Here is a 114,235-nt window from a genome sequence, read left to right on the forward strand (position 1 = left end):
GTCTGCTCCACCCTGATCGCGGTCGCGGGCCTGATCGGCGTACGGAAGTACGTCCCCGACGTCCCGGCGACGCCCGGGGCGGCCCACGCGAACCACTAGGCTGGGCACCTCCTGTACGCCGCACTCCGGGGAGAGATCCGCATGGCATCCGCCATCCCTGCCGCCGCCGTCCCTGCCACCATGGAGCGGCCGCACTTCATCGGCATCGGCGGTGCCGGAATGTCGGGCATCGCGAAGATCCTCGCCCAGCGCGGCGCGAAGGTCGCCGGCAGCGACGCCAAGGAGTCCGCGACCGCCGAGGCGCTGCGCGCGCTGGGCGTCACGGTCCACATCGGGCACGCCGCGGCCCACCTCTCCGACGACGCCTCCGCCGTCGTCGTCTCCAGCGCCATCCGCGCCGACAACCCCGAGCTGGTCCGCGCAGCCGAGCTCGGCATCCCCGTCGTCCACCGCTCCGACGCCCTCGCCTCCCTCATGGACGGCCTGCGCGCGATCGCGGTCGCCGGTACGCACGGCAAGACCACGACCACCTCGATGCTGGCCGTCGCCCTGACCGAGCTGGGCCTGGACCCCTCGTACGCCATCGGCGGCGACCTCGCGGGCCCCGGCACCAACGCGCGCCACGGCGCGGGCGGGGTCTTCGTCGCCGAGGCCGACGAGAGCGACCGCAGCTTCCAGAAGTACGACCCCGAGGTCGCGATCGTCCTCAACGTCGAGCTGGACCACCATGCGAACTACGCGTCGATGGACGAGATCTACGAGTCCTTCGAGGCCTTCGTCGCCAAGGTCCGCCCCGGCGGCACGCTGGTCGTCGGTGAGCACTCCGGCGCCCGCGAGCTGGCCGCCCGTGTCGCCGACCGCGAGGGCCTGCACGTGGTCACCGTCGGCGAGTCCGAGGGCTCCGACGTGTGGATCCGGAAGATCGTTCCGAACGGCATGACCAGCGAGGTCACCGTCGTCATGGACGGCGTCGAGTACGTCTTCACGGTCTCCGTCCCCGGCCGCCACTACGCCCACAACGCCGCCGCGGCCCTCGCCGCCGGCGCCCGCGTGGGCATCGACCCCGCGGAGCTGGCCCAGGCCCTCACCGCGTACACCGGCGTCGGCCGCCGCCTCCAGCTCAAGGGCGAAGCCGCGGGCGTGCAGGTCATCGACTCGTACGCGCACCACCCCACCGAGATGACCGCCGACCTGGAGGCCATGCGCGGCGCCGCCGGGGGCTCGCGCCTGCTGGTGGTCTTCCAGCCGCACCTCTTCTCCCGCACCCAGGAGCTGGGCAAGGAGATGGGCGACGCCCTGGCCCTCGCCGACGCCTCGGTCGTCCTCGACATCTACCCGGCCCGCGAGGACCCGATCCCCGGCATCACGAGCGACCTGATCATCACGGCGGCCCGCGCGGCCGGCGCCGATGTGACGGCCGTCCACGACAAGGGAGCCGTCCCGGACGTGATCGCGGGAATGGCCAAGCCCGGTGATCTCGTTCTGACCATGGGCGCGGGAGACGTCACGGACCTGGGCCCGCGGATCCTGGACCACCTGTCGAGCTGAGGAGCGAGTGATGTCGTACGACGTCGAGAAGCCGGACGAGCAGTGGCGTGCGGAGCTGACCCCGGCCGAGTACCAGGTACTGCGCCAGGCCGGCACGGAGCCGGCCTTCCGGGGGGAGTACACCGACACCACGACCAAGGGCGTCTACTCCTGCCGGGCGTGCGGCGCGGAGCTCTTCACCTCGACGGAGAAGTTCGAGTCCCACTGCGGCTGGCCGTCCTTCTACGACCCCAAGGACTCCGACGCCGTCGAACTGATCGAGGACCGGTCCCACGGCATGGTCCGCACCGAGGTCCGCTGCGCCCGCTGCGGCTCGCACCTCGGCCACGTCTTCGAGGGCGAGGGCTACCCGACCCCGACGGACCAGCGGTACTGCATCAACTCGATCTCGCTGCGCCTGACGCCCGCATCGGAGTAGCGACCGACCGGCCGCCGACCGGCTGTGCCCAGGCGTACTCGCGCAGCCGGTGCTCGGCGACGGCGACGGCCCACGGCCGGGTCCGCCGGCAGTGCCGGAGATAGGCCTCCAAGGGCCTCCTCGTCGTCGGCGGTGCGCCCGAGGTGAGCACGGACGACCTGGTCCAGCCAGCGGTGGATCACCTGCTCGTTACGGGTGACGACCCGCTGGGTGGCCCACTGCGCGGTCTCCCGGTCGGGGTAGGTCGCGGCACGGTTCTGACGGACGGCGGGCATGGCGGTCATGAGTGCTCTCGCCGCATGTGGTCGTTGACGGTGTCGATGATGACGCGCAGACCGTCACGGGTGGCCCACGAGAGACGGTCACGGAGCCCGTCGGCACCGGGGAAGAGGACGAGCGCCCGCTGAGCCTCGGTGGCATAGCCGGCGGCGGGTTCCCCGCAGTACGGGTCCTCGTTCACCAGCCGCTCGCGGACGCTGTCCGCCAGCGGACCGCCCTCGTCCATGAGGATCGCGTCGAGGCCGAACAGATAAGGAAAGACCCGACAGAATTCCCAGCCGGCCATCGGCAGTTCCGCGTATTCGCGTACGCCCTCCCGGTCCAGAATGCGCACCATTTCGGCGAGCGTGCGAAGGTAGTCGACCGGATTCATGTCACCGGCCGCGCGTGCGGCCTTCTCCCGGAACTCGGGGGGAAATCCGTCGAGCGAGCCGAGTCGCTCCACGGAGTCGGCGGCGAAGTCCAGGGCTCCGGAGGCCGCGTAGACGGAGCAGTTCCAGTCGGCCACCCAGTCGCCGCGGACCAGACGGATGTAACGCCGGAGCTCATCGTCGAGCGAGGTCTCGCCTCCCGACTCCTGAGCCGAAACGGCGAGGTCGAGGAGGCGGGGCACCGGGCCGTCCGAGAACAGCGACACCGGGGTTGCCTGCACGTCACGTACCTCTCTCATGGTTTCAAGCCCCTCGTGCGGCATGGCAGTGAGCACGATGAAGGGGGGTCCAGATCTTCCTTGTAGATCAACCGCACCTGGACAGCGTTCCTGCCCCCGGCATTGGCATTCATGCCGTCAGCAGCGTAGTCGTCGCGCGTCACACCGCGGCCGACGGTCTCCCCGGGGAATTGCAGGTAGAGCGGGGGCTGAATCTCCGACTTGTTCGGGTCGAAATTCGGAGGCTGGGGGTTGGCGTCCTTCTGTTTGACGCCCTGGATCCACTTCTCGATACGTTCCACGTTGTCGACGTCGTTGAGAACCGCCTGGGCGTACCGCTGCCCCGATTCCAGCTCCGTGAAGGTCGAAGCGCTGGGTGCGCCCGACTCTCCGCATGGCCTGCTCAAGGACGACCAGGATCTCCCGGATGCGTACCGCGTCCTCGGCCGCGGCACGGTGAAGGGCGCGATACGCCTTCCCCGTCTCGCCCTTCCAGCCGTCTTCGATCCGGTCGACGATGCCCGGCCTTGTCCCGGGGCCTCAACGGCTGCAAGATCCATGGGTGGTCGAGCGTGGAGGGGACATGATCAAGGGAGGCAACGCCTTCGTTCCGACGGTGCCGTTGCGGATCGCGGTGCGGGGCGGGGTGGACGTCACGGCGTTGCTGCTGACGGAGGCGGGCCGGGTCCGGGGGGACGGGGACATCGTGTTCCATGGCGCTCCGGTTCATCCCTCGGGCGCCGTACGGCTGCTCGGGGACGAGAACGGCACCGGGTGGCTGGAGACCGGCCTCACCGCGGTCGAGGCGGACATCGCCCGCGTGCTGGTGGTCGGTTCGACGGAGAGCGGCGCGATGCGGGATGCGCACGGGCTGTCGGTGGAGGCGTTCGCGCCGGACGGTACGTCGGTCGCGCGGTACGACGTGACGGAGGCCGGCGGGGAGACGGCGATGGTCCTGGCGGAGTTGTACCGGCGGGCGGGAGGGTGGAAGTTCCGCGCGGTGGGCCAGGGTTACGTGAACGGCCTCGCCGGCCTGGCGACGGACCACGGTGTGGACGTGTCGGAGGAGGCATCGGTTCCGCCTCATGCTCCGGTCCAGGGCCCGGCCCCGGTGCCGGTCCAGGCCCCGGCCTTCGCCCCGCCACCTGCCTTCGCCCCGCCACCTGCCTTCGCACCGCCGCCCGCGCCGGAGTCGAGCGTGCCGGAGCCGAACGTGCCGCAGGGGAACGTGCCTTGGACGTTCGGTGCCGTCTTCGAGCCGTACAAGCAGACCGGCCGGGACAATGAGGTCATCACCGTGGACGGGCTCCCGCCGGGGCCGGTCATCGTCGATCTCTCGATCCGGGGCGACGGGTACACCGGCCTCTGGCTCCTCACCCGGTTCAACAAGGAGGGCGACAACCTCGTCAACAGCACCGAGGAGGACTTCCAGGGCCGGGTGCTGACCGTTATCCCCGAGAACGGCCGCCTGCGGCTGAAGTTGAGCGCCGAGGGCCCCTGGCAGCTCCAGGTGTTGCCGCTGGCCGCGGCGACGCTCCTGACGGAGGACCAGGTGGAGAGCCGCGGCCCCGACGTCCTGCTGCACACCGGGGGAGTCGCCGACCTCGCCCTCCACTACAAAGGCGATGACAACCTCATCGTCCACCTCTATGAGCTGGCGGGCCACGACGATCCCACGACCCTGCCCACGTACGACAATGTCGTCAACGAGATCGGCAGGCGACGGGAGACCGTACCGCTGCCCGAGGGCCCGCTCGTCGTCCAGATGGAGATGGCGGACGGCCCCTGGCGGGCCAGGCTGAAGGGGGTACAGCCCCACAGCGCGCCGCAGAACGCGGGCGGTGACCTGGCCAAAGTGACGGACATCCGCAGGGGCCAGGGCAAGACGTGGTGGGGCAGGCGCTGACCGTCCGACTGCCGCTCCCGCCGTGACGAACGGCGGGAGCGAGGCAGGTCAGGCGTGGGTCGTGTAGGCCACGAAGTCGTCCCAGGCGGTGGGCGTGAGGGCGAGCTGGGGGCCCTCGGTGCGCTTGGAGTCGCGGACGTGGACCGTGGTGGGGCAGGTGGCGACCTCGACGCAGTCACCGTCGCCGCTGCTGCTGTAGCTGGACTTGTGCCAGGAGAGGGCGACTTCGACGCAGTCGCCGCTACCGCCGCTGCTGTAGCTGCTCTTGAACCAGGCCAGTTCTGTGGTGCTCATACCGCTCCTCGCATCTGCCGCAACAGGCTCCGGGAGTCTTCCAGCGTAAGAGCCTGTGAGCGCATCCTGGCATACCGTGTCTGGAGGATGCTGACGACTTTGCTGTCGGCGATGAACTGGCCGCTCTCCTGTCCCTCGCAGTAGGCGAACCACCTGTTGTCTGGGGTCTCCAGGAGCTGCATGGGTCCGTCGAGGCCCGCGTGGTGGCCCCGTGCCTTCGGCATGATCTGGATCTCGATGTTGCGGTGGGCGTCGAGCTCCAGGATGTGGTCGATCTGCTCCCGCATGACCTCTACGCCGCCCGTCGGGCGTTCCAGCACATGCTGCTCCACGATGAAGCTGTACGCCGTGTTCGGCCGCTCCGTCAGCAGCCGTTTCCGTTCGAGCCTGGCCGCCAGCTGCGCCTCGATCTGGTCGTCCCCGAGCGGCGGGCGCTGCTCCCTGAACAGTTCCCGCGCGTACGCCTCCGTCTGCAGCAGCCCCGGCACCAGCCGGTTCTCGTACGTGTAGAGGTTCAGCGCGTCCAGCTCCAGCCGCGCCCAGTGGCGGAACCAGCTCGCGATGCCCGGCTGCCGGGAGACGTGCTTCGCCGCCGCCCGGATCACCCCGAACGCGTCGAGCGCCTCCTCCGCCCGGTCCACGAAGTCCGCCGGCGGGAACCGCCGGCCCTGTTCGATCGAGGCCACCGTCGGTACCGAGTACCGCACCAGTGGGGCGAAGTCCTCCTGCGTGATGCGGGCCCGTTTGCGGAAGGTCTTGACCACCTCTCCGAACGTCTTCAAGCTGTCCGACGTCTCCGGCTTTCCGCCGCCCGGAATCCCGTCCGTCATCCCGTACACCTCCCGTGCCCCGCTCCCCAACCCGCCCATGGTCACGGCCCGTTACGGATACTGTCCACCCTCCGAACCCGTACGCTCACCCAGCGTACGGGTTGCTGACCTGGCAACCCGCCCGAAGCGGCGCCACATTGGGCGCATGACGTCCCCCCTGACCCGGGAAGAACCCGTCACCGTACGTGTGTTCACCCAGCGCCTCAGCTCCACTCCGCGCGGCGCCCGACTCGCCCGGCACCTCGCGCTGCACCAGCTCGACCGCTGGGGCGTTCCCCACGGCACGACCGCCTCCGACACCGCCGCGCTGCTCGTCGCCGAACTCGCCGCCAACGCCGTCACGCACGGCCGCGTGCCCGGGCGCGACTTCGAGCTGACGCTCTCGTACACGCCCGGGACGCTTCTCCGGGTCGATGTCGCCGACACCCGCACCGAGTGCCGTCCGCCGGGGCCCGGCGCGCCCGTCGTGGCCCGGCCCCTCGACGACTCGGGGCGCGGGCTGCTGATCGTCGAAGCGCTGGCCTCGCGCTGGGCGGTGCTCGATCGCGTACCCGTCGGGAAGACCGTACGGGCGGAGCTGGACCTTCGGGCGCCGGTGGCCGACTGAGCGGGTCCCGGCGGTTGTCGTACAAGCGGCGACCGGTGGGAAGATGCCCCGCATGGACGCCCAGCAGCTCGCCGAGCTCATCGACCGCGCACGGCGGCTCGCCGTACCCGGGCGGCGGCGGATCCTGGGCATCGCGGGCGCGCCCGGGGCCGGGAAGTCCACGCTGGCCGCGCGGCTCGTCGGCCGGCTCGACGGACTCGCCGTGCTCGTGCCGATGGACGGGTTCCATCTCGCCCAGAGGGAGCTCGACCGGCTGGGCCGCGCCGCGCGGAAGGGGGCACCGGACACGTTCGACGCCGCCGGATACGTGGCCCTTCTCGCCCGCCTGAGAGCCGCCGAGCCCGGCACGATCGTCTACGCCCCCGCCTTCGACCGGGCCCTGGAAGAGCCCGTCGCCGGGGCGATACCGGTCGCCCCCGACGTACCGCTCGTCGTCACGGAGGGGAACTATCTGCTGCACGACGAAGGGGCGTGGGCCTCCGTCCTGCCGCTCCTCGACGAGGCGTGGTTCCTGGACCTGGACGACCGGCGGCGGGTGCCCCGGCTCGTCGAGCGCCATGTCCGTTTCGGGAAGGACCGGGACCACGCCGAGCGCTGGGTCCGTGACTCCGACGAGGCCAACGCCCGGCTCGTGGCCCGGGGCCGTGACCGCGCCCACCTCGTCGTACGGATGACTTAACGCGCCTTTTCCGTCGCCGCCCGCGCCAGTGCCCGCACGATCGCGTGGGGGCGCGTCCCGTCGCCGGCCAGCTCCGGCTGGAAGAGCGTGGCCATGAAGAACGGGTGCCCGGGCAGCTCGGCGATCCGGACCTGCCCGTCCTCGTCCTCGCCCGTGAACCGAAGGCCGTGCGCCCGCAGCGCCTCCAGATGGCGGCCGTCCGGGCCGTAGGCGCAGTGGTACCGCTCCGTCGTCCGTTCGGCGCCGAGCACCGACTCGGCCAGCGAGCCCGGCGTCACCCGCACCGCCCCTTCGTGCCCGACCAGCGAACAGGCCAGCGGGGCGATCAGCAGATCGTCCGCGTCGGCGCCCGGGTCGTTCTCCGCGTGGGCGAGCCGGGTCAGACCGCAGACGTGCCGGGCGAATTCGAGAAGCGCGTGCTGGAAGCCGGCGCAGGTGCCGAGGAACGGGATCCCGTCCTCCCGCGCGGTGCGGATCGCCGCCAGCGCGCCCGCCTCGCTCGCGTACGGGCTCCCCGGCAGCACCCACACCGCGTCGAAACCCTTCACGGCGCCGGGCGCCGTCGCGTCTTCGGTCGGGACCCAGTACGCGTCGAGAACCAGGCCGTCGCGCTCCGCCAGCGCGTCGAGCAGCGCGGGGACACGGACATGGGACATCACATGAGGGGAACGGTCGCCGACCAGGGCGACCCGAGCGGTCCTGGACTTGGTCTTCGTCATGCCGGCCATGCTGGGCGGCCCGGGCCGTTCACGTCCAACGATGATTCCTGCACCCTCCATCGTGAACACTGATGACCATGGACCCGCACCTCCTGCGTACGTACGTCACCGTCGCCCGGCTCGCCTCCTTCTCGGAGGCCGCCCGCGCGCTGGGCTACACCCAGTCCGCCGTCTCCCAGCACATCGCCGCTCTGGAGAACGACCTCGGCGTGCCGCTCCTCGGCCGCCGCCCCGTCGTCCCCACCCCGGCCGGCGAGCGGCTCCTCGAACACGCCGGGTCCCTGCTCCTGCGGATCGAGGCCGCCCGCGCCGACCTCACGCGGTTCACCGAGGCACCCCGCAAGGAGCTGACCCTCGCCGCCTCCCCGCTCGCCCTGCGTCCGCGTACCCTCGCCGCCCTGCCCGCCACGGGCGTCACCGTGCGGGTCCTGCCCCGAGACACCGTCCCGGCCGCCGTCGCCACCGGTGAGGCCGATCTCGGCCTTGTCGACGGACTCGCCGCCCCCAGCGACCCGTTGCGGCTCCCCGACGTCGCCCCGCTCACCGCCGTGCGCGTGAGCGAGGAGCCGCTCGCCGTCCTCCTGCCCGACGGCCACCCGCTGGCCCGGCGCGACGGGCTGCGCCTCGCCGACCTCGCCGACGCCCGCTGGCTCGACGCCCCCGACTCCGGCTTCCCTCTCGACCGGCTGCGCGCCGCGCACGGCGGACCCGCCGGCCAGGGCTTCCGTACGGCGCTGCGCCACGAGGGAACCGACGTCCGCACCCTCACCGGCCTCGCCGCCGCCGGGCACGGCCTGACCCTGCTGCCCGCCTCCGCCGCCCACGGGATCCCCGGGGCCGTCGCCGTCCCCCTGACCAGCCCCCGGCTCGTCCACCGGACCGAGCTCCTCCACACCCGCACCGAACCGGACGGCCCGGCGGCCGAGTTGGCCCGCAGGCTGCCCGCCTGATCCAGAAGAGAGGCCCTAGGCTGGACCGGACGGCAACCGACCGGGCGGCAACGGCAACGGAAGGCGGCGCACGTGGGTTTGTTCCGGCGAGGACCCAGGCGGGACGGCGACGACGCCCCCAGGGACCCCGAGTTCTCGTACTTCTCCGAGCGCGAGGCCGCCCTCTTCCGCGGCCAGGTCCGCGAGGCGTTCGCGGAGCTCGGACTCGAAGTCACCCTCTACGCGGACCTGGTGAGCGACGACAGCGGCCGGCAGTTCGGGCTCGGCAACCTGGCGGCCGTCTGCCACAACGACCGGCGCGGGCCGCGCGCGTGGCCGGAGATCGTCCGCCGCCACGTCCGCCTCGTCCTGCGCACCATGGACGGCCCCTCCGCGCTCGACACCCTCCCGCCGGAGCAGATCCGCGCCCAGCTCTACCCCCGGGTGATCAGCGGCGACGGCATCGACCCGGGGACCTTCGGCTACGCCAGGACCGTCGCGCCGGGACTGTACGAGGTCCTCGCCCTCGACCTGCCCGAGAGCGTCATGATGCTCACCGACGAGGCCCTGGAACCGCTCGGCGACCTGCAGCACCTGCGCGACCGGGCGATGGGCAATCTGCGCGGACTTCCCGTCGAGGGGCACGAGACGGTACGGGACGCCGACGGCATGTGCTTCGAGGTGCTCCTCGGCGACTCCTTCTACACCGCGAGCCGCGTCCTCGACCTGGACGCAGTCGTCCAGCGCGTCACCGGCCGGCCGCTGACCGAGCACGGCGCCCTCGTCGCGATGCCGTTCCGGCACCAGCTCGCCTTCCACCCGATCCGCGACACCACGATCGTCGCCGCCCTCGGTGCGATGGCCTCCTTCGCCGCCTCCGGGTACGAGGACACCCCCGGCGCCATCAGCCCGTACGTCTTCTGGTGGCGCGGCGGCACGCTCACCCAGCTCAGTGAACGGGACGGGGACTCCGGTGACCTGCGCATCGTCGTCGGCGACGACTTCCAGGAGCTGCTCGAACAGCTCATCACCCAAGGCCCCGCCCCGGGCCCGGACAAGAGCTGAACGGTCGCGTCCGGTCGAAGCGCCGGGCAGGATGCTGTACGTCGAGGAGGAGCCCCATGCCCGTCACCACGCAGCCCGCCCCCTTCACCGCCGACGACTACCGCGCCCGGATGACTCGCGCCGCCGACGCGGCGGCCGACGCCGGACTCGCCGGCGTCCTCGTCGCCCCGGGACCGGACATGGTCCATCTGACCGGCTACCGGCCGACCGCGAGCACCGAACGGCTCACCGTCCTCGTCCTGGCCGCCGGTCGGGACCCCGTGCTCGTGGTGCCGACCCTGGAAGCGCCGGATGCCGCCAAGGCCCCGGGCGCCCCCGCGCTGACCCTCCGGGACTGGACCGACGGCAAGGACCCGTACGCCGTCACCGCGCCCCTCCTGGACGCCGAAGGCCGCTTCGCGGTCAGCGACAACGCCTGGGCCATGCACCTGCTCGGTCTCCAGCGGGCGCTGCCCTCCACCTCGTACATCGCGCTCACCGAAGCGCTGCCGATGCTGCGGGCCGTCAAGGACGCCCGTGAACTGGAGCGGATCGCGGCCGCCGGCGCCGCCGCCGACCAGGCGTACGAAGAGATCCTCACGGTCCGCTTCGCCGGGCGCCGCGAGACCGACGTGGCCGCCGACCTGGCCGCGCTGCTGCTGCGGTTCGGCCACTCCCAGGTCGACTTCACCGTCGTCGGCTCCGGGCCCAACGGTGCCGACCCGCACCACGAGGCGGGGGAGCGGGTCATCGAGCGCGGCGACATGGTGGTCCTCGACTTCGGCGGCCTCAAGCACGGGTACGGCTCCGACACCACCCGTACCGTCCACGTCGGCGAACCGACCGCCGAGGAGCGGCGCGTCCACGACCTCGTCCGCGAGGCGCAGCAGGCCGGCTTCGAGGCCGTCCGGCCGGGCGTGGCCTGCCAGGAGGTGGACCGCGCGGCCCGCAAGGTGATCGCGGACGCGGGCTACGGCGCGTACTTCATCCACCGCACCGGCCACGGCATCGGCGTGACCACCCACGAGCCGCCGTACATGATCGAGGGCGAGGAGCGGCCGATCCTTCCCGGCATGTGCTTCTCCATCGAGCCGGGCGTCTATCTCCCGGGCCGCTTCGGCGTCCGTATCGAGGACATCGTGACGGCCACGGAGGAGGGCTCGGGGCGGCGTTTCAACAACACCTCGCGGGAGATGGCCATCGTGGAATAGTGCCCCCGCACCGACCGCCTTCGTGGCAGGGGTCGGCGCGGCGGCCGTAGATCAGCGTCCCGAGCCGGGCGGCTCAGCCGTCGCTGAGGATCACCGCGGACTCCGCCGGCAGCCGCAGCGCCCCGTCCCGGCCCGGCGCCTCGACCGGCTCCCAGGCCGCGACGACCCGGTCCCGGCCGTTCGACCCCAGGGGGATCTCCGCCGTCTCCTTGCCCAGGTTGACCGCGACGCGCAGCACCCCGCGACGGAACGCCAGCCAGCGGGCCTCCTCGTCGAAGGCCACCCGGACCGCCGCCAGGTCCGGGTCGGTGAGGTCGGGCAGGGTGCGGCGGAGCGCGATCAGCTCGCGGTGCCAGGCGAGGATCCGGTTGTGCGGGGACCGTTCGCGCTCCGAGCGGTCCAGGACCGACCGGTCCCGGGTCGCCGGGTCCTGCGGGTCCGGAATGTCTTCCTCCGCCCAGCCGTGTTCCGCGAACTCCCGCCGCCGCCCGCGGCGTACCGCCTCGGCGAGCTCCGGGTCGGTGTGATCGGTGAAGTACTGCCAGGGAGTGCTCGCGCCCCACTCCTCGCCCATGAAGAGCATCGGCACCGAGGGGCCGGTGAGGACCAGCGTCGCCGCACAGGCCAGCAGCCCGGGGGAGAGGGTCGCCGAGAGCCGGTCGCCGGTCGCCCGGTTGCCGATCTGGTCATGGGTCTGGGCGTAGCCGAGGAAGCGCTGCGCGGGCGTGCGGGCCCGGTCCACCTGCCGCCCGTGGCAGCGGCCCCGGAAACTCGAGTACGTACCGTCGTGGAAGAACACGTGGGTGAGGGTCTTGGCGAGCGCGGCCAGCGGCGCGCGCGCGAAGTCGGCGTAGTAGCCCTGCGACTCCCCGGTCAGCGCCGTGTGCAGGGCGTGGTGGAAGTCGTCGTTCCACTGGGCGTGGAGGCCGATGCCGCCCATGGTGCGCGGCGTGGTGGTGCGCGGATCGGCGAGATCCGACTCGGCGATCAGGAAGTGCTGGCGGCCCTGCTCCCGCGCCAGCTCGTCCACGGCCTCCGACAACTCCTCCAGGAACGTCAGCGCCCGGGTGTCCGTCAGGGCGTGTACGGCGTCGAGGCGGAGCCCGTCGATCCGGTAGTCCCGCAGCCAGGCCAGCGCGCTGCCGAGCAGATACGCGCGGACCTCGTCCGAGCCCGGCGCGTCCAGGTTCACGGCGGCGCCCCACGGCGTGTGGTGGGTGTCGGTGAAGTACGGGCCGAAGGAGGGCAGATGGTTGCCCGACGGGCCGAGATGGTTGTGGACCACGTCCAGGACCACACCCATCCCGAGCCCGTGCGCCGTGTCGACGAAGCGCTTGAGCGCCGTCGGCCCGCCGTACGGCTCGTGCACCGCCCACGGGGAGACACCGTCGTACCCCCAGCCCCACTTCCCCGGGAAGGGACACAGCGGCATCAGCTCCACATGGGTGATGCCGAGCCCCGCCAGCTCCCCGAGCCGCTCCGACGCCGCGTCCAGCGTTCCGTCGCGGGTGAAGGTCCCGACGTGCAGTTCGTACAGGACTCCGGCGCGCAGCCGCAGGCGCGGGGGTTCGTTGAACCAGACGAACGCGTCGTGGTCGACGACAGCGCTGAGGCCGTCCGGTCCGTCGGGCTGGCGGCGGGAGCGCGGGTCGGGCAGCACCGGCCCGCCGTCGAGGGAGTAGCCGTAGCGGTCGCCGTCGGCGGCCGGCGCCACGCCGGTCCACCAGCCGGCCCGCTCGGCATCCCGCTCCAGCGGGTGCTCGGCGCCGTTCAGCTCCAGCGTCACCCGGTCACGAGCCTGTGGAGCCCACACCTCGAACAGCACTGGCCGATCCCCTCGTCGACGGACCAACGACTACCGGGACCATCCTGGCAGTCAGGAGTCGGTGCTGCCCGGCGCGTCCCATACGAAGTTGATCGCCCGCTCGAAGGTGACGTAACCCGCCCGGGCGAACGCGTTCGCCATCGGGACGTTGGCGAGGTCCGTCGCCGCACGGATCCGCGGCACGTTCTCACCGGCGAGGATGCGGGTGCCCTCGCCCAGGATGTCGTCGATGTAGCCCTTGCCGCGGTGGGCGGGGAGCACACCGATGTAGGCGATGGTGTGGTGGTAGTTGTTCCGCGCCGGGATCACGAAGCCGACCGGCTCACCGGTCTCCGGGAGCTGGGCGACCTGCCACCACTCGCGGGGCGAGGCGTAGTGCGGGAACTCCTCGTCGTAGTGCTTCTCCGCCGCCTCCCGGGCCGAGAGACCGGACGCCAGATCGGCCTGTCCGTGCGCGTCGAGCGTGCCCTCCATCACCGGGGTCATCAGCGCCACGAGGTCCTCACGGTCCTTCACCGGACGGAACTCCAGGCGTCCCCTCGGCTCCGGTACGGCGGTGCCGGCCCGCCACTCCAGACGCAGCCGCTCGACCAGCGGCCGGGCTCCGGCGCGCTCCAGGACGCCGAACAGCGTGTCGAGCCGGGCGCGGGTCTCGGGGATCTCGTGCCAGTCGGGCGGCAGGAACCGGCCGTACTCGGGGCGCGGCGCGCCCGCCGGCACGACGGCCGCGGTCGCCGTCTCGAGCAGGCGCAGGCCGATGTCGGAGCGCTCCTCGACGGGCAGCTCCGGATCGAGGTCGAAGAAGTCGAGGGCGAGCGGCTCGCCGCCCTCCTTGTTGGTCCACCAGGCGATCCTGGCCAGGACCCGGTCGCCGCGCAGGGCCACCCACATCCAGTCGGGTATGCGGCGGCCGGTGGCGAGGTCGTCCTGGAGTTCGTGGTCGAGGACGTAGCTGAGACGGCGGAACAGCTCCAGCTCCTCCGGTCCGGAGAGCGGGCGGACGGTCACGCCGTCGGTCGGGTGAGAGGTCGTGCGAGAAGACGCGGTCACGTCTGGTTTCCCCCTGGGAGTCGAGTGGCCAGACCGTAACAGCGATCTCGGTGGGGGCGGTACGGCTTTGTGGCCGGGCCCCGTTCTGGACACCTCGGGGCCCTCGGCCCGACAATCACGATGTGACGACCCCTTTCGAGTACCCCACGCCCTCCGCTCGGCTCTCCGACGCCGAGCGGGACCGTGCGCTGGTGCTGCTCCGGGAGGGTGCCGCGCAGGGCCGGCTCTCGCACGACACCTTCCTGTTCCGGATGGAGCGGGCGCTCGCCGCCCGCCGGCCCGACGAACTCGCCCTGCTGACCGCCGATCTGCGGACCGAGTCCACCTGGACCCGGCGTGTGGTGGGCGCGGTCGAGAAGATGTCCGCGTTCACGGCCAAGGTCGGGCGGGCCTGGCAGGCCGAGCGGCTGCCGAAGCTGCTGCTGCCCGCGCCCGGCCCCCACCCGCTGCGGATCGGCCGTGACCCGGCGAACGGCCTGAGGCTCAGCCACGAGACGGTCTCCCGGCTGCACGCCGAACTCTCCCTCCAGGGCGGCCTCTGGGTGCTGCGCGACCTCGGTTCGACCAACGGCACGACCGTCAACGGGCGCCGGGTGACCGGAGCCGTGGTGGTCCGGGCCGGCGACATGGTCGAGTTCGGACAGATGTCGTTCCGGCTCTCCCTGCGCTGAACCCCCGTCTCTCCTCTGGGTGTTCCCCTACGGGTGGGGGTAACCCCCCTGCGGTGCACCGGGGTCCACCAGTGACCGCGTACCGCCTCCGGCGGGAGGCTGGCCCCATCGGCACGGGTCGGCAGGTACGAGGGAGGTGCCCGTATGTCGGGCAGAGTTCCGGTCACGGTCAGGACGGCACAGTGGTGTGCCACGCACCCATGGAGGGCGATCGCCGGATGGGTGCTCCTTCTCGCGCTCTGCGTCGGCGCCGGGGCCGCGGCCGGGACGAACAAGGGGTCCTTCGCGGACTTCTGGGTCGGTGAGGCGGGGCGTGCCGAGGCCATGGCCTCGGGCAGCGGGCTCACCCCGCCTCCGGTCGAGCAGATACTGATCGAGCACGCGGCGGGGACGGCCGGGGGCGCGGTGGCCGGGTCGGGGGCGGCCGTGGGCGCGTCGCCCGGGTCCGGGGTGCTCGCGGCGGCCGCGGAGGACGTCGCCCGGCGGATGGCGGCCCTGCCCGCCGTCGAGGACGTCGCCGAACCGGTCCCGTCGCGTGACGGCGCGGCCCTGCGGGTCGCCGTCACGCTGCGCGGAGACAAGGAGACCGCCAAGGAGGACGTCGACGCCCTCCTCGCGCAGACCGCGGCGGTCAAGAAGGCCCATCCCGCGCTGCGGATCGAACAGACCGGCAGTGCCTCGATCTCCGTCGCCGTCAACGACAAGCAGGGGCAGGAGCTCCAGCGGACCGAGATGATCAGCCTCCCGGTGACCTTCCTGATCCTGCTCGTCGTCTTCGGCGCGGTCCTCGCCGCCGGAATCCCGGTCCTGCTCGCTCTGTTCGCCTTCGCGGGCGCGGTCGGTCTGTACGGGCTGGCCTCCTGGGTCTTCCCCGACGCGGGCGGCGCGGCGCTGAGCGTCATCTTCATGATGGGCATGGCCGTCGGCGTCGACTACTCCCTCTTCTTCCTGAAGCGGGCCCGTGAGGAGCGGGAGCGCTCGGGCGGCTCGATCTCCCCCGCCCGCGCCGTCGAACTGGCCGCCGCGACCTCCGGACGGGCGGTGGTGGACTCCGGTCTCGCCGTGGCGCTCTCGCTGGCCGGTCTGTACGTCGTCGGGGACGTGATCTTCTCCTCGATCGCCACCGGCGCCATTCTGGTCACGCTCGTGGCCGTCGGCGGCTCACTGACCGTCCTTCCCGCCCTCCTGGCCGCGCTGGGGCACCGGATGGACGGCGGCCGGCTCGCCCGCCGCTCCCGGCGGCGGGGCGGGCGGGGGGAGGGGCGGCTGTGGGCCGCCGTGCTGCGGCCCGTCGTACGCCGTCCGCTGGTCTCGCTGGTCGCGGGACTCGTCGTGACCGTCGCGCTCGCCGCGCCCGCGCTCGGCATGAGGCTCGGCACCGAGGGCAAGGAGACGTTCCCGGACAGCGTCCCCGCGGTCGCCGCGTACGACCGCCTGGTGACCGCCTTCCCCTCCGAGGGGCCCGCGCATCTCGTCCTGGTGCGCGGTGACGACCCGGCGGCGCCGCTGCGGCGACTGGCCGAGGCCACGCGGGGCGACCGGCTCTTTGCACAGGACCGGATGCCGGTGGTGCGGACCGCCGAGGACGGCCGTACGGCACTGCTCGCGCTGCCCGTCCCGTACGCCCAGAACTCGCCCGAGGCCACCCGCTCCCTGGAGAAGGTCCGGGGAGAGCTGCTGCCCGCCGCCGTCGCGGGAACGGGAACGGAAGGAGCGACGGGAACGGGAGCCGGGACGGGAACGGGAGCGCCCGGGGCGCAGTGGGCGGTGTCGGGGGAGATCGCGGCCGGCGCCGACTACGCGGCGCACCAGGAGCGGCGGCTGCCCTGGGTGGTGGCCCTCGTCGCGCTCGCGACCTTCGCGGTGATGTTCGCGGCGTTCCGCTCGGTGGTGATGGCGGCGGTCGGCATGCTGCTCAACCTGGCGGCGGTGCTGGTGGCGTGGGGCGTCCTCACCCTGGTGTTCCAGGGCCGTTGGGCGGAGGGCCCGCTCGGGTTCGAGTCGTTGGGCTTCGTCGGCTCCCGTACTCCTCTGATGGTCTTCGCGATCCTCGTGGGGCTCTCCACGGACTACCAGATCTTCGTCGTCAGCCGGATCAGGGAGGCCGTCCGCCGTGGAGTGCCGACGCGGACGGCGGTGGTGGACGGGATCGCCGGCTCGGCGAGCGTGGTGACGAGCGCCGCGGTGATCATGGTGTCGGTCTTCGTCAGCTTCCTGTTCATCGACCGCATCGAGATGAAGCAGATCGCGGTGGGTCTGACCGTCGCGGTCCTGTTCGACGCGATCGTGCTGCGTGCGGTGATCCTGCCGTCCGCGATGGCGCTCCTCGGCGACCGTGCCTGGTGGCCCGAGCGCCCGCCCACCGACCGGTCGCCGAAGCATCCTGCGCATCCGGCGCCTCCAGTGCCCTCGCGGGCGGCGCGGCCGGTCGGGGCCTGAGCCGGGGCGACGGGGGCGGTGACGCCCGGGCGCGGGATCGGTCACCTCCGCGCACGCTGTCCCCGCCTCGACAGCACGGAGTGATTCACCCGTTCGGCGGTATGTCGACTGCGGCGGGCGTCGGCCGGTGGTGGGGTGGTGAGACGCGCGCCAGGATTGTCCGGCCGCGGCAGCCACCCACAGCGGAACCCACCGAGGGGGCGCGATGAGCGACAGGCCGAAGCCGGCGATACGGCAGGACAGCTGGGCGCAGGTCCCGCCCATGGAGCCCGCGCCCTCCCTCCGCGCCCGCGCCGCCGCCGGGCGCGTCCGGGGCACCGGACCCGCCGACACCGACCGTGCCCCCGCGCGCACCGTCGCCCCCAGCCCCCTCGACCCCGGGGCCACCCGGATCCCGCACCGCGTCCACCGCGTGCTCCGGGAGGAGTTCCCGCTCACCTTCGACCCGATGCTGCGGGCCTGGGTGCTCAGCCGGTACGCCGACGTCGCCGGCGCGCTCACCGACGCCCGGTTCACCCACGGCCACCGGCCCGGCGACCCGCCCTGCGCGACCGGCCACGTCGACGTCGACGAGGCCGAGCTGCGGGCCGTCGCCGAACGCACCGCCCACCTCCTCGCCCGCCGTATCGCCGACCGGCGCCAGGCCGACCTCGTGGCCGACTACTGCCACTGGCTGCCCGCCGGAACCGTCGCCGCCGCCATCGGGGTGCCCTACCGCGACATGATGCGGCTGGTGCGCGGCCGGGCCGCCTCCGCGCCGGCCGGCCGGTGCACCGCGCAGATCGCGGCACGCGAGAAGGCCCTGGCCTCCTTCCTCGCCAACGTCCTGACCGACCCGGACCTGACGAACGCGCTCCGCGACGCCCCCTCGGGCCTGATCGCCCGCGCCTGGACCGAGTCGCTGCGCCGCGACCCGCCCGTGCAGATCGCCGTACGCAGGACCCGCGCCGAGGTCCGGGTGAGCGGCGGCACGATCCCGGCGGGCGAGCCGGTCGCCCTCCTGATCGGCTCCGCCGGGCGCGACCCGGAACGCTTCCGCGCACCCGACCGCTACGACCCGCTGCGCGACGACCCCGGCCAGCTCACCTACGGCTCCGGCGCGTGCCCCGCCGTCCTGCTGGCCGGCTTCGAGGCGGAGTACGCCCTGCGCGCCCTGTTCGACGTGATGCCCCGTCTGCGCGTCGCCGACGGCTACCTCCCCGAGTACACGGGGCTGATCACCCGAGGCCCCCGGAACCTCCTCGTCCGCCCCGGCGGCTGACCGCACCTCCCGGGGCGCCCGATCCACGCCCCGGGGCCCGGCCCCCACCGCCCGTCCGTCACTCGCGCAGACGGGCCAGCAAGGCCACCGGGCGTTCGTCGAACAGCTCCGCGAGCTTGACCTCCGTGGCCGCGCCGCCCGTGAACTCGCGTACGCCGTCGAGCAGATCGGCCCAGCGGCCGTCCGGGAGCACCAGCTCGGTGTCCTGCCAGCCACCCGCCTCCGCCAGCCGAAGCGGCAGGCGCGTGACCGCCGTGACCACCTCGCCCGAGCGGGTGAAGGCCAGACAGTGGGCCGCCGCCGGGCCGGACGCGGTCAGTGGGGCGTAGCTCCCCGGCTCGCCGAAGACCTCCGGGCGCTCCCGCCGGAGCCGTAGCGCCGCCCGCACCACCGCCGTCTTGTCGTCGTCCGGACCGACCTCGAACGGCCGCCGGTTGTCCGGGTCGACCAGCGCCCGGTACTCCCGTTCCGTCCCCTGGTACAGATCCGGCACCCCGGGCATCGTCAGATGCACCAGCGCCGCGCCGAGAAGGTGCGCCCGGATGTGCGGCTCCAGGGCGAACGCCGCCTCCGACGCCGAGCGCAGCGGGATACGGCCGGGACCCGCCGCCACGAAGTCGGCGACCGCCCGTTCGTAGACCTCGTCGGGCTCGGTCCAGCTGGTGTGCAGTCCCGCCTCCCGTACGGACTTCAGCACGGCCGGGCCGAGACGCGCCGCGTCCGGCGTGCCGAAGCCGAACGCGGTCTGCCACGCCGTCCACGCCAGATGCGGATCGGGCGCCGGCACCCCGGAGACCTCGTCCAGCAACTCCGCCCAGACGGCGGGGCACTGGGCGAGTACGGCGATACCCGCCCGGACGTCCGCGCTGCGCTTGGTGTCGTGCGTGGTCAGCACCGTGCCGGTGGCCGGCCAGTCGTGGGCGAGCCGTGCGCAGTACGCGTGGAACTCCTCCGGCGTGACCGCCGGCCGGCCGGGCTCTCCGCCCACCTCGTTGGCCGAGAGGAGCGGTGTGTAGCGGTAGAAGGCCGTGTCCTCCACGGACTTGGCCCGCAGGGCGGAGGACGTCTGGGCGAACCTCGCCCGGAACGCCCGGTGTTCGGCTCCGTCCCCGAGCCGCCCGAGCGCCAGCTCCCGAACCGTGTCCACGACCGCGGCCTCCTCCGCCACCGCGAAGGCCGCCTTCGCCCCTCGGGCCGCTTCGGGGGTGAGGACCGCCTCCCCGCCCGTCCGGTAGGTGCGGTAGACCGGGACCCGGACGAGGAGTTCGCGGATCGCGGTCAGCAGCGCCCAGGGCGCGTGGTCCCGCAGCTCCGGATCGGCGGCACAGATCCGCTTCGCGATCCTGGTCAGCGCGGCCGTCTCCGCGGCCAGTTCGTGGGTCACGACCTTGTACGCGGCCCGGCGCGCGGTCGCCTCCCAGCAGCCGCCCCTGTCCGAGGCCCGCCCGACGAACTCGCGGTACACGTCCCGCAGTTCGTCCGCCCCGACCGGGTCCACGAAGACTCCGTCGACGTACCGCAGCGCGTCGTAGCCCGTGGTGCCGCCGACGGGCCACTCCGCGGGCAGCGGTTCCGTCCCGGTGAGGATCTTCTCGACCACCGTCCAGCACCGTCCGTCCGTCGCCTCGCGGAGCCGCTCCAGATAGCCCTGGGGGTCGGCGAGCCCGTCCGGGTGGTCGATCCGCAAGCCCTCGACCACCCCGTCCCGTACCAGCTCCACGATCTTGGCGTGGGTCGCGTCGAAGACCTCGGGGTCCTCGACCCGTACCCCGATCAGGTCCGAGATGGTGAAGAAGCGGCGGTAGTTGAGCTCCGTGCGGGCCAGCCGCCACCAGGCGAGGCGGTACCACTGGGCGTCGAGCAGCTCGGTGAGCGGCAGCCCCTCCGTGCCGTCCCGGAGCGGGAACTCCTGCTCGTCGATGCGCAGGGTCCCGTCCGCCACGCGCATCCGCTCCCGTACCTCGGGAAGTCTGGCCGGCAGCACGGGAAGCAGGATCCGCCCGTCTCCCGCCTCCCAGTCGATGTCGAACCAGCGGGCGTAGGGCGAGCCCGGGCCCTCCCGGAGCACGTCGCGCAGGGCGTGGTTGTACCGGGGCGACGCCGCCATGTGGTTGGGCACGAGGTCGACGACCAGCCCGAGGCCATGGGCGCGGGCGGTCGCGGCGAGGGAACGCAGGCCGTCCTCGCCGCCGAGTTCGGCCCGGACGGCGCGATGGTCGGTGACGTCGTACCCGTGGGCGGAGCCCGGCACGGCCTCCAGGACCGGCGAGAGATGGAGATGGGAGACTCCGAGGCCGGCCAGATGGGGGACGGCACGCTCGGCGGACGCGAACGGGAAGTCCGGCTGGAGCTGCAGCCGGTACGTGGCGGTGGGCGTGGGCGAGGGCGTCATGCGAACGTACGTACCCCGCTGGGCGGCTTCTGTGTCATCGCCCCATGCGTCCGTTCGTATGTATCGCGTCAACTTCGCGTGATGCTCCGGATGTATCGCGACACGATGTCCCTGCTCGGGCCGGCGCTGCCGGTGGTCTCGTTCCTGGGCCGGCTTCCCACCGCCATGTGCCAGCTCGGCAGCCTGCTCCTGGTCGCCGAGACGAGCGGTTCCCTGACGACGGCGGGGCTCGCGGGCGGGGCGCTCGCGGCCGGCCAGACGGTAGCCGGACCGGTGATCGGCCGGCTCGCCGACCGGCGCGGGCAGCGGGGCGTCGTGCTCGCCGCCTCCCTCGCCAACGCGGTCTGCGTCGCCGCGCTGGTGGTGGCGGCGCTCGCCCACGCGTCGACCGGCCGGCTGATGCTGCTCGGCGCGCTCGCGGGGGCGAGCGTTCCGCAGGTCGGGCCGCTGGCCCGGACCCGGTCGGTGGCGCTGGTCCGGCGGAGCGGCGCGGACGACCGGGCGGTGGGGACGGTGCTGTCCTTCGAAGGCACCCTCGACGAGGTCTCCTTCGTCCTCGGACCGGCCCTCGTCGGCCTCGCCGCGGCGCTTGCCCACCCGGCGGCCGCCCTGCTCCTCGCCGCCGTCCTCCTGGCGACCTGCGGTACGGCCTTCGCCCTGCACCCGTCGGCCCGGGCGGCCGAGGGCGGCGGGGAGGAGCGCGGCACCGGGAAGCCGGCCGTCACCACCCGTACGGGCGCCGCCGAACGGGCGCGGCTGCCCGGGGCCGCGTACGCCCTTCGGGTCACGATGGTGCTGCAGGGCGCCATGTTCGGGGCTTCGCAGGCCGGGATCACCGCGCTCACCGAGAAGCTCGGCGCACCGGCCCAGGCCGGTCTCGTCTACGCCGCCATGGGAGTGATGAGCGCGGCCGTCGGACTCTCGATGGCCGCGGTACCCGCGCGGATCGGGCTGCCGACGCGCTGGCGCGCGGCCACCGTCGCGCTCGTCGTCCTCTCCCTCCCCCTCGTCCTCGTCGACTCCCTCGGGGCGCTGTACACGGTCGTGATCGTCCTCGGCGCCGCCTACGCGCCGCACCTCATCACCGTCTTCGGCCTCACCGAGCGGACCGTCCCGGCAAGCCGGATGGCCGAGTCGATGGCCTTCCTGACCAGCGGGATCGTCGGCGGCCAGGCGCTCGCACTCGCCCTGTCCGGCCGTCTGGCGGAGAGCCACGGCGCACCCGCCGCGTTCGCCGTGGCCGTCGTCGCGGCCGTGCTGTGCGCGGTCCTGTCCTGGACGGTACGGACCCGGCCCCCGACGCCGGACCTGGCGGAGCGGCCGGCCGCGAGCAACAGCGCCTGACCGGCGGGCGTCCACGGAACACCAGCGCCGGCGGGTCCGCCCCCGGCCCCGGCCCGGGTCCGGCCGGCGGCGAGGGGGGCTCCGGCCCGGGACGACGGGCTCCGGCCCGGGCCGACGGGACCCGGGCCGGGACGCCCCGGCGCGCTATGCCGGTCGGCGCAGCACCGTGAGGCTGAGCGGTGCCAGGGTCACCCGTTCGCCCGCCGCCACCTTGGGGCCCTCCTGGGGCGGGATGCCCTCCGGGTGGGAGGTGTCGACCACGACGCGCCAGGTCTGGCCGTGGTTGACCGGCACCTCGAACTCCAGCTCCTGCGAGGACGCGTTGAACATCAGCAGGAAGGAGTCGTCGGCGATCCGCTCACCCTGCGCCCCCGGCTCCGAGATCGCGTTGCCGTTGAGGAAGACCGACAGCGCCTGGGCGTGCGCCGCCTGCCAGTCCCGCGCGGTCATCTCCACGCCCTCCGGCGTGAACCAGGCGATGTCGGTCAGCTCGTCGTGCGTGCCCTCCACCGGCCGCCCGTGGAAGAAGCGGCGGCGGCGGAAGACCGGATGGTCCCGGCGCAACCGGACCATCGCCCGGGTGAACTCCAGGAGCGTGCCCTCCTCCTCGGCACCCGGCTCCGGCCAGCGCACCCACGACACCTCGTTGTCCTGGCAGTAGGCGTTGTTGTTGCCGCCCTGCGTCCGCCCGAACTCGTCGCCGTGGCTGAGCATCGGCACGCCCTGCGAGAGCATCAGCGTCGCCAGGAAGTTGCGCATCTGGCGGGCGCGCAGCTCCCTGATGCCGATGTCGTCCGTCTCGCCCTCGGCGCCGCAGTTCCAGGACCGGTTGTGGCTCTCCCCGTCCCGGTTGCCCTCGCCGTTCGCCTCGTTGTGCTTCCCGTCGTACGACACGAGATCGCGCAGCGTGAAGCCGTCGTGGCAGGTCACGAAGTTCACCGAGGCGAGCGGGCGCCGGCCGTCGTCCTGGTAGAGGTCGGACGAGCCGGTCAGCCGGGAGGCGAACTCGGCGAGCGTCCGGGGCTCGCCCCGCCACAGATCCCGTACACAGTCGCGGTACTTCCCGTTCCACTCCGTCCAGAGCGGCGGGAAGTTGCCCACCTGATAGCCGCCCTCGCCCACGTCCCACGGCTCGGCGATCAGCTTGACCTGGCTGACCACCGGGTCCTGCTGCACCAGGTCGAAGAAGGACGACAGCCGGTCCACCTCGTGGAACTGGCGGGCGAGTGTCGCCGCCAGGTCGAAGCGGAAGCCGTCGACATGCATCTCCGTGACCCAGTACCGCAACGAGTCCATGATCAGCTGGAGCACGTGCGGGGACCGCATGAGCAGCGAGTTCCCGGTCCCGGTGGTGTCGGTGTAGTACCGGCGGTCGTTCGAGAGCCGGTAGTACGAGGGGTTGTCCAGGCCCTTCAGGGAGAGTGTGGGGCCCAGGTGGTTGCCCTCGGCGGTGTGGTTGTAGACCACGTCGAGGATGACCTCGATCCCCGCCTGGTGCAGAGCCCGCACCGCCGACTTGAACTCCAGGACCTGCTGGCCCCGGTCGCCCCAGGAGGCGTAGGCGTTGTGCGGGGCGAAGAAACCGATGGTGTTGTAGCCCCAGTAGTTCGCCAGGCCCGCGTCCACCAGCCGGTGGTCGTTGACGAACTGGTGCACGGGCATCAATTCCAGCGCCGTGACGCCCAGTTCCTTGAGATGGCCGATCACCGAGGGGTGAGCGAGGCCGGCGTACGTACCGCGCAGCTCCTCCGGCAGCTCCGGGTGGAGCATCGTCAGGCCCTTCACATGGGCCTCGTAGATGACCGTACGGTGATAGTCCGTGCGCGGACGCCGGTCGTCGCCCCAGTCGAAGTAGGGGTTGACCACGACCGAGGTCATCGTGTGGGGCGCGGAGTCGAGGTCGTTGCGGGAGTCCGGCCGCCCGAAGTGGTAGCCGTACACCGCCTCGCCCCAGTCGATCGAGCCCGAGACCGCACGGGCGTACGGGTCGAGGAGCAGCTTCGCGGAGTTGCAGCGAAGCCCGCGCTCCGGCGCGTACGGACCGTGGACCCGGAATCCGTACCGCTGACCCGGCATCACGCCCGGTAGATACGCGTGGCGGACGAAGGCGTCCGTCTCGCGCAGCTCCACCGCCGTCTCCGAGCCGTCGTCATGGATCAGACACAACTCGATTCTGTCGGCGGCCTCCGAGAAGACCGCGAAGTTCGTTCCGGCGCCGTCGTAGGTGGCGCCCAGGGGATACGCCTGTCCCGGCCAGACCTGCATAGATAAGACTCTTCCATTCTGATCCGGGTGTGGGGGTGCACTCCGGCCAAATCCTGCCCGAAAGACGGGCAACCTCCTAGGACTTCGGTCCGTCCTACCGGGTGACCGCAGTGAAATCGGGGAGAACAGCAGCAGAAGGGGGGAAGTGTGCACGAAATAGTGCGCCGCCATCTGGGGAAGGTGCTGGCGGGCGCGGCCATGGCGGTGACGGGGACCGCCGTCATGGTCGGTATCACCCTGCCGGGGACCGCGGGTGCGGACGACACGCCGAGGACCGGTGTCGCGGGTGGCCGCAGCGCCGGATCCGTTGCGGGCGAGGGTGCGGGTGCCGACGTCGGCGGCACGTCCGACGGCACCGCGCCGGAACCCGCGAAGGTGGCCGCCGCGCCGCCCGAGGGGAAGAAGGGTGTGGGCACCGACCCGCTCACCGACGACGAGCTGAAGCGGGCCGAGGAGCTGGCGCTGACCCCGCCGGCCAGGGCCGCGCAACGCGACGTCGAAGGGGCCCGGGGCCCCCAGCACCTGGCCACCGAACTGGCCGACCCGCGTCCGGAGGAGGCCGACGACCCGGCCGCGCCACGCCGTGCCGAGGTGCGGTTCTACGACTACGAACGCGACGAGCTGATCACCCGTACCGTCGACCTCACCACCGGGAAGGTGGAGAGCGCGGTCGCCCAGCGCGGGGTGCAGCCCTCGGCGCACCCGGAGGAGCTGCGTGAGGCGCTGGAACTCATCCTGAAGAGCCCGCTCGGCAACGGCGTCCGGGAGGACTACAAGGACGCCACGGGCAAGGCGCTGACCTCGGTGGACCAGCTCTGGTTCAACGGGGACGTCTACCGCCCCTACCGCGAGGCCGAGGTCCCCGCGGGGCTCACCGCGTGCGGTGAACACCGGTGTGTCCGCCTGGTCACCAAGGTCCACAACGGTTCCTGGATCGACACGCGGAATCTGATCGTCGACCTCAGCGCCCGGACCGTCACCCGCGTCGGCTGACCGCCGCATCCGTTCGTCCGGTCTCTCGCGCGGCCCGACCACCCGCGCATCCGTCCGCCTTCCGCACTTCCGTACGAGGGAGTTCGTCCATCATGTCCACCCCGTCGCTCTCGCGCGCCCGCAGGCACGGCGCCGTGCTCGCCGCGGCCGCCCTGCTCGGCACCGCCACGGCCGCCGCCGGCCCGGCGACCTCCGCCACCGCGGCACCCGCCGCGCCCGCCGCGCCCCGCCCGGACTGTTCCGCCGCGTACCGCATCGAGCAGAAGCTCGACGGCGGCACCACCTGGCGCATGTGCTGGCGCTACGACACCGACTCCGGGCTCGTCCTGGACAAGGTCACCTACCAGCCCAAGAGCGCGAGCGCTCCGATCCGGGTGCTCACCAGCGCCAAGCTCGCCCAGATCCATGTGCCGTACGACGACGGCAACGCCGAGTACGACGATCTCACCGGCGCCGGGTTCGGCTGGGGACTGCAGAACCTGAAGCCGGCCGAGTGCCCCGGTGGCACGATCACCTCCGTGAAGGTGCCGGAGGTCGGCAAGGTCGACGGCCTGTGCACCACGACCCGGGCGCGCGGGCACGCGTACCGGATGGCCAACGACGAGGGCACCAAGGTCTGGCAGGCCCAGGGCAAGGACCTGCTCGTCTACACCGTGAACAAGGTCGCCTGGTACGAGTACATCACCGAGTGGCGGTTCTCCTCCGACGGCACGATCGCCGCCAACGTCGGCGCCACCGGCAGCCTCTCGCCCGCCGACTACAACGCCACCGACGGCCGCGGCTGGCCCATCGGACCCGGCGCCCGCTCCTACGCCACCAGCCACGCCCACAACGTCTTCTGGCGACTCGACTTCGGCCTCGACGGCAGCGTCAAGGACCGGATCGAGCAGTACGACTCCAAGGTCACCGCTCCCGGCGGCAACGGCGGCCCGACCGTGAAGACCACCCGCACCCCGGTCACCAAGGAACTCGCCGGGGACGCGAAGAACATGCGCTGGTGGCGGGTGGTCAGCGCGAACGGCAAGAACAAGGACGGCCACCCCCGGTCGTACGAGATCGTGCCCGGACCCTCGAACACCCACGCCGGCCGCGGCTTCACCAAGCACGACATCTACTTCACGCAGAGCCGCGCCTGCGAGCAGTTCGCCAGCAACAACATCCTCAACTGTGGCCGAAACGCGCCCGACAGCGTGGACAAGTGGGTCAACGGGGAGACGCTGACCGACCCCGCCGTCTGGGTCAACATCGGGTTCCACCACATCGCCCGGGACGAGGACCAGCAGCCGATGCCGGTCCACTGGCAGGGTTTCCAGCTCGCACCCAGGGACGTAACCGCTATGAATCCGCTCACTCCGCCCGATCTCGCCAACCAGAACGGCACACCGAGTCAGGGGAGTTGAGCAAGGAGCCTGGCGATCCTGCTGCACCGCCTCCCGCTCCCGGAGTACCCTTCCTTGATCTTGTCGGACTGGTCAGACGGGCGTCCAGGAGCAGAAGGCGGTGCGCGGGTGAGCTCGGGAGGTCTGGAGCTGCCCCCAGGTGACGCGGGTCACGAGGGGAGTTCCCCCGAACCCGGTGAGGTGCCGCCCGGAGCGGTCTCCGTCGCCAGGCCGATGGAGATCGGGGCGGAGCTCGACTGGGGCGCCGAAGCCTGGAGCGAGGTGCGCACCCGGGCCCAGCGGGCGGGGCGCGCCTATATCTGGCTGAATCTCGTCGAGCAACGGCTGCGGGCCGTGGTCGCGGCGGTCCTGCGTCCCGTGTACGAGCCGGTGCACGGCGAGGACTGGGTGGTGGCCGCGGCCGGTCCGGCCGGGCAGGAGTGGGTGCAGCGGGCCGTCGCGGTCCGGGAGGTCTCGCGGCGCAAGGGGTATCTCCTCGACCCGGCGGACGACAACGTTCTCAGCTTCCTCACGCTGCCGCAGCTGCGGGAGCTGATGGTGCAGCACTGGCCGTGCTTCGAGCCGTACTTCGACGACCGGCGCGAGGTCGAACTCGCGCTGGACGAGCTGGAGGTGACGCGCAATGTCGTCTCCCGCAACCGGGCCCTGTCGCTGACCGTGCTGGCCCAGTCCGAGCGGGCCTCCGCCCGGCTCCTGGAGATCCTCGGCACCGGGGCGGGGGTGCCGTCGGCCGACCGGCTGCCGGTCGACGCCGTCGAGGACCTCGTCGGCGACCGGTACGCCGACGTGGTCTCCGTCCACCCCGACCGGGTCAGGCTCCAGCGGCAGCTGCCGGCCGAGGACCTCTTCGGCGGGGCCCGGCGCCTCGACGCCACCGGCATAGGACTGAATCTGCTGGTGCAGAACTTCTCCGGGCGGCGGCTCGTCCGGCTGGCCGAGTCAGGCTGCCGGATACGGCTGCTCTTCCTCAACCCGGCCAGCAGCGCCGTCAAGCGGCGCGAGCGGGAACTCGGCCTCAAGAAGGGCGAGCTGAGCCGCTCGGTGGAGATGAACATCCTCCACATGCGGCGGGTCCGCTCCAAGCTGCGCGACCCGGGCGCCTTCCAGATCCACGTGTTCGACGAGACGCCGCGCTTCACCGCGTACCTCGTCGACGGCGACGGGCCGGACGGGGTCGGTGTCGTCCAGTCGTATCTGCGGCGGGCGCGGGGGATGGAGGCGCCGGTCCTCGTGCTGCGCGGGGGCGGGCGGAACGTGGTGCGCTCGGGCCGGCCATCCGGGGACAACGGGGTCGGAGAACACGGACTTTTCGCGACATACAGGGAGGAGTTCGAGTCGGTGTGGCTCGACTCCCGGCCCGTCTCGTGAGTTCGCCGCGGACGGCGTTGTCAGTGGCGCGTGCGAGGGTGTTCAGCACCACGGGGGAGATCACGTAAGGAGGACCCGATGACTTGGCATGGGGAAGAGCTGGTCGGCTTCGACCTGGAGACGACGGGCACCGAACCACTGGAGGCGCGGATCGTGACGGCCTCGGTCGTCGGCGTCCACGGCGGACGGGTGGTACGGCAGCGCGACTGGCTCGCCGACCCCGGGATCCGCATCCCGGCGCAGGCGTCCGCGATCCACGGCATCAGCAGCGAGCGGGCGGCGGCCGAGGGGCGGCCGGTGCGCGAGGTCGCCGACGAGATCGCCGAGGCACTGACCGGTTACTGGTCCCAGGGCGTGCCGGTCGTGGCGTACAACGCTGCCTTCGACCTGACCCTGCTCTCCGCCGAACTGCGCCGCCACGGCCTTCCCTCGCTGAGCGAACGGCTCGGCGGCGCCGCCACGGGTCCGGTCATCGACCCGTACACCATCGACCGGGCCGTCGACCGCTATCGCCGGGGGAAGCGGACCCTGGAAGCGGTCTGCGGGGAGTACGGCGTGGTCCTCGAAGCGGCCCACCAGGCGGCCGCCGACGCCCTGGCCGCCGTGCGGGTGGCCGTCGCGATAGCCGACCGGCACCCGTCGGTCGCCGCGCTGACCCCGGCCGAGCTGCACGCACGCCAGATCGGCTGGTACCGCGACTGGGCCGAGGACTTCCAGGACTTCCTGCGCCGCAAGGGCAGCCCGGACGCGGTCGTCGACCCGTCCTGGCCGCTGCGGGAAGCCGTGGTCGTGGCGGGCTGACGCGTACCGAAGCCGCGCAAGAGGCCGGAGTGACGCACCCTGCGTCCGGCGGCGGGCAGGGCCGAACCCGGTCAGAACGGATACCAGCGCACCTCCGGGTCACCGTCCCGCAGCGAGGCGACCCGCCGCTCGAACTCGGCCAGGGCCTTGGGGTTGGTCGGCGCGTGCTGGGCCACCCAGGCGCAGCTCGCCGTCTCCCGGGCCCCGCGCAGTACCGCGCACCCCTCCCACTCCCGGACGTCCCAGCCGTACGCCTCGGTGAACGCGTCGTACGCGGCCGGGTCGAGCCCGTACCGGTCGCGGGAGAGGGCGAGCACCACCAGGTCGTGCTCGCGCAGATCTGAGGAGAAGGTCTCCAGGTCGACCACGACCGGCCCGTCGGGGCCGACATGGACGTTGCGGGGCAGCGCGTCGCCGTGGATCGGGCCGGGAGCGAGACGAGGAACGAGCGCGGCCGCCGCCGGCGCGAAGGCGTCGCGTCGCTCACGCAGATAGGCCGCGTCGGCCGGGTCGACGGCGTCGCCCGCGAGCCGCAGCCAGCGCTCGACCCCGCCGAGCAGTTCCCGGCGGGGGAGCGTGAACGAGGCGGGCTCGCCCAGGGCGTGGATCCGGCGGAGCAGTGGGGCCAGGTCGCGGGGCTCGGCGGGACGTACGGCCTCGGGCAGCCGGTGCCAGAGGGTGACCGGGTGGCCCTCCACCAGACGCGGCTTCGGTTCCGCCGCCCTTACCGCCGGTACGCCGGCCTCGGCGAGCCAGTCGGCGAGCGCCAGCTCACGCTCGGCGCGGGCCAGCAGCTCCGCGTCCCGGCCGATCTTGATCACCAGATCGCCCGTCGCGAAGACCGCGTTCTCACCGAGCGCGAGCAGCGACGCCTCCGGTTCCCGGGCCGGCAGCTCCGCGGCGGCCAGGATCTCCCGTGCCCGCGCCTCGTCCATACGTCTCTCCGTCTCCGACCGATGGGGGTCTGCCCGATGCGTGTGCGAATGAGCCAAAGTCTCGCATCCACGCAGGCGGCCTTGACGAACCGACGACTCGTCAGGACCATGACGGAAGCCAGTGCAACGTCGCATAAGCCGCATCAGCTGCATAAGGGGTCGAGCCTGTGGGTGTGGTGACCGCGACGAAGCGGTCCGGCGGACCAGCGACCGCCGGCAAGGAGCCGCCCGGCCGCGGGCGGAGCCACGGTGCCTGGTTCCTCGTACTGCCCGCGCTGATCCCGATCCTGATCCTGAGCGTCGGCCCCCTCCTCTACGGCATCGCGCTCGCCTTCACCGACGCCCAGTCAGGCCGCACCCAGCCCACGCAGTGGGTGGGCACCCTCAACTTCCAGGACCTGCTGCACGACACCCTCTTCTGGGACTCGTTCCGGATCGGTCTGCTCTGGGCCGTCGGCGTCACCGTCCCGCAGTTCCTGCTCGCCCTCGGCCTGGCGCTGCTGCTCAACCAGAACCTTCGCTTCCGCTGGCTGGCCAGGGCGCTCGCGATCATCCCCTGGGCGATGCCCGAAGTCGTCGTCGGCATCATGTGGCGGCTGGTCTACAACCCCGACGCCGGCATCCTCAACGAGACCGTCCGGGACCTGGGCCTCGGTGACGGACGCGACTGGCTCACCGGGCTCGCGACCGCGCTGCCCGCCGTCATCGTCGTCGGCATCTGGGCGGGCATGCCGCAGACCACGGTCGCCCTGCTCGCCGGGCTCCAGAACACCCCGCACGAACTCCACGAGGCGGCCGCCCTCGACGGCGCGGGCGCCTGGCGCCGCTTCCGTACCGTCACCTGGCCCGCCCTCAAGCCCGTCGCCCTCGCCATCACCGCCCTCAACTTCATCTGGAACTTCAACTCCTTCGCCCTGATCTACGTCCTGACCAGCGGCGGACCCGGCGGCCGGACCAGGCTGCCCATGCTCTTCGCCTACGAAGAGGCGTTCCGCTACGGGCAGTTCGGCTACGCCGCCGCGATGGGCTGTGTGATGGTCGCCGTCATCTCCGTGCTCCTCGCCCTCTATCTCGTCGGACGGCTGAAGGGGGACCAGGACCGGTGAGCACGCTCCGCACCCGCGGGCCCGCGCGGATCGGCCAGTACCTCGCGCTCCTCGCGTATCTCGTCTTCCTCGCCTTCCCGTTCCTCTGGCTGATCTCCACCGCCTTCAAACCCGCCCCCGAGCTCGGCTCGCTCCACCCCACCTGGATCCCGGACGACCCGACGCTCGCCAACTTCCGGCAGGCCTTCGACGAACAGCCGCTGCTCCGCGCCGCCGGGAACAGCCTGCTCGCCGCCGTCTCCGCGGCCCTGATCGCCGTCGCCATCGCCACGCCCATGGCCTATGTGATGGCCCGCCACCGCGGCCGGCTCGCCACGGCGGCCACCGGCTGGGTCGTGGTCAGCCAGGCGTTCCCCTTCGTCCTGGTGATCATTCCGCTCTTCCTCGTCCTGAAGAACCTGCATCTGATCAACAGCCTCTTCGGCCTGGTCATGGTGTACGTCGTCTGGTCGCTGCCGTTCGCGCTGTGGATGCTCACGGGGTACGTCAGGGCCGTCCCGGCCGAGCTGGAGGAGGCCGCGGCCGTCGACGGCGCCGGAAAGCTCCGTACGCTCGTCTCGGTCACCGCCCCGCTGCTCGCCCCCGGCATCGTCGCCACCGCGCTCTTCGCCTTCATCACCGCGTGGAACGAGTTCTTCTTCGCGCTCGTCCTGCTCAAGACCCCGGAGAAGCAGACCTTGCCGGTCGTCCTCACCCACTTCCTCGGCGCCGAGGGTGTCGCCGACCTCGGACCGCTGGCCGCGGCGGCCTTCCTCGCCACCGTCCCCTCGCTGGTCATCTTCGCGATCATCCAGAAGCGGATCACCGGCGGGATGCTCACCGGGGCGGTGAAGTCCTGATGCGGGCACGGATGTTCACCGCGGCGGCCGCCGCACTGGCCCTGCTGCTCACCGGCTGTGCCTCGGACGAGGAACGCGGGGAGGGTGGGAAGGTGCGGCTCCGCTTCCAGTCCCTGGCCTGGCAGCAGGAGTCGGTCGACGCCAACAAGGAGCTGGTGGCGGAGTGGAACGCCGCCCACCCCGACATCCAGGTCGACTACGTCCAGGGAAGCTGGGACTCCGTCCACGACCAGCTCCTCACCTCCTTCGAGGGCGGGGAGGCGCCCGACATCATCCACGACGCCTCCGACGACCTGGCCGACTTCGCCTACGGCGGCTATCTCGCCGATCTCACCGAGCTCCTCCCCGGGCGGCTGCGCGCGGACATCCCGGCGCACAGCTGGGAGACGACGACCTTCGGGGACGGGATCTACGGCGTTCCGTTCCTCCAGGAGCCGCGCCTGATCATGGCGAACAAGAAGATCCTCGAGTCCTCCGGTGTCCGGATCCCCACCCCGGACCGGCCCTGGAGCTGGGAGGAGTTCCGTCAGGTGACCAAGGAGCTGACGGCGACGATGGGCGAGGGACGGTACGCGATCGCCTGGCCGCTGAAGGAACCGGTTTCCGTCAGCCTCAACCTGGGCCTCTCGGCCGGGGGGCAGCTCTTCCACCGGGGTGAGGACGGCAAGGTCACCATCCGCTTCGGCGAGGCGGACGGCATCGTGCCCGGCACCATCCACGACCAGGTCAACACCGACCGCAGCGCCTCGCGTTCCACGCTCGGCACGGGCGGCTCGGACGCTCTGCCGGGCTTCTTCGGCGGCAAGTACGCGATGGTCCCGCTGGGCTTCTCGTACCGGCAGCAGATCACCCAGCAGGCGCCGAAGGGCTTCGAGTGGATCGTGCTGCCCGCGCCCGCCGGGAAGGACGGTCTCGCCCAGGGCGTCAGCCCGCAGACGCTCTCCATCGCCGAGGACAGCCCCTACAAGAAGGAGGCGGCGCGCTTCCTCGACTTCTTCCTCCAGCCACGGAACATGGTCCGCCTCGCGCGGGGCGACTGGATGCTGCCGACCGGCACGGCGGCGCTCGCCGATCCCTCCCTGCACACCGCGAAGGACGGCTGGGCCACCGGAGCGGCGGTGGCGCGCCAGTTGCGCTCCGCTCCCGCGCAGTCGGTGCGGGGCTACGCGGAGTGGAAGGACAAGGTGGCGACCCCGGCCTTCCAGGAGTACTACAGCGGGGCGATCGACGCGGCCGAGCTGCGGCGACGCCTGGTGGAGGACGGCAATCTCGTGCTCGCCAGATACCAGCGGAGCTGAGCGGGCCGTCCTTTTATGATGGACGAGACGTCTCGTCTCGCTTAGGGTGGGGTCATGACCACCACCCCGCGCGCCCATATCGCCATGTTCTCCATCGCCGCCCACGGCCATGTGAACCCGAGCCTCGAGGTGATCCGCGAGCTCGTCGCCCGCGGGCACCGCGTCAGTTACGCGATCCCCGCCTCCTTCGCCGAGAAGGTCGCCGCCACCGGGGCGACCCCCGTCGTCTACACCTCCACGCTTCCGACGGACGACGACCCCGAGGCGTGGGGCACCGAACTGATCGACAACATCGAGCCGTTCCTGAACGACGCGATCCAGGCGCTGCCGCAGCTCGCCGAGGCGTTCGACGCCGACCGGCCGGATCTCGTCCTGCACGACATCACCGCCTACCCGGCGCCGGTCCTCGCCCACCGGTGGGGCGTGCCGGCCGTCGGACTCTGGCCGAATCTCGTTCCCTGGGAGGGGTACGAGGAGGAGGTCGCCGAGCCGATGTTCGCCGAACTCAAGGCGTCCGAGCGGGGCAAGGCGTACTACGCGCGCTTCGAGTCCTGGCTCGCCGAACACGGTGTCGACACCCACCCCGACCGGCTCATCGCCCGACCGCGCAGGGCGCTCGTCCTCATCCCCGAGGCGCTCCAGCCGCACGCCGACCGGGTCGACACCTCCGTCTTCACTTTCGTCGGTGCCTGCCAGGGCGAGCGGGCGGACCAGGGGGAGTGGCGGCGGCCCGTCGGCGCCGACAAGGTCGTCCTGGTCTCCCTCGGCTCGGCCTTCACCAAGCAGCCGGACTTCTACCGGGCGTGTGCCGAGGCGTTCGCGGACCTCCCCGACTGGCATGTCGTGCTGCAGATCGGCAAGTTCGTCGATCCGGCCGAACTCGGCGAGCTGTCGGCCAACGTGGAAGTGCACTCGTGGGTGCCGCAGTTGGCCGTCCTGAAGCAGGCGGACGCGTTCATCACCCACGCCGGGGCCGGTGGCAGCCAGGAGGGACTGGCCACCGCGACGCCGATGGTCGCGGTCCCGCAGGCCGTCGACCAGTTCGGCAACGCCGACATGCTCCAGTCCTTGGGAGTGGCCCGTCACCTGCCGATGGAGGAGGTGACGGCGGACCGTCTTCGCGAGGCCGTGCTCGCCCTCGTCGACGATCCCCAAGTGACCCTGCGCGCCCGGGAGATACAGGCTCGGATGGCGCGCGAAGGCGGAACGCGCCGCGCGGCGGATGTGATCGAGTCCGAACTGGCGTAGCGGCAGAGCCGAGAAGGCCCCCGGTGATCCGGGGGCCTCTTCTCTGGCCCGAGTTGAGCGGAGATGACCGATTTATTATTAAGAAACCTTGCTGAATAAGTCACAGCTGTGTGAAGGCCTTGATTTGCACTCGTCAATCGGTCAGGGTTTCGAATCAGCTACCGGAGAATTTCCTTCCTGTAGCCCAACCCCCCACAAATCCTGACGAGGAGCCCCCTCTTCATGGCAACACACAAGCGTGTACGCAGGACGAAGCTCATCGCCGTCGCCACCGCGATCGCGGCTGCGACCGGAGTCACCGTCCTCACCTCCCCGTTCGCCGGCGCGGCCCCCACGCCCGCCGAGGGAACGGTCTTCGGGCTCGGCGCCGAAGGCGCGGTCGCCGGAAGCTACATCGTTCTGCTGGACGAGAAGGCCGACAAGGGAGGCCTGGCCAAGGAGTACGGCGGCACCCTGCGCCGCAGCTACGACTCCGCCGTCAACGGCTTCTCCGTCAACGGCCTTTCGGAGACCGAGGCCAAGCGCCTCGCCGCCGACCCGGCCGTCGCCAAGGTCGTGCAGAACAAGAAGTTCTCCATCAACGCCACCCAGACCGACCCGCCGTCCTGGGGTCTGGACCGGGTCGACCAGGCCGACACCGCCGGGGACGCGAAGTACACCTACCCCGACAGCGCCGGCGAGGGCGTCACCGCGTACGTCATCGACACCGGAGTCCGCGTCAGCCACAAGGACTTCGGCGGCCGCGCCACCGACGGCTTCGACGCCATCGACAACGACGAGACCGCCCAGGACGGCAACGGTCACGGCACGCATGTGGCCGGCACCATCGCCGGTTCCACCTACGGCGTCGCCAAGAAGGCCAAGATCGTCGCCGTCCGCGTCCTCGACGACAACGGCTCAGGCACCACCGAGCAGGTCATCGCCGGCATCGACTGGGTCACCCAGAACCACCAGGGCCCCTCCGTCGCCAACATGAGCCTCGGCGGCGGCGCCGACCCGGCCCTCGACGAGGCCGTCAAGAAGGCCATCGCCTCGGGCGTCACCTTCGGCGTCGCGGCCGGCAACGAGTCCTCCGACGCCGGCGCCGGCTCCCCGTCCCGCGTCCAGGAGGCGATCACCGTCGCCTCCTCGACCAAGGACGACGAGCAGTCCGACTTCTCCAACTTCGGCTCCGTCGTGGACCTCTACGCCCCCGGCTCGGAGATCACCTCCGCCTGGAACGACAGCGACAGCGGTACGAAGACCATCTCCGGCACCTCCATGGCCACCCCGCACGTGGTCGGCGCCGCCGCCGTCTACCTCGCCGGGCACCCCGGTGCCACACCGGACCAGATCGCCCAGGCGCTGGTCGGCGGAGCCACCGCGGACAAGATCGGCAACCCCACCCAGGGCACCGCCAACAAGCTGCTCAAGATCGTCGAGTAGCGGCACCAGCCCCCTGACCGGCGGCCGCCGCGCCCTCCCCCACGGGGCGCGGCGGCCGTCCTATCGTGTGACCATGACGACGACGTACGCCGCCCTGCTGCGCGGGATCAATGTGAGCGGTCACCGCAAAGTGCCCATGGCACAGCTGCGTTCACTCCTCGAAGAGCTCGGCCACCGCGAGGTCCGCACCTATCTGCAGAGCGGGAACGCCGTCTTCACCACCGACGCCGACGACCTGAGCGAGCAACAGCTCACCGAGGCCGTCGAGGGCGCCATCGAGAAGCACTTCGGTTTCCGCGTCGACTGCCTCGTCCGTAGCGGGGAGTACCTCGCCGCCGTCGCCGACGCCTGCCCCTTTCCCGCCGCCGACCTCGAGGGCAAGCAGCTCCACGTCACCTACTACTCCGAGCCCGTCGGAGCCGAGAGGTTCGCCGCGATCGACCGAACGGCCTTCCTGCCCGAGGAGTTCCGGCTCGGCGACCGCGTCCTCTACCTCTACGCGCCCGACGGCCTCGGCCGCTCCAAACTGGCCGAAGCGATCTCCCGGCCCTCCCTGCTCAAGGGCGTCGTCGCCACGACGCGCAACTGGAACACCGTGGCCAAGCTGGTGGAGATGACCCGCCACTGACCGGACCGTGCGACGTGCGCCTCAGCCGGCCGCCACCAGCGCCGTGTCGATCCGCGCCTCGTCGTACCGTTCGACCACGAGGCGGGCGAGCTCCGGCGAGGGACCGAGGACGTCCGCCAGGACATCGGCCTCGGCCGCGCCCGCCGCGATCCGGTCGGGGAGCCGGCCCGGCGCGATGACGTAAGGGGCCACCGCCACCCGGCGGACGCCGTCGGCGCGCAGGGCGCGGACGGCGTCCTCGGTCCGCGGAAGGGATGCGGAGGCGAACGCAGGTCGCACGGAGCACCAACCGGTGCGCCGCAGCTCCCGCGCTGTCTCGGCGATCGCTGCGATCGCCTCCGGGTCCGAGGAGCCGGCCGAGGCCAGGACGACCCCGGTCGCGCTCTTGTCGGCGGGACCGAGCCCCGCCTCGTACAGCCGCCGCTCCACCGCCGACACCAGCAGCGGGGACGGGCCCAGGACCTCCGCCTGCCGGATCCGCAGCGAGGCGGGGGCCTGTCGCAGCACGGCGGGGATGTCGGCCTTCGCATGGAAGGCCCGGGTCAGCAGCAGTGGCAGCGCCACCACGTCCCGCACCCCCTCGGCGGCCAGGCCCTCCAAGGCCCCCGTCACCGACGGCAGGTTGAAGTCCAGGAACGCCGTCTCCACGCGCAGCCCCGGCCGCGACGACCGCGCGCGCCGCACCAGCGCGTGCACGGTCGCGGCGTGCCGCGGATCGCGGCTGCCGTGGGCGACGACGAGAAGGACCGGGCGGTTCATGATCGCGCTCAGCTCCTCGCCAGCAGACCGCGGCTGCGCAGCACCGCGCGCTCCAGCGGGCTGAAGATCAGCAGGTCGATGGCGATGCCGACGATGAGGATGAGGATGATGGCGAGGAAGATCCCCGGCATGTCGATGTTGTTGCGGCCGTTCTCCAGCAACTGACCGAGGCCGAGACCCAGTTCCGGCGAGGACGCGATGATCTCCGCGGCCATCAGGGAGCGCCAGGAGAACGCCCAGCCCTGCTTCAGACCGGCCAGATAGCCCGGCAGCGCGGCCGGCATCACGATGTGCCAGGCGCCCCTGAGCCCGGTCGCGCCCAGCGTGCGGCCGGCCCGCAGGAACAGCGGCGGCACCTGGTCGACACCGGCCACCAGACCGTTGGCGATCGAGGGGACCGCGCCGAGCAGGATCACCGTGTACATCATCTGGTCGTTGAGGCCGATCCAGAGCACGGCGGGAGCGACCCAGGCCACCGAAGGCAGCGACTGCAGACCCGACAGGATCGGGCCGATCGCCGCCCGGACGAACTTCACCCGCGCGACCAGCAGACCCAGCGGCGTACCGATCGCCAGCGCCATCAGGAAGCCGAGCAGAGCCCGCGACACGCTGGTCCACAGGACGCCGAAGAGTGTCCCCTCCAGCCACATGGTGGACACGCTGTCCCAGACAGCGGACGGCGCGGGCAGCTTGTACTCGTCCGTGACCTCGGCCGTCACCAGGAGCTGCCAGACCACCAGAACCAGCGCCACGGCCGTGACCGGCGGCAGCACCTTCTTCAGCAGGACTTCGCGGACGGGCGTGCGGTTCACCTGCACCGCGTCGAGCGCGTCGAGGCCCGCCTCCAGACCGGCCAGATCGTCGGTCTTCGTCTCAGTGCTGGCCATGACGGCGGATCTCCCCACGCAGTTCTTCGGTGATCTCGACGGACAGCTCCGCCACGGCGGCGTCCTCGATGCGGCGCGGCTGCGGGATGTCGATGGTCCACTCCCGGGCGATCCGGCCGGGACGGGACGACAGCAGCACCACCCGCTCGGCGAGCCGCACGGCCTCGCGCACGTTGTGGGTGACGAAGAGGACCGACAGCCTCGTCTCCCGCCAGATCCGGGTCAGCTCGTCGTGCAGCACGTCCCGGGTGATCGCGTCGAGCGCCGCGAACGGCTCGTCCATCAGCAGCAGATCACTGTCCTGGGCGAGCGCCCTGGCCAGCGCCACCCGCTGACGCATACCGCCGGACAGCTCGTGCACCCGCTTGCCGTACGAACCGCCGAGACGGACCAGTTCGAGCAGCCGCTCCGCCTCCGGACGCCGCTCGGACTTGGGAACCCCGCGCAACCGCAGCGCCAGTTCGATGTTCTTGCCCGCGGTCAGCCACGGGAACAGGGCGTGCTCCTGGAACATCAGAGCCGGCCGGCCGCCGGGGGTCTCGATGGACCCCGCGGACGGCCGGTCGAGCCCGGCGACCAGGTTGAGCAGCGTGGACTTTCCGCAGCCGGAGGCCCCCAGAAGGGTGACGAACTCGCCCGGGGCGACATCGAGCGTGATGTCGTCGAGAACGAGCTGCTGCCCGGCGGGTCCGCCGAAGGACTTCGAGACATGCTCGATCCGGGCGGCATGGGTCACCGCCACACGGTCCTCGGCCTTGGCGAGCGTCGCGGTCGTGGCCATGGTCGTCACCTCCTGGGAACTCGGCTGCTGCGGGGTTACTTGACGCCGAGACCGGCGTCGGCGACCGCGGGCTGCCCCGTGGCCTTGAGGACCTTGTTGAGCGGCCCCAGGTCGTAGATGCCGTTCAGGTCGGGCCGCTCGAGGAGACCCGCCTTCACCGCGTGGTCGGCCTGCGCCTGGAGCGTGGCGGCCAGCGGGTCGTCGGTGAACCGGATCGACGGCCAGGCGGCGTCGATCACCTTCGCGCCCAGCGGCTTGCCGGTGAGGTCCTTCAGCCGGGAGTTCGCCGACTCCTTCGCCCTGTCCGGGTTGGCGTTGATCCACTGGTTGGTCTTCACCGAGCCGCGCAGGACGGCCTCGACGACGTCCGGGTGCTCGGCGAGGAACCTCTGCGAGACGATGATGTTCGTGATCACGAACTTGTCGTCCGGCCACAGCGTGGACTCGTCAAGGAGGACCTTCGCGCCCTCGCTGACCAGCTTGGACGCGGTCGGCTCCGGCACCCAGGCGCCGTCGATCGAGCCCGAGGTGTAGGCGTTCGGGGTCACCTTGTTGTCCGTACGGACCACGGAGACGTCGCCCTTGCCGCTCTGGGCGTCGACCTTCCAGCCCTGCTCCGAGATCCAGTTGAGGAAGGCCACGTCCTGGGTGTTGCCGAGCTGCGGGGTGGCGATCTTCTTGCCCTTGACGTCGCCCAGCGTCTTGATCTTGTCCGGGTTGACGACCAGCTTCACACCGCCGGAGGCCGAGCCACCGATGATGCGCAGGTTGTTCCCCTTGGACTTGACGTAGCCGTTGATCGCGGGGGAGGGGCCGATGAAGCCGATGTCGATCGAGCCGGCGTTGAGCGCCTCGATCTCGGAGGGACCGGCGTTGAAGGTCGAGACCTCCAGCTCGGTGCCGCCCAGCTCCTTCTGGATGATGCCCTCCTGGTCGCCCACCAGGGCGGTGGCGTGGGTCAGGTTCGGGAAGTACCCGAGCCGGACCGTGTCGGCCGAGAGCTTCTCGCCCACGGCTGCCACCTTCGTCTCGTCCTTCTTGGCCTGCGAGCCGTAGCCGCAGGAGGCGAGTGCGCCGATCAGCAGCGGCAGGGCCGCGAGGGCGGCGAGTGAGCGGCGCGGGGTGGTGCGGAAGGCAGGCACGGAGGTGTTCCCCTCAGGGTCTTCGAAGCGTTCGTCGTCTATGTCGTGCGGGGTGGAGCGGGTGGTGCGGGCGCGCGCCGCGTGCACGGCGCGCCGGCGTCAGCCCCCACATCGCGCGACTCCGCCCCGGCCCGCGCCGAGAGTGCCGGAACCCACCCGGCCGCCCTCCTTGGCGAAGGTGGCGTAGACGTCGTTCCTCATCTCAGAAGTCCCAGCCCTCGTCGTCCGCGGTGTCGGCGGCGGCCACGGCCTTGGCGGTGGCGAAGGCCTCGCCCGCCATGCCGGCGGCGAGCGTGGTGCCGTCCGCGGGGTCGATCAGCAGGAAGGAGCCCGTGCGGCGGGAGTCCGCGTACGCGTCGAGCGCGAGCGGTTCGGCGGTACGGACCTTCACCCGGCCGATGTCGTTGGCGACCAGCTGCCCCGGCTCGGGGTGCTGGGAGAGGTCGTCCAGCGTGAGCCGGGACGGGATCTCCTTGACGATCGCCTTGACCGTACGGGTGGTGTGCTTCAGGAGCACCCGCTGTCCGACGGTCAGCGGCTGGTCCGCCACATGGCAGACCGTCGCCTCGACGTCCTGGCTGGTCGCCGGGGCGTCACCGCTCGGCGCCAGCAGATCGCCGCGCGAGATGTCGATGTCGTCGGCGAGCCGGATGGTGACCGACTGCGGGGCCCAGGCGATGTCGACCGACTCGCCGAGCGCGTCGATCGCCGTGATCGTGGACGTCCTCCCCGACGGCAGGACGGTGATCCGCTCGCCGACCCGGAAGGCACCGGCCGCGATCTGCCCGGCGTAACCCCGGTAGTCGGGGTGCTCGGCCGTCTGCGGACGAATGACGTACTGCACCGGGAAGCGCGCGTGGCAGGCCGTCAGGTCATGGCTGACCGGCACGGTCTCCAGGTGCTCCAGGACGGTGGGGCCGCCGTACCAGTCCATGTTGGCGGACGGCTCCACGACGTTGTCGCCGGCCAGAGCCGAGATCGGGATCGCGGTGATCTCCGGGACGCCGAGCTCGGAGGCGTACGTCGTGAACTCCTCGGCGATCGCGGCGAAGACGGGCTCGGCGTAGTCGACGAGGTCCATCTTGTTCACGGCCAGGACGACGTGCGGCACGCGCAGCAGCGCGGCGACGGCGGCGTGCCGGCGGGTCTGCTCGACGACGCCGTTGCGGGCGTCGACCAGGACCACGGCCAGCTCGGCGGTCGAGGCGCCGGTGACCATGTTCCGGGTGTACTGCACGTGCCCGGGGGTGTCGGCGAGGATGAACCGGCGGCGGGCGGTGGCGAAGTAGCGGTAGGCCACGTCGATGGTGATGCCCTGTTCGCGCTCGGCGCGCAGGCCGTCGGTCAGCAGTGCCAGGTCCGGCGCCTCCTGGCCCCGCTTGAGGGACGCGGCCTCGACGGCCTCCAGCTGGTCGGTGAGGACCGACTTGGAGTCGTGGAGGAGCCGGCCCACCAGGGTGGACTTGCCGTCGTCGACGGATCCGGCGGTGGCGAAGCGCAGCAGGGTGGTCGCCGAGACGTCGGCGAACTGCTCGGTCGTGCTCGTGCTCGTCATGGCTAGAAGTACCCTTCGCGCTTGCGGTCTTCCATCGCGGCCTCGGACATCTTGTCGTCGGCGCGGGTCGCGCCCCGCTCGGTGAGACGGGAGGCGGCGATCTCGGCGATCACGGCGTCCAGCGTGGTCGCGTCGGAGTCGACGGCGCCCGTGCAGGACATGTCACCGACGGTGCGGTAGCGGATGAGCCGCTTCTCGACCGTCTCGGTGTCCTTGGGGCCGCCCCAGTCACCGGCGGTCAGCCACATGCCGTTGCGGGCGAAGACCTCGCGCTCGTGGGCGAAGTAGATCTCCGGCAGCTCGATGCCCTCGCGGGCGATGTACTGCCAGACGTCCAGCTCGGTCCAGTTGGAGAGCGGGAAGACACGGACGTGCTCGCCGGGGGCGTGCCGGCCGTTGTACAGCTGCCACAGCTCCGGGCGCTGCCGGCGCGGGTCCCACTGGGAGAACTCGTCGCGCAGCGAGAACACCCGCTCCTTGGCGCGGGCCTTCTCCTCGTCGCGGCGCCCGCCGCCGAAGACGGCGTCGAAACGGTGCTGCTGGATCGCCTCGGTCAGCGGCACCGTCTGGAGCGGGTTGCGCGTCCCGTCGGGACGCTCCCGCAGCTTCCCGGCGTCGATGTACTCCTGGACGGAGGCGACGTGCAGGCGCAGGCCGTGCTTCTCGACCGTGCGGTCGCGGTACTCGATGACCTCGGGGAAGTTGTGCCCGGTGTCGACGTGCAGCAGCGTGAACGGCACCGGCGCCGGCGCGAACGCCTTGAGCGCCAGGTGCAGCATGACGATGGAGTCCTTGCCGCCGGAGAAGAGGATCACCGGCCGCTCGAACTCGCCCGCCACCTCACGGAAGATGTGGACGGCCTCGGACTCGAGCGAGTCCAGGTGCGACAGCGCGAACGGGCTGTCGGTCGCTTCGTCGATGGTGACGGCGGTCGTCATGAGAGACCCCTCTCGGTGAGCAGCGCGTGGAGCTGTGCTGCCGACTCCTGCACGGTCTGGTTCTGGGACTCGATCCGCAGATCGGGGTTCCGCGGCTCGTCGTACGGGTCGTCGACCCCGGTCAGACCGCTGATCTCGCCCGCGGCCTGCTTGGCGTACAGCCCCTTCACATCGCGTACGGAGCACACGTCCACCGGAGTGGCGACATGCACCTCGACGTAGGGGGTGCCCTCGGACTGGTGGCGCTTGCGGACCGCCTCGCGGCTGTCCTCGTACGGAGCGATGACCGGGACCAGGACCTTCACGCCGTTCGACGCGAGCAGCTCGGCGACGAAGCCGATCCGCTGCACGTTGGTGTGCCGGTCCTCGCGGGTGAAGCCGAGGCCCGCGGAGAGGAACTCGCGGATCTCGTCACCGTCGAGCACCTCGACGCGGTGGCCCTCGCCGCGCAGGCGGCCGGCCAGCTCGTACGCGATGGTGGTCTTGCCGGCGCTCGGCAGGCCCGTGAGCCAGATGGTGGCACCGGTCACGTGGTTCTCCTGGGAAGTCTCGATGGTGGTCATCAGCCGTGCAGCCCGCATTCCGTCTTGGCGCGTCCCGCCCAGCGGCCGGCGCGGGCGTCCTCGCCCTCCACGACCCGGCGGGTGCACGGGGCGCAGCCGACGGAGGCGTAACCGTCCATCAGCAGCGGGTTGGTGAGCACGCCGTGCTCGGCGACGTACGCGTCGACGTCGTCCTGCGTCCAGCGGGCGATGGGGGACACCTTGACCTTCCGCCGCTTCTCGTCCCAGCCGACGACCGGCGTGTTCGCCCGGGTCGGGGACTCGTCGCGGCGCAGGCCGGTCGCCCAGGCGCGGTAGGCGGTCAGGCCGTCCTCCAGCGGCTTGACCTTGCGCAGCGCGCAGCACAGGTCGGGGTCGCGGTCGTGCAGCTCGGGGCCGTACTCCGCGTCCTGCTCGGCGACGGTCTGCCGCGGCGTCAGGGTGATGACGTTGACGTCCATCACCGCGTCGACCGCGTCGCGGGTGCCGATGGTCTCGGGGAAGTGGTAGCCGGTGTCGAGGAAGACGACGTCCACGCCCGGCATGGCACGCGACGCCAGGTGGGCGACCACCGCGTCCTCCATGGAGGAGGTGACGCAGAACCGCTTGCCGAAGGTGTCGGCCGCCCACTGGAGGATCTCCAGCGCGGAGGCGTCCTCCAGCTCGCGCCCGGCCCGCTCGGCGAGCGCCTTGAGGTCGGTGGATTCGGTGATGACCTGAGTCGTCGTCATATCTCTTCCCCTCCAGTCGAGTTGCTCTGAGAGCCCTGAGGTTCCGGGGCGAGGAGCCCCAGGAACTTCAGCTGGAAGGCTCGACCGCATGCCCTGCATTCCCAGGCGCCGTGACCCTGCTCGTTCGGCCGCAGGTCCTCGTCGCCGCAGTACGGGCAGTAGAAGGGCGCCGCACGCTCGCTCATGACAGCGCGTCCTCGGACGCGCGCGCCGCCCAGGTGGCGAAGCGCTCGCCGTCCTCGCGCTCCTCCTGGAAGCGCTTGAGCACCCGCTCGACGTAGTCCGGCAGCTCGGCCGAGGTGACCTTCAGGCCACGGACCTTGCGGCCGAAGCCGGCCTCCAGGCCGAGCGCGCCGCCCAGGTGGACCTGGTAGCCCTCGACCCGGTTGCCGTCGTCGTCCAGGACCAGCTGGCCCTTGAGACCGATGTCCGCCACCTGGATACGGGCGCAGGCGTTCGGGCAGCCGTTGATGTTGATGGTGATCGGCTCGTCGAACTCGGGGATGCGACGCTCGAGTTCGTCGATGAGCGAGGCGCCGCGCGCCTTGGTCTCGACGATCGCCAGCTTGCAGAACTCGATACCGGTGCAGGCCATCGTGCCGCGCCGGAACGGCGAGGGGGCGACCCGCAGGTCCATCGCCTCGAGGGCGGAGACGAGGGACTCGACCCGCGCCTCCTCGACGTCGAGGACGATCATCTTCTGCTCGGCGGTGGTACGGAGCCGGCCCGAACCGTGCGCCTCGGCGATCTCGGCGATCTTGGTGAGAGCGGCGCCGTCGACCCGTCCGACGCGCGGCGCGAACCCGACGTAGAACCGGCCGTCCTTCTGCCGGTGCACGCCGACGTGATCGCGCCACTGACCGGCGGGCTGCTCGGGAGCCGGGCCGTCGGTCAGCTTGCGCTTCAGGTACTCGTCCTCCAGGACCTGGCGGAACTTCTCCGGGCCCCAGTCGGCGACCAGGAACTTCAGGCGGGCGCGGGTGCGCAGTCGGCGGTAGCCGTAGTCACGGAAGATCGAGATGACGCCCTCGTAGACGTCCGGGACCTCGTCGAGCGAGACCCAGGTGCCCAGGCGGACGCCCAGCTTGGGGTTGGTGGACAGGCCGCCGCCGACCCAGACGTCGAAACCGGGGCCGTGCTCGGGGTGGTTCACGCCGACGAAGGCGATGTCGTTGATCTCGTGCGCCACGTCGAGCAGCGGCGAGCCGGAGACCGCGGACTTGAACTTGCGGGGCAGGTTGGAGAAGTCCTTGTTGCCCACGATCCGGCGGTGGATCTCGTCGATGGCGGAGGTGCCGTCGATGATCTCGTCCTCGGCGATGCCGGCGACCGGCGAGCCGAGGATGACACGCGGGGTGTCACCACAGGCCTCGGTCGTGGACAGGCCGACCGCCTCCAGGCGGTTCCAGATCTCCGGGACGTCCTCGATGCGGATCCAGTGGTACTGGACGTTCTGCCGGTCCGTGATGTCGGCCGTGCCCCGGGCGAACTCCTGCGAGATCTCGCCGATGACCCGCAGCTGCTCGGTCGTCAGCCGGCCGCCGTCGATGCGGACCCGGAGCATGAAGTACTCGTCGTCCAGCTCCTCCGGCTCCAGGACACCGGTCTTGGTGCCGTCCAGACCCTGCTTGCGCTGGGTGTAGAGGCCCCACCAGCGCATGCGGCCGCGCAGGTCGTTGGGGTCGATGGAGTCGAATCCGCGCTTGGAGTAGATCGTCTCAATACGTGTCCGCACATTGAGACCGTCGTCGTCCTTCTTGAACTGCTCATTGCCGTTCAGCGGGGTGAAGTGCCCCACGGCCCACTGACCCTCGCCACGGTGGCGCCCGGCCTTGCGGCGGGCGGCGACGGGAGTGGGGTTTTCCGGGGTGGCGGCCATGGCGTTTTGTCCTTCGGGACTGCGGGAGGGCGGCTCTGACCTGCACACTCGCGCTCAGGTCAGAGGGTGGCGCGTCGGTGCGCAGCAGGGTCGGGCAGAAGATGTTCGCGGCGGTGCTGGTTCTCTCAGCGCGCCGGACACATGGCGCTGGACATGCGGCCGAGGTCGACGTGCCGCCGACTCACCAAGGCAATTCCAGTTCCAGACATGACGGAAGCGTGTCACGGGACTTTGGACCCAGTCCAGCAATGTCCGGTATGTGGACACCACCGTCCCGCATCGCGAGACGGTGTGCCGTGGGTCACTTCGGAAGGGTGCTGCTCAGGGCGGCGATGCGGCTTCCGCTCAGGCGTGGGCGCCGGGCCAGGGGCCGGGTGCCGACGTCTCCTCCACCTGTTCGACCTTCGTGTCGAAGAGCCGGAAGCCGCGTCGCTCGTAGTTGGCCATCGCGTGCGGCCCGTCCAGCGAGCAGGTGTGCAGCCACACCCGCCGGGTCGGCTCGCGGTCCGGCCAGCGCTCGGCCAGGTCCCAGGCGCGCCGCACGCCCTCGGTCAGCAGATGGCCGCCGATCCGGCGCCCCCGGAAGGCCGGGACGAGCCCGAAGTAGACGATCTCGACGACCCCGTCGTCCTGCGGATCCAGCTCCACGTACCCGGCCGGCGTCCCCTTCTCGTACGCCACCCAGATCTCGGCCCCCGGCCGCTCGACGAGCTCCTGCCACTCCTTGTACGACAGGTGCAGCCGGTCGTTCCAGTGGATGTCGCCGCCGACCGCCGTATAGAGGAAGCGGCTGAACTCGGCGGAGGGCACCTCGGCCCGCGCGATGGTGATGTCGTCACCCTCGGGCGGGGTGGCGGGAAGCAGATCGGAGGGTGAGGTCTGTTCGAGGGACCAGGTGGTGAGAGTGATGCTCATAGGCCCATCGCATCATGCGGAGCGGGAGATTCCTACAGGTGTCCTACGGGACGGGACGATCGGCCGTCCGGTGTGGCGGGCAGGCCGCCTGTCCGCCGCGTGCGGCTGTCCGGATGCCGGACACGCTGTCCACGGTCGGCGCGGGTGCGCGGGGCGGCCGCGCTGCCGGTCAGGGGCCGGGGCGGCGCGCGCGGCCGGGTCAGCGCCCCGGGGCCGCCGCGGTCGGGTCAGTGAGCCGGGGGCCGGAGCTCTCCGCTGCCGCGTTCGATCAGCGTCACCGGGACCGTGCGCGTCGTCGCGCGCGAGCGGTCGCCGCCGAGACGGGCCAGGATCTGCTCCGCCGCCGCCCGGCCGACCGCCGCCGGGTCCTGGGCCACCACCGTCAGGCCCGGCTCCAGGACCGCCGCGAGCGGCAGATCGTCGAAGCCGACCAGGGCGACATCGCGCCGGCCCGCCTCGGCCAGGGCCGGCACGACCCCGAGCGAGGCGAAGTTGTTCGCGGCGAAGACGGCGGTCGGCGGGTCGGGCAGGGCCAGCAGCCGGCGGACGGCGACTCCGGCGGCGTACGGGTCGTGCGCCGTGACGACCAGTGCCGGATCGTGGCCGATCCCGGCCGCCTCGAGCGCCGACCGGTACCCGCGCTGCCTCGTCTTGCGGGTGTAGAGGCCGGCCGGCCGGTCACCGATGAAGGCGATGCGCCGGTGGCCGTGCGCGATCAGATGTGCCACGCCCCGCCGCGCGCCCTCCTCGTTCGCGCTCACCACCGCGTCCGCCGCGAGCCCCGTGCCCGGCCGGTCCACGAAGACCACCGGCAGCCCGCTCTCCCGCTCGCGGCGCAGGAAGCGGTGGTCGCTGCCGGCCGAGGGAACCACCAGCAGACCGCTGATCCGGCGGGCCAGGAAGGTGGTGATGAGCGCGTGCTCCAGCGGCTCGCGCTCCGCCGACGACCCCATGAGGAGCGTCAGCCCCCGGTCCCGTACGACCTCCTCCACGCCGCCCGCGACCGTACCGAAGAACGGGTTGCCCATGTCCGGCACGACCAGGCCGACCGTCGAATCACGGGCACCCACCCGCATGTTGCGGGCCATGAGATTGGGGCGGAACCCCAGCTCCTCGACGACCGCGAGCACCTTCGCCCGGGTCGCCGCCGAGACCGGCCCGTCCTCGTTGAGCACCCGTGACACGGTCTTCGGGGTCACCCCGACCCGCTCCGCCACATCGGCCAGGGTCGGCCGCCGGGTGCTCCCCATGGTCACCGCATCTCCGTCGTACGTCGTCGCTTCAGTCCTTGCCCGCCACGACCGTACCGCCGTTCGCGTCCTCCACCGTCAGGGCCCCGGTCATGATCGCCACGACGTCCGACATCGAGTGGTCACCGGGCCGGATCTGCGCCACCCGGCGGCCCAGGCGCTGCACGTGGATCCGGTCGGCGATCTCGAAGACATGCGGCATGTTGTGGCTGATCAGCACGACCGGCAGACCTCGGTCCCGTACCCGCCGGATCATGTCCAGGACCTGGCCCGACTCCTTCACCCCGAGCGCGGCCGTCGGCTCGTCCATCACCACCACATGCCGCGCCCACGCCACGGCCCGCGCCACCGCGACCCCCTGCCGCTGGCCGCCGGAGAGCGTCTCCACGGCCTGGGTGAGGGAACGGAGCCCGATCTTCAGGTCCGCCATGTGCGCGGCGGACTCCTCGCGCATCCTCTTGTTGTCGAGCATCCGCAGTACCGACCCGAGCGGGCCGCGGCGCCGCACCTCGCGCCCCAGGAACATGTTGCTCGCGATGTCGAGCGAGGCCGCGACCGCCAGATCCTGGTAGACGGTCTCGATGCCGTGCCGGCGCGCGTCGACCGGATCACGGAAGCGGACCGGCTCGCCGTCGAGTTCGATCGTGCCCTCGTCGGGCTGGAGCGCCCCGGTCAGCGCCTTGATCAGGCTGGACTTGCCGGCGCCGTTGTCCCCGATGACGGCGAGCACCTCGCCGGGCATCAGGTCGAAGTCGGCGCCGTCGAGCGCGGTGACCTGGCCGTACCGCTTCACCAGACCGCGGGCCTTCAGAACAGGTGTGGTCGTCGGCGTCGTCATCGGCGGGCCTTCCTGCGGGAGAACTGGTCGACGGTCACGGCGAGGATCACCAGACCGCCGGTGATCAGGGTCTGGTAGATCGAGCCGACGCCCATCAGCTGGAGGCCGTTGCGGAAGACGCCCACGATCAGCGCTCCGACGAGCGTGCCCAGCACGGCGCCACGGCCGCCGAACAGGCTCGTACCGCCGAGCACCACGGCGGTGATCGCGTCCAGGTTGTCGGTCTGGCCCGCCTTCGGGTCGCCGACACCGGTGCGCGAGACCAGCAGCAGGGCGGCGATGCCGTAGATCACCCCGGCGAGGGTGTAGATCCCGAGCTGGAGGCGGGTGGTGCGGATGCCGGTGAGGCGGGCGACCTCGGGGCTGTTGCCGAGCGCGTAGGTGTGCTTGCCCCAGGCCGTCTGCCCGAGCAGGAACGCGAAGCAGAGGAAGAGCGCGATGGTGAGCACCGAGCCGTAGGTGATGTCGGTGCGGCCGAGCGGGAAGGTCTCGCCCAACCCGGTGAGCAGGCCCGGGAGTTCGGTGATGGTCTGCTCTTCGGAGTAGATGTGGGTGAGCGCGAAGGCGACGTTGAGCATGCCGAGCGTCACGATGAACGGCGGCAGTTTGACGAAGGTGACGAGCGCGCCGTTGGCGAGTCCGAAGAGCGCGCAGACACCGATGCCGGCGGCGACGGCGACCAGGGGCGGGAGGGTGCCCTCGGCGGCGAGCTTGGCCATGACGATCGTGCCGAAGGCCATCACGGCGCCGCAGGAGAGATCGATGCCCGCGGTGAGGATGATCAGGGTCTGGCCCAGCGCGAGGGTGCCGACGACCATCACCTGCTGGACGACGAGCGAGAGGTTCCCGCCGGAGAGGAACTGATCGCTCTGGAGGGAGAAGAAGACGCACGCCACGAGCAGTGCGACGAGCGGCCCGGCGGTGGGATGGGTGATCAGCCCGCGCGCGGCGCCGGAGCGCGATACGGCCGGGGGCGCGGCGGTCGGGGGTGCGGTGGTCGTGGTCAACGGTGCTCCTTGAGCGGGGAGGGGCGGGTCGGGGGCTCGGGGCGCGGGAGGCGCGCGAGCCGTGAGGGCGGGCCGGGGGGCCGTGAACGACGGGGCGGGGGCGGCGGTCAGCCCCAGCAGTTCTCCAGGCCGTACGCCGTGTCCTTGGCCGGAACCGCGGCGGCCGGCCGGTCGGTGATCAGCGTGACGCCCGTGTCGACATAGCCGGACACCTTCGTGCCGTCCTTGGCGTACGCGACGACCGCGTCGACGCCCTTGGCGGCCATCAGCAGCGGATACTGCTGTGAAGTGGCGGCGATCTTCCCCGACTTGACGGCGTCCGTGCCCGTGCAGCCGCCGTCGACGGAGACGATCAGGACCTCCTTCTCGCGCCCCTTCGCCTTGAGGGCGGTGTACGCGCCCAGCGCGGCGGGCTCGTTGATGGTGTAGACGACGTTGACGTCCGGGGCCTTCTGCAGGCAGTTCTCCATGGCCGTCTGGCCCTTGGCCTGGTCGCCGCCGGTGTCCTGGGAGCAGACGACCGCAGGGTCGCCCTCCTCGATCCCGTACCCCTTGAGGAAGCCGTCGTGCCGCAACTGCCCGACGGCGACCCCGGGGGCGAGGTCGAGCGTGGCGATCTTCGCGGGCTTGCCGGCCATCGCGGCCTTGGCGTACTGCCCGATCAGCTCGCCGGCCTTGAGGTTGTCGGTGGCGAAGAGCGCGTCGGCGGCGTCCCGCGGGTCCGTGGGGCTGTCCAGGGCGATGACGAGCACCCCCTTCTTCCGGGCCTGCTCGATCGCCGGGACGATCGCCTTGGAGTCGTTCGGGGTGATCAGGATGCCCTTGACGCCGGAAGCGACCATGTTCTCGATCGCCGTCACCTGCCCCTCGTTGTCGCCGTCGAACTTCCCTGCGGCGGTGGAGAGTTCGGCGCCCGACTTCTTTGCGGCCCGCTCGGCGCCCTCCTTCATCTTCACGAAGAACGGGTTGGTGTCGGTCTTGGTGATCAGCCCGACCTTCACCGCGCCGCCGGAGCCGCCGGATCCGGCGGAGCCCTGGGCGCCCTCGCCGCAGGCGGTGAGCAGCAAGGCGGCGGAGGTGAGGGTGGCGGCGAGCGGGAGTGCGGTGCGGAAGGTGCGCTTCATGGCGCGGCTCCTCGGTGACTCAGGGACGACAGGGACGGAAGTGTCAGGAGTGACACAGGGACGACACGGCGCTGTCATCGTTGACTTATGTCAACGTTGACATCGACACGACGGGATGATGGACTCCGCCGCGAGCAACGTCAATGCCCCTTACTCGTCACGAGTTGGCAACGGAGGCTTCCGGATGAGCCGCTGGAAAGCACCGCAACTGATCGGCGTCGCGGCCCTGCTCGTCGCCGCGTCCGCCCCCATCAGCGCGAACGCCGCACCCCCCGCCACCCCCCGCACCACGCTCCCCGCCGGCCCGGCCAACCCCGGATTCGAAACCGGGGATCTCACCGGCTGGACGGTCACCGAAGGCACCGCCTTCGGCGCCGGCGCCGTCAGCAGCGCCGACACCTACTGGGGAGGCCCGTTCCATCACAAGGGCCGCCACCACCTCTGGGGCCATGCCGCCGCGGGCGACGACGCCACCGGAACCCTCAGGTCCTCCTCCTTCGCCGCCCCTTCGAGGATCAGCTTCCTCGTCGGCGGCGGCTGGGACCCCGAGCACCTCTACGTCGCCCTGGTCAGGGACAGCGACGGCAAGCGACTCCTCAAGCAGACCGGCCCCGAGGACGAGGCGTACGTCCGGATCCTCTGGGACACCTCGCCCTGGCGCGGCCAGGCCGTCCACCTGGAGATCGTCGACCGCAAGAGCGGTGGCTGGGGCCACCTCAACCTCGACGACGTACGCGTCGGCGACGCCGCCTCCCGGGACGACAACGGCCTCACCTTCCGTACCCTCGGCCAGGCCAACCAGCCCACCGCGGAGCGGAACCACGCCGCCGACCCGCTGCGGCCACAGTTCCACTACACGCCCTACCAGGGCTGGATCAACGACCCCAACGGCGTCATCCAGTGGCGCGGCCGGCACCACCTCTTCAGCCAGTACTACCCCGACGCCCCCAAGTGGGGCCCCATGCACTGGGCGCACGCCGAGGGCCCCGACGCCGTCCACTGGCGCGAGCTGCCCGTCGCCCTCACCCCGCCGCCCCGGGCGACCCCCACCGACAACAGCGGCGTCTTCAGCGGCAGCGCCGTCGACGACGACGGCACCCTGACCGTCGCCTACACCAAGTTCACCGACACGGGCGCCCACCCCGGCGCCACCCCGGAGACCGTCGCCGTCGCCACCAGCACGGACGGAGTCGCCTTCACCCCCGGCACCGAAGTGATCACCCAGGCCCCACCCGGCTCCTCCGCCGGATTCCGCGACCCCAAGCTCTTCCGCGACCCGGTCGACGGACGTTGGAAGATGGTCGTCGGCTCCGGCGACGGCGGCCGCGGCAAGGTCCAGCTGTACGCCTCCGACGACCTGCGCACCTGGTCGTACGCCGGAGTCCTCACGGAGGGCGACGGCACGACCGGAGCGATGTGGGAGTGCCCCGACCTCTTCGAGCTCGACGGGAAGTGGGTGCTGCTGTACTCCACCAACGAGGGCGGCCAGTCGCTCCAGCGCTACGCCGTCGGCCGATACGACGGCAGCCGGTTCACCGCCGAGCGGCACGGCGTCCTCGACGGCGGCGGCGACGTCTACGCCGCGCAGAGCTACCGCGACGACGCCGGGCGCCGGCTGATGACCGCCTGGATGAGCGACTGGAACGTCAAGGAACCGACCAGGGTGGGCGGCTGGGCCGGAGCCCAGTCACTCCACCGGGAGCTCTTCCTCACCGCCGACGGACGCCTGGGCCAACGCCCCGTCGCGGCCGCCGACTCGCTGGCCACCGGGCGTCCCGTCACCGTAGAGGACCGCACGGTGAGGGGGAGTTGGCGCATCGGCCGAGGCGACTCCGTCCGCCTGAAGGCCGTCGTCGACCTGGCGCGGACCACCGGCGACACCGTCACGCTCCGGCTGAAGGCGTCCGCCGCCGAGGCGACCGTGCTGCGCTACCAGAGGTCCACCGGCACCCTCACCCTCGACACCACCAACGCCGGCTATGGCACCCGGGCCACCTACTCGACCCATGTCGAACCCACGGCGGACTCGACCCTCGCCCTCGACATCTTCGTCGACCGCTCGTCGGTGGAGGTGTTCACCGGTGACGGGGCCGCGCTCACGGCCCGGGTGTACCCGCGCTACCGCGAGTCCGACGCCGTCGAGTTCGTGGCGGACGGCGGCGGCCGGATCTGGCTGCGGAGCGCCGGCCTGACCCAGCTCGGCTCCAGCGTCCTGCCCGACTGACCGGCCGACAGGCCCCCACCGAAAGGTTCCCCGCATGACCGCGACCCGCCGCCCCGTGGCCGTACTCGGCGAATGCGTCGCCGACGCCTTCGTCGTCCCCACCGGCCCCACCGGAGCCACCGGTCCCACCGCGGCCGACGGCCCGGCCCTCCGGCTCGACGTGCTGCCGGGCGGCGGGCCCGCGAACACCGCCGTGGCGCTCGCCCGCCTCGGCACCCCCACCCACTTCCTCGGCCGCCTCTCCACGGACGCCTTCGGCCACCTGTTCCGCCGCAGGCTCGTCGAGTCGGCCGTCCGCATCGACCTGTGCCCCGAGGCCGCCGAGCCCAGCACGCTCGCCGTCGCCGGCCTCGGCCCCGACGGCGCCGCCGAGTACTCCTTCCACGCCGAGGCCACCGCCGACTGGCAGTGGACCCGCCGAGAACTCGCGCCCGTCACCGGCCTCGGCGCCGCCTGTCTCCACACCGGATCGCTCGCGCTGGTACGGGAGCCGGGCGCCGCCGCCGTCGAGGAACTGCTCGCGGAACTGCGCCCCACCACCACGCTCTCCCTCGACCCCAATGTGCGTCCGCCGCTGGTCGCGCCGGAGGAGTACCGGGCCCGCCTCCCTCGCTGGTGCGCCCTGGCCGACCTCCTCCGGCTCAGCGAGGACGACCTCGCGCACCTCCACCCCGGCCTGAACCCCGAGGCCGCCTGCGACACCTGGCACCGGGCCGGCGTACCCCTCGTGGTCGTCACCCTCGGCGGGGCCGGCGCCCTCGTCTCGTACGACGGCGTCCGCGCGCGCGTCCCCGCCCCGCCCGTCGACGTCGTCGACACCGTCGGCGCGGGCGACGCCTTCACCGCCGGCCTGCTCCACCGCCTCCACGCCGCCGACGCGCTCGGCGGCCGCCTCGACGCGCTCTCCATGAACACGCTCCACGAGGCGGTCGCCTTCGCCACCACGGTCGCCGCGGCCACCTGCGCGGTCCGCGGCGCGAACCCGCCGCGCGCGGAGGAACTGCCGGCGGCGGCCTGACGGCACCGCCCCCAACCGTGCGGTGACCGCACCCGGCGGCCCGCCACCCGTCGGCCGGCCGTCAGGCCGTCCGGGGCGTGCGGATCGCCGGGGCCGTCGAGTGGGGGAGCAGGTCGTCGGGTCGGTCCGGGCGGACCACCGCGACGTCGACCTCCTCGCTGAAGCGGTACGGGCGGTGGGCGAGCACGCTCCCCAGGGTGCGGCGGACCCGGGACATCTCCGCCCGTACCGTCACCGTCCTCGTCCGGTCGCCGAACACGTCCTCCGCCAGCTCCGCCGCCGTCCGCCCGTCACGGTGCAGCGCGAGGACGTACAGCAGTTCGGCGTGGCGCGGGCTGAGCTCCTGCGACCAGCTTCCCGCCGCCCCCGACACCGCCACCGACCACCGGCGCGGCCGGCTCACATCGAGCACCACCCGGCTCGGCGCGCCCGTGGCTGCGTCCGCCGTCACCGGGGCCTCCTCCACCCGCAGCAGCCACCCGCCGGGCAGCGGCTCCACCGCACAACTGCCGAGCGACGGCAGCCAGACCCGCCCCGCACGGAACGACTTGGGCAGCGCGATCCGGTCCACCGGGGCCATCCCGGTCACCGCCGCCGTCCAGCCGTGCGTGTCCACCGCGACGGCCCGGCCACCGACCCGGCACAGTATCGGCGCGGCCACCGAGCGCAGCCGTTCGATCGAGCGCAGATGGCGCTCGCGCATCTCCGCCTCCGCGAGCCGGGCCACCGAGCCGACCAGGGCCAGCGTCGACGGATGGAAACTCGACGCGGGCCCGCTCACATCCACGATCCCCAACAGCCGGTGGTCGCGGGGATCGTGGACCGGCGCCGCGGCGCAGGTCCAGTTGTGCAGCGTATGGACGTAGTGCTCGGCCGAGTGGACCTGGACGGGCCGGCGCATCGCGAGCGCCGTCCCCACCGCGTTCGTACCGGTCGTGCGCTCCGTCCAGGTCGCGCCCTCCTCCAGACAGATGCCGTTGGCCTGTCGCATCACCGCGAGATTGCCCTCGCGCCACAGGACCCGGCCCTGTTCGTCGGTCACCACCATGATCTGCATGGAGGCGTCCGCGATCCCGGCCAGTCCCGCGCTCAGTGTCCGCATCACCTCGCCCAGGACCGTCGCGCGCCGCCGCTCCTCCAGTTCGTCGCGCTGGAGCAGCACACTGCTGGTGCCCTGGTCGGGATCGAGGCCGAGCCGGAACATCCGCTGCCAGGACGCGTCGATGACCGGGCGAGGCGCGATCGGCGGCGTGCGGCCCGCCAGCGTCGCCTCCCGGACCCGGTGCAGCAGGCGGGCGGCCTGGGCGGTGTCCATGGCGGCGAGCCGGCGCATGTCGAGCCGCGTGTTCTTCATCGGTCCCCCCAGCCACCCGCGGTGCTGTATCGGTTCTGCAGTTGCCCGGCGTCTGTGTCCATCGTGCCGCCCGGTGCTCCCCGGTGAAGGGCGGTTCGGGTAATCCTGCAACCCTTTGCAACTCTGGCGGTCACCCGGCCCGTGCATGAGGCTGGTGCTCAGCCGGGGGTGGTGCCGTGTCGGCGCAGCACCACCCCCGGCTTTTCGGCCCTCCGAGGCCCGATCGGACCGGGGATCGGAACGGGGATCAGATCTCCACGCGCGCCCGTTCGACGACCGTACGCAGATCCAGCGTGGTCGGCAGCGTCCCGAACGCCGTCCCCCGGTCCCCGCCGAGCCGTGACGCGCAGAACGCGTCCGCCACCTCCGCCGGCGCCCACCGCACCAGCAGCGACCCCTGGAGCACCAGCGCCATCCGCTCCACGAGGCGCCGAGCCCGCCCCTCGATCCCGTCCAGATCGGCGAGTTCGGTCAGCATCCCCTTGATCGCCCCGTCGAGGCGGTGGTCCGCGCCCCGCGCCTTCCCGACCTCCGTCAGGAAGGCGTTCAGCGCCTCCGGCTCCCTCCGCAACGCCCGCAGCACATCGAGCGCCAGGACGTTGCCCGACCCCTCCCAGATCGAGTTGAGCGGCGACTCGCGCAGCAGCCGGGGCATCCCGGACTCCTCCACATAGCCGTTGCCGCCCAGGCACTCGAGCGCCTCCGCGACGACCGGCGTGCACCGCTTGGTCACCCAGTACTTCGCCACCGGCACCGCGATGCGCGCGAATGCCCGCTCCGCCTCCGTGTCGTCGTCGTAAGCGGCCGCGAGCCGCATCCCGAGGACCGTCGCCGCCTCCGACTCCAGGGCCAGATCCGCCAGCACGTTGCGCATCAGCGGCTTGTCGATGAGCAGCCCGCCGAAGGCGCGACGGTACGCCGAGTGGTGCACGGCCTGCGCCACCGCCTGGCGCATCAGCCCCGCCGACCCCAGAGCGCAGTCCAGCCGGGTCGCCGTCACCATCCCGATGATCGTGTGGATCCCGCGCCCCTCGTCCCCGACCCGGCGCGCCCAGGTCGTCCCGTCGAACTCGACCTCCGCGGAGGCGTTCGACCGGTTGCCGAGCTTGTCCTTCAGGCGCTGGATCGCGAACGCGTTGCGCGAACCGTCCTCGAGCACCCGCGGCACCAGGAAACAGGTCAGCCCTTCCGGAGCCTGGGCGAGGACCAGGAACCCGTCCGACATGGGTGCCGAGCAGAACCACTTGTGCCCGGTCAGGGTGTACGCGCCGTCCGCGCTCAGGGGCTGGGCGCGCGTCGTGTTCTCCCGTACGTCGCTACCGCCCTGCTTCTCCGTCATGCCCATCCCGAAGAGCACGCCGGTCTTCTCGTGAGGCGGCCGCAGCCCCTCCTCGTACACGAGCGAGGTCAGCAGCGGCTCCCAGACGGCGGCCAGCTCCGGATCGGCCCGCAGCGCGGGCACCGCGGCATGGGTCATCGACAGCGGACAGCCGTGCCCCGCCTCGACCTGCGTCTGCACCAGGAACCCGGCCGCGCGGCGCACATGACCACCCGGACGGCCCCACGCCGCCGTCAGCCCCGCGTTGACGGACTTCCCGAGCAGCCGGTGCCAGGACGGATGGAAGTCGACCTCGTCGATCCGGTGCCCGTACCGGTCGTGCGTCCGCAGTCGCGGCGGGAACTCGTTGGCGAGCGCCCCCCACTCCCGCACCTGCGCCGACCCGGCCGACCGGCCCAGCGTCGACAGTTCGTCCCGTGCGTCCGCGAACACGTCCGGCGCCACATGGCGCTCCACGGCCTCCGCCAGAGCCCGGTCGGACAGGAAGACGTCGTACCCCACCAGGGGCGGAGGCTGATTGGTCACTGTGTGGGTGGTGGCTGCCATGCCGATACGGTAAGGAGGTGCAGGCAGCAAACGAAACACCCGAGCGGCGGTCCGGGAGCCGACTCCACCGGGCGCGAGTCCTCTACCGCAACGTGTCGAAGCGGAAGATGGTCTGGCTGCTCCTGAAGGACACCGTCAACTCGTGCATCGAGTACCGCATCCTCGGCCTCGCCGCCGAGGCCGCGTTCTTCACCCTGTTGTCCCTGCCCCCGCTGCTGCTCGGACTGATCGCGCTCCTCGGCTACGCCGACGACTGGACCAACACCAACACGGTCGCCAGCATCGAGGAGAACATCCTGCGCGCCGCCCGGACCGTCCTCTCCGACCGGGGCGTCCGCGAGATCGCCAAACCCCTCCTGGACGACGTCACCCAGGGCAAACGGCCCGACCTCATCTCGATCGGCTTCGCCATCGCCCTGTGGTCCGGCTCGCGCGCCGTGAACGTCTTCATCGACACGATCACCGTGATGTACGGACTCGACGGACACCGCGGCATCGTGAAGACCCGGCTCCTCGCCTTCCTGCTCTACATCGTGGCGCTGCTCATCGGCGCGGTCGTCCTGCCGCTCGCGGTCGTCGGCCCGGACCGGGTGGTCGAACTGGTCCCCTGGGGCACGGAGGTCGTCTCCGTGCTCTACTGGCCGGCCGTCATCCTGCTCTCGATCGCCTTCCTCACCACGCTGTACCACGTGTCCGTCCCCGTCCGCTCCCCATGGATCGAGGACATCCCCGGCGCGCTGATGGCCCTCGGCATGTGGGTACTGGGCAGCTTCCTGCTGCGGATCTATCTGACCAGCCAGGTCGAAGGGCCCACGATCTACGGCTCCCTCGCCGCGCCGATCGCCGTACTGCTCTGGATCGGCATCTCGGCCTTCGCGGTCCTCGTCGGCGCGGCGGTGAACGCGGCGATCGACCGCGTCTGGCCCTCGGTCGCCACCGCCGCCGCCCGCGAGGCCAACGAGCGCGCCCGCGCCGCCCAGGCCGCCGACCTCGTCGCCCGGCTGCGCGCGGAGGCGGACGACGTGGACGAGGACGACCCGGACATGCCGTCGGAGTTCCCGGAACGGTGGTCGAGGTTCCTGCCCCCTGACGACGTCAAGTCACGCCTGCACTCGGGCTGGGAGAAGGAGTAGAGGGACGTCCCGCTGGGGGGACGAGGAGAACCGCCCGGGGCCCGGCGCCCGCCTCGACTCCGGCGCCCGGCCCGGCTTCGGCGCCCGCCTTGACTCCGGCGCCCGCCTTGACTCCGGCGCCCGGCCCGGCTTCGGCGCCCGGCCCGGCATCCGGGCGCTAACCCTCGTCGCCCGACACCGGCCCGCCCCACGACCCGCGCGACTCCCCGCGGCTCCCCGGCGCGCGCCCGGCATCGTCCTGGGCCGCGGAGGCGCTGTCGGCTTCCGGAACGCCGTCGGGCTTCTGAACGTCGCCGGCTTCCTGAACGTCGCCGGCTTCCTGAACGTCGCCGGTCTTCCGAACGCCGTCGGCTTCCGGAACGCCGTCGGTCTTCGACGGCCGGGACCCGGTGCCGCTCAGTCTGGCCGTGAGACCGGAGAGCCAGCCGCTCCGCCGGTTCGGCTCGGCCTTCGCCTCCGGAGGCTGGATCGCCTTCAGCGGCGCCCCCTGTCCCGCCGGGCCGGGTTCCGGCACCTCCACCACGTGCTGCCAGCCGCCCGCCGTCACCGTGATCAGATGGAAGTCCCGCTGCCGTGCGCGCGGGAGGCGAGCGCGCAGACCGTGGGAGATCAGGACGGTCACGACGACGGCGGTCCGCTCCGCGCCCGACGTCCACACCCCGGTCGCCTCGGCGAGCGCGCTCGCGGCCCGCTCCGTCTCCTCGTGGATCACGACGCTGAGGCGGAGGGGTGACGCGGTGCCCGGCGGCAGTCGCGCCCCGAGCAGGCGCGGGAACGTGTCGACGGCCCACTCCACGAGCTCCTCGGCCGTGCGCTCCAGCGGAATCGGCGTCCGGACCGTGGCCCAGCCCGCCGACCACACGCGTACGCCACCGAGGGCGTCCCGAGCCAACTCGCCCACGATCTCCCGGTGCTCCGCCGAGAGCGGGGGCGTGCCGTACGGCTGTTGGATGAGGAGCCAGCCCGGCGTCGCCGCCTCCGGACGGTCGACCGAGGCCAGCCTCTCCCTGAGTGCCGTCCGCCACTCCGCCAGCCTTCGGCGCTCGGTCTCCGCCCAGGCCCCCGGCACGCCCTCCAGCGCCTCCCCGTACCAGAGGTCGAGCGCCGACATGAGGTACGTACGGGCCAGCGCCCGCTCGCCACGGACCGCCGCCCGTTCCGCCTGGGCCGCGTAGGTCTCGGCCTGCGCCAGGTCGAGGGAGGCCTCCGCGACCGGCAGCCAGTACTCCAGGTCGCCCGTCTGGACGGGATGGCCGAGAGCCTTGACCTGCAGCGCGTGCTGGACGGGACTGATGTCCGGAGTCGCGGTCAGCACCCGCCGCATCTCGGCGTCGGAGACGGGTGCCCCGCGCGCCAGCAGCAGCCGGCAGAGGAAGGAGTTGTCGTGGTACGAGCGCATCGACACGTCCCCCCCGTGGATGGTCGCTCGCGGCGGACCCAGCACGGAGTACGACACGGGCGTCTCGGGGAGCTGAGGTGGCAGCCGGAGGCGCATGTTGGCGAGGTCCCGGGCGCCGCGATGGCGCTCGCGCGGGTGCTTGGACAGCAGACTCGTCACCGCGCTCGCCAACTCGCCCGGCAGGTCCGGCCGGAGTGACGCCGGACTCCGGGGGGTCGCCTCGGCATGCTGCCGGAGTACGGAGTCCAGGCCACCGCCCGGGAAGGGCGGGGAACCGGTGAGCATTTCGTACAGGATGCAGCCCAGCGCGTACAGGTCGCCCTCCGGCCTGAGCACTCCCCGTTGTCGCTCGGGCGCCAGATAGCGGGCCGTGCCCGGCGTGACCTCGGCGCCGTGCTCGGGGACGAGCGGAAACAGGCGCGTCTCGTCCGGGTCGTCGGGGCGCTCCGCGTACGGCCAGGGCAGTCCGAAGTCGCGCAGCCGGGGCCCCGGCCCTCCGATGCCCAGGACCTTGGCGGGCGTGAGGTTGCCGTGCGCGACCCCGGGCCCGTGATGCAGGGACCAGAGTCCCCGGAGAACGTCCTGGGCGATCCCCGTGGCCTCGGCGACGGACAGCCTGCCGCCCGGCGCGTCACCCAGGTGCTCACGCAGCGAGCGGCCGGGCACGAACTCGGTGACGAGACAGCAGCCGTCGTCGAGGACCAGGGCGTCGTGCACGCGTACGAGATGGGGGTCGCTGATCCGCGTCGCCTCGTACGTACTGGAGAGGAAGTCGCCGATGACGGACTGTGTGTCCTTGCCCGTGAGACTCGCCCGGAAGCGTTGGGAGGCGGGGAGGAAGGGGAGGTAGGTCACGGCCACCTGACGCGAGAGGTAGTGGTCGTACCCGCGCCACACCCGGCTTCGGCGGCCCCCGATCCGCTCGTACAGCTCGTACCGGTCGCTGCTCAGCGGGGGCGCCTCGTTCTCCTCCGTCCCTGCCGCCTCGTCCGCCTCGTTCTCCTCCGTCCCGGCCGCTTCGGCCCGCTCCGGCTCCCGTGCCGGAAGCCGCTCCGGGCCCCGCAGGAGCCGGACGCTCTCCTCGCTCACCAGGGCGAAGGGCCGCCCGGCCGCGCGCTCGCCGTTCGCCCGGTCCAGGCTCTCCACCAGTGCGCGGAACTCGCCGGGCAGCGCGCCCGCCCGGTTCTCGATCTCGGAGCTGATCCGGGCCAGGAGGCCCGCCGTGCCCACGAGAGCGGTGCGGGGCAGGGTGCCGAGCAACACCTCCCGGACGCCCGGGCGGAACTCGTACGCCCCCGCCACCGCGCCCGGCTCCGCGCGCAGCATGCCGCTGAGCACGACCTCCGCGAGGTGCTGCGGCTCGGGACGCTCCTCGACCGCCGCCTGGACGAGCCGCATCACCGGCAGATGCGCCGAACCCACCGCCAGATGCGAGGCGAGGCGGAACGCCTGCGGGGAGGCGAGGGCACGGAAACGGAGTACCAGCTCCTCCGGGTCGGCGTCCTCCGGGTCGAAGCCCTCGTCGCCCTCGTGGCCCGCCACCAGGCCCTCCGCGCCCATGAAGGCCGCCGCGCCGGGGACTTCCGTGCCGCCGGGTGAGGCCACGAGGGCCGCCCAGTGCCCCAGCCAGCCGCCCGAGGGCTCGAGGACCGGGACCGGCACGCCGTCCGGGGCGGGACCACCGCGGTACGGGGCGAAGTCCAGGCCCGCGTTGGGGGCGCCGGGGCCAGGGGCGGCGAACACGCCCGGCAGCGGCGGGGCCGCGGTATGCCGCCACAGCCGCTCCGGCAAAGGCTGGACGATCGCGACCGGCAGCTCACGGCCCAGCGCGGTCAGCGTCGGGCGCCAGCGCAGCCCGGCCCGGCCGTCCCGCCACTGCGGGCCCATGCAGTCACTGACCACCAGCACCGCCGTACGGCCCCGCTCCCGGTGCCGCCGGGGCAGCCGCCCGTCCTCGCCCAGGTGCAGGACGTCGAGCGTACGGAACGCGCCGGTCTGGGCGAGCGCGGTGTGCAGATCGCGCACGAGGGGGCGCCACATCGTCATCGTCGGCCCGGCGTCGAACACGATCCGCAGATGGAGCCAGCGCTCGCGCTCGGGGCGCAGCACCGGCAGCCACAGCTCCGGCCGGGCACCGAGCGAGGCGATGCGGTGCGCGGTCGCCGTCTCGTCCAGCTCCCGCCGCGCCGCGCTCGGCACGGTGCGCCGCAGCGGGCGCACGGACCGCTGGAGGGCCAGCGGGTGGGCGAGCATCGGGGGAGCGGGGGCGAGCAAGGCGGTGTGCCGGGGCGCCGGTTCGGCCCCCGCGGGCGCGGGCGAAGGGCCGGTGGCGGGCGTGTGGAGAGGAACGCGGGGCGGGGGCGCGGGAGCGGAGGACGCCGGGTACGGCGGGACGGCCGGGGGCACGGGCCCGACCGGATCGACGGGATCGACGGGGTCGACCACCGGCCACGACGCGGGCGCGGGCGGAGGAGGGGGCGACAGCGGTACGGGCGAGGTGTCCCGCGGCTCCTCCGGGTCGCGCATGTGCCGGGCCAGCCAGAGGAGTTCGGCCAGCTCGCGACCCGTCGGCGGCTCCTCGCCCGCCCGGCCGAGGACCCCCGCCAGGGCGTCCAGGGTCCGGCCGGACCGCTCAGACGTCATCGACGTCCCAGGTCTCCGCCGCCCGGCCCAGATACGGCATCAGGGCCTCGGCCAGCTCCTCCCGCGAGGCCGCGTCCAGGCCCGACGTCCGGGTCAGATAGATCGCGTTCAGCAGCTGGTCGGTGGCCAGCTCACCGGCGCTGCCACGGTGCAGGAACGTGTCGACGAGCGCCTGGTCCCGCGCGTCCAGGGGCCCGAGATGCGCCCGTACGATGTCCTCCAGCTGCTCCCGCAGCGGCTGCCGCAGTTCGAGCCGTACGCAGCGACGCAGGAAGGCGGGCGGGAACTCGCGCTCGCCGTTGCTGGTCAGGACCACGAACGGGAAGGCACGGCAGCGCACCTCGCCGTGCCGGACGGCGACCCGCTCCTCCGAGTCGGCGACCATCACCTCGGCCACCGGGTGCGTCCTGGCCGCCCGCACCAGCTCGGGGATCTCGTACTGCCCCTCCTCCAGGATGTGCAGCAGGTCGTTCGGCAGATCGAGATCGCTCTTGTCGATCTCGTCGATGAGCAGCACCCGCGGCCGTTCGTACGGGAGAAGGGCGGTGCCCAGCGGCCCCAGCCGCAGATGGTCCTCGATCGCGGTCTCCGCCTCGTCCCGCTCCGCCGTCAGCGGCCCCCGCCCACCGCCGCCGCGCCCCGCCGCGTACAACCGGGACAGCGGGTCGTACTGGTACAGGCCGTCCGTGAGCGCGGTCCGGCTCGTGATGTTCCAGCGCAGCACGCCACCCAGCTTCAACTCCCGTGCCACCGCGTACGGAAGACTCGACTTGCCGCTGCCGGGCGGGCCGGTCACGAGGAGCGGGCGGCGCAGATGCAGAGCGGCGTTGACGAGTTGCACCGTCTCGGTGGTCGGCTGGTACGTCCGCGCCCGGTGGACCCTGCCGGGGGAGCCGCCGGCCCGCTCGTCCACCACCCGCGCCGGACGGAGCGCGGGCCCGCCGTCGAAGGCACGCCACGGCGGCGGCGCGGGCAACGCGTCGATGCCGTCGTGCGGCTCGCTCGATCCGGTGTAGACGGGCCAGAGGGACATCGGGGGAGCTCCAGTTCTCCGGGTGAGGCGCGGGCGGTTCGGCGGGGTGCTCCGGGCGGGGCGGTTCGGCCGGTCGTCCCGGGGTGGTTCAGGCGACGGGGGACCGCCGCAGCGGGCGGACCTCCGGGAAGCGGCGCGGATCCTCCCACACGAGGGACAGCTCGGCCGCCCAGTGCGGTTCCGGCCCCTCGTGGAGGAAGGCCTCCTTGCGCAATCGGAAGACGAGGTCGGGCAGTTCGCCGGGCGGCAGCAGCGAGATCCGCTCGGCCATCCGGTCCAGGAACCCGGCGCCCGGGCAGGCTCCCGCGCACGGTCCGCCGGGCGGGCAGCCGGTGCGCGGCCACAGCAGGATCGGCGCGGGCGCGTTCAGGGCCGCCCCGTGCAACTCGCGGTCGCGGGCGGTCTTCGGCGGCCGGGTGAACCCCACCGGACCGCGCACGTCCTGGAGCAGCACGGACAGCTGAGGGGGCCGGTGGGTGCTGGAGCAGGCGACCCGGTGCAGCGGAGAGCCGTCCTGACGGTCCAGCTCGGCCCACGCCCGCTTGAGCTGGAACTGCAGCCGCGCCTTGCCGCGCCGGTCGTGGTCCATCACCACGACCGGCGACGTGCAGCCGAGCGGGGCCTCCTTGCCCTTGCTCCTGGTCCACAGGTCGACCGGCCGGTTGAGCCAGTCGCGGGGCAGGGCGAACGCGATGAGGGGACGGCCGTCGCCGATCTCGTCGTGCGCGTCGTCGATCCGGTCCAGGACCCAGGAGCGCAACTGGGCGGTGGTGAGCCGCTTCTCGTTGACGAGGAGCCGGTCGCCGTCCCGGTAGACGGAGACCTCCGCCATGACCGCGTTGCGGTCGGCACCGCTGCGCCGGATCTCGACGAGTATCGGCGCCCAGGGGAGCGCGGCCGCCGGAGTCTCGTCGTACCGTGCTCCGGCGCCGTCACGGTCGCGAACGCCGTCCGGCACGCGGTCGTGACACCCGTCGGCACGTTCGTCGCCCCGCCCGTCGTCGCACGCGTCGGCCCCCGGTGCGGGACCGGGCGCCGGCGTGCCCCAGGACGCCGGGCCGCCCGTGGACGTCACACCGGCCGGGGAGGCCGGGACGACGTGGGAGGCCGGGCCGGTCTCGTGGCGGGAGCGGTGCTCCCGTGACCAGGCCCGCAGCTCGCGCCCCAGCTCCCGGTCGGGCACCAGGTCCGCGAGGCGCAGCGTCAGTTCGGCGAGCGGGAGCCGGCCGCGGTGCGGGGGCACCTCCGAGAAGAGGTACCAGACGCCCTGCCAGAGCCCACCGAGCCAGGCCGGGGGCACCGTCGGACCGAGCCGGCCGGTCGCCGTGCTCAGCAGTCGTTCCACCGGGCACGGCGGGGCACCGACCCGGTTCACCAACTCCCGTAACCAGCGCTTCTCCTCGGCGGAGTAGCCCGGGGTCGGGACCAGCTCGGCCAGGCCGGGCACGTGCCGGGCCAGTACCCGGGCGGGGATCATCCGTCCGTTGCGGCTCACCGGGTCGTACGAGGAGATCATGCCGACCACGGCACCGCTGTCCGCCCGCATCGCGGCCGACCCACTGAAGCCGTGCGAGGGCTCCTGGCCGTACCCCTTCCAGAACTCGACCTGGTTCCACTCGCCGGAGATCAGCTGCCGGTCGTGGGTGACCCGCAGCTCGCTCTGCGCGCCCTCCTCGGTGTAGCCGTGGGGAAAGCCGTACGCGACCAGTCGCGGCGGCCCCCCGTCGCCCAGCGTCACGTCCGGGTCCGCGAAGGGGGCCGCGAACACGGCGGGTTCGGCGGGGGCGGGCGCTTCGAGGGTCAGCACCGCCACATCGCCCGGGTCCGTCCGGCCGCCCGCCCAGAGCCCGCGCTCACCGACCCGGGACGGCAGGGCGCCGAGCCCGGGGACGCCGGGGAAGGAGACCGAGGCCCGTTCGAGGCCGTGGACCACATGCGCACAGGTGAGGACGGTGCTGCCGCCCACCAGGAAGCCGGACCCGTGGACCGTGCCCTCGTGCTCCACGCGCACGTGCCACGCGGGGGAGCGCGTCACCGCCCGCCGGCCACCGCGGCCGCACCAGCGCCGGTGACCGTGGCCGCACTCGCACCAGTGGCCGCGGTCGTACCCGCCCCGGTGAGCGCGGGGGCGCCCTCGTCCGAAGCGCGACCGGCCCCGTTCGGGGACCAGGACAGTTTCACCGTCAGATGGCCCTCGACCGCGGTCTTGGCGATGACGGCACCCGCCTCCGCCGTCAGCTTCACCCCGAACTCCAGCTCCACTCCATCGGGCTGGAGCGGTCCCTCACGGAAGACCGTGAGAGCCGACTCGGCCGCGGAACGGATGCCCTGAAGCGCCTCGTCGAGCGTGCGACCGGCCTGGACCAGGGAGTTCCCACCGCGCGAGACCAGCTGGGCGCCCGGCTGATGCCCGTCGGCCTCCACCATCACCCGCGCGCCGCTCTCCGTGGTGAACTCCATCAGTGTGCTCACAACAACCCCCGAGGCCAGACCAGTTGGAACACACACCATTCTGTCCGACGGTCCCGTCCATGTCAGCGGATCGGTCCACCCCGGAGGCGCGCGCGATGGGCCGGCGGGCGTGGACGTGGAGACGGCCCGCCGGTGAGCTGTGCACTGTCGTGCCAAGTCCGGGCACGGAGGGGAAAGCCGGGTGGTCGGGGCGGTCGTAGTTTCCGGGTGTGCCGAGCCGCGGGAATCGCGGCGGGCGACCCCTACTGATCGTTCCGAGAGGACTCCCATGTTCGACGCCACCACGGTGCAGGCCGCCCCGAGCGGGGATCTGCTCACGCCCGACAACTCGGTGATGCTCTTCGTGGACCACCAGCCGCAGATGTTCTTCGGTACGGGGAGCGGCGACCGCGCCGCGATCATCAACAGCACGGTCGGTCTCGCGAAGGCGGCCCGGGCGTTCGACGTGCCGGTCGTGCTGACCACCGTCGCCGCCGAGTCGTTCTCCGGGCCGCTGCTGCCGCAGCTCGCCGAGGTGTTCCCCAAGCAGGACGTCCTCGACCGCACCACGATGAACGCCTGGGAGGACGAGGCGGTCGTGGAGGCGGTCAAGGCGACCGGACGCAAGAAGATCATCCTGTCCGGACTGTGGACCGAGGTCTGTCTGGTCCTGCCCGCGCTGTCCGCGCTGGGCCAGGGTTACGAGGTCTACGTGGTCTCCGACGCCTCCGGCGGCGTCAGCCCGGCCGCGCACGAGCACGCCCTGCAGCGGATGCTGGCAGCCGGCGCCGTGCCGGTGACCTGGGTGCAGGTCCTCCTCGAGCTCCAGCGGGACTGGGCGCGCCAGGAGACGTACGGCGCCGTGATGGAGATCGTCAAGGCCCATGCCGGTGCGTACGGCCTGGGTGTCGTGTACGCGCAGGCCGTCATCGGCGCGCACGCGGCCGGCTGATCTCCTTGGACACCGGCATTCTGATTCTGCGTCTGCTGGTGGGCCTGCTCATCGCCGGGCACGGGGTGCAGAAGATCAGCGGGCATCTCGGCGGCAAGGGACTCGACGGCGGCGCGGACGAGTTCCGCGCCGACGGTTTCCGCGGCGGAACCCTCACGGCGCTCGCGGCGGGCGGGGGCCAGATCGGCTCGGGCCTGCTGCTGGCCGTGGGGTTCCTGACCCCTCTCGCCGCGACCGGAGCCATCGGGGTCATGACCGTCGCCCTCACCGTGAAATGGCACAACGGCCTCTGGGTGCAGAACGACGGGTACGAGTACCCCCTGGTCCTGATCGTCGCCGCCACCGCCCTGGCCGCCACCGGCCCCGGTGCCTGGTCCTTGGACGCCGTCCTCGGCCTGTGGCCCTCTCCGCTGTGGTGGACGGCCCTCGTGCTCGCGGCGGGAGTCGGCAGCGGCCTGGTCACCCGGCTCGTCCTGCACCGTCCGTCCAGCAACCTCGACGCACCCGAACAACCGTGATCAGGAGCATCCGATGGAATCCGCATCCACCACCGCACCCACGCGCGGCGGCGGCCAGCCGCTGCTGCACCAGAAGGGCGAGGAGACCCAGCCGTTCGGAACCCTCAAGCAGCTTCCGATCGGCCTCGGTCACGACACCCGCCTGTACGCCTGTCAGCGGCTGAACCGTGTGCTCGCCGACACACAGATCCTGTACTCCCTCTACAAGAAGCACCATTGGCTCATGCGGGGCGCGACCTTCTACTCGCTCCACCTGATGCTGGACAAGCACGCGCAGGAGCAGCTGGCCCTCGTGGACGCGCTGGCCGAGCGGATCCAGAGCCTCGGTGGCGTCGCGGTCGGGGACCCCCGCCATGTCGCGGAGCTGACGTCCATCCCCCGCCCGCCGGACGGTGTCGAGAAGGTTCCCGTGATGCTGTCGCGGCTCCTCGACGCACACGAGCGGATCCTGATCGACGCCCGGGCCGCCGCCGCCCGGATCGCGGCCGAGGGTGACGAGGGCAGCAACGACCTGCTCATCTCCCAGGTCGTCCGCACCGGTGAGGCGCAGGTGTGGTTCCTGGCCGAACACCTCGTCGACACCCCGCTGGTGCGGGCCTGATGGAGGAGACGTACGACGTCGTGGTGGTCGGTGCCGGCCCGGGCGGCGAGGTCGTCGCCGACCGGATCGTCCGGGCCGGACTCACCGCCGTCGTCGTCGAGGCCGAGGCCGTCGGCGGCGAGTGCTCCTACTGGGCGTGCGTGCCGAGCAAGGCCCTGCTGCGCCCGGGCGCGGCCCGGGAGTCGGCGCGGTCGGTCGGCGGAGCACGGCAGGCGGTGACCGGAGCGCTCGACCCCGCCGCCGTCCTGGCCCGGCGCGACCGGTTCACCGGCCGCGGAGAGGACACCGGCCAGGCCGACTGGCTGAGCCGCGCCGGTATCGCGCTCGTACGGGGCCACGGACGGATCGCCGGGGAGCGCCGGGTGGAGGTCACGGCTGCCGGCGGCGGGGTCCGTACCCTGCGGGCCCGCCTCGCCGTCGTCCTCAGCCCCGGCACGCGGGCCGCGCTGCCGCCCGTCGAAGGTCTGGACCGGATCGGCGTGTGGACCAACCGGGAGGCCACCGCGGCCGATGCGGTGCCCGCCCGGCTCGTCGTCATCGGCGGGGGCGTGGTGGCGTGCGAGATGGCCACGGCGTGGCGCTCGCTCGGCTCGGACGTCACCCTGCTGGTCCGCGACCAGGCCCTGCTGACCGGCTGGGAGCCGTGCGCCGGCGAGGAGGTCGTCCGGGGTCTGACCGATCTGGGGGTCGCGATCCGGTTCGGGGTCTCGGCGACCCGGGTGGCCCGCGACCCGGGCACGGGTGCCGTGACCGTGGAGACGGACGACGGCACCACCCTCGTGTGCGGCGAGGTGCTGGCCGCGGTCGGCCGCCGGCCGCGCACGGCGGATCTCGGCCTGGAGAAGGTGGGACTGCCGGGCGGAGACTGGCTTCCGGTCGACGACACCTGCCGCGTCACCTCCCTGGACGGCGACTGGCTGTACGCCGTCGGCGACGTGAACCGTCGTGCCCCGCTGACCCACATGGCCAAGTACCAGGCTCGCGCCTGCGCCGCCGCGATCGCCGAGCGCGCGGCGGGCCGCCCCGCCGACACCGGCCGGTGGCGGGCCTGGACCGCCGACGCCGACCGCGCCGCCGTCCCGCAGGCCGTCTTCACCCACCCCGAGATCGCGAGCGTCGGCCTCACCGAACGCGCCGCACGCGAAGCGGGCATCGAGGTGCGCGCGGTCGAGTACCGGATCGACGACGTGGCCGGAGCGGGGCTCTACGCGGACGACTACCGGGGTCACGCCAAGCTCGTGGTCGATGTGACCCGGGGGGTGGTCGTCGGCTGCACCCTCACGGGGCCGCTGGCGACCGAACTGATCCACACCGCCACGGTCGCCGTCGTGGGAGAGGTCCCGCTCGAGCGTCTGTGGCACGCGGTCCCCGCCTTCCCCACGGTCAGCGAAGTCTGGCTGCGCCTCCTCGAGGCCTACGGCCTCTAGAGGGTGTCTCGCCGGTCTTGCCGGGCTCGCGACGCCAGGCACGCACGCTCTCCCAAGTAGCCCTTCGGGAACGGGAGGTGCCCCCAGTCGTCGTCGGCCGTCGACGCTCCGCGTGGACTCCCTCCTCAGCCTTGCGATCGCACGCACCAGACACCGCTCGCTGATCCGGCCTGATCGACGAGACACCCCCTAGGCCGCCCACTCACCCCTTTCCACCCTCGTTTCACCAGAGGAGCACACTCATGCCGTTCATCAAGGTCGCCGAAGGCAACTCCGCCCCCATCGAGCTCTACTACGAGGACCACGGCACGGGAGCGCCGGTGGTGCTGATCCACGGCTGGCCGCTGAACGGGGCCTCCTGGGAGAAGCAGACCGCCGCTCTGCTCTCCGCCGGCCACCGCGTCATCACCTACGACCGGCGCGGCTTCGGCCGCTCCGACCAGCCCGCCGACGGCTACGACTACGACACCTTCGCCTCCGACCTGCACGAGGTGCTCACCGCCCTGGACCTGCGCGACGCCGTCCTGGTCGGCTTCTCCATGGGCAGCGGCGAAGTGACCCGCTACCTCGGCACGTACGGCTCGGAGCGCATCGCCAAGGCCGTCATGATAGGCGTCGTCCCGCCCTTCCTGCTCCGGACGGACGACAACCCGGGCGGCGTGGACGCGAGCGTCTTCAAGGGCATCGAAGAGGCCATCACCGCCGACCGGTTCGCCTTCATGACCGCCTTCCTCGCCGACTTCTACAACGTCGACGTCCTGGGCGGTGAGCGCATCAGCGAGCAGGCGGTCCAGGCCAGTTGGAACGTCGCCGTCGGTGCGTCCGCCAAGGGCACGCTCGACTGCGTCCAGGCCTGGCTCACGGACTTCCGCGCGGACCTGCCGCGCATCGACGTCCCCACGCTGATCATCCATGGCGACGCCGACCGCACCCTGCCCATCGAGGCCACCGCGATCCCGCTGTCCAAGAGCATCGCCGGTGCCGAGCTGACGACCGTGCCCGGCGGACCGCACGGCCTGATCTGGACCCACGCCGACGAGGTGAACTCCGCCCTGCTCGCCTTCCTCGGCTGAGCACGACGCACCCCGCATCCCCCCGTAATTCCTCCGAAGGAGAACCCCTCATGTCGCACCAGCCGGTCCTCGAGCCCGCCGCCCAGGCCTTCGCCGACGCCACCGCCCAGCCGCCGTTCCTCTACCAGATCCCGGTGGCGGACGGACGCAAGGCCGTCGACGACGTGCAGAGCGGTGAAGGCGTCACCCTGCCCGCCGTCGACGAGGAATGGATCACCGTCCAGGGCGGCCCCACCGGAGACGTACGCGCCCGGATCGTCCGCCCCCGCGGCGTCACCGGCCCCCTCCCCGTCATCCTCTACCTCCACGGCGCGGGCTGGGTGTTCGGCAACGCCCACACCCACGACCGGCTCGTCCGCGAACTCGCCGTCGGCGCCGGGGCGGCCGTGGTCTTCCCCGAGTACGACCTCTCGCCCGAAGCCCGCTATCCCGTCGCGATCGAGCAGAACTACAGCGTCGCCCAGTGGGTCGCCCGCGAGGGACACCACAAGGACCTCGACGGCACGCGGATCGCCGTCGCGGGCGACTCGGTCGGCGGCAACATGACCGCCGCCCTCACCCTCATGGCCAAGCAGCGCGGCGACGTGGCGCTCGTCCAGCAGGTCCTCTTCTACCCGGTCACCGACGCCGCCTTCGACACCGACTCCTACCACCAGTTCGCGACGGGGTACTTCCTGCGCCGCGAGGCCATGCGGTGGTTCTGGGACCAGTACACGACCGACGAGGCCGAGCGCGCGCAGATCACCGCCTCCCCGCTGCGCGCCTCCCTCGACGCCCTCACCGGACTGCCGCCGGCGCTGGTCGTCACCGCCGAGGCGGACGTCCTGCGCGACGAGGGCGAGGCGTACGCCGCCAAGCTCCGCGCAGCCGGGGTCCCGGTCACCGCCCTGCGCGTCCAGGGGACCATCCACGACTTCGTCATGCTGAACGCGCTGCGCGAGACGCGGGCCGCGGACCTCGCCATCGGCCTCGCGGTCGACACGTTGCGGGAGGCCCTGGCATGACGGGTACGACTGACATGACGAGTGCGAACGGCATGACCGATCGGACTCGCACGACCGATCGGACTCGCACGACCGGGACGGCGAGCATGCCCGTGGCCGGCGTCGTCCCCGGCCGGCACCAGGAGCACCCGGCGGCCGATCTCCTCGTCCGCAACGCGAAGGTGTTCACCGGCGACCCCGGCCGCCCGGAGGCGCGCGCCGTGGCCCTCCGCGCCGGCCGGGTGGTGGCCCTCGGCGACGACCACGACCTCGCCGGCCTCGTCGGCCCGGCCACCAAGGTCGTCGACGCGCTGGGCCGCCGGGTGATCCCCGGGCTCAACGATTCGCACCTGCACGTCATCCGGGGCGGCCTGAACTACGTACTGGAACTGCGCTGGGACGGCGTACGCAGCCTCCGCCAGGCGCTGGCCATGCTGCGCGAGCAGGCCGGCCGCACCCCCAAGGGGCAGTGGATCCGGGTCGTCGGCGGTTGGACCGCCGAGCAGTTCGCCGAACGCCGGATGCCGACCGTGGCCGAGCTGAACGCCGCCGCGCCCGACACCCCGGTGTTCGTCCTGCACCTCTACCAGTCGGCGCTGATGAACCGGGCCGCCGTCCAGGCGGCCGGATTCACCCGCGAGACCCCCGATCCGCGCGGCGGGCAGATCGTACGGGGGAGGGACGGCGAACCGAACGGGGTGCTCCTGGCCGCGCCGAGCGCCCTGATCCTGTACTCCACCCTGGCCAAGGCTCCGGCTCTGGACGAGGCCGACAAACGGACCTCGACGCGGCACTTCCTGCGTGAGCTCAACCGCTTCGGCCTGACCTCGGCGGTCGACGCCGCCGGCGGGTTCCAGAACTTCCCCGACAACTACGCCACCGTCATCGACCTGGCCCGCTCGGGGGAGCTGTCGCTGCGGATCGGCTATCACCTGTTCCCGCAGACGGCCGGGCAGGAGATCGCCGATCTGAAGCGCTGGACCGAGATGGTGAAGCCGGAGGACGGAGACGAGTGGCTCCGCCTCAACGGCGCGGGCGAGAACCTGACCTGGGCCGCCGCCGATTTCGAGAACTTCTCCGAACCCCGGCCCGAACTCGCCGAGGGCTATGAGGCCGAGTTCGAGCAGGCGGTCCGCCTGCTGATGGAGAACGGCTGGGGCTTCCGGCTCCACGCGACATACGACGAGACGATCCGCCGGGACCTCGCCGTGTTCGAGAAGCTCGCGGCCGAAGGGCTCTTCCCGGGCGGCAACCGATGGCTCTTCGACCACGCGGAGACCGTCTCCGCCGACAGCCTCGACCGGATCGCGGCCCTCGGCGGCGCCGTGTCCGTGCAGAACCGGATGTCCTTCCAGGGCGCCGCCTTCCTCGACCGCTACGGCGCCCAGGCCACCGCCCACACCCCTCCGGTCCGGGCCATGCTCGACCGGGGGCTGACCGTCGCCGCCGGAACCGATGCCACCCGCGTGTCCTCGTACAACCCCTGGGTCTCGCTGCACTGGCTGGTGACCGGCCGGACCGTCGGCGGTACGGCGCTCTACCCGGCCGCACACCTCGTCAGCAGGGAGACCGCGCTGGGCCTCTACACCCGAGGCGGCGCGCGGCTCACCGGTGAGCAGGACGTCAAGGGCATCCTGCGGGAGGGCTATTACGGCGACCTCGCGATCCTGTCGGACGACTACCTCACCGTGCCCGAGGCCGCCATCCCCGACATCGAATCCGTGCTCACCGTCGTGGGCGGCCGGATCGTGTACGCGAGCGCGGAGTACGAGGGCCTCGACGAGGCCGTCCCGCCGGTCACCCCGGAGTGGAGCCCCGTCGCCCACTTCGGCGGATACCAGTCCGGCGGCGCACGCCAGGCCCTGCACATGGCCGAGGCCGTCGCCGCGTCCGAGGAGCACCGCCGGTGGCGCGTCGCACGCGGCTCCGCCCCCGAGGCGCCCAAGCCCTTCGTCGACCCCTGCTTCACGCACTGAACAAGGGAACCCGCCCCATGAGTACCGTCTCCGCCGCCGGCGCCGACAGCGCCGGAGGCGAGCCCGGCGACAGCCGGGACACACCCCCCGGACGCCGTTTCGAACCGGACCTCCGGTCGATGACGCGGATCAACCTGCACCCGATCGCCTCGCCGATGCCGCTCGGCTTCTTCACGGTGGCCATCGCCTCCGTGATGACGGGCTGCCTGCAGCTCGGAGCCTTCGAGGCCGCGGACCGCACCGCCGTCGCCCTGTGCGTGCTGCCCGCGTTCGCCCTCCAACTCCTGGTGAGCGTCCTGGCCTTCGGGGCCCGCGACGTGATCGCGGCGACGCTCATGGGCACGTTCGCCGGCAGCTGGCTGGCGTACGGGCTCGTCATCGGAACCGGCGCGGCCGGCGGCCCGAGGGTGCTCGGCGTGTTCAACCTGGCGCTCCTGTGCTTCGGAACTCTGATGGCCGCCGTGACCCGGCCCAAGCGCGCCCTGTGGCTCGTCCTGGTGGTCTCCGTGCCCCGGTGGGCGGCCACCGGTCTCTCCGGACTGACCGGCGCCGAATGGCTCACGTACGTGTCCGGGGCCCTCGGGCTCCTGGTGGCTCTCGTGGCGACGTACGCGGCGTTCGCCCTGATGCTCGAGGACATGCGCAGCGAGGAGGTCCTGCCCATCGGCCGCAGCGGCCCCGCCCACACGGCGGTCGAGGGCGACCTCGCGGTGCAGCTGCGCAACCTGGAACGCCAGGCGGGCGTGCGACGCACCCTCTGACGCCGTCCCCGTGAACCACCCGCGCGCCGCCCCCGGCGCGACCTCATGATCACCGCACAGGAGCGAGCATGGAACCACAGGTGACCGACAACCCGGAGAAGTCCCGGTACGAGATCCTCGCCGGTGACGACACCACCGAGACGGCGGGCTTCGCCGAGTACTTCCTCTCGGAGGGCGAGATCGCCTTCATCCACACCGAGATCGCCCCCCGCTTCGCCGGCCGGGGGCTGGGCGGGCTGCTCGCCCGCGGCGCCCTCGACGACGTCCGTGCGCGCGAGCTGAACGTCCTGCCGTACTGCCCCTTCATCCGGGGATGGCTCGGCAAGCACCCGGAGTACGCGGACCTGGTGCCCGAGGCGCGCCGCGCACAGTTCGGCCTCTGAGAGGTATCCCCTCGCGCCCGTCGCCCGCGCCCACCGGTGCGGCGCCGACGGGCCGCGCGGGCCGGCCGTACGCGCCGGTCCGCCGTCCCACCCGTCCACAACAGGGAGTTGTGCCATGTCCTCTTCCGACAGCCCTACCGTCGTCCTCGTCCACGGCGCCTTCGCGGACGCGTCCAGCTTCGCCCGCGTCGTGCCCGAGCTCCTCGCCCGCGGCCTCGGCGTCGTGGCGCCCGCGGTGCCCAACCGCAGCCTGCTCGGCGACGCGGCCTACATCGCCTCGATCGTGCGCCAGATCCCCGGACCGGTCGTTCTGGTCGGCCACTCCTACGGCGGCGCGGTCATCACCGTCGCCGGCGCGGAGGACAACGTCCGCGCCCTGGTCTACCTGGCCGGATACGCCCTGGAGGAGGGCGAGAGCCTGGGCGAGCTGCAGGGCGGCTTCCCCGACTCCGATCTCGCCGCCGCGCTCGTCCTCACCCCCTTCCCGGTCGAGGGCTCCGATTCCCCCGGCACCGATGTGTCGGTCCTGCCCGACAGGTTCCCGGCCGTCTTCGCCGCCGATGTCGACCCCGGCCTCGCCTCCGTCCTCGCCGTGTCCCAGCGCCCCCTGGCCGCGCGGGCCTTCGGCGAGAAGGCCCCGACGGCGGCCTGGAAGACCCGTCCCTCCTGGGGTCTTGTCGCGTCGGCGGACCGGACGATCAACCCCGACGTGGAGCGGTTCGGCTATCAGCGGGCCGGTATGACCACCGTCGAGGTCGACTCCTCGCACCTGGTGATGCTCTCCCGGCCCGACCGCGTCGTCGAGCTGATCGAGGAGGCCGTCCGCGCCACCGCCCGCTGACCGCCCGGCACCTCCCGGCCGGGCCGGCCACCACGCCTCTGTCAGTCCGGCCGGGGCAGGTGGCCGAGGATGTCCCGCAGCTGGGCACGTCCCGTGATGCCGAGCTTCGGGAAGATCTTGTGCAGGTGGAAGCCGATGGTCCGGGGGGACAGATACAGCCGGGCACCGATGTCCCGGTTGGTCAGACCCTCCGCGGCCAGTTGGGCGATCTGCAGCTCCTGCGGCGTCAGGACGGACGCGGCCTCCGGCGTCCGGGAGTCGGCCACCGCCACGCCCGCCGCCCGGAGTTCGGCGGTGGCGCGCTCGATCCACGGGGCCGCGTCGAGGCGTTCGAAGATCTCCAGGGCGGTGCCGAGCAGGGGGCGGGCCTCCGCGGACCGTCGGCGGCGCCGCAGCCACTCGCCGAAGTCCAGGTGGACGAGGGCGTGTTCGAACGGCCATCGCGCCCCCGCCGGGTCGGCGAGCGCCGCGCGGAAGTGCGACTCGGCGTCGTCGGGCTCGCTCAGCAGGGCCCAGGCGCGGTGCACGATCGCGTCCAGCCGGGCGGAGCGGGGCGCGCTCAGGGTCCCCTCGGTGGCGCGGAGCACGGCACGGGCGTCGTCGGCCTGGCCGGCGCGGACGGCGGCCGCGGCGAGGTCGGCGAGGTGGTAGACCGAGGCGTGGTGGTGCACGGGGGCGGGGTGGAAGTCCCGGGTGAAGGCGCGGCGGAGGTGTTCGTACGCCGTCCTGTGGTCGCCCTCCGCGAGCGCCGCCATGGCGAGCGCGTGGCAGTGACGGACGTACAGGCTCCGTGACTTGCGCAGGTCGCGGCCGCGCACCGCGTCGGCGGCCTGAGCCCGCGCGCCCGCGTGGTCACCGCGGGCCGCGAGCAGCGTGGCCTGGAGGATCGGCGATCCGACGGAGACGTTGTCGGCGCCCGCCTCCGTGGCCATGCAGAAGGCCTCCTCGGCGGCGGCCCGGGACTCCGTCCAGGCCCCGCTCTCGAACAGCGCGAGGGCGAGGGCCTGCGCGACCGTGCAGTTGGTGCCGGCCGTGGGGCCCCGGCGGTGATGGTCCATGGCCTGCCCGAGCAGGCGTACGGACAGGTCCGTCTCGTCGAGTATCCAGGCGCTCGCACCGAGCACCACGAAGTCGGTGAGGGAGTCGTTCCGCAGGGAGTCGACCAGGTGGGTCAGACGCTTCAGGGTCTCCTCCCGGTCGGTGAACGGATCGCCGACCAACTGGATCCAGAGGCTGTCGCTCCGATTCGGCTGCGGCTCCATCAGACCGCCGATGCGCCGGAGTTCTGTGCGGTAGAAGGGGTCGCCGGAGTTGTACGCCGGAGTGGACGCCGTGCCCAGGGCGTCCATCGCCAGGACGGGTGCCGCGGTGGCCATGGACTCGGCCACCGGCAGCAGGAAGCCGAGGGAGTCCTCGTGCCGGAGAGTGACGGCCAGGGCCCAGCCGCCGCGCAGGGACGCCTCGGCGAGCATCCGGGGATCGTCCGTGAGGGTGGCGACACGGGCCGCGATCTCGCCGACCCACTGCGGGTATCCGGCGTACATGGCGGACGCGGCGGCGGCCAGCAGGCGTTCGGCACGGCGTTCCGGTTCCGGGGTGAGGTCCGCGGCACGTTCCAGCGCGGTGGCCGCGGCCGCGTATCCGCCGCGGCGCCGGGAGCGTTCGGCGGTCTCCGCCAAGGCGTGGGCGACCTCTTCGTCCGGGCCGAGCGCGGCCGCGGCCAGGTGCCAGGCACGGCGGTCGGGTTCGTGCGCGAGTGCGGCGGCGAGCGCCAGATGGGCCTCACGGCGCTCGTCGAAGGAGGCGGCCTGGTAGATCGCGGAGCGGACCAGCGGATGGCGCAGGCGGACGTGGCCGCTCTCGACCCGTACCAGCCCTGCCTGTTCGGCCGGCCGCCACACCTGGGGATCCTCCAGGTCGGGCGAGGTGTGCAGGACGTCGGAGAGCCGGTCGTTCCCCGCGGCCGCCGCCAGGAGCAGCGCGCGCCGGGTGGCTTCGGGAAGGGCCGGCAGGTCGGCGGCGAACAGCCGCTCCAGCCGGGTGGTGAGAGGGACCGAATCGATCGAGCCGGTCCCGTGACCGCTCGGGTCCCTGCCGAAGGCCCGCGCGAGCTCGATGAGGGCCAGCGGGTTCCCGGCCGCCTGCTCGAGAATCCGGGCGCGGGCCCTGCCCTGCGGAGGATGCGGTTGCGCGTCCAGCAGGAGGCCCGCCGAGGCCCGGTCCAGGGGGCCTGTCGACATATGGGGGAAGGCGAGGTCGAAGCGCAGGGGCACCTCGTGGTCCCGCGCGGCGAGCAGCAGGGCGATGCGTTCGCCTTCGAGGCGCCGGGCGACGAACGCCAGCACGTCCATCGAGCAGAGGTCCAGCCACTGGGCGTCGTCGACGGTGATCAACACCGGTCGTTCCGTCGCCGCGTCCGAGAGCAGCGTCAGCACTCCGACTCTCATCATCAGGGGGTCCGGCGTCCGCAGCCCGTCCATCCGGTCCGTGTTCTCCTCGGTGCCGAACGCGCACCGCAGGGCGTCGCGCTGCCGTGCGGGCAGCCGCTCGACACCGCTGAGGACCGGGCGCAGCAGCTGATGCACGCCCGCGAAGGCGAGTTCCCGCTCGCCCTCGCCGCCCCGTACCCGCAGCACGCGACGACCCCGCTCCGCAGCCTCGGCGGCCGCCCGGTCCACCAGGGTGCTCTTTCCCGAACCCGGCTCGCCGGTCAGCACGAGCACCTTCGGGCCGGCGCCGTCCGCCGCCTCGACCAGCCGACCGATCCGCTCCAGTTCACGCCGCCTGCCCCGGATCAGCCCGCCACGTGCCTCTTCGGCGCCGAAATCCATGTTCTCCCTTGTCCGCCCCACGGCCGCCCCGGTCCGCCCAGTGGACCGCCAATGGCAGCGAAGTGCCTGTTCACAGCTGTGCCACCATCCTGCCAGGCGCACTTCCGGCATGACTGGTCACATGACAGAAGCGCACCTTCCGACCGACTGACAGCATCCCCACAGGGGCGGGCGACAGTGCCTCGCGCAGGGAGTCGGAGTGCGATGACGGTGTACGAAGTGCGGGGCACGGCGGCTGTGCCGATCGGCCGGGAGGCGGAGATCGACCGGATCCTGCGCTCCCTCGACGCACGCTCCGGCCCGCCGCGCGCTCTGCTCGTCCTCGGAGAGACCGGCACCGGCAAGTCCCACGTGCTGCGGTTCGCCGAGGAGACGGCCGCGGCGCGCGGGACCCGGGTGCTGTCGCTGCGGGGCTGGGGCACCGAGAAGCCGCAGCCGTTCGCCTCGCTGCACCGGCTGCTCCTGCCGGTGCTCGACGAGCCGGACGCTCTGCCGGAGCACCGGCGGCCCGCTCTCCGTACCGCCTTCGAGTCCGCTGCCGACGCCGGTCCGCGGGAACACCGTGCGGTGGGCGAGGCGGTCCTGGCCCTGGTGGACCGTCTCGCCCGGGCGGCCCCGGTCCTGCTGGCCGTCGACGACGTCCAGGACTGCGACCGCGCCTCCCTGAACGTTCTCTTCTCCTTGACCCGGCGGCTCACGGACCAGCCCGTGACCATGTTGTTCACGGCGTGCGGGGAGGCCGCCCCGGCAGGCGTACCGGCGGATCTTCCCGTCCTGCCGCTCGGCCCGCTGCCCCCTCGCGCGGCAGCCGGACTGCTGGACGCCCAGCCCGACGCCGTCACCGGAAGGCCCCGGCTGGACCTGCTCCGGCAGGCGGAGGGCAACCCGCTGGCGATCGTCGAGCTGAACCTGGCGACACGCGTCGGTGCCGGATCGGCGCCGATCGGCCCGGAGCCGGGCCGGACCTCGCGGATCCAGCAGATGTTCGCCGCCCGTCTGGGCGCGCTGCCGGAACGGACACAGCGCGCCCTGCTGTACGCCGCCGCCGCGTCACGCGAGGAGGAACTCCCCGTCGTCATGGCCGCCTTGGGCACCTCCGACCTCACGGTGTGGGCCCCGGCGGAGAAGGCCGGTCTGATCAGCATCGCCGACGGCCGTCTCGCCTTCGGCAACCCGCTCATACGCACGGCGGCCTTCCACCGGCAGACGGCGCGGCTGCGGCAGCGGGCCCACCGGGACCTGGCCGCGGCGGCGGACCGGACCCCGGCCCGCCGGGCCTGGTACCTGGCCGCGGCGGCGATCGGCCCGGACGAGGCGGTGGCCAGGGCCCTGGAGGAGGCCGCCGCCGAGGTACGGCAGGCGGGAGACCGCTTCGACTCGGCGCAGGCCCTGGAGCAGGCGGCGCGGCTGAGCGGGAGCGACGACGATCGCGCCCGCCGGCTCGCCGGGGCGATGGCTGCGGCGAGCGACTTGGGGGATCCGGAATGGGTCCGCGACCTGTACGCGCGGTTCACCCGGGTGAACCGCGACCCGGAGCTGCGATCCGTCGCGGCCTGCGCGATGGGAGGAGCCCTGACGCTGCTCTCGTTCCAGCGGGAGGCCTTCGACCTCCTGCTCGGCGTCTGGCGGCAGTCACCTCCGCGTACGGCCATCGCCGCCTTCGCGCTCACCGCGCTCGCCGCGGACATCGCCCGCCAGTCCGGGCTGCCCGAGCACCGGCGGGAGGTGCCGCGCATGCTCGACCACGCGAGACGGCTGGCAGAGATGGCGCGGGAGGGGGAGAAGACACAGAAGGCACAGGCGGCGGAGAAGGCACAGGATGCCGAGCAAGAGTCGCGGAAGTCACCCAGGACGCCGGGCGGGCATGGTGACCATGCCGGGCGGAGGGAGGCCGTGCGCCACGACGGGTTTTCCGAGCTCGCCGGCCCCGGGGTCCTCGCGTCCCTGGAGGCATTCGTCTCGGCGGGACTCGATCCGGGCGTCCACGCCGGCGGCACGCCCCGCCGGCTGACCGCCCCACCCTTCGAACCCCTCGACGGCGCGGGCTCGCCGACCCGACTGCTGGTCACCGCATCGGTGGCGTACCACACCGACGAGTCGGAGCTGTGCGCCGAGATGTACCGGCAGGCGGACACGGCCCGCGGAGCGCGAGGAGGGTGGGGCCCGCGCGCGTGGACGCTCCCGGCCCGGGTGGACAACCTCATCGGCATGGGACGGTGGGCGGAGGCGGAAACCCTGATCGAGGAGGGCCGCTCCGACGCCGCCGTGCACCGGCTGCCCCGCGTCGACATGGACCTCGAAGCCCTGGAGGTGACGCTCCGCGCGCTGCGCGGTGAGAGCCTGCCGGAGATCCCGTTCACCGGGCCCCACTGGCGCTCCGTCAGCCTGGACGAGAACCGGGCCACCCGAGCCCGAATGCTGCGCGCCTGCGGGCTGACCGCGCTGGCCCGGGGGGAAGCGGACCGTGCCTTCCGCCATCTGCGGGCCCTGTTCGGGGAGGACGGCTCGCCCCTCGACCCCTTCCTGTCCCCGCGTTCCCTCGGCGAACTGGCCGCCGCCGCCCAGCGCACCGGCCGCCAGGAGGAGGCGGCACGCGTCCTCGGCCGGGTACGGGAACACCAAGGGGACCGGCCGACGACCCGGATGACGCTGCTCCTGCACCATGCGGCGGCCCTCGTCGACGAGGAGACCGACCCCGAGCAGCACTTCCGGCTGGCCCTGGTCAATCCCGAGGCGGACACCTGGCCGCTCGAGCGGGCCCAGGCCCGTCTGCACTACGCGATCTGGCTGCGCCGACGCAGAAGGCCCCTGGAGGCCCGAGCCCAGCTGACCGCCGCGCTGGAGGTCGCCACCCGGTTCGACGCCCGGAACCTCGCCGAGTCGGCCCGCTGCGAGCTGCGCGCGACAGGAGTGGCCGACGCTCCCGCCTCCGTCGACCGGCTCTCCGAACTGACCGCCCAGCAGCGGCAGATCGCCCGCCTCGTCGCGGACGGCCTGTCGAATCGCGAGATCGGTGAGCGCCTCTTCCTGTCGCCCCGTACCGTGGGTTCGCACCTCTACAACGTCTATCCCAAGCTCGGCATCAGCAGCCGCCACCAACTCCGGGACCTCCTGCGCGACCTGTGAGGTGACGACGGACCAGAGCCACGAGGGGCCCGAGCGAGAGGCGAGAACCGAATGCAGTCGGACCCCGAGAGGGGCGCGGGCTCCGTGCCGCCGTCGCCCGTGATTCTCGATCCGCTGGTGCGACGGCTCGTCGAGGCGTCGACGGCACCGCCTTATCTGCACGAGCTCGGACCCGAGGAGGGACGGCAGGCGCTGCGGGAGTCCCAGAACCATCGGATCGAGGACTTCGACGTGGAGGCCGCCTTTCATGTGGCGCGCGTGGGACCCACCGGCCTGGTGGGCTTCTGGATCGTCCGGCCGACCGGAACGACGGGCCCCCTGCCCGCCGTGCTCTACATCCACGGAGGCCGCTGGATGCTGGGAGACGCGCAGACCCACGCCCGACTCGTCAGCGAGCTGGTGCGGGAGGCGGGTGTGGCAGCCGTCGTCCCCGAGTACAGCCGCACGCCCGAGGCCCGCTATCCCGTCGCCCTCGAGGAGTGTCACGCCCTGTTGACCTGGGCGGTCCGGCAGGCGTCGGAGCTCGGACTCGACGCGGACCGTCTCGCGGTCGCCGGCGACTGCGCCGGCGCCACGCTTGCGACGGCGCTCTCGCTCCTGGCGAAGGAGCGCGGCGGCCCGGCCATCCGAGCCCAACTGCTGTACTACCCGCTCACCGACGCCCGCTGCGACAGCCCGTCCCAACGGCGGTTCGCCACGGGATATCTGCTCACCCGGGAGGCCCTGCGCTCGTACTGGCGGCAGTACGCCGTCGATCCCGGGGAGCGGGACGCGCCGACCGCTTCCCCGCTACGGGCGAGCCTCGCCGAACTCGCGGATCTTCCCCCCGCCCTGGTCGTCACGGCGGAGGCCGACGTGACACGGGACGAGGCGGAGGAGTACGCGGATCGGCTGCGCCGCGCCGGCGTCCCCGTGACCGCTGCCCGATTCCAGGGCATGGTCCACGACTTCGTGTCGCTGACCGCGCTGCGCGCCAGCCCCTCGACGCTGGCGGCGGTGCGCCTGGGGGCCACCTTCCTGCGTGACCATCTGAGGTGACGGCGTCGGCCGGTCCCGACCGGGCCCGGCCGCCCGTCGAGAGCGGGGAGCGGGACCAGTCGGCCGACTGATGCGTGCGCCCCCCGACCGGCGGCAGGCTGGCCACCATGTCGAGCGATTTCGGTGCGTTCCCGGGGGACGGCGGCGGCGTCCATGAGTCCGTCGCCACACGGCGGCGGCGTCAGGTGCTGCGCACGAGCGACGTACCCCTGAGCGAGAGTCTGGACTTCTGGCACGATGCCGTCCTCGCGCAGCTCGTGGGGATGGACATCACCACGGAGAGCGGTACGTACGACGCGGCGATGTGGGCGGACCACATCGGCGACCTGCGGATCACCACGGTCGAGTGCGACCCGGGCGTGGTCCACCGCTCCCCGCACTTCATCGCCCGCGGCGACGGCCGGGAGGTGTTCGCCGCGGTGCTCAACAGCGGTCTCGCCCAGGTCGAGCAGGACGGCCGCGCCACCGAGATGCGGCCGGGCGACGTGGCGTTCTTCGAGACCGTCCGCCCCTCCCGTACGCGGTTTCCGCACCGCTTCCAGTTGCAGATCTTCGCCGTGCCCCGCAGCCTCCTGGGCCTGAGCGAGGCGGATACGGCCCTGATCACGGCGCGGTCCCTGCGCCCGACCGCCGGGCTCGCGGCCCTGCTCTCCCCGTTCATGTCGCGGCTGGCGGACGCGTCGGAGTCCTACCCCCAGCCTGTCGCCGAGCAACTGGCCGGCAGCGCCGTGGACCTGCTCGCCGCGGTCGCGGCCCAGCAGTCGGGCGGGGAGCCCGCGAGTCTGCCCGGCGCCGATCGCGTCCTGCTGCTGCGCGTCCAGCGGTTCATCCGCTGGCATCTGGCGGATCCGGGCCTCACCCCCGAGACCGTCGCACGCGCCCACCACATCTCGGTGCGGTATCTGCACCGGCTGTTCGAGAAGGAGGGCACGACGGTCAGCCGCTGGATCGGTGAACTGCGCATGCGGGAGTGCCGGAGGGAGCTGGCGGCGAACGTCACCCGGAACACGAGCGTGGGCAGCGTCGCCCACCGCTGGGGCTTCACCAGCACGTCCCATTTCGGGCGGGCGTTCCGCAGGGAGTACGGCACGTCGCCGACCGAGTGGCTGCGGGGCGAACGGGCCCGGCGCGCCGTCTCGGAGGCCGGGTGACATGAGGAGCCGTGCGCCGCTGACCGCCGCCGCTCAGCACCTTGCCCTGTCCACGGCCACGGCCGCGCCGGCAGACCCGGTGTCGGTGTGGAAGCGGGACCTGTCACGGACCTATGTCGCTCTCGACCCGGTCGTCCGGGGGGACCGGGGGTCCTGGACCGGATCCCTCACCTCGAACCGGACCGGGTCGCTCCAGGTCACCACCGAGGAGTCCGACCCGGTGAAGCTCGTCCGTACCCCTGAGGCCGCGGCGGCGGACGGCCACGCGTACCTTTTCGCCCGGATACAACTGGCGGGCCCCGCCCTGTTGTTCCAGGACGGCCGTTCCGTACAGCTCGATCCCGGAGTCCTCGCCTTCTACGACGCGAGCCGCCCGTTCAGCATCGTCCTGCCGGAGCCTCAGCGGGCCCGGGTCCTGATGCTGCCCCGCCCGATGCTGAGGCTGGAGGACACGGACGTACGCCGCATCACCGCGACGGCCGTCGGCGTCGAACCCGACGGGCCGGCCGCGCCGCTCCTGCCGTTCCTGCGGGGGCTCGTGGAGGAGATCGGCCCGGCCGCCCCCCACGTGCGCGAGCCGCTCGCCCGCACCGTCGCGGGTCTTCTCTCCACCCTCGCCGCACACCAGTCGGGCGCGCTCGGCCGGTCCAGGGCGGCCGGGGCGGGGCCCGCGACGGTCCTCGACCGGATCAAGTCGTCCGCCGAGGCCCGCCTCGGTGAACCGGAGCTCTCGCCCCGGATGCTCGCCGAGGAGCTCGGCATCTCGCTGCGCTCTCTGCACAAGCTGTTCCACGCGGAGGGCACCACGTTCGGCGGCTGGGTGCGGGAACGGCGACTGGAGGCGTGCCGGGCCGAGTTGGCCCGTCCCGACGCGGCCGGCCTCGCGATCTCCGCGGTGGCCGCCCGCTGGGGGTTCCCCAGACCGGCCCACTTCAGCCGCGCCTTCCGCAGGGCCTACGGGGTGTCCCCGTCCCAGTGGCGCGAGAGCGCCTGCGGACGGCGGGAGTTCCCGGGCACTGCTGACCCGGTCCGCGACCTCGTGCGGCAGGCGGCGTGAACCCCGGAGCAGCGCCCCGAAAAATGCTTGGCGCGGCCGGGGGCGGCCGCGTTAGAGTCTGGCCGTTCCTGCGGACCGCCCGATGGGCTGTCCGCATCTGTCGCTCCGTGTGATCCAGGAGGTGTGACCGATGGCTGTTGTCGCGATGGGCACTGCCCGCTCCCAGCAGTTCTTCCACTCCACTTCCGTGGTCGCCGGCTGACCTTCCTCTCTCCGCGCCGTTCGGCGTGTGCCGGGGCCACCCTTCGAAGGGTTCCCCTTGTCTTTCTCTTCTGTTCAGGGCTCGACCGCCTCGTCGTCCGTCTCGCACCCGCTGGTTCCGTACGGCTGGGACGCGGGCTGGGAGGCCGAGTTCGCCCCGTACGCCGAGCGGGGTCTTCTGCCCGGCCGTGTCGTGCGGGTCGACCGAGGCCAGTGCGATGTCGTCACCCCGGTCGGCACCGTGCGCGCCGACACCGAGTTCGTCGTTCCCCGCGACCCCATGAAGGTCGTCTGCACGGGGGACTGGGCCGCGGTCGATCCGGACGGTGACCCGCGGTACGTACGGACGCTTCTTCCGCGTCGTACGGCCTTCGTGCGGTCGACGTCGTCCAAGCGTTCCGAGGGCCAGATCCTCGCGGCCAACGTCGACCACGCGATCATCACCGTCTCGCTCGCCGTCGAGCTGGACCTCGGTCGCGTCGAACGCTTCCTCGCGCTGGCGTGGGAGTCGGGCGCCCAGCCCCTGGTCGTCCTCAGCAAGGCCGACCTCGTCCCCGACCCGGTCGGGCTCTCCTACCTCGTCCAGGACGTGGAGACCTCGGCACCGGGCGTGCGGGTGCTGCCGGTCAGCGCGTCGACGGGGGAGGGCGTGGAGGTGCTCGCCGCGGTGGTGGCGGGCGGTACGAGCGTGCTGCTCGGCGCCTCCGGAGCCGGGAAGTCGACGCTCGCCAACACCCTCCTCGGCGAGGAGGTCATGAGTGTCCAGGCCGCGCGTGACGTGGACGGCAAGGGCCGCCACACCACCACGACGCGGAATCTGCTCCTGCTGCCCGGGGGCGGCGTCCTGATCGACACGCCGGGGTTGCGCGGTGTCGGGCTGTGGGACGCCGAGACCGGGGTGGGGCAGGTCTTCTCGGAGATCGAGAGCCTCGCGGAGGACTGCCGCTTCCACGACTGCGCCCACGAGGCGGAGCCGGGCTGTGCGGTGACGGCGGCCGTCGAGGACGGCACGCTGTCGGTGCGGCGGCTGGAGAGCTACCGCAAACTCCTGCGCGAGAACCAGCGCATCGTCGCGAAGACCGACGCCCGCCTCCGGGCAGAGATGCTCAAGGACTGGAAGCGCAAGGGCGCGGAGGGCCGGGCGGCGATGGCACTGAAGCGCGGCCACGCGCGATAGCCCGCGGGGCGGCGTGCGGCGGCCGGCACCGCACGGCGAAGGGCCGTCGCCCGCTGGCCGCGGGCGACGCTTCCCGTTCAGGGCCGGCCTCGCGGCGGCCCCGGCGGCCCGGCCGGGCGGCGCGGCGCCTCCCAGCGCGGAGCCGCACGGCGAAACGCGGGCCGTCGCCCGCTGGCCGCCGCCCGCCAGGCGCGGCTGTGGCTCCCCGCTCGGGGGTCGGCTCGCTCCCCGGCGGGGTCCGGGGCCCATGCCCGGCGGCCCCCGGCGGCGATGCTGGGCGGCGATGGCGGTGAAGCGCGGCCACGCGCGATAGCCCGCTGGGCGGGGCGGAGCCTCCCCGTTCGGGGTCGGCTCGCTCCCCCGCGCTGCGGGCAGGGGCAGGCTCGCTCCCAGTTCGGGGTCCGGGCCTGCGCCCGGCTCCCAGCCCGGGGGGCCGGGTTCCGTGCCGGCTCACCGCTCACAGGCCGGGATCCGTGCCCGGCTTCCCGCTCGGGGTCGGCTCGGCGCCGGCGGGGTCCGGGGCCCATGCCCGGCGGCCCCCGGCGGGGCATGGGCCCCACCGTCCGCAACCCGCCCGGCGCGCCACGCCCCACCCCCATGTCCGAAAACCGCCAGATACGCCCCGCCCGGTCCCGCACACTGGATCTCGTGATGGACGAAGACACCCGGTACCAGGCGGTCAGCAGCCGGGACGCGCGGTTCGACGGGGAGTTCTTCTTCGCCGTGCGGACCACCGGGATCTACTGCCGGCCCAGCTGCCCCGCCGTCACCCCCCAGCGGAAGAACGTCACGTTCTTCCCGACCGCGGCCGCCGCCCAGGGCCACGGCTTCCGCGCCTGCCGGCGGTGCCGGCCCGACGCCGTGCCCGGGTCCGCCGAGTGGAACGTGCGGGCCGATGTCGTCGGCCGCGCCATGCGGATGATCGGGGACGGCGTCGTCGACCGCGAGGGCGTGCCCGGGCTCGCCGGCCGGCTCGGTTACAGCGCACGGCAGGTGCAGCGTCAGCTCACCGCCGAACTCGGCGCGGGCCCCGTCGCGCTCGCCCGCGCCCAACGGGCGCACACCGCACGGCTGCTCCTGCAGACGACCGGGCTGCCGATCACCGAGATCGCCTTCGCGTCCGGATTCGCGAGCGTGCGCCAGTTCAACGACACGATCCGCCGCATCTACGCCCGTACCCCCTCCGAACTCCGCGCCGAGTCCGGCACCGGCACGGCGCCCCGCGCCGCCCGCGCCGCCGGCGTGCCGCTGCGGCTCGCGCACCGCGGCCCCTACGCCGCCCGGGAGGTCTTCGACCTGCTCGCCGCCGAGGCGCTGCCCCGGGTCGAGGACGTGGTCGGCCCTGTCGGCGCCCGCACCTACCGCCGTACGCTCCGCCTCCCGTACGGCACCGGCCTCGTCTCCGTCGACGAGCGCAGCGCAGGGCCCTGGCTGGAGGCCCGGATCCACCTCACCGACCTGCGCGATCTGACCACCGCCGTCCAACGGCTGCGCCGGCTCTTCGACCTGGACGCCGATCCGTACGCCGTCGCCGAGCGTCTCGGCGCCGACCCGCGGCTCGCCGCTCGGGTGGCCGCCCGCCCCGGCGTACGCTCGCCCGGCGCGGCCGACCCCGAGGAGTTCGCCCTCCGCACCCTGCTCGGCCCGCGCGAGGCGGCCCGGCTGGCCGAGACCCACGGGACGGCCCTGGAGCACACGTGCGGAGGCCTCACCCACCTCTTTCCCGAGCCCGCCGCCCTCACCTCCCACCCCGTCGCCGGCCCCCTCGCGGCCGCGCTCGCCACCGGTGCGGTACGCCTCGACCCCGGCGCCGACCGGGACGAGGCCGAGCGGGCCCTGCTCGGCGTTCCCGGTGTCACCCCCGCCACCGCCGCCCTCATCCGTATGCGCGCCCTGGGCGACCCCGACGTGGTCCCGGAGGCCGTCCCCGACGCGGAGGCATGGCGACCCTGGAGGTCCTACGGCCTGCGCCACCTGCAAGGATGGCCGGCATGATCACCATCGACCGTCTCGCGCGGGACGACCGCTCGGAGTGGGAGCGGCTCTTCCGCGCCTATATGGACTTCTACGGCCGCACCGAAGGCTCCGAGATGTACGAGCGGGCCTGGCGGGAGTTCCAGGAGGACACCCGGCTGCACGCCCTGGCCGCACGGCTCGACGGGCGGCTGGTCGGCTTCACCCACTTCTTCGTTCACCCCAGCACCTCCGGCCCCGACGTCTGCTACCTCCAGGACCTCTTCACCGATCCCGAGGCGCGCGGCAAGGGCGCGGCGCGTGCCCTCATCGCCGCCGTCGCCGAGTGGGCCCGTGCCCAGGGCTGCGACCGGGTCTACTGGAACACCCAGGAGTCCAACACCACCGCACGGCACCTCTACGACAAGGTCGCCCGCGACACCGGCTTCATCAAGTACCAGATCGACCTTCCCCGGTAGCGGCACGCGGAGCGGTCAGCCCCAGATCACGGCCCCCACCCACGCCCCGACGATCAGCAGGCACGAGAACAGCTCGACGAGCACGCTCGTGCCGGCCGCCCGCATCAGCCCGCGCGTGGAAGCCTTCGCCTGGCCGTGACCGCCGAGGCGGAGGCGTTCGGAGAGGTAGATCCCGCCGACGAAACCGGGGATCGCGCCCAGCACGGGAACCAGGAAGAAGCCGAGGAACGCGCCGACCCCGGCGTACGTCACCATCCGCCCCGAGATGCCGACGCCGCGGATCCGGCGTTGCGGCAGCTGCCAGACGACCACCTGGGTGAGCAGCAGCAGCGCGGTCGAGGCGACGAGCAGGATCCAGGCGAGGCCGCTCTGCTGTTGCAGCGACCACCAGAGCATGGCCGCCCAGACGAGCCACGGCCCGGGCACGCCGGGAGCGAGCACCCCGAACAGGCCCAGCAGCATCACCATCGCCACCAGCAACAGCTGCCACACACCCATCTGTCAAGCGTGCAGGACGCACGGCGTCCTCGCAGGTCGCGGCCGTACGGACGAGGGCGCGGGGCCGTCGCGCCGGGCCTCGCTTTCCCCGGGTCCCGCTTTCCCCGGCCCCGCTTTCCCCGGGCCCCGCTTCCCCGGGCGCCCCGTTTTCCCCGTGCCCCGCTACCCCCGGGCCACCCAGCCCTTCTCGTACGCGTGCCAGCCCAGCTGGAGCCGGGTCGTCACCCCCGTCAGCTCCATCAGGCCCTTCACCCGGCGCTGGACCGTGCGCAGGCCCAGGTCCAGCTGCTTGGCCACGCTCGCGTCCGTCATCCCCGCCAGGAGGAGCGAGAGGATCTCCAGGTCCGTCGCGTCCGGACCCGGCACCTCCGTCTCCCGCACCTGCGCGCCCGCGCCGAGCCGCAGGGGGAGCGCGTCGCGCCAGACCGACTCGAAGAGACCCATCAGGGACTCCAGGAGCCCGCTCGCGTGGACCACCAGCGCCGCCGGCTCCACGCCGCGGCCGGTCAGCGGGACCATCGCCAGGGTGCGGTCCGCGACCACCAGCTTGGTGGGGACCCGGTCCACCACCCGGATCCGCTCCTCGCGGCCGAGCGCCGCCGACAGCTCGACGAGCCCCGACGGCTGCGTCAGGATCTCCCGCTCGATCACCACCCGGTAGCGCACCCCCCGCTCCGCCGCCAGCTCCTCCGCGTCGTTCTCCAGGCCGCTCACCGCGATCGGCTTGCCGGTCACCAGCGCGCAGACCTCGTCGGCCGCGCCCAGCTGGAGCTGGAGGAAGCGGTGGGTGACGGCGCTCGCCCCGGTCACCACCTCCACCAGGTCGTGCACGGCCGGTTCCGCCGCCTCCGCGCGGTACTCCTCGGCCAGCAGCGCCGCCGCCAGCTCCGCCTGCTCCAGCTCGTGCCGCTGCTGCGTCAGCAGCGCCCCCAGCGCGACGCCCGGCGGCGCCGCCACCCACCGCCCCGTCCTGGCCGAGGACTGCGCCGCCAGACCCTGCGACTCGAGCCGCCGCAGCGCCCGCTCGGTCTCGGTCTCCGGCAGGGCGAGCCGGTGTGCCAGATCCGTGACCTCGGCCGCGCCCAGCGCGACCAGCGCGCGGTACGCGGACTCCTGCCGCTCGTCGAGACCTATCGCTCCCAGCATCGCTGCCCCACCCCTCGCCGGATCTCTCCGGACGTGCCCGGACGCCCCCGGACGACCCGGGCATACCCCGGACGTTCGGCGGACGCATACGTTCCGTCGGTGCTCTGGCGGGAATCGGCCACGGCGCATTCCCGCCGCGCCCATCATCCCTGTACCACCCTCACCTCTGCCAATGTGGCGCCACCGCAGCACCAACCGCCTCCGGCCAGGGGCCTTTCGCCTGCCCTTGTGCCGGAATCAGATGGGGAGAGCGATGCGCCCGATTTCGCGTACGGCCCTGGGGGCGGCGACCGCCGCCGTCCTGGCCGTCACCGCGGTCGCGCCGTCCACGGCCGCCACGCCGCAGGACGACCCGACCGGCAAGCGACCGCTGGTCGGCAGCGAGGCTTCCGCCCGCGCCGGGGAACGACCCACCACCGTCACCCTGGTCACCGGTGACCGGGTCCTGGTCACCAGGGACACGGCGGGCAACCCGGCCGCGGCCGCCCTGCCGGCCGAGGACGGGACCGTGCCCTTCGTCCAGACCCGTCGCTCCGGCCAGGACCTGTACGTCTACCCGGAGAACGCCACCGATGCCCTCGCCGCGGGCCGCGTCGACGAGGAGCTCTTCAATGTCACCGGGCTGATCCGCCAGGGCTACCACGACGCCGCCACCACCACGCTCCCGCTCATCGCCGTCTACGGCTCCGACCTCGCCCGCTCGGTACCCGCCGCGCCGCGCGGGGCCCGGCGCGGTCAGGTTCTCAAGGCCGTCGACGGCGTCGCCCTCCAGGCCGACAAGAAGCGGGCCGCCGCCTTCTGGGCCGACGTCGAGACCTCCACCGCGCGTAACGCCTCACCCCTGAAGAAGCTCTGGCTGGACCGCAAGGTCCAGGCCACCCTCGAGCGCTCCACACGGCAGGTCCACGCCCCGGAGGCCTGGGCCGCCGGCTTCGACGGCAAGGGCACCAAGGTCGCCGTCCTCGACACCGGCGCCGACGCCGAGCACCCCGACCTCAAGGGCCGTCTCGTCGCCTCGGAGAACTTCACCGACTCCGACACCGCCGACGACCGCCAGGGCCACGGCACCCACACCCTCTCCACCGTCGGCGGCTCCGGCGCCGCGAGCGCGGGAGCGAAGAAGGGCGTCGCACCCGGCGCGGACCTCCTCAACGGCAAGGTCCTCAACGACTCCGGCTCCGGCGCCGCCTCCTGGATCATCGCCGGGATGGAGTGGGCCGTCGCCCAGGGCGCCGATGTCGTCTCCATGAGCCTCGGCAGCCCCGAACCGACCGACTGCACCGACCCGATGAGCGTCGCCGCCCAGGAACTCGCGCAGAACAAGGGCACGTTGTTCGTGGTCGCCGCCGGAAACTCCGGCCCGACCCTCAACACGGTCTCCTCGCCCGGCTGCGCCCCCGACGTGCTGACCGTCGGCGCCACCGACCGCGACGACTCCACGGCGTACTTCTCCAGCCGCGGCCCGACGATCGTGAACCACACCCTCAAGCCGGAGATCGCCGCCCCCGGCGTCTCCATCTCCGCCGCCGCGGCCGGCGGCCGCGGGGTGTACGCCTATCAGTCCATGTCCGGTACGTCGATGGCCACCCCGCACGTCGCCGGCGCCGCCGCCATCGTCAAGCAGCGGCACCCCGACTGGTCCGGCCGGCAGATCAAGGCCGCGCTCGTCTCCTCCGCCGAGAGCGCCGTCCCCGGTGACGTCCGCGAGGTCGGCGCCGGCCGCCTGGACGTCAAGGCGGCCGTCGACCAGACCGTCCTCGGCGCCGGCGCCGTCCAGGGCGGCACCTTCCACTGGCCCCAGCACAGCGGAGACCGGACGTCCGTCCCCGTCCCGTACACCAACACCTCCGACCGGGCCGTCACCCTGACGCTCGCGGTCGAGAAGGTCACCGGCAACGACGGCTCGCGCGTCAGGTCCTCCGTCGCCCGCCTCGGCGAGCGCACCGTCACCGTGCCCGCCGGGGCCACCGTCGAGGTGCCGCTGCGCCTGGACCCGGCCGCCCATCTGGAGCGCGCCCAGTACGGCGACGTGACCGGCCGCGTGGTGGCCACCGGCCCCGGCGGCACAGCGGTCTCGACCCCGTTCTCCCTCCACGTGGAGCCCGAGACCGTCACCCTGCGCGTCAAGCTGATCGACCGTCAGGGCCGCCCCGCCGACGGCGCGTCGTCCCTCGACGTCATCGGCACCGACGACGCCAGCGGCGAGCGCCGCTTCAACGAAGGGGCCGCGGACCAGGTGTACCGCCTGCGCCCCGGCAGCTACTTCCTCTCCTCCTTCGTCACCACCCCCGACGCCGGCGAGGGCGCCACGCTGAACGACTCGCTCAGCTACCTCGCCCGGCCCCGACTGGAGCTGAAGAAGGACACCACCCTCGTCCTGGACGCCCGCGCGGCACACCGGTTGTCGGTGAGGACCGACAGGCCCGGCGAACAGCGCGGCACCACGCTGGCCTTCTCCCGCTCCTGGGACGACACCTGGCTGCACGCCGGCACGGCGGGCGGCACCCGGACCATACGCGGCTACTACGCCTCGGTCGAAGGGCGCGTCGGCGAGGGCGAGTTCGAGTTCGGCAGCTACTGGCGCACCGCCGCCCCGCTGATCTCCGAACTGAGGACGACCGACGGCCTCGCGCTCCACCCGGTCACCGCCTCCCTCGGCTCCGACAACCTCGACGGCACCGGCACCGCCCGGCTCGTCGACGCGGGCACCGGCACCCCGGAGGAGCTGACGGCCGCCGCGGTCCGGGGCCGAGTCGCCCTGGTCCGCTTCCCCGACACCTCCACCGCCGCGGGCACCGTCGCTCGTGACGCCAAGGCGGCCGGCGCCGTCGCGGTCCTCGCGTACCGCACCTCGCCCGCCCGCTGGTACCCGACCGCCGGCTTCACCGGCGCCGGCTTCCCGGTCCTCGCCGTCGGCTCCGCCGAAGGCGCGGCGCTGCTCGCGAAGCTCTCCGCCGGCGAGGTCACCCTGTCCTGGAAGGCCACCGCGAAGAGCCCGTACCTCTACAACCTGGCCTTCCCCGAGACCGGCACGATCCGCGAGGAGAAGGTCTACCGCGTCCGTGACGGCCAGTTGGGCCGTACCGAGTCCGGCTACGGCTCCATGGGCGTCGCCACCGACTTCATCGACAACGTGGCGGCGTACCGCCCGAACGGCACGGCGGTCCGCTTCGCCGCCATCGAGACCGTCCCGGCCCCGGGTACGCGCACCGAGTACTACACGGCCGGGGACACCCGGTGGGACCAGGCCCTGTCCTCCGGGTTCCCGTTCGGCGAGTTCATGATCGGTGCCCAGCACGCGTACAAGGCGGGGGAGAAGCGCACCGAACGCTGGTACGACGGCGTCGTCGCCCCGACCGCCCCGCTCGACGCGACCGGGAAGCCGGTGCTCGTCGCCGAGCGCCAGGGCGACCTCATCGGCTTCGCCGACGCCATGTGGGGCGACAACACCCACTACGCCCAGCCCGGTTCCTTCGGCGACATCGGCAACCTCCGGCTCAGCAAGGACGGCGAGCTCCTCGGCCAGACCGGATGGCCGTTCGGAGTCTTCGAAGTCCCGTCCCAGCAGGGCACGTACACGCTCGAACAGAACACCATGAAGCTGGGCAGCAAGGTGTGGGCACGCTCCACCGCCGTCAACTCCGTGTGGGAATTCACCTCCAAGCGTGAGGAGAGCGTCTACTCTCAAGGCATCCCGATTCTCTTTCCCCGGTACAACCTGCCGGAGGACGGACTCAAGACCCTCGCCGCGACCGACGGCCAGATGATCGGCCTCACCGCGACGGGTCACGCGGGCTACACGCCCGCCGCGCTCACCTCGGTCAGGCTCTCGTACTCCTACGACGGGGGCACGACCTGGACGCGGGCGCGGGTCTCGCAGCAGGGCGGTGAGTGGACCGCGACCGTGAACCACACGGGCGCGACCGGCAAGCCGGTCACCCTGAAGACCGAGCTGACGGACGCACACGGCAACTCCGTCACCCAGACCGTGGTCCGCGCTTACGACGTGCGCTGATCACGACGGTCCGCCGGGCGTCCTTCCCGTGGGGGGTGGGGTCGCCCGGCGGACCCCTTTTTCGTTCCTTTTCCGGATGTCCCTTTTCGCGCGGCCCGCGCGGTGGACAATAAGGGCATGACTCAGCAGGGGGACAACTGGTGGGACAAGCTGTACGACGACTCGGTCGGGGACACGGCGCCGGCCGCGACCGGTGACACGTTGGACGACCGCTTCGACTCCGCGTCCCGCGCCGTGCCCGCGTCGGTACGGCGGGACACCGCCCCGCCCCGGCCGGAGAAGGCCCCGTGGGAACCCCCCGACGCACACGCGGGCGGCCCCCGCACGTTCGCGTCGGCGTCCGAAGTCCCGCCCCCGCCCCCTCCGTCGCCCCCACCGCCTCCGCCGCCCGCCGAGGCCCCGACCGTCCGGGCCCCCGCCCCGGAGGCCCCCGAGCCGGCTCCGCTCCCGGAGGCGACCGTCCGGGTCCCCGCACCCCGCCCCCGTACCGAACACATCGGCAGCCGTCCGCCCACCTACGAGCCCGAGCCCACCGCCCTGCCCGCCGCCCACCCCGGCGAGCTGGCCGACCTGGTCGCCGACACCGTCCTCGACGGCGCCCGCTACGGCACCTACACGCTGCGCGCCGCCTCCGTCCGCGGCGACTCCGCCCGCTACCGCGGCGAACCCCGCCGCGACGCCCTGCTCACCGCCCGCTTCGGCCACGACGAGGCCGCCCTCGTCCTGGTCGCCGTGGCGGGCGGCGCCCGCGCCGCCGACGGCGCCCATCTCGCCGCCGCCGACGCCTGCCGCTGGATCGGCGAGGCCGTCGGCCGCAGCCACGCCCGGCTCTCCGAGGACATCCGGGCCGGCCGCCGCGGCGATCTCAAGTCCGGACTCCACCGGCTCACCGACCGGACCTACGGCAAACTCCGCGCCCGCGCCGCCGAGCTGGGCGTGGAGCCGGACGAGTACACCGCGAGCCTGCGCTGTCTGCTGCTCTCCGCCGACCCCGGCTGCCGGACCCGGGTCTTCTTCGGCATCGGCCGCGGCGGTCTCTTCCGCCTCCGCGACGGGGCCTGGCAGGACATCGAGCCGCTGGTCCCCGAGCCTGCCGCGCTGACCGGCGCGCCCGTCGTCGGCTTCGGCTCCCCGCCCGCGGTGCCCCCGCCCGCGGAGCCCGAGGCTTCCACCTCCGCCAAGGCGCCGCACTCCGAAACCCCGGCGGCGATCCCGTCCGAGACGGAGGAGGGGGACCGGCTCACCATGGACCTCGGCATCACCACCGCCCCCGGCCCACTCGTCGAGGGCCCTTCCCCAGCCTCCGGCGCGCTCGCGCCGCCCGCCGAACCGTTCCGTTTCCGGGCCTCCGTGGCCCGCCCCGGCGACATCCTGCTCCTCGCGTCGAACGGCCTCGCCGAGCCGATGCGCGGCGAGCCCGCCCTCGCCCGCGAGCTGGCCTCGCGCTGGACCGCCCCCGAACCGCCCGGACTCGCCGCCTACCTCGCCGACACCCAGCTGAGGGTGAAGGGATACGCCGATGACCGTACGTCGGTCGCCGTCTGGGAGGCGTAACCGCCGAGCCCATGGGTTGATGGATCCATGGCCAAACAGAACGTCGCAGAACAGTTCGTCGACCTCCTCGTCCGGGCGGGCGTCCAACGCCTGTACGGAGTCGTGGGCGACAGCCTGAACCCCGTCGTCGACGCCATCCGCCGCACCTCCGGCATCGACTGGATCCAGGTCCGGCACGAGGAGGCCGCCGCCTTCGCGGCGGGCGCGGAGGCGCAGATCACCGGCCGCCTCGCCGCCTGCGCCGGCTCCTGCGGCCCGGGCAATCTGCACCTCATCAACGGCCTGTACGACGCCCACCGCTCGATGGCCCCGGTGCTGGCCCTCGCCTCGCACATTCCGACCGCCGAGATCGGCCTCAGCTTCTTCCAGGAGACCCACCCCGACCGGCTCTTCACCGAGTGCAGCCACTACAGCGAGCTGATCTCCAGTCCGAAGCAGATGCCCCGACTGCTCCAGACGGCCATTCAGCACGCCGTCGGACAGGGCGGCGTCAGCGTCGTCTCCCTCCCCGGCGACATCGCCGCCGAACCCGCCCCCGAGAAGGCGGTGGAGCACGCCCTCGTCACCACCCGGCCCACCGTCCGACCGGGTGACAGCGAGATCGAGGCGCTGGCACGGCTCGTCGACGACGCCGACCGGGTGACCCTGTTCTGCGGCAGCGGCACCGCCGGCGCACACGCCGAGGTCATGCAGTTCGCCGAGCGCGTCAAGGCACCGGTCGGCCACGCCCTGCGCGGCAAGGAATGGATCCAGTACGACAATCCGTTCGACGTGGGCATGAGCGGACTGCTCGGCTACGGCGCCGCCTACGAGGCCACCCACGAATGCGACCTGCTGATCCTGCTGGGCACCGACTTCCCGTACAACGCCTTCCTGCCCGACGACGTCAAGATCGCCCAGGTGGACGTCCGGCCCGAACACCTCGGGCGCCGCTCCAAGCTCGACCTCGCCGTCTGGGGCGACGTACGCGAGACGCTGCGCTGCCTCACCCCGCGCGTGCGCGCCAAGACGGATCGCCGCTTCCTCGACAAGATGCTGAAGAAGCACGCCGACGCGCTCGAAGGAGTCGTGAAGGCGTACACCCGCAAGGTCGACAAGCACGTGCCCATCCACCCGGAGTACGTCGCCTCCGTCCTGGACGAACTCGCCGACGACGACGCCGTCTTCACCGTCGACACCGGTATGTGCAACGTCTGGGCGGCCCGTTACATCTCACCCAACGGCCGTCGGCGGATCATCGGCTCCTTCAGCCACGGCTCGATGGCCAACGCGCTGCCGCAGGCCATCGGCGCCCAGTTCACCGACCGCCGCCGCCAGGTGATCTCGATGTCCGGCGACGGCGGATTCGCCATGCTGATGGGCGACTTCCTCACCCTCGTCCAGTACGACCTGCCGGTGAAGATCGTCCTCTTCAACAACTCCTCGCTCGGCATGGTCGAGCTGGAGATGCTCGTGGCCGGACTCCCGTCGTACGGAACGACCAACCACAACCCCGACTTCGCCGCCATCGCCCGGGCGGCCGGCGCCTACGGGGTACGGGTCGAGAAGCCGAAGCAGCTCGCCGGCGCTCTCAAGGACGCGTTCAAGCACAAGGGCCCGGCCCTCGTGGACATCGTCACCGACCCCAACGCGCTCTCCATCCCGCCGAAGATCAGCGCCGACATGGTGACCGGATTCGCCCTTTCGGCGGGCAAGATCGTGCTCGACGGAGGCGTCGGGCGCATGCTCCAGATGGCCCGCTCCAACTTGCGCAATGTTCCCCGGCCGTGAATGCGGGCCGGTGGGCGGGGCATGCATCCCCGTGAGCCAGTTCGACGACGTGTGGGTGGGGGTTATGGCCGGGGAGGCGGGACAGCCGACTCAACTGCTGAAGAAGGTGGGATGCGCGGATCTCACCGCGGTGCCGGAGGTACGGCATGCGTTGCGCGAGATGCTGCGGAAATGGGGCGGACCGGGGGCCTCCGACGTGGCGGAGCTGCTCACGAGCGAGCTGGTGACCAATGCGCTGGTGCACACGGAGCACGGAGCGGTGGTGACCGCGACCGTCGTTCCCGAGAGCCTCAGGGTCGAGGTACGGGACTTCGTTCCCGGCCTGACCGCGCCGCACGCACCGATCGCCGACGACGGTACGCACGGCAGGGGGCTCGTCCTGGTCGAGGCGCTGGCCGACTCCTGGGGCGTCGAGGAGCAAGGGGTGGGCAAGGTGGTGTGGTTCGAACTCGACGGCGGGGCCGCCCGATGAGGGCGCCCCGCCGCTGAGTTCACGCGTGCCGTGCTCAGCCGAACTGCTGCTCGAGGTCCTTGAGCTTGCGCTCCAGGGAGTCGAGCCGCGGCAGCGCCTGGGTGTCGTCCTCGGCGGTGAGGTCCACCGTCCGCGGCTCAACGCCCTGCACGGCCTGGAGGGAGGGCCGGGGTCGAAGCGGCAGTTGTCCGGGTTCCGCTATGGCGGGCTCCGCGACGGCCGTCCCCACGGACGTCGCGGAGCCCGCGCCGGAGTTCAGCGCGGCCATTTCGACATGGCGCCCGCCGCCGCGGCCGAGCCCGAAGGCCCGGTGCTGCCGGTTGATCGCCCTGAGCCTGGCCCGGTCGAGTCTTCCCTGCTCGCGTCTGCGCAGCCGGTTCTGCTGCTTCTCGCGCCGGTCCTCGCGGACCTCGTCGACCGCCTCGTCCAGCGTCCGTACGCCTTCGAGCAGCATCAGCGACCAGGCGGCGAAGGTCTCCCGGGGCGCCCGCAGCCACCGTACGATCCGGATCTGCGGCAGCGGACGGGGCACCAGGCCCTGCTCACGGAGCGCCGCCCGGCGGGTCTGCTTGAGGGCCCGGTCGAAGAGGACCGCCGCCGAGAGGGACATGCCCGCGAAGAACTGCGGGGCGCCCGCGTGCCCCAGGCCCCTGGGGGCGTGCACCCAGTTGAACCAGGCCGCGGCCCCCGCGAACGTCCACACGAGGAGGCGCGAGCCGAGGGCGGCGTCGCCGTGGCTGGCCTCGCGGACCGCGAGGACCGAGCAGAACATGGCCGCGCCGTCGAGGCCGAAGGGGACGAGGTACTCCCAGCCCCCGGTGAGGTTGAGGTTCTGCCGGCCGAAGCCGACGAGCCCGTGGAAGGAGAGGGCGGCCGCGACGGCCGCGCAGCAGAAGAGAAGGACGTAGGAGGCGGTGCCGTAGATCGCTTCCTTGCGTCTGCGGCGTTCCTCGCTGCGTTCCCAGGAGTCATCGGCCGCGGCCTGGTCACCGGCGCGCTTGCCGCGCGCGAGCACCGCCACCGCCGTCAGGACTCCGGCCACCATGACGCCGCCCGGAAGCAGCCAGTCCAGCGATATGTCGGTCAGTCTCATGCGGTGTCCCTTGCATCGCAGTAGGGCGTTTCGGCGGCCCATACTGGCCGACCTCGACGGGCCCTCAAGGGCTTTCGCGGCAAGAGCACGCCATTGGGGCCGCACGGCATACGAATAGGTGCGATCTGGTCGAACCGCTGCGCGAGAGAAGGGAGTTGTGTTCGACGTACGCCACCCGTGGGGGTGGCGTAAGCGTCGGGGGAGCGTCAGGCGGTCACGGCGAGCCGGCGGACCCGCTCGGTGTCGCAGGTGCGCGGACACGTCGTACAGGTGTCCTCGGGGCGCAGCGTGTAGAAGAAGCAGCAGGTAGCCCGGTCCCGGGTCGGGGCGGGCGGGGTGTCGGCCGTCCCCGTCCCGGCCAGCTCGCGGAAGCCCGCGGCTCCCGCGAAGGGCTTCGCGGTGCCGGGCATCAGGAGCTCGAGCTCCTCCATCGCCCGGGCCTCCTCGCCGAGCAGGCCGGCGATGTACCAGAGCCCCTCGACGATCTCGTCCGTCGCCATGCCCCACAGCGCGCGCCGCCCGCGCCGCATCCGCGGCCCGAAGCCGGTCAGGACGTCTTCGAAGTGCTCGGCGAGCGAGGCCCGGACCTCGGCGCGCAGCGCCTCCTCGTCGGGGACGACCCGGGCGCCGGGCAGCGTGGCCGCGGGGTCGCCGGGCAGGCAGGCGAACTCCTCGATGCGGACGGTCATCCGCCCGAGCGTGCGATGGAAGGAGACGTTACGGACGGGCACGCGGGGCACCCTGCGGTGCAGGAACCAGGGGGCGGTCACCAGAAGGCAGGCGGGCCAGGCGTACCGGTGCAGTCCGAAGCTCGCGATCACATCGGGGCGGGCCTGCCGGCCGTAGTCCCGCAGGACCTGCGCGTCGTCCCAGGCGAGGAAGGCGTCGAGGGCGGCGCCGCCGGCCGCGAGTTCGTCCGCGCCGACCCAGCCGCCGCCCCGCGGCAGCCGCTCGCCGGGGCCCGCCTCCGCCATCCGCAGCCCGTTGAACACCTCGCCGACGCGGGCGTAGGAAGCCGCGACGGGCGAGGTGAAGGGGGTGGAGAGCAGGGCGGGGACGGCCATGGGGGACCACCGAATCGCGATCGTCAGCAGGTTAGCCTTACCTTACCCGACACGATCGATGTTTGCCCCTCTCGCCTGCGGGGCAAGCCCCCCGGCCTTCCGAGCGAGCTTGTCGCCTATGGTGCACACGGGGCACCGGTATCGGGAGCCGGGCCCGGCACGACCCCGCAGGAGGACCCGGGTGGAGCAGGGCGGAGCGCGCGAGCGCGCGGCGGAGGAGCCGTGTCCACCGTACGGCGACGCCGCACGGGTTCCCGAGCAGGCGCGCGGCGGCCCGTTCGTACCGCCGGTGACCGCCGCTCCGGAGGCGAGGGGCGAGCGCGTCCACGGTGAGCGCGTCCACGGTCACCGCATCCAGGGCGAGCGCGGTGACGGCGAGCACCCCCGGGGCGAGCCCGTGCACGACGCTCGGAGCGAGTCCGCGCATGACGAGCCCGCGCACGACGAGTCCGCGTGCCACGAGCAGACGCACAGCGACCGGCCCGCCCCGGCGCCGCTCGCCCCGCGTCCCGTCCAGCGGCACTCCGTACGCGGCCAGATCCTCCAGGCCCTGCGCGCCGCGCTCGTCGGCGGCGACCTGACCCCCGGCGAGGTCTACTCCGCCCCCGCCCTCGGCGAACGCTTCGGCGTCTCGGCGACCCCGGTGCGCGAGGCGATGCAGCAGCTGGCGACCGAGGGCGCCGTCGAGGTCGTACCGAACCGGGGCTTCCGGGTCACCGAACGCACCCCGCGCGAACTCGCCGAGCTCGCCGAGGTCCGCGCACTCCTCGAGGTCCCCGTCATGCTGCGGCTGGCCCGTACGGTCCCGGCCGCCCGCTGGGCCGAGCTCCGCCCCCTCGCCGAGGCCACGTCGGCCGCCGCCGCCCGCGGCGACCGCGCGCACTACGCCGAGGCCGACCGTGCCTTCCACCGCGCGGTCCTCTCCCTCGCCGGCAACGCCCAGCTCGTCGCCGTCGCCGACGATCTGCACCGCCGCTCCCAGTGGCCCCTGACGAGCGGCCCCGCCACCCGGCACGCCGACCTCGTCGCGGACGCGGCGGAACACACCGCCCTCCTCGACGCGCTCGTCGCCCAGGACCTGACCGTCGTGCGGTCCCTCGTACGGGAGCACTTCACGGGTTCGGACGGCTGACTCCTTCCCGACACCCGCAGCGACTAAGGTCGGTGGCGTGAGGTGTCCCATGCCGTCCCCGGCCCTGTCCACGGCGCGATGGGGGCTCCCCTCGCCGAAGGCGGGGGGTGGGTGCCCGTGACCGCTCCCGTACGGGGTGAGCGCCCCGCGCCCGGCCGGGCGGCCGAGGCCGCGGCTCTGCTCGGCTGGCTCACCGACCCGGACGCCCCGCGCCTGTGCCTGGTCACGGGGGGCCCGGGTCGGGGCAAGAGCGCCCTGCTCGCCTGGCTCGCCGCGCACGGTACCCGTTCCGGCGGCTCCCGGCGCAGGCGCGCGGCGCGCGAACTGGTCCCGCTGGCCGGGCAGAGCGCGCTCGGCGCGGCCTGGACGATCGCCAACCGGCTGGGGGTGGTGGCCAGAACACCCGGCGAGCTCGTCCACGTCCTCGCCACCACCGAGGTGCGCCGCGCGGCCCTCATCCTGCCGGACCTGCACGCCGCCGCCGAACCGGACGCCCTCGCCGAACTGATCGCGGAGCTGGACGCGTTGGGCCGGATACGCCTCCTCGTCGAGACCCGCACCGGAACCCCGCCCCACACGCTCCTCGCCGCCCGCCGCGCCACGATCGTCGACCTGGGCGCCGACGAGAACACCGAGACGCCGGACGGTCACGACGGCGACGACGGTGAACCGGAGCGGAAGACAGCCGCTGGAGGTGAAGTTGGGCGTGCCGGGCAGCTCGGGAGTGCGGACGCCGAGCGAGCGCGTCAGGGCGAGCGGGCGGACGGTGAGCCGGCCGGGGGAGGGGGCACCCGGCCGGTCGGGCAGGTCGGGGGTGCGGAGGGCGAGCGGACGGGCGGCGAGCCGGCCGGGCGTGGAGACACCCGGCCCGGCGAGCAGGTCGGGAGTGCGGGCGGCGAGCGGTTCGGGCGGGGGGAGGCCCAGGGCGCTGGGCCGGCCGCGCGGGCCGGACGCGCCGGGCGTGGTGCGCGGCGAGGGCGCGCGGCCTCAGGCGGCGGTCATCGGCCCGGCGAGCGCGCCGGGGCGTACGGGGCGGAGCGGCGCGCGGTGGACCCGGCCGACCCGGTCGCCGTCTGCGCGGCCGACCCCTCGCAGGTCACCCGCGCCTACCTGGCGGACCCCGACGACGACCACGGCGGACTCCGCTCCGCCTGGATGCGCGCCGGCCAGTCCCTCTCCCGGGACCAGAACCCCGCCGACCGGGCCCTCGTCCTGCTCGCCGCCCTCGGCGACGGCGCGGACCCCCGGCTGCGCCCCGCCCTCGAGGAACTGACCGCCCGCTCGACCTGGCGGGTCCGCTGGACCCGGGCACGCGGCGACCTGACCCCGCCCTGGCCGGGCCCCGTCACCGCCCTCGGCGCCGTCGGCGACCGGCTGCTGGTCGCCGGCCCGGCCGGTGACGTACACCTGCTGGACGCCGCGGACGCGCGGCCCGCCGGGCGGCTCGATCCGGGCCCCGCGGGCCGGGTCAAGGCGCTCGCGCCCGCGGCGGACGGGACCGTGCTCCTGCTCGACGAGCGCGGCCGGCTGCACACCGTACGGGGAACGGCGCCCCGCCCCGCGTATCTGGAGCGGCTCACCCAGGCCGTCACGGCCACCCTCACCCGGCACCCTGGCACCGCGCTCGCGGCGATCGGCGGCTCGGTCGTGGTGGGCGACCGGCTCGGATCCGTGCACGCCTTCGGCCTGACGGGCATTCACCAGGCCGCCCTGCACAGCGGCCGCGTCGCGGCGGTCACCGCAGTCGAGACCTCCACGCCCTTCGTGTGCAGCGGCGGAACCGACGGCGCTGTCCGCCTCTGGACCCCGGGGAAGGAGCCGAACCCCCACCCCGCCCCGCTCGTCGAACGCCCCGCCCCGGTCGTCACCCTCCACGCGGCGCGGACTCCCCGCGGCCCGGTCCTCGCGGTCGCCTGGGCCGACGGCCTCGTGGAGCTGCGCCACCTCGACACCGGAGCCCTCCACCGCTTCCGCCCCGGCCCACCCGTCCGCGCCGTCGCGGTCACCGCGGAGGGCGACCTGATCGTGGGCATGGACGACGCACTGGTACGCCTGGAGCCCGCCGGGGGCGCCCGCTGAGGCACTGGGGCGCCGCCCAGCGGATGGTCGAACCGCCGCCCGAACCCGGACCGTCGACCGGAGCGCATGCCATCACCCTCACCCGCGCACCGTCAGAACAGCGCGCTCGGCAAGGTGAGTCGACACCTCGCATCGACCGTCAGCACGCCTCGTTCTGCGGGCGTCCACACAAACCCGACCCTCGTCCCGGGCGGTGTGCGGCCGTCGGTCCGGGCCACTCCTGGGAGGACCCGGACCGGTCGCGGTCCGAGGGGGCGTCAGACGGCGGCCCGCGGGACCAGTTGGGCCGCGAGCCAGGTCGGAACGCCACCCAGGAGGCGGAAGAGGCGGGCCGCCTCCGCGCGCAGCCGGCCGGCCTCCGGCTCGGTCTCGGCGTTCGCCAGGGCCGTCAGGGCCGGGGCCGTGCCGACGAGGAAGCCGAGCTCCTCCCGGATGCGCAGCGACTCGGCGAAGCCGTGCCGGGCCTCCGCCAACTCCCCCTCGCGCAGTGCCAGTCCGGCCAGGTGGCGCCAGGTGGAGGAGAGCAGCAGCGTGTCGCCCCGGTCCGTCGCGCCCGCGTGGGCGCGACGGTAGGCGGCACGGGCCGCCTGGGGGGAGTCGCCGAGGTTCTGGGCGATCAGCCCGCGCCGGAAGTCGAGCAGCGGGCGTCCTTCGGCCGCCGGGCCGATCAGCGCGGCCGCCCTGCCGAGCGCCGCGCGCGCCTCGTCGGCCCGGTCCCGTACGCCGAGGAGCGTCGACGCGTAGGCGAGATAACCGCGTTCGCACGCCGCGGCCCCGCGCTCCTCGTCGCTCTGGGCGACCGCCTCGGCCGACCGCAGCGCCTCTTCCGCGTCGGCCCAGCCCTGCTCGGTGTAGAGGCAGCGCTCGATCAGCAGCGCGGCCCTTTCGAGCGCCGCCGCCGGTTCGGCCGCGCGGGGCGTGAGCAGGGCGGCCGCGTCCGTCCAGCAGCCGCGCGAGCGCAGCCGCCATATGGCGGTCTCCATCGGGGTCTCCTTGCCGTAGGCAAGGGACGGATCGTCGCCACCCGTCGTTTCGGAACCAGACATGGCGGTGTCCGCCACATTGCCCTCCCCGAGCGCGCCATTGAGCCGTTTGGGTCAGGTCGCATCTCAGCATGAACCGGCGTGCCTGGCCAAGAGGTCAGGTGAATTATTTCACAAGAGCCTGCCCGACACCGGTACGCGGACGCCCTCGGCGCACCGTCCGGACTCCGCGCTCAGCGCCCGATCCGATCGGCCTGCGCCCCGTCGCCCGGCGCCACCAGCGCCAGGTGACCCCCGTCGTCCAACGGCGTCGGCACCCGGAGGACCGCCAGCGCTCGCGCTCCCTCGAAAAGATGAATCTCGCCGTGACCACCCCGGGTGACGGCGGTGTACGCGGCGCCCGGTGAGGCGGCGATCGCACGCCGCTGCACACCGTCCCACGGGGTGCCTCCCGGGCGGGGAGCGCCGTCCATCGGCGGCAGTGGCAGCCGCGCGACGATCCGGGGACCGGAGCCGGGATCGGTGTCGGTGGCGGCGGGGTCGAGGAGGATCAGCTCGTCGCCCTCCGGATGGACTCTCGCGTACGCGATGTGCCCGGCGGCGACCGCGAGTCGGAAGACGAGTCCGGGGCCGAGCGGGATCCGTCCCGTACGTCCCCGGTCGAGCTGGTGGAACCAGGCGTCGTTGGTCCACAGGGGCCACTGGCCGGGGTCGGCGGGCCCGCCGCGCACGCAGGACCAGAGGGTCCGGCGGACCGGGTCGAGGCGGAGGTAGTAACCGCGGCCCGGACCCTCCCAGCCGAGCGGCTCCTCGGCGACGAGCCGGCCGCCCTCGCGGCGGGCCCGGTGGACGCCCGAGGCCGCCGCCGCGAACAGCCGCCCCGTGGCGGGGTCGTGGGCGTCGCCGTGACCGTCGTCGTCCGGGAGCCGCAGCTCGTGGGCGGCCGCGACGGGCGGGCAGGCCGGGGGAGCGGCGAGCACGGCGTCCCACGGGTACGCGGTGAGGGTGCCGGGTTCACGGTGGCGCAGGACCACGAGGGGGTCGTCCGCCTCGCCGAGGAGGACGACGCCCGGTTCGCCGACGCGGGTCCGTACCCGTACCGAACGCGGCCGGTCGGAGCCCAGGTCGACGACGGTGAGGAGGTCGCTCCAGGGTTCCTCGTTGCGCCCGAGGCCGGTGGTCACGGCGATGCGGCGGCCGGAGGCGTCGGCGGCGAGGTGTTCGGCAGGGCAGGCCACGGGCGCGGTGGCCGCGACCAGCGGCCGGCCGGCTTCCGGACCGTACGGGTCGAGGACCACCAGCTCGCCGCCGAGGTCGTCGACGAAGGCGATCCGGCCTTCGGGGAGGGCGAGGAAGCCGGCGTGCTCGGAGAGGTGCCGCCCCTCGAGCACCGCGGCCGTCCGGCCGCTCGGCAGGTCCAGCATCCGTATGCCTCCGGCGACTTGGTCGGCGACGAGCAGGCGGGGCGGTGGCGTCATGACAGTCTCCCAGCTTCCAGGCTTATTGAGAATGATTATCATGTGGCACTCTAGGGGCGCGGGTCGGACCCGGGCGCCCGCCACCCACTCCTGCCATCACCCCCGGGACGGAACAGAACAGAGGGGCATATGTCGCGCAGGATGCAGATGCTGCGAAAGGCGCGTCGCTGGACGGCGGCGGCGGTTCTGGGAACGCTGCTCGTCGGCTGCGGAGCGAGCACCGGCGGCGGGGAGGCCGGAAAGGGCGGCGCGGCGCCGGGTCCGGCGACCGATGTGACGGTCAAGCCGATCACCGCCGCGCGGACCGTCACCGACGCCAAGGGGGTGACCGTCACGACCGCCGCCCCGCCGCGGCGGATCGTCTGCCTCGTCGCCCTCTGCGACGACATGCTCGCCGAACTCGGCATGGTCCCGGCCGCGACCAACTCCGCCCTCCTCGCGCACGAGAAATTCCTCGGCAAGGAGCGCGCGGCGAAGATCCCCGTGGTCCCCGGCGGCTTCCTCAGCCCCGAGACGGAGGCCATCCTCTCGTACGAGCCGGACCTCGTGATCGGCCTGGAGGACACCCACGGCAAGCTCGCCCCCGCACTGAAGGGCCCCACCGTCTTCTGGCCCGTGCAGCCCGGCAACTGGCAGGACAGCGTGGGCTATCTGCGTGATCTCGCCGCACTCACCGGCCGTACGAAGCAGGGCGAGGCGGCCGAGAAGGCCTTCCGCGCCAAACTCGCCGCCGCGGAGAAGACGCGGAGCGACAAGACCGCGCTCATCATCTTCGGCAGCGACGAGAACTTCGGCGTCGCGACCCCGGGCAACGATGTCACGGCCGGACTCCTGCCGAAGATCGCCGACTACCCGTGGAAGAGCCGGGGCGTCGAGGGTACGTACAGCATGGAGGAGATCCTCGCCCGCGACGTCGACGTGCTCTTCGTCGAGACGCTCTCCTTCGGCGGACCGGCGGCCCCGGGCGCCCGGCTCTCCGACAAGCTCGCCGAGAACCCGCTCTGGTCGAAGATCCCGGCCGTGCGGAACGGTGACGTCCACGAGGTCGACGCCGAGGTCTGGGCCAAGGGGCGCGGCACCCGGTCGCTCGGCATCGTCCTCGACGAGGCGACGGCCGCGCTGCGGTGAGGGCCCGGTCCGTACGTCAACTGTGCGGGGCGGTGACGGTGTTGGCCGGAGCGGTGGCGTGCGCGCTGCTGCTTCCCGACCTGGGGGGCTTCGGGGACTCCGAAACGGCCGGTCTGATCCTCACCGAACTCCGGCTGCCCAGGGCGGTGTTGGCCCTCGTCGCCGGTGCCTGCCTGGGCGCTGCCGGGCTCGTCCTCCAGGAGGCGCTGCGCAACCCGCTCGCCGTACCGGAGATGCTCGGCGTCTCCGGCGGCGCGGCGCTCGGTGTGGCGGCTCCGCTCGTCCTCGCCCTGCAGGTTCCGCTCGCCCTGCAGCCGCTCCTCGCTCTCGCCGGAGCGGCGGCCGGCGGACTGCTCACGCTGCTCGCCGCCGGGTTCGGGCGCAGCCCCGGCGCGGTCCTGCTCACCGGCGCCGCCGTCGCGGCGGCCCTCCAGGCCGCGCTGCTCGTCCTGATGGTCCTCGCGGACCAGCTCGACCTCCAGATCGTCTACCGCTATCTGCTCGGCAGTCTCTCCGCCCGCACCTGGGACGACGTCACCGGCCTGTGGCCGTGGCTGGCGGTCGCCCTGCCCGCGCTGGTGCTGTGCGCGCCGGTCCTCGGGGTGCTGAGGCTCGGCGACGACGACGCCCGCGCGCTCGGGGTACGGGTCCGGCGCGCCCGCGTCGCGGCGCTCGGCCTCGCCGTCCTGCTGATCGCTCCGGTGGTCGCGGTGTGCGGCCCCGTCGCCTGGGTCGGCTTCCTCGCCCCGCACCTCGCCCGCCGCCTCCGGCCGGACGCCGGAGCGGTGACCTGGCTGCCCTGGTCGGCCGTCCTCGGCGCCCTGGTCGTCGTCTGCGCCGACCAGCCCGCCCGGCTCGCCCTCGCCCCGATCGAGACCCCGGTCGGCGCCTGGACCGCGCTCCTCGGCGTGCCGGCCGGCGTCGCCCTGCTGCGGAGAGGGGCCCGTCGATGAAGGGAGTACGGGGAATGCGGGGAGTGCCGGAAGTTCGGGGAGCACCGGAAGCGCGGGGAACGGCGAACGCGCCGGACGTGGAGGGGATGCCGGCCGCGCCCGAGGTGCCGGGAGCGTCTGCTTCCCGGATGGCGGCAGGTGTGCCGGGGATACGGAGGGCGGCGCGCGCCGCGTTCGGGCGACGTCCGCCGGCCTGGGCGGTGTTCGCCGCGCTCGCCCTCGCTCTGTGCGCCGTCGCGATGGGCGGACTCGTGGCCGGGCGGACCGTCGGGACGGCGGGCGTGCTGGAGGTGCTGCGGGGCGGCGGCGACATGACCGCCCGCCATGTCGTCCTCCAACTCCGGCTTCCCAGAACCCTCGTGGCGCTGACCGCCGGAGCCTGCCTGGGCCTCGCCGGTCTGGTGCTCCAGGCGGCGCTGCGCAACCCGCTGGCCGGACCCGAGGTCACCGGTGTCACCCCGGGCGCCGTGCTCGGCGCGGTGGCGGCGACCGGGCTCGGCCTCGCGGGGTGGGAGTCACCGGCCGCCGTGGTCGTGGCGGCCTGCGCCGGCGGCTTCACGGGCGCCGGGCTGCTGTGGCTCCTCGCGGGCCGGGACCGCGGCGATCCCGAACGGACCGCCGTCCACGGCGTGTTGGTGTCGGCCGTACTGTCCGGGCTCACCGCGATGGTTCTCCTCGTCGCCCCCGGCGAACTCGGCAGCGTCGTGCAATGGCTCGTCGGATCCACCGAAGGCCGGGTCTGGGGCCATTGGCGGCTCCTGTGGCCCTGGGCCGTGGTCTGGTCACTGGCCGCCTGCGCGCTCGCCGCGCCGCTGACCCTGCTGCGCTGCGGGGACGAACAGGCCGCGGCGGCCGGCCTGCGCACCGGACGAGCCCGGCTCGCCGCGCTCGTCTGCGCGGTCGCCCTGACCGCGGGCGCGGTCTCGGTGGTCGGGGCCCTCGGCTTCGTGGGGCTGCTGGTCCCGCATCTGGCGCTCGCCCTCCTCGGGGCGGACCTGCGCCGGGCCCTGCCCGGCGCGGCCCTGCTGGGCGCGGTGGTCGTGGGCGGTGCGGACGCCGGGGCCCAGTGGCTGTCGCGGGTCCTCGCCGGGGCCCTCGACATGGACCGGCTGAGCATTCCGGCCGGAGCGCTGACGACCGGCGTGGGTGCGGCGCTGCTGCTGATCGTGGCGCGACGCGGAACGGAGGAGAGATGAGAAGGATCACGGAACAGCCGGGGACCCGGGCGGTGGAGGCGGGCAGCACCGTCGGCACCAGGTCGGGAACGCCCGCAGCGGGAGGGGAGCCGGTCACGGGCGTACGGCCCGGGCCCGACGCCTCCGGCGCCGGCACGATCCGTACCGAAGGGCTGCGGTTCGGCTACCCGGGCCGTGAGGTGCTCGACGGGATCGACCTGACCGTGGAGGCCGGGGAATCGGTCGCCCTCGTCGGGCTCAACGGCTGCGGCAAGTCGACCCTGTTGCGTCTCTGCGCCGGGCTGCTGCGGCCGGGCGGGGGACGAGTGCTCCTGGACGGCGACGACCTCTCCCGGCTCTCCCGCCGCGCGGCCGCGCGCAAGGTCGCCCTGCTGCATCAATCGGCGCCTTCCGTACCGGGAATGACGGTACGGCAACTCGTACGGCAGGGGCGATACGCGGCTCGGGGCCCGCTCGGGATGCTGCGGGAGGGGGACGACGCCGTCTGCGCCCGGGCCATGGCGGACGTGGGTGTGGGCGCGTGGGCCGACCGGCCGGTGGACGACCTCTCGGGCGGTGAGCGCCAGCGCGTACGGCTGGCGATGGCGCTGGCCCAGGACACCCGCGTGCTGCTCCTCGACGAGCCGACCACGTACCTGGACCTGCGGCATCAACTGGAGGTCATGCGCACGGTGGTGCGGCTGCGCGAGGAGCGCGGCCTGACCGTGGTGATGGTGCTCCACGACCTCGGGCACGCGGCGCGGTTCGCGGACCGGATCGTCGCCCTGCGAGCGGGCCGGATCGCGGCCGACGGTCCGCCGGCCGAGGTCGTCACCCCTCGCCTGCTGGCCGAAGTGCTGGGCGTGGCGGGCCGGGTGGGGCGCGATCCGGAGGGCGGGTGGCCCGTGTGTTACCCGGATCACCCTCTGGATGTTCCCCAGCCCTTGCAAAATGAAAATCATATTCATTAATGTCTGGGGTGCGGCGCCGATCCGGCGGCGTGACCATCCGAATCGAATGGAGCGTCAAGTCATGGAGCAGCACAAGGTGTTCAGCCCGATCGCCGAGCAGGGCCAGCTCGCCCACCTCTCCGCCACGCACTCCAACGCGCTGGTGGAGAACCCGTTCGACGACGCCGTCGAGGCGGACGTCGACGCGGACAAGTAGTCCGACCCGGTTCTCCGAGGCCCGCCCGCCAGGCGCCTCGGGAACCGGCTCGTCCGGTCCGTTCTCACCGGACACCGCGGGCCCGCCCGGATCGCCTTCCCGGGCGGGCCCCGCCCGTCCCCACCGCCTTTCACGGCTTTGGCGCTCGGCGGCCTGTCGACTGCCACCTTCCGCGGCGTCGCGGCCCCTTGCCTGCCGCCTTTCGTCCGCCGTCTCTCGTCCGCCTCTCCCGCAGCCCGCATCCAGGAGGAACCCCCGTGACCACCGCGCGACTCACCCCTGGTGTCGAACTCGTCACCGTCCCCGGCCGGGGACTCGCGGTGCGGACACCCGATGGGGAGTTCCTCCGCGTCGACACGGGAGGCGTCGCTCCCGACGAGCTGGTGAACCACCTCACGCGAGGAGGAGAGGGCGGGGCCGACTCCCGGCTCTCCCCGCTGACCACGGCCTTCGTCGACGCCGGATACGCCGTCGCCGACGCCGGGGGCGCCCCCTCGCCCCGACCGGCGCTCGCCGGCCGGACCGTGCGCCTGCTCGGCGACGCGCTCCTCACCGGTCCGCTCGCCCGGTGCGTACGGGAATTGGGGGCGGAAGTGCGGGAGGGCGGACCGGAGGACCTGGAGGCCGTCGAAGCCGCCGGCGACCCGCGGACCGCCGTCGTGTGGTGCCTGGACGGCCCCGTGCCCGAAGGTCTGTGGGACGCGGCCGACCGCCTGCCGGCCCGGGGGACCGCCTGGCTGCGCTGCCATCGCGAAGGCTTCCACGTGTGGCTGGAGCCGCCGGCCTGCCGGCCCGGCGACGTGACCGCATCGGACGTACGGCTCCGGCGGCTCGCGGCGACCCCGGCGCACGAGGAACTCGCCGCATACTGGCACGGCCGCCGCTCCGGCGACTCCGGCCCCGGCCACCACGCGGCATCCGCCGCGCTCACCGCGGCCCTCCTTACCTCCGACCTCCTCGCCTGGGCGGCGGACCCCGACGGCGACCACTTCCGCACGGTGTGCCGGAGGCTCCGCCGCGTCGACCTCAGGAGCCTCGACGTCACCGACCACCCGATCCTCCCGGTCCCTCGGGCGATCCCGATCCAGCGCTCCCGCACCCGTGCGTCGGGCGCCGAACAGGCCGCCCGCCCGAACACCGCCGAGCCGGAGAGGCCGGCCGGCAGTGCCCCGGCCGACGGATCCGAACCGCACCGTCGAGTGCCGGAGGCGGCGGCCCCGCCCCGGCGTGATTCCGGCGCGTGGAGCGGCGTCGCCGCTCCGGCGCGAGGACGGGCTTCGCGGGCTGCCGACGGCGGGCGGCCCGCCGCGCAGGAGCACGAGGCCCGGCGGGGCGACGACCGATGAAGACCCTGCGCGTCGGCGGTCTCGCCACCGAGCTCTGCCTCCCCGACGGCCCGGGGCCACACCCCGCGGTACTCATCCGGACGCCCTACGACCGGCGGCGCCACCGTGCGGAGCTGCGCGCGTGGGCGACCCGTGGCTTCGCGGCCGTCGCCCAGGACGTCCGCGGCCGGCACGCCTCGACCGGAACCTGGCACCCCTACCGCTCCGAGGCGGCGGACGGCGCTGCCGCCCTGGCCTGGATCCGCGCGCAGGAGTGGAGCGACGGCCGGGTGGTCGCCGTCGGCGCCTCCTACGCGGCCCACTGCGCGCTGGCCCCGCTCCTGGACTCCGACACCAGCCGCCTCACCGCGCCGGAGACGGCGGCCGCCATCACCCCGGCCGAGCACGCGGGCGGCGGCAGCGGCCGGGCCCGGGCCGAAGCCCCTCGCGGGCCCGATGCCGTGATCGTTGTCGTGCCCGCGCTCGGTGCGGGTGAGGTGGCGCGGGAGGAGACGGGGCCCGAGAGACTGCTCGGGAGAGCCGGGTGGTGGCTGGCGCACGGCGACCGGAGCGACTCCGACGAGGGCGCCCTGCGGCGGGCCCTCGCCGAGGCCCCCGGTCTTCTCGACCGGCTGCCCGTCGAGCGGCTGCTCGCGCTGCCCTCCTGGCCCGGTGTCTGGGCCGCACGCCGCGACCCGGACCGCGTGCGGCGGGCGGCCTCCGCCCGGGTGCCGCTCCTCGCCGTCGGCGGCAGCCGTGACCCGTTCGCCGCCGAGACGATCCACCTCTGGCGGTCGTGGGGCGGCCCCGCCCGGCTCGTCCTCGGGCCCTGGGGCCACGGGCTCACCGCCGAGCCCGCCCCCGAGGCGCGCCCCGAACACCGCCTCGACCTCGGCGACCTGTACGCACGCTGGGCCCGGGCCGCCCTCGCCGGCACCCTCACCGGCCGGCGCGGCGCGCTCGCGCTCGGAGGCAGCGCGCACTGGTGCGCGGCCCACGCCGAAAGCCCGCACCCCCTCCCGTACCGCTTCGGAGATCCCGCCGGGCTCCGGCTCGTGCAGGGCGCCGACTTCGTCGCCGATCCGCTGCGGCCCGTGCGCTCCGACCGGCTCGACATCGACGAGAACGCCGCTCCCCCCGACCGCTGCCTGCTCCTCTCCCCGCCGCTCCCGCGCCCCCTCGACCTCTTCGGGAACGCCGAGGCGCGGCTCGTCGCGGCCGCCCGGACGAGCAGCGCCGACTGGGCCGTCCGGCTCATAGCGCTGCGCCCCGACGGCCGGGCCGAACCCCTCGCCACCGGCATCGTGCGCACCGCACACGACTCCGCCGCACCAAGGGAGTCGACCGTGCCGCTCGGCTTCATCGGCCGACGGCTGCCCGCCGGAGTCCGGCTCCGCGTGGAGGTCGCCGGACACCACTTCCCGGCCCACGCCCGCAATCCGCACACCGGCGAGGACCCCGTGACCGCGACCCGGCTCCTGCCGTCGCGACGGACCGTCCGGATGACGGGCAGCGCCCTGCTGCTGCCCGTCGTCCACCGCCCCGCCCACATCGATCCCGTACAGGAGACCCTGCGTTGACCCTCACCGGCGTACCGTCCCTCGATGCGCTCGTGGACCCCGTCTGCGGGCTCATACGCGGTGTCGAACCCGTTCCGCACCCCTCCGGGGCCCCGCCCCGCTACACCGCCATGACCGCCGAGGTCTCCGACGCGCGGCGCTTCGGTGCCTGGCCCGCCGACCGCGTCTCGCTGGGCACCACCTTCGGCGACCCGCGCGGCGCACGACTCGCCGCCGTCGCCGAGGCCGTCGAACGCTACTGCGGCAACCGGATCCCGCCGGCCGGCCACCCGGACGCCCCGCGCCGGGCGACGGCCCGCGAACTCCACGCGGAGGGGCTGACGTCGTACGGCCCGGGAGCCGTCCCCTCGTACGCCTCATGGCAGTACGAACGGCCCGGATTCCCCTACCTGCCGCTCGGACCCGACACCCCGGCCCTGTGGGCCCGGGGGAGCGAGGACGGACGGGAGTGCTGGGTGCCCGTCTCCCTCAGCCACCTCAACTGGCGGCAGGGCGAGCTCCGTTCGCTCCCCAGGACCCACCATCTCAACTACGCGGGGATCGCCACCGGCCAGGGCTTCGACGACGCGGTCGAACGCGGACTCCTCGAAGTCGTCGAGCGCGACGCCCTGGAACTGTGGTGGCACCTCGACGGCCCCACCCGGGGCATCGACCCGCGCTCCGTGCCGGGCCTCGACCGGGACCTCGAAGGCTGCGGCCTCGACGTCCGGATCGTCGAGATGCCCTCGGAGTTCGCACCGTGCGTCGCCGCGTGGGTGTACGACCCCGAACGCGGCATCCACGCCGCCGGGTTCGCCTGCCGTTACGACCCGGCGGAGGCCGCGCGCAAGGCCGTTCTCGAGGCCGTCCACACATGGGTCTTCACACAGGGAGCCGTGGACGCGGACGGATGGGTCTTCCGGGCCATCGACGCCGGCATGCTCGCACGCGGCCTCTACCTCGACCACCGGGCCGACGGGCGGTATCTGGACTCCTGCGGCGAGGACTTCGGCGCCGTACGGGACCTGGGCGCACACGTGCAGGTCTGGCTGGATCCGCGTATGGCGCCGTACGCGCGCCGCTTCACCGAACCGGCCCTCGGCGTCGTTCCCGTCGACGCGATCGCACCCGGCAGCCGGGCCGCGCTCGACGCCCGCCTCGCGGCCGGCGGCCACCGCCTCGTCACCGTCGACCTCACGACCGAGGACATCGCCGAGACTCCGCTGC

The 114,235-nt window shown here is 73.0% G+C and carries 94 protein-coding genes and 1 pseudogene (1 of these 95 cut by a window edge); 56 read left to right on the forward strand and 39 right to left on the reverse strand.

The window, feature by feature from the left end:
* Nucleotides 1-141 precede the first annotated feature (141 nt).
* Complete coding sequence (gene murC / locus ABZY12_RS16300; RefSeq protein ID WP_356890655.1) at nucleotides 142-1,548, forward strand: UDP-N-acetylmuramate--L-alanine ligase; 1,407 nt, start codon at nucleotides 142-144, stop codon at nucleotides 1,546-1,548.
* A gap of 10 nt (nucleotides 1,549-1,558) precedes the next feature.
* Nucleotides 1,559-1,966, forward strand: coding sequence for a peptide-methionine (R)-S-oxide reductase MsrB (gene msrB, locus ABZY12_RS16305; protein WP_356890657.1), 408 nt, complete (start codon nucleotides 1,559-1,561; stop codon nucleotides 1,964-1,966).
* Between the two features lie 280 nt (nucleotides 1,967-2,246).
* On the opposite strand, the gene ABZY12_RS16310 is transcribed toward msrB, so the two are convergent.
* A complete protein-coding gene (locus ABZY12_RS16310; RefSeq protein ID WP_356890659.1) occupies nucleotides 2,247-2,915 on the reverse strand; it encodes a hypothetical protein in 669 nt (222 codons plus the stop codon).
* On the reverse strand, nucleotides 2,912-3,196 hold the full coding sequence (locus ABZY12_RS16315; RefSeq protein ID WP_356890661.1) for a hypothetical protein: 285 nt from the start codon (nucleotides 3,194-3,196) through the stop codon (nucleotides 2,912-2,914). The genes ABZY12_RS16310 and ABZY12_RS16315 overlap by 4 nt, the downstream gene beginning before the upstream one ends.
* 281 nt (nucleotides 3,197-3,477) lie before the next feature.
* On the opposite strand from ABZY12_RS16315, the gene ABZY12_RS16320 reads away from it, so the two are divergent.
* Nucleotides 3,478-4,800: a TerD family protein gene (locus tag ABZY12_RS16320; RefSeq protein WP_356890663.1), complete on the forward strand. Its 1,323-nt coding sequence runs from the start codon at nucleotides 3,478-3,480 to the stop codon at nucleotides 4,798-4,800.
* Nucleotides 4,801-4,848: 48 nt separating this feature from the next.
* Here ABZY12_RS16320 and ABZY12_RS16325 read toward each other — a convergent pair whose 3' ends face one another.
* Both ABZY12_RS16325 and ABZY12_RS16330 read right to left on the reverse strand, forming a co-directional pair.
* Nucleotides 4,849-5,094: a DUF397 domain-containing protein gene (locus ABZY12_RS16325; protein ID WP_356890665.1), complete on the reverse strand. Its 246-nt coding sequence runs from the start codon at nucleotides 5,092-5,094 to the stop codon at nucleotides 4,849-4,851.
* Nucleotides 5,091-5,924 (reverse strand): helix-turn-helix transcriptional regulator, encoded by an 834-nt coding sequence (locus tag ABZY12_RS16330; RefSeq protein ID WP_356890667.1) that lies wholly within the window; start codon nucleotides 5,922-5,924, stop codon nucleotides 5,091-5,093. The genes ABZY12_RS16325 and ABZY12_RS16330 overlap by 4 nt, the downstream gene beginning before the upstream one ends.
* Before the next feature lie 145 nt (nucleotides 5,925-6,069).
* Between ABZY12_RS16330 and ABZY12_RS16335 the strand changes: the two genes are divergently transcribed.
* Both ABZY12_RS16335 and ABZY12_RS16340 read left to right on the forward strand, forming a co-directional pair.
* Nucleotides 6,070-6,531, forward strand: coding sequence for an ATP-binding protein (locus ABZY12_RS16335; protein WP_356890669.1), 462 nt, complete (start codon nucleotides 6,070-6,072; stop codon nucleotides 6,529-6,531).
* A 52-nt stretch (nucleotides 6,532-6,583) separates the two neighbouring features.
* On the forward strand, nucleotides 6,584-7,210 hold the full coding sequence (locus tag ABZY12_RS16340) for a nucleoside/nucleotide kinase family protein (RefSeq protein ID WP_356890671.1): 627 nt from the start codon (nucleotides 6,584-6,586) through the stop codon (nucleotides 7,208-7,210).
* Here the strand turns inward: ABZY12_RS16340 and ABZY12_RS16345 are convergent.
* Nucleotides 7,207-7,929 (reverse strand): hypothetical protein, encoded by a 723-nt coding sequence (locus tag ABZY12_RS16345; protein WP_356890673.1) that lies wholly within the window; start codon nucleotides 7,927-7,929, stop codon nucleotides 7,207-7,209. The two genes, ABZY12_RS16340 and ABZY12_RS16345, sit on opposite strands and share 4 nt — an antisense overlap.
* 77 nt (nucleotides 7,930-8,006) lie before the next feature.
* On the opposite strand from ABZY12_RS16345, the gene ABZY12_RS16350 reads away from it, so the two are divergent.
* The 3 genes from ABZY12_RS16350 (at nucleotide 8,007) to ABZY12_RS16360 (ending at nucleotide 11,113) form a co-directional block, all read left to right on the forward strand.
* Entirely contained in the window at nucleotides 8,007-8,879 is an 873-nt protein-coding gene (locus tag ABZY12_RS16350; protein ID WP_356890675.1) for a LysR family transcriptional regulator, read from the forward strand.
* 72 nt (nucleotides 8,880-8,951) lie between these two features.
* Nucleotides 8,952-9,923 (forward strand): hypothetical protein, encoded by a 972-nt coding sequence (locus tag ABZY12_RS16355; RefSeq protein WP_356890677.1) that lies wholly within the window; start codon nucleotides 8,952-8,954, stop codon nucleotides 9,921-9,923.
* Between the two features lie 56 nt (nucleotides 9,924-9,979).
* Nucleotides 9,980-11,113 (forward strand): aminopeptidase P family protein, encoded by a 1,134-nt coding sequence (locus ABZY12_RS16360; RefSeq protein WP_356890679.1) that lies wholly within the window; start codon nucleotides 9,980-9,982, stop codon nucleotides 11,111-11,113.
* 73 nt (nucleotides 11,114-11,186) lie between these two features.
* Here the strand turns inward: ABZY12_RS16360 and treZ are convergent, their stop codons facing one another.
* Complete coding sequence (gene treZ, locus ABZY12_RS16365) at nucleotides 11,187-12,938, reverse strand: malto-oligosyltrehalose trehalohydrolase (protein WP_356890681.1); 1,752 nt, start codon at nucleotides 12,936-12,938, stop codon at nucleotides 11,187-11,189.
* A 51-nt stretch (nucleotides 12,939-12,989) separates the two neighbouring features.
* Nucleotides 12,990-13,988: a GNAT family N-acetyltransferase gene (locus ABZY12_RS16370; RefSeq protein WP_356890683.1), complete on the reverse strand. Its 999-nt coding sequence runs from the start codon at nucleotides 13,986-13,988 to the stop codon at nucleotides 12,990-12,992.
* A 122-nt stretch (nucleotides 13,989-14,110) separates the two neighbouring features.
* Here ABZY12_RS16370 and ABZY12_RS16375 point away from each other — a divergent pair, with 122 nt between their 5' ends.
* From ABZY12_RS16375 to ABZY12_RS16385, 3 genes are all read left to right on the forward strand, one after another.
* A complete protein-coding gene (locus tag ABZY12_RS16375; protein ID WP_356890685.1) occupies nucleotides 14,111-14,659 on the forward strand; it encodes a DUF1707 and FHA domain-containing protein in 549 nt (182 codons plus the stop codon).
* Nucleotides 14,660-14,803: 144 nt separating this feature from the next.
* Nucleotides 14,804-17,098 (forward strand): MMPL family transporter, encoded by a 2,295-nt coding sequence (locus ABZY12_RS16380; RefSeq protein WP_356890687.1) that lies wholly within the window; start codon nucleotides 14,804-14,806, stop codon nucleotides 17,096-17,098.
* Nucleotides 17,099-17,303: 205 nt separating this feature from the next.
* Complete coding sequence (locus ABZY12_RS16385) at nucleotides 17,304-18,359, forward strand: cytochrome P450 (RefSeq protein WP_356890689.1); 1,056 nt, start codon at nucleotides 17,304-17,306, stop codon at nucleotides 18,357-18,359.
* A 58-nt stretch (nucleotides 18,360-18,417) separates the two neighbouring features.
* Here the strand turns inward: ABZY12_RS16385 and treY are convergent, their stop codons facing one another.
* Nucleotides 18,418-20,751 carry a malto-oligosyltrehalose synthase gene (treY, locus tag ABZY12_RS16390; RefSeq protein WP_356890691.1) on the reverse strand — a complete coding sequence of 778 codons (2,334 nt, stop codon included), beginning with the start codon at nucleotides 20,749-20,751 and terminating at the stop codon, nucleotides 18,418-18,420.
* Between the two features lie 90 nt (nucleotides 20,752-20,841).
* On the opposite strand from treY, the gene ABZY12_RS16395 reads away from it, so the two are divergent.
* The gene (locus ABZY12_RS16395; RefSeq protein WP_356890859.1) at nucleotides 20,842-22,095 is read left to right on the forward strand and encodes an MFS transporter; all 1,254 of its coding nucleotides are present in this window, start codon (nucleotides 20,842-20,844) and stop codon (nucleotides 22,093-22,095) included.
* 144 nt (nucleotides 22,096-22,239) lie between these two features.
* On the opposite strand, the gene glgX is transcribed toward ABZY12_RS16395, so the two are convergent.
* Nucleotides 22,240-24,360: a glycogen debranching protein GlgX gene (gene glgX, locus ABZY12_RS16400; RefSeq protein ID WP_356890693.1), complete on the reverse strand. Its 2,121-nt coding sequence runs from the start codon at nucleotides 24,358-24,360 to the stop codon at nucleotides 22,240-22,242.
* A 147-nt stretch (nucleotides 24,361-24,507) separates the two neighbouring features.
* Here glgX and ABZY12_RS16405 point away from each other — a divergent pair, with 147 nt between their 5' ends.
* The 4 genes from ABZY12_RS16405 to ABZY12_RS16420 all read left to right on the forward strand — a co-directional run bounded on the left by ABZY12_RS16405 (nucleotide 24,508) and on the right by ABZY12_RS16420 (nucleotide 28,922).
* Nucleotides 24,508-25,353 carry a Tat pathway signal sequence domain protein gene (locus ABZY12_RS16405; protein ID WP_356890695.1) on the forward strand — a complete coding sequence of 282 codons (846 nt, stop codon included), beginning with the start codon at nucleotides 24,508-24,510 and terminating at the stop codon, nucleotides 25,351-25,353.
* Nucleotides 25,354-25,445: 92 nt separating this feature from the next.
* The gene (locus ABZY12_RS16410) at nucleotides 25,446-26,753 is read left to right on the forward strand and encodes a copper amine oxidase (RefSeq protein ID WP_356890697.1); all 1,308 of its coding nucleotides are present in this window, start codon (nucleotides 25,446-25,448) and stop codon (nucleotides 26,751-26,753) included.
* A gap of 108 nt (nucleotides 26,754-26,861) precedes the next feature.
* The gene (locus tag ABZY12_RS16415; protein WP_356890699.1) at nucleotides 26,862-28,121 is read left to right on the forward strand and encodes an SAV2148 family HEPN domain-containing protein; all 1,260 of its coding nucleotides are present in this window, start codon (nucleotides 26,862-26,864) and stop codon (nucleotides 28,119-28,121) included.
* A gap of 78 nt (nucleotides 28,122-28,199) precedes the next feature.
* Complete coding sequence (locus tag ABZY12_RS16420; RefSeq protein WP_356890701.1) at nucleotides 28,200-28,922, forward strand: exonuclease domain-containing protein; 723 nt, start codon at nucleotides 28,200-28,202, stop codon at nucleotides 28,920-28,922.
* A gap of 71 nt (nucleotides 28,923-28,993) precedes the next feature.
* Here the strand turns inward: ABZY12_RS16420 and ABZY12_RS16425 are convergent, their stop codons facing one another.
* Nucleotides 28,994-29,857 carry an aminoglycoside phosphotransferase family protein gene (locus ABZY12_RS16425; protein ID WP_356890703.1) on the reverse strand — a complete coding sequence of 288 codons (864 nt, stop codon included), beginning with the start codon at nucleotides 29,855-29,857 and terminating at the stop codon, nucleotides 28,994-28,996.
* 173 nt (nucleotides 29,858-30,030) lie between these two features.
* Here ABZY12_RS16425 and ABZY12_RS16430 point away from each other — a divergent pair, with 173 nt between their 5' ends.
* The 6 genes from ABZY12_RS16430 to ABZY12_RS16455 all read left to right on the forward strand — a co-directional run bounded on the left by ABZY12_RS16430 (nucleotide 30,031) and on the right by ABZY12_RS16455 (nucleotide 36,401).
* Nucleotides 30,031-30,963 (forward strand): sugar ABC transporter permease, encoded by a 933-nt coding sequence (locus tag ABZY12_RS16430; protein ID WP_356890705.1) that lies wholly within the window; start codon nucleotides 30,031-30,033, stop codon nucleotides 30,961-30,963.
* A complete protein-coding gene (locus tag ABZY12_RS16435; RefSeq protein WP_356890707.1) occupies nucleotides 30,960-31,802 on the forward strand; it encodes a carbohydrate ABC transporter permease in 843 nt (280 codons plus the stop codon). Before ABZY12_RS16430 ends, ABZY12_RS16435 begins: the two co-directional genes overlap by 4 nt.
* Entirely contained in the window at nucleotides 31,802-33,100 is a 1,299-nt protein-coding gene (locus tag ABZY12_RS16440) for an extracellular solute-binding protein (RefSeq protein ID WP_356890709.1), read from the forward strand. Before ABZY12_RS16435 ends, ABZY12_RS16440 begins: the two co-directional genes overlap by 1 nt.
* A 54-nt stretch (nucleotides 33,101-33,154) precedes the next feature.
* On the forward strand, nucleotides 33,155-34,348 hold the full coding sequence (gene mgt, locus ABZY12_RS16445; protein WP_356890711.1) for a macrolide-inactivating glycosyltransferase: 1,194 nt from the start codon (nucleotides 33,155-33,157) through the stop codon (nucleotides 34,346-34,348).
* Between the two features lie 222 nt (nucleotides 34,349-34,570).
* A complete protein-coding gene (locus tag ABZY12_RS16450; protein ID WP_356890713.1) occupies nucleotides 34,571-35,773 on the forward strand; it encodes a S8 family peptidase in 1,203 nt (400 codons plus the stop codon).
* Between the two features lie 73 nt (nucleotides 35,774-35,846).
* Entirely contained in the window at nucleotides 35,847-36,401 is a 555-nt protein-coding gene (locus ABZY12_RS16455) for a DUF1697 domain-containing protein (protein WP_356890715.1), read from the forward strand.
* Nucleotides 36,402-36,422: 21 nt separating this feature from the next.
* On the opposite strand, the gene ABZY12_RS16460 is transcribed toward ABZY12_RS16455, so the two are convergent.
* The 16 genes from ABZY12_RS16460 to ABZY12_RS16535 form a co-directional block, all read right to left on the reverse strand.
* Nucleotides 36,423-37,160 carry a sirohydrochlorin chelatase gene (locus ABZY12_RS16460; RefSeq protein ID WP_356890717.1) on the reverse strand — a complete coding sequence of 246 codons (738 nt, stop codon included), beginning with the start codon at nucleotides 37,158-37,160 and terminating at the stop codon, nucleotides 36,423-36,425.
* A gap of 8 nt (nucleotides 37,161-37,168) precedes the next feature.
* A complete protein-coding gene (locus ABZY12_RS16465; RefSeq protein ID WP_356890719.1) occupies nucleotides 37,169-38,047 on the reverse strand; it encodes an ABC transporter permease subunit in 879 nt (292 codons plus the stop codon).
* On the reverse strand, nucleotides 38,034-38,828 hold the full coding sequence (locus tag ABZY12_RS16470; RefSeq protein WP_356890721.1) for an ABC transporter ATP-binding protein: 795 nt from the start codon (nucleotides 38,826-38,828) through the stop codon (nucleotides 38,034-38,036). The genes ABZY12_RS16465 and ABZY12_RS16470 overlap by 14 nt, the downstream gene beginning before the upstream one ends.
* A gap of 35 nt (nucleotides 38,829-38,863) precedes the next feature.
* On the reverse strand, nucleotides 38,864-39,970 hold the full coding sequence (locus tag ABZY12_RS16475) for an aliphatic sulfonate ABC transporter substrate-binding protein (protein WP_356890723.1): 1,107 nt from the start codon (nucleotides 39,968-39,970) through the stop codon (nucleotides 38,864-38,866).
* Nucleotides 39,971-40,172: 202 nt separating this feature from the next.
* Nucleotides 40,173-41,525 carry a GTP-binding protein gene (locus ABZY12_RS16480; RefSeq protein WP_356890725.1) on the reverse strand — a complete coding sequence of 451 codons (1,353 nt, stop codon included), beginning with the start codon at nucleotides 41,523-41,525 and terminating at the stop codon, nucleotides 40,173-40,175.
* Between the two features lie 2 nt (nucleotides 41,526-41,527).
* On the reverse strand, nucleotides 41,528-42,463 hold the full coding sequence (gene cysD, locus ABZY12_RS16485) for a sulfate adenylyltransferase subunit CysD (protein ID WP_356890727.1): 936 nt from the start codon (nucleotides 42,461-42,463) through the stop codon (nucleotides 41,528-41,530).
* Nucleotides 42,460-43,026 carry an adenylyl-sulfate kinase gene (gene cysC, locus ABZY12_RS16490; RefSeq protein ID WP_356890729.1) on the reverse strand — a complete coding sequence of 189 codons (567 nt, stop codon included), beginning with the start codon at nucleotides 43,024-43,026 and terminating at the stop codon, nucleotides 42,460-42,462. The genes cysD and cysC overlap by 4 nt, the downstream gene beginning before the upstream one ends.
* The gene (locus ABZY12_RS16495; protein WP_356890731.1) at nucleotides 43,026-43,736 is read right to left on the reverse strand and encodes a phosphoadenylyl-sulfate reductase; all 711 of its coding nucleotides are present in this window, start codon (nucleotides 43,734-43,736) and stop codon (nucleotides 43,026-43,028) included. Before ABZY12_RS16495 ends, cysC begins: the two co-directional genes overlap by 1 nt.
* The gene (locus ABZY12_RS16500) at nucleotides 43,733-43,921 is read right to left on the reverse strand and encodes a hypothetical protein (RefSeq protein ID WP_356890733.1); all 189 of its coding nucleotides are present in this window, start codon (nucleotides 43,919-43,921) and stop codon (nucleotides 43,733-43,735) included. Before ABZY12_RS16500 ends, ABZY12_RS16495 begins: the two co-directional genes overlap by 4 nt.
* Nucleotides 43,918-45,615 (reverse strand): nitrite/sulfite reductase, encoded by a 1,698-nt coding sequence (locus ABZY12_RS16505; RefSeq protein ID WP_356890735.1) that lies wholly within the window; start codon nucleotides 45,613-45,615, stop codon nucleotides 43,918-43,920. Before ABZY12_RS16505 ends, ABZY12_RS16500 begins: the two co-directional genes overlap by 4 nt.
* Nucleotides 45,616-45,740: 125 nt before the next feature.
* The gene (locus ABZY12_RS16510; protein WP_317453974.1) at nucleotides 45,741-45,824 is read right to left on the reverse strand and encodes a putative leader peptide; all 84 of its coding nucleotides are present in this window, start codon (nucleotides 45,822-45,824) and stop codon (nucleotides 45,741-45,743) included.
* Between the two features lie 136 nt (nucleotides 45,825-45,960).
* Nucleotides 45,961-46,530, reverse strand: coding sequence for a GNAT family N-acetyltransferase (locus ABZY12_RS16515; RefSeq protein ID WP_356890737.1), 570 nt, complete (start codon nucleotides 46,528-46,530; stop codon nucleotides 45,961-45,963).
* A 227-nt stretch (nucleotides 46,531-46,757) separates the two neighbouring features.
* The gene (locus ABZY12_RS16520; RefSeq protein WP_356890739.1) at nucleotides 46,758-47,780 is read right to left on the reverse strand and encodes a LacI family DNA-binding transcriptional regulator; all 1,023 of its coding nucleotides are present in this window, start codon (nucleotides 47,778-47,780) and stop codon (nucleotides 46,758-46,760) included.
* A gap of 31 nt (nucleotides 47,781-47,811) precedes the next feature.
* Entirely contained in the window at nucleotides 47,812-48,618 is an 807-nt protein-coding gene (locus ABZY12_RS16525; RefSeq protein ID WP_356890741.1) for an ATP-binding cassette domain-containing protein, read from the reverse strand.
* Complete coding sequence (locus tag ABZY12_RS16530; RefSeq protein ID WP_356890743.1) at nucleotides 48,615-49,625, reverse strand: ABC transporter permease; 1,011 nt, start codon at nucleotides 49,623-49,625, stop codon at nucleotides 48,615-48,617. The genes ABZY12_RS16525 and ABZY12_RS16530 overlap by 4 nt, the downstream gene beginning before the upstream one ends.
* Nucleotides 49,626-49,732: 107 nt before the next feature.
* Nucleotides 49,733-50,749: a sugar ABC transporter substrate-binding protein gene (locus tag ABZY12_RS16535; RefSeq protein WP_356890745.1), complete on the reverse strand. Its 1,017-nt coding sequence runs from the start codon at nucleotides 50,747-50,749 to the stop codon at nucleotides 49,733-49,735.
* 184 nt (nucleotides 50,750-50,933) lie between these two features.
* Between ABZY12_RS16535 and ABZY12_RS16540 the strand changes: the two genes are divergently transcribed.
* A complete protein-coding gene (locus ABZY12_RS16540; protein ID WP_356890747.1) occupies nucleotides 50,934-52,973 on the forward strand; it encodes a GH32 C-terminal domain-containing protein in 2,040 nt (679 codons plus the stop codon).
* Between the two features lie 34 nt (nucleotides 52,974-53,007).
* Nucleotides 53,008-53,991 carry a carbohydrate kinase gene (locus tag ABZY12_RS16545; RefSeq protein WP_356890749.1) on the forward strand — a complete coding sequence of 328 codons (984 nt, stop codon included), beginning with the start codon at nucleotides 53,008-53,010 and terminating at the stop codon, nucleotides 53,989-53,991.
* Nucleotides 53,992-54,052: 61 nt separating this feature from the next.
* Here the strand turns inward: ABZY12_RS16545 and ABZY12_RS16550 are convergent, their stop codons facing one another.
* The gene (locus ABZY12_RS16550) at nucleotides 54,053-55,345 is read right to left on the reverse strand and encodes a GAF domain-containing protein (protein ID WP_356890751.1); all 1,293 of its coding nucleotides are present in this window, start codon (nucleotides 55,343-55,345) and stop codon (nucleotides 54,053-54,055) included.
* 247 nt (nucleotides 55,346-55,592) lie between these two features.
* Nucleotides 55,593-57,230 carry an acyl-CoA dehydrogenase family protein gene (locus ABZY12_RS16555; protein WP_356890753.1) on the reverse strand — a complete coding sequence of 546 codons (1,638 nt, stop codon included), beginning with the start codon at nucleotides 57,228-57,230 and terminating at the stop codon, nucleotides 55,593-55,595.
* A 17-nt stretch (nucleotides 57,231-57,247) separates the two neighbouring features.
* Here ABZY12_RS16555 and ABZY12_RS16560 point away from each other — a divergent pair, with 17 nt between their 5' ends.
* Nucleotides 57,248-58,363, forward strand: a complete 1,116-nt coding sequence (locus ABZY12_RS16560; protein ID WP_356890755.1) for a YihY/virulence factor BrkB family protein — start codon at nucleotides 57,248-57,250, stop codon at nucleotides 58,361-58,363.
* A gap of 157 nt (nucleotides 58,364-58,520) precedes the next feature.
* Here the strand turns inward: ABZY12_RS16560 and ABZY12_RS16565 are convergent, their stop codons facing one another.
* The 4 genes from ABZY12_RS16565 to ABZY12_RS16580 form a co-directional block, all read right to left on the reverse strand.
* Complete coding sequence (locus ABZY12_RS16565) at nucleotides 58,521-62,405, reverse strand: SAV_2336 N-terminal domain-related protein (RefSeq protein WP_356890757.1); 3,885 nt, start codon at nucleotides 62,403-62,405, stop codon at nucleotides 58,521-58,523.
* A complete protein-coding gene (locus tag ABZY12_RS16570) occupies nucleotides 62,395-63,438 on the reverse strand; it encodes a MoxR family ATPase (protein WP_356890759.1) in 1,044 nt (347 codons plus the stop codon). The genes ABZY12_RS16565 and ABZY12_RS16570 overlap by 11 nt, the downstream gene beginning before the upstream one ends.
* An 88-nt stretch (nucleotides 63,439-63,526) precedes the next feature.
* Entirely contained in the window at nucleotides 63,527-65,473 is a 1,947-nt protein-coding gene (locus ABZY12_RS16575) for a trypsin-like peptidase domain-containing protein (RefSeq protein WP_356890761.1), read from the reverse strand.
* On the reverse strand, nucleotides 65,470-65,910 hold the full coding sequence (locus ABZY12_RS16580; RefSeq protein ID WP_356890763.1) for a CU044_2847 family protein: 441 nt from the start codon (nucleotides 65,908-65,910) through the stop codon (nucleotides 65,470-65,472). Before ABZY12_RS16580 ends, ABZY12_RS16575 begins: the two co-directional genes overlap by 4 nt.
* Nucleotides 65,911-66,178: 268 nt before the next feature.
* On the opposite strand from ABZY12_RS16580, the gene ABZY12_RS16585 reads away from it, so the two are divergent.
* From ABZY12_RS16585 to ABZY12_RS16630, 10 genes are all read left to right on the forward strand, one after another.
* A complete protein-coding gene (locus ABZY12_RS16585; RefSeq protein WP_356890765.1) occupies nucleotides 66,179-66,841 on the forward strand; it encodes a hydrolase in 663 nt (220 codons plus the stop codon).
* A 5-nt stretch (nucleotides 66,842-66,846) separates the two neighbouring features.
* A complete protein-coding gene (locus tag ABZY12_RS16590; RefSeq protein ID WP_356890767.1) occupies nucleotides 66,847-67,359 on the forward strand; it encodes a DoxX family protein in 513 nt (170 codons plus the stop codon).
* Between the two features lie 13 nt (nucleotides 67,360-67,372).
* Nucleotides 67,373-67,960 carry a DNA starvation/stationary phase protection protein gene (locus tag ABZY12_RS16595; protein ID WP_356890769.1) on the forward strand — a complete coding sequence of 196 codons (588 nt, stop codon included), beginning with the start codon at nucleotides 67,373-67,375 and terminating at the stop codon, nucleotides 67,958-67,960.
* Nucleotides 67,960-69,387, forward strand: a complete 1,428-nt coding sequence (locus tag ABZY12_RS16600) for an NAD(P)/FAD-dependent oxidoreductase (RefSeq protein WP_356890771.1) — start codon at nucleotides 67,960-67,962, stop codon at nucleotides 69,385-69,387. Before ABZY12_RS16595 ends, ABZY12_RS16600 begins: the two co-directional genes overlap by 1 nt.
* Nucleotides 69,388-69,629: 242 nt before the next feature.
* On the forward strand, nucleotides 69,630-70,460 hold the full coding sequence (locus ABZY12_RS16605; RefSeq protein WP_356890773.1) for an alpha/beta hydrolase: 831 nt from the start codon (nucleotides 69,630-69,632) through the stop codon (nucleotides 70,458-70,460).
* Between the two features lie 50 nt (nucleotides 70,461-70,510).
* Nucleotides 70,511-71,464 carry an alpha/beta hydrolase gene (locus tag ABZY12_RS16610; protein ID WP_356890775.1) on the forward strand — a complete coding sequence of 318 codons (954 nt, stop codon included), beginning with the start codon at nucleotides 70,511-70,513 and terminating at the stop codon, nucleotides 71,462-71,464.
* Nucleotides 71,465-71,550: 86 nt separating this feature from the next.
* The gene (locus ABZY12_RS16615; protein ID WP_356890777.1) at nucleotides 71,551-73,419 is read left to right on the forward strand and encodes an amidohydrolase; all 1,869 of its coding nucleotides are present in this window, start codon (nucleotides 71,551-71,553) and stop codon (nucleotides 73,417-73,419) included.
* A gap of 17 nt (nucleotides 73,420-73,436) precedes the next feature.
* Nucleotides 73,437-74,180 carry a GPR1/FUN34/YaaH family transporter gene (locus ABZY12_RS16620; protein WP_356890779.1) on the forward strand — a complete coding sequence of 248 codons (744 nt, stop codon included), beginning with the start codon at nucleotides 73,437-73,439 and terminating at the stop codon, nucleotides 74,178-74,180.
* Nucleotides 74,181-74,248: 68 nt separating this feature from the next.
* Nucleotides 74,249-74,563, forward strand: a complete 315-nt coding sequence (locus ABZY12_RS16625) for a GNAT family N-acetyltransferase (RefSeq protein WP_356890781.1) — start codon at nucleotides 74,249-74,251, stop codon at nucleotides 74,561-74,563.
* A 115-nt stretch (nucleotides 74,564-74,678) separates the two neighbouring features.
* Nucleotides 74,679-75,404, forward strand: a complete 726-nt coding sequence (locus ABZY12_RS16630; protein ID WP_356890783.1) for an alpha/beta hydrolase — start codon at nucleotides 74,679-74,681, stop codon at nucleotides 75,402-75,404.
* Between the two features lie 41 nt (nucleotides 75,405-75,445).
* On the opposite strand, the gene ABZY12_RS16635 is transcribed toward ABZY12_RS16630, so the two are convergent.
* Entirely contained in the window at nucleotides 75,446-78,235 is a 2,790-nt protein-coding gene (locus ABZY12_RS16635) for an AAA family ATPase (protein WP_356890785.1), read from the reverse strand.
* 204 nt (nucleotides 78,236-78,439) lie between these two features.
* Between ABZY12_RS16635 and ABZY12_RS16640 the strand changes: the two genes are divergently transcribed.
* From ABZY12_RS16640 to ABZY12_RS16670, 7 genes are all read left to right on the forward strand, one after another.
* On the forward strand, nucleotides 78,440-81,361 hold the full coding sequence (locus ABZY12_RS16640) for an AAA family ATPase (protein ID WP_356890787.1): 2,922 nt from the start codon (nucleotides 78,440-78,442) through the stop codon (nucleotides 81,359-81,361).
* A 51-nt stretch (nucleotides 81,362-81,412) separates the two neighbouring features.
* A complete protein-coding gene (locus ABZY12_RS16645; protein WP_356890789.1) occupies nucleotides 81,413-82,399 on the forward strand; it encodes an alpha/beta hydrolase in 987 nt (328 codons plus the stop codon).
* A 107-nt stretch (nucleotides 82,400-82,506) separates the two neighbouring features.
* Nucleotides 82,507-83,550, forward strand: a complete 1,044-nt coding sequence (locus tag ABZY12_RS16650; RefSeq protein ID WP_356890791.1) for a helix-turn-helix domain-containing protein — start codon at nucleotides 82,507-82,509, stop codon at nucleotides 83,548-83,550.
* Between the two features lies 1 nt (nucleotide 83,551).
* Nucleotides 83,552-84,607: a helix-turn-helix domain-containing protein gene (locus tag ABZY12_RS16655; RefSeq protein WP_356890793.1), complete on the forward strand. Its 1,056-nt coding sequence runs from the start codon at nucleotides 83,552-83,554 to the stop codon at nucleotides 84,605-84,607.
* Between the two features lie 259 nt (nucleotides 84,608-84,866).
* Complete coding sequence (gene rsgA / locus ABZY12_RS16660; RefSeq protein ID WP_356890795.1) at nucleotides 84,867-85,985, forward strand: ribosome small subunit-dependent GTPase A; 1,119 nt, start codon at nucleotides 84,867-84,869, stop codon at nucleotides 85,983-85,985.
* A gap of 651 nt (nucleotides 85,986-86,636) precedes the next feature.
* Complete coding sequence (locus tag ABZY12_RS16665; protein WP_356890861.1) at nucleotides 86,637-87,980, forward strand: AlkA N-terminal domain-containing protein; 1,344 nt, start codon at nucleotides 86,637-86,639, stop codon at nucleotides 87,978-87,980.
* On the forward strand, nucleotides 87,977-88,417 hold the full coding sequence (locus ABZY12_RS16670; RefSeq protein ID WP_356890797.1) for a GNAT family N-acetyltransferase: 441 nt from the start codon (nucleotides 87,977-87,979) through the stop codon (nucleotides 88,415-88,417). The genes ABZY12_RS16665 and ABZY12_RS16670 overlap by 4 nt, the downstream gene beginning before the upstream one ends.
* A 15-nt stretch (nucleotides 88,418-88,432) precedes the next feature.
* Here ABZY12_RS16670 and ABZY12_RS16675 read toward each other — a convergent pair whose 3' ends face one another.
* Together ABZY12_RS16675 and ABZY12_RS16680 are read right to left on the reverse strand one after the other, a co-directional pair.
* Nucleotides 88,433-88,915, reverse strand: coding sequence for a DUF456 domain-containing protein (locus ABZY12_RS16675; protein WP_356890799.1), 483 nt, complete (start codon nucleotides 88,913-88,915; stop codon nucleotides 88,433-88,435).
* A 162-nt stretch (nucleotides 88,916-89,077) separates the two neighbouring features.
* A complete protein-coding gene (locus ABZY12_RS16680) occupies nucleotides 89,078-90,061 on the reverse strand; it encodes a helix-turn-helix domain-containing protein (protein WP_356890801.1) in 984 nt (327 codons plus the stop codon).
* Between the two features lie 253 nt (nucleotides 90,062-90,314).
* On the opposite strand from ABZY12_RS16680, the gene ABZY12_RS16685 reads away from it, so the two are divergent.
* The 4 genes from ABZY12_RS16685 (at nucleotide 90,315) to ABZY12_RS16700 (ending at nucleotide 97,872) form a co-directional block, all read left to right on the forward strand.
* Complete coding sequence (locus tag ABZY12_RS16685; protein WP_356890803.1) at nucleotides 90,315-94,076, forward strand: S8 family serine peptidase; 3,762 nt, start codon at nucleotides 90,315-90,317, stop codon at nucleotides 94,074-94,076.
* A gap of 117 nt (nucleotides 94,077-94,193) precedes the next feature.
* On the forward strand, nucleotides 94,194-95,630 hold the full coding sequence (locus ABZY12_RS16690; RefSeq protein ID WP_356890805.1) for a protein phosphatase 2C domain-containing protein: 1,437 nt from the start codon (nucleotides 94,194-94,196) through the stop codon (nucleotides 95,628-95,630).
* A 27-nt stretch (nucleotides 95,631-95,657) separates the two neighbouring features.
* On the forward strand, nucleotides 95,658-97,400 hold the full coding sequence (locus ABZY12_RS16695; RefSeq protein WP_356890807.1) for a pyruvate dehydrogenase: 1,743 nt from the start codon (nucleotides 95,658-95,660) through the stop codon (nucleotides 97,398-97,400).
* A 64-nt stretch (nucleotides 97,401-97,464) separates the two neighbouring features.
* On the forward strand, nucleotides 97,465-97,872 hold the full coding sequence (locus ABZY12_RS16700; protein ID WP_356890863.1) for an ATP-binding protein: 408 nt from the start codon (nucleotides 97,465-97,467) through the stop codon (nucleotides 97,870-97,872).
* A gap of 34 nt (nucleotides 97,873-97,906) precedes the next feature.
* Here ABZY12_RS16700 and ABZY12_RS16705 read toward each other — a convergent pair whose 3' ends face one another.
* Nucleotides 97,907-98,965, reverse strand: a complete 1,059-nt coding sequence (locus tag ABZY12_RS16705) for a DUF2637 domain-containing protein (RefSeq protein WP_356890809.1) — start codon at nucleotides 98,963-98,965, stop codon at nucleotides 97,907-97,909.
* A gap of 206 nt (nucleotides 98,966-99,171) precedes the next feature.
* On the reverse strand, nucleotides 99,172-100,029 hold the full coding sequence (locus ABZY12_RS16710) for a (2Fe-2S)-binding protein (RefSeq protein ID WP_356890811.1): 858 nt from the start codon (nucleotides 100,027-100,029) through the stop codon (nucleotides 99,172-99,174).
* Nucleotides 100,030-100,426: 397 nt separating this feature from the next.
* Between ABZY12_RS16710 and ABZY12_RS16715 the strand changes: the two genes are divergently transcribed.
* Together ABZY12_RS16715 and ABZY12_RS16720 are read left to right on the forward strand one after the other, a co-directional pair.
* A complete protein-coding gene (locus tag ABZY12_RS16715) occupies nucleotides 100,427-101,161 on the forward strand; it encodes a GntR family transcriptional regulator (protein ID WP_356890865.1) in 735 nt (244 codons plus the stop codon).
* Nucleotides 101,162-101,278: 117 nt separating this feature from the next.
* Nucleotides 101,279-103,240, forward strand: a complete 1,962-nt coding sequence (locus ABZY12_RS16720) for a hypothetical protein (protein WP_356890813.1) — start codon at nucleotides 101,279-101,281, stop codon at nucleotides 103,238-103,240.
* A gap of 257 nt (nucleotides 103,241-103,497) precedes the next feature.
* On the opposite strand, the gene ABZY12_RS16725 is transcribed toward ABZY12_RS16720, so the two are convergent.
* On the reverse strand, nucleotides 103,498-104,286 hold the full coding sequence (locus tag ABZY12_RS16725) for a hypothetical protein (RefSeq protein ID WP_356890815.1): 789 nt from the start codon (nucleotides 104,284-104,286) through the stop codon (nucleotides 103,498-103,500).
* Nucleotides 104,287-104,456: 170 nt separating this feature from the next.
* A complete protein-coding gene (locus ABZY12_RS16730; RefSeq protein WP_356890817.1) occupies nucleotides 104,457-105,701 on the reverse strand; it encodes a hypothetical protein in 1,245 nt (414 codons plus the stop codon).
* A gap of 147 nt (nucleotides 105,702-105,848) precedes the next feature.
* On the opposite strand from ABZY12_RS16730, the gene ABZY12_RS16735 reads away from it, so the two are divergent.
* From ABZY12_RS16735 to ABZY12_RS16770, 8 genes and pseudogenes are all read left to right on the forward strand, one after another.
* Nucleotides 105,849-106,829 carry an ABC transporter substrate-binding protein gene (locus ABZY12_RS16735; RefSeq protein WP_356890867.1) on the forward strand — a complete coding sequence of 327 codons (981 nt, stop codon included), beginning with the start codon at nucleotides 105,849-105,851 and terminating at the stop codon, nucleotides 106,827-106,829.
* A 53-nt stretch (nucleotides 106,830-106,882) separates the two neighbouring features.
* On the forward strand, nucleotides 106,883-107,782 hold the full coding sequence (locus ABZY12_RS16740) for an iron ABC transporter permease (RefSeq protein ID WP_356890869.1): 900 nt from the start codon (nucleotides 106,883-106,885) through the stop codon (nucleotides 107,780-107,782).
* 239 nt (nucleotides 107,783-108,021) lie between these two features.
* Complete coding sequence (locus ABZY12_RS16745; RefSeq protein ID WP_356890871.1) at nucleotides 108,022-108,978, forward strand: iron ABC transporter permease; 957 nt, start codon at nucleotides 108,022-108,024, stop codon at nucleotides 108,976-108,978.
* Nucleotides 108,975-109,928, forward strand: coding sequence for an ABC transporter ATP-binding protein (locus ABZY12_RS16750; protein WP_356890819.1), 954 nt, complete (start codon nucleotides 108,975-108,977; stop codon nucleotides 109,926-109,928). Before ABZY12_RS16745 ends, ABZY12_RS16750 begins: the two co-directional genes overlap by 4 nt.
* 61 nt (nucleotides 109,929-109,989) lie before the next feature.
* Nucleotides 109,990-110,124 (forward strand): streptamidine family RiPP, encoded by a 135-nt coding sequence (gene amiA / locus ABZY12_RS16755; protein ID WP_356890821.1) that lies wholly within the window; start codon nucleotides 109,990-109,992, stop codon nucleotides 110,122-110,124.
* A 257-nt stretch (nucleotides 110,125-110,381) separates the two neighbouring features.
* Nucleotides 110,382-111,194: pseudogene (locus tag ABZY12_RS16760) on the forward strand (hypothetical protein); the annotation flags it as partial.
* Between the two features lie 272 nt (nucleotides 111,195-111,466).
* Nucleotides 111,467-113,029 (forward strand): CocE/NonD family hydrolase, encoded by a 1,563-nt coding sequence (locus ABZY12_RS16765; RefSeq protein WP_356890823.1) that lies wholly within the window; start codon nucleotides 111,467-111,469, stop codon nucleotides 113,027-113,029.
* Nucleotides 113,026-114,235, forward strand: the 5' portion of a protein-coding gene (locus ABZY12_RS16770; RefSeq protein WP_356890825.1) for a YcaO-like family protein. 164 nt of this gene lie beyond the right edge of the window; 1,210 of the gene's 1,374 nt are visible here — the first part of the coding sequence; its start codon is at nucleotides 113,026-113,028; its stop codon lies off the right edge, out of view. Before ABZY12_RS16765 ends, ABZY12_RS16770 begins: the two co-directional genes overlap by 4 nt.

Source organism: Streptomyces sp. NPDC006551, from assembly GCF_040611675.1.
GTDB lineage: Bacteria > Actinomycetota > Actinomycetes > Streptomycetales > Streptomycetaceae > Streptomyces.

Excerpts from the sequence above, each read along its gene's own strand:
- ABZY12_RS16670 (WP_356890797.1), top strand. The coding sequence starts at position 87,977 with ATGATCACCATCGACCGTCTCGCGCGGGACGACCGCTCGGAGTGGGAG.
- ABZY12_RS16510 (WP_317453974.1), bottom strand. The coding sequence starts at position 45,824 with ATGTCTGGAACTGGAATTGCCTTGGTGAGTCGGCGGCACGTCGACCTC.
- ABZY12_RS16540 (WP_356890747.1), top strand. The coding sequence starts at position 50,934 with ATGAGCCGCTGGAAAGCACCGCAACTGATCGGCGTCGCGGCCCTGCTC.
- ABZY12_RS16325 (WP_356890665.1), bottom strand. The coding sequence starts at position 5,094 with ATGAGCACCACAGAACTGGCCTGGTTCAAGAGCAGCTACAGCAGCGGC.
- ABZY12_RS16640 (WP_356890787.1), top strand. The coding sequence starts at position 78,440 with ATGACGGTGTACGAAGTGCGGGGCACGGCGGCTGTGCCGATCGGCCGG.
- ABZY12_RS16735 (WP_356890867.1), top strand. The coding sequence starts at position 105,849 with ATGCTGCGAAAGGCGCGTCGCTGGACGGCGGCGGCGGTTCTGGGAACG.
- ABZY12_RS16675 (WP_356890799.1), bottom strand. The coding sequence starts at position 88,915 with ATGGGTGTGTGGCAGCTGTTGCTGGTGGCGATGGTGATGCTGCTGGGC.
- ABZY12_RS16395 (WP_356890859.1), top strand. The coding sequence starts at position 20,842 with ATGTATCGCGACACGATGTCCCTGCTCGGGCCGGCGCTGCCGGTGGTC.
- ABZY12_RS16650 (WP_356890791.1), top strand. The coding sequence starts at position 82,507 with ATGTCGAGCGATTTCGGTGCGTTCCCGGGGGACGGCGGCGGCGTCCAT.
- ABZY12_RS16525 (WP_356890741.1), bottom strand. The coding sequence starts at position 48,618 with ATGACGACGCCGACGACCACACCTGTTCTGAAGGCCCGCGGTCTGGTG.
- ABZY12_RS16410 (WP_356890697.1), top strand. The coding sequence starts at position 25,446 with ATGTCCACCCCGTCGCTCTCGCGCGCCCGCAGGCACGGCGCCGTGCTC.
- ABZY12_RS16385 (WP_356890689.1), top strand. The coding sequence starts at position 17,304 with ATGAGCGACAGGCCGAAGCCGGCGATACGGCAGGACAGCTGGGCGCAG.
- ABZY12_RS16765 (WP_356890823.1), top strand. The coding sequence starts at position 111,467 with ATGAAGACCCTGCGCGTCGGCGGTCTCGCCACCGAGCTCTGCCTCCCC.
- ABZY12_RS16690 (WP_356890805.1), top strand. The coding sequence starts at position 94,194 with ATGACTCAGCAGGGGGACAACTGGTGGGACAAGCTGTACGACGACTCG.
- ABZY12_RS16725 (WP_356890815.1), bottom strand. The coding sequence starts at position 104,286 with ATGTCTGGTTCCGAAACGACGGGTGGCGACGATCCGTCCCTTGCCTAC.
- mgt (WP_356890711.1), top strand. The coding sequence starts at position 33,155 with ATGACCACCACCCCGCGCGCCCATATCGCCATGTTCTCCATCGCCGCC.
- ABZY12_RS16600 (WP_356890771.1), top strand. The coding sequence starts at position 67,960 with ATGGAGGAGACGTACGACGTCGTGGTGGTCGGTGCCGGCCCGGGCGGC.
- ABZY12_RS16425 (WP_356890703.1), bottom strand. The coding sequence starts at position 29,857 with ATGGACGAGGCGCGGGCACGGGAGATCCTGGCCGCCGCGGAGCTGCCG.
- ABZY12_RS16545 (WP_356890749.1), top strand. The coding sequence starts at position 53,008 with ATGACCGCGACCCGCCGCCCCGTGGCCGTACTCGGCGAATGCGTCGCC.
- ABZY12_RS16630 (WP_356890783.1), top strand. The coding sequence starts at position 74,679 with ATGTCCTCTTCCGACAGCCCTACCGTCGTCCTCGTCCACGGCGCCTTC.
- ABZY12_RS16570 (WP_356890759.1), bottom strand. The coding sequence starts at position 63,438 with ATGTCCCTCTGGCCCGTCTACACCGGATCGAGCGAGCCGCACGACGGC.
- ABZY12_RS16550 (WP_356890751.1), bottom strand. The coding sequence starts at position 55,345 with ATGAAGAACACGCGGCTCGACATGCGCCGGCTCGCCGCCATGGACACC.
- ABZY12_RS16360 (WP_356890679.1), top strand. The coding sequence starts at position 9,980 with ATGCCCGTCACCACGCAGCCCGCCCCCTTCACCGCCGACGACTACCGC.
- ABZY12_RS16380 (WP_356890687.1), top strand. The coding sequence starts at position 14,804 with ATGTCGGGCAGAGTTCCGGTCACGGTCAGGACGGCACAGTGGTGTGCC.
- ABZY12_RS16520 (WP_356890739.1), bottom strand. The coding sequence starts at position 47,780 with ATGGGGAGCACCCGGCGGCCGACCCTGGCCGATGTGGCGGAGCGGGTC.
- ABZY12_RS16745 (WP_356890871.1), top strand. The coding sequence starts at position 108,022 with ATGGGCGGACTCGTGGCCGGGCGGACCGTCGGGACGGCGGGCGTGCTG.
- msrB (WP_356890657.1), top strand. The coding sequence starts at position 1,559 with ATGTCGTACGACGTCGAGAAGCCGGACGAGCAGTGGCGTGCGGAGCTG.
- ABZY12_RS16615 (WP_356890777.1), top strand. The coding sequence starts at position 71,551 with ATGCCCGTGGCCGGCGTCGTCCCCGGCCGGCACCAGGAGCACCCGGCG.
- ABZY12_RS16595 (WP_356890769.1), top strand. The coding sequence starts at position 67,373 with ATGGAATCCGCATCCACCACCGCACCCACGCGCGGCGGCGGCCAGCCG.
- ABZY12_RS16335 (WP_356890669.1), top strand. The coding sequence starts at position 6,070 with ATGACGTCCCCCCTGACCCGGGAAGAACCCGTCACCGTACGTGTGTTC.
- ABZY12_RS16565 (WP_356890757.1), bottom strand. The coding sequence starts at position 62,405 with ATGACGTCTGAGCGGTCCGGCCGGACCCTGGACGCCCTGGCGGGGGTC.
- ABZY12_RS16320 (WP_356890663.1), top strand. The coding sequence starts at position 3,478 with ATGATCAAGGGAGGCAACGCCTTCGTTCCGACGGTGCCGTTGCGGATC.
- ABZY12_RS16605 (WP_356890773.1), top strand. The coding sequence starts at position 69,630 with ATGCCGTTCATCAAGGTCGCCGAAGGCAACTCCGCCCCCATCGAGCTC.
- ABZY12_RS16310 (WP_356890659.1), bottom strand. The coding sequence starts at position 2,915 with ATGAGAGAGGTACGTGACGTGCAGGCAACCCCGGTGTCGCTGTTCTCG.
- ABZY12_RS16705 (WP_356890809.1), bottom strand. The coding sequence starts at position 98,965 with ATGAGACTGACCGACATATCGCTGGACTGGCTGCTTCCGGGCGGCGTC.
- ABZY12_RS16645 (WP_356890789.1), top strand. The coding sequence starts at position 81,413 with ATGCAGTCGGACCCCGAGAGGGGCGCGGGCTCCGTGCCGCCGTCGCCC.
- ABZY12_RS16555 (WP_356890753.1), bottom strand. The coding sequence starts at position 57,230 with ATGGCAGCCACCACCCACACAGTGACCAATCAGCCTCCGCCCCTGGTG.
- ABZY12_RS16685 (WP_356890803.1), top strand. The coding sequence starts at position 90,315 with ATGCGCCCGATTTCGCGTACGGCCCTGGGGGCGGCGACCGCCGCCGTC.
- ABZY12_RS16665 (WP_356890861.1), top strand. The coding sequence starts at position 86,637 with ATGGACGAAGACACCCGGTACCAGGCGGTCAGCAGCCGGGACGCGCGG.
- ABZY12_RS16330 (WP_356890667.1), bottom strand. The coding sequence starts at position 5,924 with ATGACGGACGGGATTCCGGGCGGCGGAAAGCCGGAGACGTCGGACAGC.
- ABZY12_RS16635 (WP_356890785.1), bottom strand. The coding sequence starts at position 78,235 with ATGGATTTCGGCGCCGAAGAGGCACGTGGCGGGCTGATCCGGGGCAGG.
- ABZY12_RS16625 (WP_356890781.1), top strand. The coding sequence starts at position 74,249 with ATGGAACCACAGGTGACCGACAACCCGGAGAAGTCCCGGTACGAGATC.
- ABZY12_RS16505 (WP_356890735.1), bottom strand. The coding sequence starts at position 45,615 with ATGGCCGCCACCCCGGAAAACCCCACTCCCGTCGCCGCCCGCCGCAAG.
- ABZY12_RS16585 (WP_356890765.1), top strand. The coding sequence starts at position 66,179 with ATGTTCGACGCCACCACGGTGCAGGCCGCCCCGAGCGGGGATCTGCTC.
- amiA (WP_356890821.1), top strand. The coding sequence starts at position 109,990 with ATGGAGCAGCACAAGGTGTTCAGCCCGATCGCCGAGCAGGGCCAGCTC.
- cysD (WP_356890727.1), bottom strand. The coding sequence starts at position 42,463 with ATGACGACCGCCGTCACCATCGACGAAGCGACCGACAGCCCGTTCGCG.
- ABZY12_RS16500 (WP_356890733.1), bottom strand. The coding sequence starts at position 43,921 with ATGAGCGAGCGTGCGGCGCCCTTCTACTGCCCGTACTGCGGCGACGAG.
- ABZY12_RS16465 (WP_356890719.1), bottom strand. The coding sequence starts at position 38,047 with ATGGCCAGCACTGAGACGAAGACCGACGATCTGGCCGGTCTGGAGGCG.
- ABZY12_RS16450 (WP_356890713.1), top strand. The coding sequence starts at position 34,571 with ATGGCAACACACAAGCGTGTACGCAGGACGAAGCTCATCGCCGTCGCC.
- ABZY12_RS16495 (WP_356890731.1), bottom strand. The coding sequence starts at position 43,736 with ATGACGACGACTCAGGTCATCACCGAATCCACCGACCTCAAGGCGCTC.
- murC (WP_356890655.1), top strand. The coding sequence starts at position 142 with ATGGCATCCGCCATCCCTGCCGCCGCCGTCCCTGCCACCATGGAGCGG.
- ABZY12_RS16655 (WP_356890793.1), top strand. The coding sequence starts at position 83,552 with ATGAGGAGCCGTGCGCCGCTGACCGCCGCCGCTCAGCACCTTGCCCTG.
- ABZY12_RS16610 (WP_356890775.1), top strand. The coding sequence starts at position 70,511 with ATGTCGCACCAGCCGGTCCTCGAGCCCGCCGCCCAGGCCTTCGCCGAC.
- ABZY12_RS16620 (WP_356890779.1), top strand. The coding sequence starts at position 73,437 with ATGAGTACCGTCTCCGCCGCCGGCGCCGACAGCGCCGGAGGCGAGCCC.
- ABZY12_RS16460 (WP_356890717.1), bottom strand. The coding sequence starts at position 37,160 with ATGAACCGCCCGGTCCTTCTCGTCGTCGCCCACGGCAGCCGCGATCCG.
- cysC (WP_356890729.1), bottom strand. The coding sequence starts at position 43,026 with ATGACCACCATCGAGACTTCCCAGGAGAACCACGTGACCGGTGCCACC.
- treY (WP_356890691.1), bottom strand. The coding sequence starts at position 20,751 with ATGACGCCCTCGCCCACGCCCACCGCCACGTACCGGCTGCAGCTCCAG.
- ABZY12_RS16345 (WP_356890673.1), bottom strand. The coding sequence starts at position 7,929 with ATGACGAAGACCAAGTCCAGGACCGCTCGGGTCGCCCTGGTCGGCGAC.
- ABZY12_RS16710 (WP_356890811.1), bottom strand. The coding sequence starts at position 100,029 with ATGGCCGTCCCCGCCCTGCTCTCCACCCCCTTCACCTCGCCCGTCGCG.
- ABZY12_RS16455 (WP_356890715.1), top strand. The coding sequence starts at position 35,847 with ATGACGACGACGTACGCCGCCCTGCTGCGCGGGATCAATGTGAGCGGT.
- ABZY12_RS16350 (WP_356890675.1), top strand. The coding sequence starts at position 8,007 with ATGGACCCGCACCTCCTGCGTACGTACGTCACCGTCGCCCGGCTCGCC.
- ABZY12_RS16420 (WP_356890701.1), top strand. The coding sequence starts at position 28,200 with ATGACTTGGCATGGGGAAGAGCTGGTCGGCTTCGACCTGGAGACGACG.
- ABZY12_RS16470 (WP_356890721.1), bottom strand. The coding sequence starts at position 38,828 with ATGGCCACGACCGCGACGCTCGCCAAGGCCGAGGACCGTGTGGCGGTG.
- ABZY12_RS16695 (WP_356890807.1), top strand. The coding sequence starts at position 95,658 with ATGGCCAAACAGAACGTCGCAGAACAGTTCGTCGACCTCCTCGTCCGG.
- ABZY12_RS16700 (WP_356890863.1), top strand. The coding sequence starts at position 97,465 with ATGGCCGGGGAGGCGGGACAGCCGACTCAACTGCTGAAGAAGGTGGGA.
- ABZY12_RS16480 (WP_356890725.1), bottom strand. The coding sequence starts at position 41,525 with ATGACGAGCACGAGCACGACCGAGCAGTTCGCCGACGTCTCGGCGACC.
- ABZY12_RS16750 (WP_356890819.1), top strand. The coding sequence starts at position 108,975 with ATGAGAAGGATCACGGAACAGCCGGGGACCCGGGCGGTGGAGGCGGGC.
- ABZY12_RS16680 (WP_356890801.1), bottom strand. The coding sequence starts at position 90,061 with ATGCTGGGAGCGATAGGTCTCGACGAGCGGCAGGAGTCCGCGTACCGC.
- ABZY12_RS16730 (WP_356890817.1), bottom strand. The coding sequence starts at position 105,701 with ATGACGCCACCGCCCCGCCTGCTCGTCGCCGACCAAGTCGCCGGAGGC.
- ABZY12_RS16440 (WP_356890709.1), top strand. The coding sequence starts at position 31,802 with ATGCGGGCACGGATGTTCACCGCGGCGGCCGCCGCACTGGCCCTGCTG.
- ABZY12_RS16340 (WP_356890671.1), top strand. The coding sequence starts at position 6,584 with ATGGACGCCCAGCAGCTCGCCGAGCTCATCGACCGCGCACGGCGGCTC.
- ABZY12_RS16515 (WP_356890737.1), bottom strand. The coding sequence starts at position 46,530 with ATGAGCATCACTCTCACCACCTGGTCCCTCGAACAGACCTCACCCTCC.
- ABZY12_RS16535 (WP_356890745.1), bottom strand. The coding sequence starts at position 50,749 with ATGAAGCGCACCTTCCGCACCGCACTCCCGCTCGCCGCCACCCTCACC.
- glgX (WP_356890693.1), bottom strand. The coding sequence starts at position 24,360 with ATGCAGGTCTGGCCGGGACAGGCGTATCCCCTGGGCGCCACCTACGAC.